Origin of the sequence: Klebsiella sp. K-3, from assembly GCF_051207495.1 — a bacterium.
GTDB classification, from domain to species: domain Bacteria; phylum Pseudomonadota; class Gammaproteobacteria; order Enterobacterales; family Enterobacteriaceae; genus Klebsiella; species Klebsiella aerogenes.
Map to the genome: position 1 here is coordinate 227,080 of NZ_JBPNXF010000001.1, position 115,343 is coordinate 342,422.

Annotated in this window: 98 protein-coding genes and 1 tRNA gene (2 of these 99 only partly in view); 51 read left to right on the forward strand and 48 right to left on the reverse strand. The window is 56.0% G+C overall.

Annotated elements, in window-relative coordinates; genetic code table 11:
- Both ybcJ and folD read right to left on the reverse strand, forming a co-directional pair.
- On the reverse strand, window positions 1-52 hold the beginning of the coding sequence (gene ybcJ / locus ACSEMK_RS01090) for a ribosome-associated protein YbcJ (RefSeq protein WP_015367876.1). It extends 161 nt beyond the left edge of the window; 52 of the gene's 213 nt are visible here — the first part of the coding sequence; the start codon lies at window positions 50-52; its stop codon lies beyond the left edge, outside the window.
- A 1-nt stretch (window position 53) separates the two neighbouring features.
- Entirely contained in the window at window positions 54-920 is an 867-nt protein-coding gene (folD, locus tag ACSEMK_RS01095) for a bifunctional methylenetetrahydrofolate dehydrogenase/methenyltetrahydrofolate cyclohydrolase FolD (RefSeq protein ID WP_430914425.1), read from the reverse strand.
- A 318-nt stretch (window positions 921-1,238) separates the two neighbouring features.
- Between folD and ACSEMK_RS01100 the strand changes: the two genes are divergently transcribed.
- The 6 genes from ACSEMK_RS01100 to ACSEMK_RS01125 all read left to right on the forward strand — a co-directional run bounded on the left by ACSEMK_RS01100 (window position 1,239) and on the right by ACSEMK_RS01125 (window position 6,546).
- Window positions 1,239-1,315: transfer RNA gene (locus tag ACSEMK_RS01100), tRNA-Arg, on the forward strand.
- Between the two features lie 160 nt (window positions 1,316-1,475).
- Window positions 1,476-1,877, forward strand: a complete 402-nt coding sequence (gene uraH / locus ACSEMK_RS01105) for a hydroxyisourate hydrolase (protein ID WP_015367872.1) — start codon at window positions 1,476-1,478, stop codon at window positions 1,875-1,877.
- 402 nt (window positions 1,878-2,279) lie between these two features.
- Window positions 2,280-3,278: a 2-keto-3-deoxygluconate transporter gene (kdgT, locus tag ACSEMK_RS01110; protein ID WP_113373777.1), complete on the forward strand. Its 999-nt coding sequence runs from the start codon at window positions 2,280-2,282 to the stop codon at window positions 3,276-3,278.
- A gap of 58 nt (window positions 3,279-3,336) precedes the next feature.
- Window positions 3,337-4,173, forward strand: coding sequence for a 5-dehydro-4-deoxy-D-glucuronate isomerase (gene kduI / locus ACSEMK_RS01115; RefSeq protein WP_213794417.1), 837 nt, complete (start codon window positions 3,337-3,339; stop codon window positions 4,171-4,173).
- A 255-nt stretch (window positions 4,174-4,428) separates the two neighbouring features.
- Window positions 4,429-5,736, forward strand: a complete 1,308-nt coding sequence (locus ACSEMK_RS01120) for an MFS transporter (protein ID WP_087860327.1) — start codon at window positions 4,429-4,431, stop codon at window positions 5,734-5,736.
- A 9-nt stretch (window positions 5,737-5,745) separates the two neighbouring features.
- Window positions 5,746-6,546 carry a substrate-binding domain-containing protein gene (locus ACSEMK_RS01125; protein WP_213794418.1) on the forward strand — a complete coding sequence of 267 codons (801 nt, stop codon included), beginning with the start codon at window positions 5,746-5,748 and terminating at the stop codon, window positions 6,544-6,546.
- On the opposite strand, the gene ACSEMK_RS01130 is transcribed toward ACSEMK_RS01125, so the two are convergent.
- Window positions 6,547-7,446, reverse strand: coding sequence for a LysR family transcriptional regulator (locus ACSEMK_RS01130; protein WP_430914424.1), 900 nt, complete (start codon window positions 7,444-7,446; stop codon window positions 6,547-6,549).
- Between the two features lie 118 nt (window positions 7,447-7,564).
- Window positions 7,565-8,431, reverse strand: a complete 867-nt coding sequence (locus ACSEMK_RS01135; RefSeq protein WP_430914423.1) for a GNAT family N-acetyltransferase — start codon at window positions 8,429-8,431, stop codon at window positions 7,565-7,567.
- Between the two features lie 603 nt (window positions 8,432-9,034).
- Between ACSEMK_RS01135 and ACSEMK_RS01140 the strand changes: the two genes are divergently transcribed.
- From ACSEMK_RS01140 to ACSEMK_RS01150, 3 genes are all read left to right on the forward strand, one after another.
- Window positions 9,035-9,871: an alpha/beta fold hydrolase gene (locus ACSEMK_RS01140; protein WP_435336283.1), complete on the forward strand. Its 837-nt coding sequence runs from the start codon at window positions 9,035-9,037 to the stop codon at window positions 9,869-9,871.
- A gap of 287 nt (window positions 9,872-10,158) precedes the next feature.
- Window positions 10,159-11,079: a Kdo(2)-lipid IV(A) acyltransferase gene (locus tag ACSEMK_RS01145; protein ID WP_430914421.1), complete on the forward strand. Its 921-nt coding sequence runs from the start codon at window positions 10,159-10,161 to the stop codon at window positions 11,077-11,079.
- Window positions 11,080-11,306: 227 nt separating this feature from the next.
- Window positions 11,307-11,579, forward strand: coding sequence for a DUF1471 domain-containing protein (locus ACSEMK_RS01150; protein WP_015367862.1), 273 nt, complete (start codon window positions 11,307-11,309; stop codon window positions 11,577-11,579).
- 102 nt (window positions 11,580-11,681) lie between these two features.
- Here the strand turns inward: ACSEMK_RS01150 and ACSEMK_RS01155 are convergent, their stop codons facing one another.
- Entirely contained in the window at window positions 11,682-12,788 is a 1,107-nt protein-coding gene (locus tag ACSEMK_RS01155; RefSeq protein ID WP_316424372.1) for an alkene reductase, read from the reverse strand.
- Window positions 12,789-12,993: 205 nt separating this feature from the next.
- Between ACSEMK_RS01155 and cadC the strand changes: the two genes are divergently transcribed.
- The 5 genes from cadC (at window position 12,994) to lysS (ending at window position 21,708) form a co-directional block, all read left to right on the forward strand.
- Entirely contained in the window at window positions 12,994-14,520 is a 1,527-nt protein-coding gene (cadC, locus tag ACSEMK_RS01160) for a lysine decarboxylation/transport transcriptional activator CadC (RefSeq protein WP_087860322.1), read from the forward strand.
- Window positions 14,521-14,885: 365 nt separating this feature from the next.
- Complete coding sequence (cadB, locus tag ACSEMK_RS01165) at window positions 14,886-16,223, forward strand: cadaverine/lysine antiporter (protein ID WP_015367859.1); 1,338 nt, start codon at window positions 14,886-14,888, stop codon at window positions 16,221-16,223.
- 82 nt (window positions 16,224-16,305) lie between these two features.
- Entirely contained in the window at window positions 16,306-18,453 is a 2,148-nt protein-coding gene (gene cadA / locus ACSEMK_RS01170) for a lysine decarboxylase CadA (RefSeq protein WP_015367858.1), read from the forward strand.
- 60 nt (window positions 18,454-18,513) lie between these two features.
- The gene (dtpD, locus tag ACSEMK_RS01175) at window positions 18,514-19,986 is read left to right on the forward strand and encodes a dipeptide permease DtpD (protein WP_435336286.1); all 1,473 of its coding nucleotides are present in this window, start codon (window positions 18,514-18,516) and stop codon (window positions 19,984-19,986) included.
- A gap of 204 nt (window positions 19,987-20,190) precedes the next feature.
- Window positions 20,191-21,708, forward strand: coding sequence for a lysine--tRNA ligase (gene lysS / locus ACSEMK_RS01180; protein WP_015704650.1), 1,518 nt, complete (start codon window positions 20,191-20,193; stop codon window positions 21,706-21,708).
- Window positions 21,709-21,766: 58 nt separating this feature from the next.
- Here lysS and ACSEMK_RS01185 read toward each other — a convergent pair whose 3' ends face one another.
- The 6 genes from ACSEMK_RS01185 to ACSEMK_RS01210 all read right to left on the reverse strand — a co-directional run bounded on the left by ACSEMK_RS01185 (window position 21,767) and on the right by ACSEMK_RS01210 (window position 28,714).
- A complete protein-coding gene (locus ACSEMK_RS01185; RefSeq protein WP_411325824.1) occupies window positions 21,767-23,155 on the reverse strand; it encodes an amidohydrolase family protein in 1,389 nt (462 codons plus the stop codon).
- A 17-nt stretch (window positions 23,156-23,172) separates the two neighbouring features.
- Window positions 23,173-24,123, reverse strand: coding sequence for a carbamate kinase family protein (locus ACSEMK_RS01190; protein WP_430914419.1), 951 nt, complete (start codon window positions 24,121-24,123; stop codon window positions 23,173-23,175).
- A 127-nt stretch (window positions 24,124-24,250) separates the two neighbouring features.
- Complete coding sequence (locus ACSEMK_RS01195) at window positions 24,251-25,669, reverse strand: DUF1116 domain-containing protein (protein ID WP_015367853.1); 1,419 nt, start codon at window positions 25,667-25,669, stop codon at window positions 24,251-24,253.
- Window positions 25,669-27,216, reverse strand: coding sequence for an acyl-CoA synthetase FdrA (fdrA, locus tag ACSEMK_RS01200; RefSeq protein ID WP_430914418.1), 1,548 nt, complete (start codon window positions 27,214-27,216; stop codon window positions 25,669-25,671). The genes ACSEMK_RS01195 and fdrA overlap by 1 nt, the downstream gene beginning before the upstream one ends.
- Window positions 27,206-28,069: a DUF2877 domain-containing protein gene (locus tag ACSEMK_RS01205; RefSeq protein WP_087860316.1), complete on the reverse strand. Its 864-nt coding sequence runs from the start codon at window positions 28,067-28,069 to the stop codon at window positions 27,206-27,208. The genes fdrA and ACSEMK_RS01205 overlap by 11 nt, the downstream gene beginning before the upstream one ends.
- A gap of 39 nt (window positions 28,070-28,108) precedes the next feature.
- Complete coding sequence (locus ACSEMK_RS01210) at window positions 28,109-28,714, reverse strand: ankyrin repeat domain-containing protein (RefSeq protein WP_087860315.1); 606 nt, start codon at window positions 28,712-28,714, stop codon at window positions 28,109-28,111.
- Between the two features lie 259 nt (window positions 28,715-28,973).
- Between ACSEMK_RS01210 and ACSEMK_RS01215 the strand changes: the two genes are divergently transcribed.
- The 7 genes from ACSEMK_RS01215 to ACSEMK_RS01245 all read left to right on the forward strand — a co-directional run bounded on the left by ACSEMK_RS01215 (window position 28,974) and on the right by ACSEMK_RS01245 (window position 34,019).
- Window positions 28,974-29,459 (forward strand): DUF1097 domain-containing protein, encoded by a 486-nt coding sequence (locus ACSEMK_RS01215; RefSeq protein WP_271032031.1) that lies wholly within the window; start codon window positions 28,974-28,976, stop codon window positions 29,457-29,459.
- A gap of 110 nt (window positions 29,460-29,569) precedes the next feature.
- Window positions 29,570-30,508 (forward strand): LysR substrate-binding domain-containing protein, encoded by a 939-nt coding sequence (locus ACSEMK_RS01220; protein ID WP_430914417.1) that lies wholly within the window; start codon window positions 29,570-29,572, stop codon window positions 30,506-30,508.
- 118 nt (window positions 30,509-30,626) lie between these two features.
- A complete protein-coding gene (locus ACSEMK_RS01225) occupies window positions 30,627-31,268 on the forward strand; it encodes a helix-turn-helix domain-containing protein (RefSeq protein WP_430914478.1) in 642 nt (213 codons plus the stop codon).
- Window positions 31,269-31,361: 93 nt separating this feature from the next.
- Window positions 31,362-31,697 (forward strand): DUF3302 domain-containing protein, encoded by a 336-nt coding sequence (locus ACSEMK_RS01230; RefSeq protein WP_020079414.1) that lies wholly within the window; start codon window positions 31,362-31,364, stop codon window positions 31,695-31,697.
- On the forward strand, window positions 31,697-32,839 hold the full coding sequence (locus ACSEMK_RS01235) for an HlyD family secretion protein (protein WP_015704659.1): 1,143 nt from the start codon (window positions 31,697-31,699) through the stop codon (window positions 32,837-32,839). Before ACSEMK_RS01230 ends, ACSEMK_RS01235 begins: the two co-directional genes overlap by 1 nt.
- 115 nt (window positions 32,840-32,954) lie before the next feature.
- The gene (locus ACSEMK_RS01240) at window positions 32,955-33,380 is read left to right on the forward strand and encodes a hypothetical protein (protein WP_015367842.1); all 426 of its coding nucleotides are present in this window, start codon (window positions 32,955-32,957) and stop codon (window positions 33,378-33,380) included.
- A 174-nt stretch (window positions 33,381-33,554) separates the two neighbouring features.
- Window positions 33,555-34,019, forward strand: a complete 465-nt coding sequence (locus tag ACSEMK_RS01245) for an RcnB family protein (protein ID WP_430914416.1) — start codon at window positions 33,555-33,557, stop codon at window positions 34,017-34,019.
- 89 nt (window positions 34,020-34,108) lie between these two features.
- Here ACSEMK_RS01245 and ACSEMK_RS01250 read toward each other — a convergent pair whose 3' ends face one another.
- On the reverse strand, window positions 34,109-34,699 hold the full coding sequence (locus ACSEMK_RS01250) for a YSC84-related protein (protein WP_316424380.1): 591 nt from the start codon (window positions 34,697-34,699) through the stop codon (window positions 34,109-34,111).
- Between the two features lie 236 nt (window positions 34,700-34,935).
- On the opposite strand from ACSEMK_RS01250, the gene ACSEMK_RS01255 reads away from it, so the two are divergent.
- From ACSEMK_RS01255 to ACSEMK_RS01265, 3 genes are all read left to right on the forward strand, one after another.
- Complete coding sequence (locus ACSEMK_RS01255) at window positions 34,936-36,114, forward strand: M20 aminoacylase family protein (RefSeq protein ID WP_430914415.1); 1,179 nt, start codon at window positions 34,936-34,938, stop codon at window positions 36,112-36,114.
- A 19-nt stretch (window positions 36,115-36,133) separates the two neighbouring features.
- On the forward strand, window positions 36,134-36,910 hold the full coding sequence (locus tag ACSEMK_RS01260) for a lysine/arginine/ornithine ABC transporter substrate-binding protein (protein ID WP_032714022.1): 777 nt from the start codon (window positions 36,134-36,136) through the stop codon (window positions 36,908-36,910).
- 129 nt (window positions 36,911-37,039) lie between these two features.
- On the forward strand, window positions 37,040-37,993 hold the full coding sequence (locus ACSEMK_RS01265) for an aldo/keto reductase (protein ID WP_430914414.1): 954 nt from the start codon (window positions 37,040-37,042) through the stop codon (window positions 37,991-37,993).
- A 114-nt stretch (window positions 37,994-38,107) separates the two neighbouring features.
- Here ACSEMK_RS01265 and ACSEMK_RS01270 read toward each other — a convergent pair whose 3' ends face one another.
- The 4 genes from ACSEMK_RS01270 to ACSEMK_RS01285 form a co-directional block, all read right to left on the reverse strand.
- Window positions 38,108-38,899: a MoaF C-terminal domain-containing protein gene (locus ACSEMK_RS01270; protein ID WP_316424382.1), complete on the reverse strand. Its 792-nt coding sequence runs from the start codon at window positions 38,897-38,899 to the stop codon at window positions 38,108-38,110.
- Window positions 38,900-38,924: 25 nt separating this feature from the next.
- Window positions 38,925-39,701, reverse strand: coding sequence for an SDR family NAD(P)-dependent oxidoreductase (locus tag ACSEMK_RS01275; protein ID WP_316424383.1), 777 nt, complete (start codon window positions 39,699-39,701; stop codon window positions 38,925-38,927).
- An 88-nt stretch (window positions 39,702-39,789) separates the two neighbouring features.
- On the reverse strand, window positions 39,790-41,523 hold the full coding sequence (locus tag ACSEMK_RS01280; protein WP_087860305.1) for an arylsulfatase: 1,734 nt from the start codon (window positions 41,521-41,523) through the stop codon (window positions 39,790-39,792).
- 45 nt (window positions 41,524-41,568) lie between these two features.
- Window positions 41,569-42,756: an anaerobic sulfatase maturase gene (locus ACSEMK_RS01285; protein ID WP_430914413.1), complete on the reverse strand. Its 1,188-nt coding sequence runs from the start codon at window positions 42,754-42,756 to the stop codon at window positions 41,569-41,571.
- A 425-nt stretch (window positions 42,757-43,181) separates the two neighbouring features.
- Between ACSEMK_RS01285 and ACSEMK_RS01290 the strand changes: the two genes are divergently transcribed.
- The 5 genes from ACSEMK_RS01290 (at window position 43,182) to ACSEMK_RS01310 (ending at window position 47,070) form a co-directional block, all read left to right on the forward strand.
- Entirely contained in the window at window positions 43,182-43,865 is a 684-nt protein-coding gene (locus ACSEMK_RS01290) for a helix-turn-helix transcriptional regulator (RefSeq protein WP_015367829.1), read from the forward strand.
- 117 nt (window positions 43,866-43,982) lie between these two features.
- The gene (locus ACSEMK_RS01295) at window positions 43,983-45,176 is read left to right on the forward strand and encodes an MFS transporter (protein ID WP_430914412.1); all 1,194 of its coding nucleotides are present in this window, start codon (window positions 43,983-43,985) and stop codon (window positions 45,174-45,176) included.
- On the forward strand, window positions 45,173-46,288 hold the full coding sequence (locus ACSEMK_RS01300) for a class II histone deacetylase (protein WP_271032038.1): 1,116 nt from the start codon (window positions 45,173-45,175) through the stop codon (window positions 46,286-46,288). Before ACSEMK_RS01295 ends, ACSEMK_RS01300 begins: the two co-directional genes overlap by 4 nt.
- Window positions 46,289-46,404: 116 nt before the next feature.
- Entirely contained in the window at window positions 46,405-46,707 is a 303-nt protein-coding gene (locus ACSEMK_RS01305; RefSeq protein WP_045393363.1) for a type II toxin-antitoxin system HigB family toxin, read from the forward strand.
- Window positions 46,708-47,070, forward strand: a complete 363-nt coding sequence (locus ACSEMK_RS01310) for a helix-turn-helix domain-containing protein (RefSeq protein ID WP_172408062.1) — start codon at window positions 46,708-46,710, stop codon at window positions 47,068-47,070.
- 18 nt (window positions 47,071-47,088) lie between these two features.
- On the opposite strand, the gene ACSEMK_RS01315 is transcribed toward ACSEMK_RS01310, so the two are convergent.
- The 4 genes from ACSEMK_RS01315 to ACSEMK_RS01330 form a co-directional block, all read right to left on the reverse strand.
- Window positions 47,089-47,643, reverse strand: coding sequence for a DUF3156 family protein (locus tag ACSEMK_RS01315; RefSeq protein ID WP_087860300.1), 555 nt, complete (start codon window positions 47,641-47,643; stop codon window positions 47,089-47,091).
- Window positions 47,621-49,120: an APC family permease gene (locus ACSEMK_RS01320; protein ID WP_087860299.1), complete on the reverse strand. Its 1,500-nt coding sequence runs from the start codon at window positions 49,118-49,120 to the stop codon at window positions 47,621-47,623. Before ACSEMK_RS01320 ends, ACSEMK_RS01315 begins: the two co-directional genes overlap by 23 nt.
- 373 nt (window positions 49,121-49,493) lie before the next feature.
- Window positions 49,494-49,859 (reverse strand): cupin domain-containing protein, encoded by a 366-nt coding sequence (locus tag ACSEMK_RS01325; protein WP_113373801.1) that lies wholly within the window; start codon window positions 49,857-49,859, stop codon window positions 49,494-49,496.
- 13 nt (window positions 49,860-49,872) lie between these two features.
- Window positions 49,873-51,174, reverse strand: coding sequence for an NAD(P)/FAD-dependent oxidoreductase (locus ACSEMK_RS01330; protein ID WP_087860297.1), 1,302 nt, complete (start codon window positions 51,172-51,174; stop codon window positions 49,873-49,875).
- 158 nt (window positions 51,175-51,332) lie between these two features.
- Between ACSEMK_RS01330 and ACSEMK_RS01335 the strand changes: the two genes are divergently transcribed.
- From ACSEMK_RS01335 to pheP, 5 genes are all read left to right on the forward strand, one after another.
- The gene (locus tag ACSEMK_RS01335) at window positions 51,333-52,817 is read left to right on the forward strand and encodes an aldehyde dehydrogenase family protein (protein WP_430914411.1); all 1,485 of its coding nucleotides are present in this window, start codon (window positions 51,333-51,335) and stop codon (window positions 52,815-52,817) included.
- Window positions 52,818-53,144: 327 nt separating this feature from the next.
- On the forward strand, window positions 53,145-54,449 hold the full coding sequence (locus ACSEMK_RS01340) for an NAD(P)/FAD-dependent oxidoreductase (RefSeq protein ID WP_430914410.1): 1,305 nt from the start codon (window positions 53,145-53,147) through the stop codon (window positions 54,447-54,449).
- A gap of 368 nt (window positions 54,450-54,817) precedes the next feature.
- Window positions 54,818-55,900 (forward strand): YncE family protein, encoded by a 1,083-nt coding sequence (locus ACSEMK_RS01345; protein ID WP_113373805.1) that lies wholly within the window; start codon window positions 54,818-54,820, stop codon window positions 55,898-55,900.
- 59 nt (window positions 55,901-55,959) lie between these two features.
- Window positions 55,960-58,158, forward strand: a complete 2,199-nt coding sequence (locus ACSEMK_RS01350; RefSeq protein WP_271032042.1) for a TonB-dependent receptor — start codon at window positions 55,960-55,962, stop codon at window positions 58,156-58,158.
- Between the two features lie 106 nt (window positions 58,159-58,264).
- Window positions 58,265-59,641 carry a phenylalanine transporter gene (gene pheP / locus ACSEMK_RS01355; protein ID WP_047054926.1) on the forward strand — a complete coding sequence of 459 codons (1,377 nt, stop codon included), beginning with the start codon at window positions 58,265-58,267 and terminating at the stop codon, window positions 59,639-59,641.
- Between the two features lie 36 nt (window positions 59,642-59,677).
- Here pheP and ACSEMK_RS01360 read toward each other — a convergent pair whose 3' ends face one another.
- The 3 genes from ACSEMK_RS01360 to ACSEMK_RS01370 form a co-directional block, all read right to left on the reverse strand.
- Window positions 59,678-60,094 carry an Exc2 family lipoprotein gene (locus ACSEMK_RS01360; protein ID WP_045381305.1) on the reverse strand — a complete coding sequence of 139 codons (417 nt, stop codon included), beginning with the start codon at window positions 60,092-60,094 and terminating at the stop codon, window positions 59,678-59,680.
- 133 nt (window positions 60,095-60,227) lie between these two features.
- Window positions 60,228-61,472, reverse strand: coding sequence for a mechanosensitive ion channel family protein (locus ACSEMK_RS01365; RefSeq protein ID WP_015367814.1), 1,245 nt, complete (start codon window positions 61,470-61,472; stop codon window positions 60,228-60,230).
- A gap of 77 nt (window positions 61,473-61,549) precedes the next feature.
- Window positions 61,550-62,977, reverse strand: coding sequence for an MFS transporter (locus tag ACSEMK_RS01370; protein ID WP_316424390.1), 1,428 nt, complete (start codon window positions 62,975-62,977; stop codon window positions 61,550-61,552).
- A 109-nt stretch (window positions 62,978-63,086) separates the two neighbouring features.
- Between ACSEMK_RS01370 and ACSEMK_RS01375 the strand changes: the two genes are divergently transcribed.
- Together ACSEMK_RS01375 and ACSEMK_RS01380 are read left to right on the forward strand one after the other, a co-directional pair.
- Entirely contained in the window at window positions 63,087-63,956 is an 870-nt protein-coding gene (locus ACSEMK_RS01375) for a helix-turn-helix transcriptional regulator (RefSeq protein WP_162750177.1), read from the forward strand.
- Between the two features lie 24 nt (window positions 63,957-63,980).
- Window positions 63,981-65,018, forward strand: coding sequence for a DUF2157 domain-containing protein (locus ACSEMK_RS01380; RefSeq protein WP_087860291.1), 1,038 nt, complete (start codon window positions 63,981-63,983; stop codon window positions 65,016-65,018).
- Window positions 65,019-65,123: 105 nt separating this feature from the next.
- Here ACSEMK_RS01380 and nfsB read toward each other — a convergent pair whose 3' ends face one another.
- From nfsB to ACSEMK_RS01395, 3 genes are all read right to left on the reverse strand, one after another.
- On the reverse strand, window positions 65,124-65,777 hold the full coding sequence (gene nfsB / locus ACSEMK_RS01385; protein WP_015367810.1) for an oxygen-insensitive NAD(P)H nitroreductase: 654 nt from the start codon (window positions 65,775-65,777) through the stop codon (window positions 65,124-65,126).
- Between the two features lie 120 nt (window positions 65,778-65,897).
- Window positions 65,898-66,266 (reverse strand): MmcQ/YjbR family DNA-binding protein, encoded by a 369-nt coding sequence (locus ACSEMK_RS01390; protein ID WP_087860290.1) that lies wholly within the window; start codon window positions 66,264-66,266, stop codon window positions 65,898-65,900.
- On the reverse strand, window positions 66,266-66,847 hold the full coding sequence (locus ACSEMK_RS01395) for a TetR/AcrR family transcriptional regulator (RefSeq protein WP_087860289.1): 582 nt from the start codon (window positions 66,845-66,847) through the stop codon (window positions 66,266-66,268). Before ACSEMK_RS01395 ends, ACSEMK_RS01390 begins: the two co-directional genes overlap by 1 nt.
- A gap of 173 nt (window positions 66,848-67,020) precedes the next feature.
- Between ACSEMK_RS01395 and ACSEMK_RS01400 the strand changes: the two genes are divergently transcribed.
- Both ACSEMK_RS01400 and ACSEMK_RS01405 read left to right on the forward strand, forming a co-directional pair.
- Window positions 67,021-68,136, forward strand: a complete 1,116-nt coding sequence (locus ACSEMK_RS01400) for an MBL fold metallo-hydrolase (RefSeq protein WP_183269008.1) — start codon at window positions 67,021-67,023, stop codon at window positions 68,134-68,136.
- Between the two features lie 32 nt (window positions 68,137-68,168).
- A complete protein-coding gene (locus ACSEMK_RS01405) occupies window positions 68,169-68,510 on the forward strand; it encodes a RamA family antibiotic efflux transcriptional regulator (protein ID WP_015367806.1) in 342 nt (113 codons plus the stop codon).
- Window positions 68,511-68,567: 57 nt separating this feature from the next.
- Here ACSEMK_RS01405 and ACSEMK_RS01410 read toward each other — a convergent pair whose 3' ends face one another.
- A complete protein-coding gene (locus ACSEMK_RS01410) occupies window positions 68,568-68,816 on the reverse strand; it encodes a DUF1158 domain-containing protein (protein WP_015367805.1) in 249 nt (82 codons plus the stop codon).
- Window positions 68,817-69,317: 501 nt separating this feature from the next.
- Here ACSEMK_RS01410 and ACSEMK_RS01415 point away from each other — a divergent pair.
- Window positions 69,318-72,041, forward strand: a complete 2,724-nt coding sequence (locus ACSEMK_RS01415) for a cation-transporting P-type ATPase (protein WP_430914408.1) — start codon at window positions 69,318-69,320, stop codon at window positions 72,039-72,041.
- Between the two features lie 40 nt (window positions 72,042-72,081).
- Here the strand turns inward: ACSEMK_RS01415 and ACSEMK_RS01420 are convergent, their stop codons facing one another.
- From ACSEMK_RS01420 to betI, 5 genes are all read right to left on the reverse strand, one after another.
- Complete coding sequence (locus ACSEMK_RS01420) at window positions 72,082-72,813, reverse strand: phosphodiester glycosidase family protein (protein ID WP_213794450.1); 732 nt, start codon at window positions 72,811-72,813, stop codon at window positions 72,082-72,084.
- 48 nt (window positions 72,814-72,861) lie between these two features.
- Window positions 72,862-73,977, reverse strand: a complete 1,116-nt coding sequence (locus tag ACSEMK_RS01425; RefSeq protein ID WP_430914407.1) for a YbdK family carboxylate-amine ligase — start codon at window positions 73,975-73,977, stop codon at window positions 72,862-72,864.
- 159 nt (window positions 73,978-74,136) lie between these two features.
- Window positions 74,137-75,801 carry a choline dehydrogenase gene (betA, locus tag ACSEMK_RS01430; protein WP_430914406.1) on the reverse strand — a complete coding sequence of 555 codons (1,665 nt, stop codon included), beginning with the start codon at window positions 75,799-75,801 and terminating at the stop codon, window positions 74,137-74,139.
- A 14-nt stretch (window positions 75,802-75,815) separates the two neighbouring features.
- Window positions 75,816-77,288, reverse strand: coding sequence for a betaine-aldehyde dehydrogenase (betB, locus tag ACSEMK_RS01435; protein WP_048230691.1), 1,473 nt, complete (start codon window positions 77,286-77,288; stop codon window positions 75,816-75,818).
- Between the two features lie 11 nt (window positions 77,289-77,299).
- A complete protein-coding gene (gene betI / locus ACSEMK_RS01440; protein WP_430914405.1) occupies window positions 77,300-77,893 on the reverse strand; it encodes a transcriptional regulator BetI in 594 nt (197 codons plus the stop codon).
- A 128-nt stretch (window positions 77,894-78,021) separates the two neighbouring features.
- On the opposite strand from betI, the gene betT reads away from it, so the two are divergent.
- The 3 genes from betT to ACSEMK_RS01455 all read left to right on the forward strand — a co-directional run bounded on the left by betT (window position 78,022) and on the right by ACSEMK_RS01455 (window position 82,933).
- Window positions 78,022-80,055, forward strand: coding sequence for a choline BCCT transporter BetT (gene betT, locus ACSEMK_RS01445; RefSeq protein ID WP_015704693.1), 2,034 nt, complete (start codon window positions 78,022-78,024; stop codon window positions 80,053-80,055).
- 212 nt (window positions 80,056-80,267) lie between these two features.
- Window positions 80,268-82,559 carry a type VI secretion system Vgr family protein gene (locus tag ACSEMK_RS01450; protein WP_430914404.1) on the forward strand — a complete coding sequence of 764 codons (2,292 nt, stop codon included), beginning with the start codon at window positions 80,268-80,270 and terminating at the stop codon, window positions 82,557-82,559.
- Window positions 82,560-82,567: 8 nt separating this feature from the next.
- Complete coding sequence (locus tag ACSEMK_RS01455; protein ID WP_395226572.1) at window positions 82,568-82,933, forward strand: hypothetical protein; 366 nt, start codon at window positions 82,568-82,570, stop codon at window positions 82,931-82,933.
- A 79-nt stretch (window positions 82,934-83,012) separates the two neighbouring features.
- Here the strand turns inward: ACSEMK_RS01455 and ACSEMK_RS01460 are convergent, their stop codons facing one another.
- The 10 genes from ACSEMK_RS01460 to ACSEMK_RS01505 form a co-directional block, all read right to left on the reverse strand.
- Window positions 83,013-84,044 (reverse strand): methionine synthase, encoded by a 1,032-nt coding sequence (locus tag ACSEMK_RS01460; RefSeq protein WP_087860282.1) that lies wholly within the window; start codon window positions 84,042-84,044, stop codon window positions 83,013-83,015.
- Window positions 84,045-84,070: 26 nt separating this feature from the next.
- Window positions 84,071-85,051, reverse strand: a complete 981-nt coding sequence (locus tag ACSEMK_RS01465; RefSeq protein WP_430914403.1) for a DUF1852 domain-containing protein — start codon at window positions 85,049-85,051, stop codon at window positions 84,071-84,073.
- 275 nt (window positions 85,052-85,326) lie between these two features.
- Complete coding sequence (locus ACSEMK_RS01470) at window positions 85,327-86,112, reverse strand: SDR family oxidoreductase (RefSeq protein WP_430914402.1); 786 nt, start codon at window positions 86,110-86,112, stop codon at window positions 85,327-85,329.
- A gap of 88 nt (window positions 86,113-86,200) precedes the next feature.
- Complete coding sequence (locus ACSEMK_RS01475; RefSeq protein WP_087860280.1) at window positions 86,201-86,998, reverse strand: SDR family oxidoreductase; 798 nt, start codon at window positions 86,996-86,998, stop codon at window positions 86,201-86,203.
- A 62-nt stretch (window positions 86,999-87,060) separates the two neighbouring features.
- The gene (locus tag ACSEMK_RS01480; protein WP_015367789.1) at window positions 87,061-88,128 is read right to left on the reverse strand and encodes an ABC transporter permease; all 1,068 of its coding nucleotides are present in this window, start codon (window positions 88,126-88,128) and stop codon (window positions 87,061-87,063) included.
- Window positions 88,129-88,145: 17 nt separating this feature from the next.
- On the reverse strand, window positions 88,146-89,690 hold the full coding sequence (locus ACSEMK_RS01485) for a sugar ABC transporter ATP-binding protein (protein ID WP_430914401.1): 1,545 nt from the start codon (window positions 89,688-89,690) through the stop codon (window positions 88,146-88,148).
- Between the two features lies 1 nt (window position 89,691).
- Complete coding sequence (locus ACSEMK_RS01490) at window positions 89,692-90,312, reverse strand: DUF2291 family protein (RefSeq protein ID WP_213794458.1); 621 nt, start codon at window positions 90,310-90,312, stop codon at window positions 89,692-89,694.
- Window positions 90,313-90,355: 43 nt separating this feature from the next.
- On the reverse strand, window positions 90,356-91,291 hold the full coding sequence (locus ACSEMK_RS01495; RefSeq protein ID WP_015367786.1) for a D-ribose ABC transporter substrate-binding protein: 936 nt from the start codon (window positions 91,289-91,291) through the stop codon (window positions 90,356-90,358).
- Window positions 91,292-91,460: 169 nt separating this feature from the next.
- The gene (locus ACSEMK_RS01500) at window positions 91,461-92,981 is read right to left on the reverse strand and encodes an FGGY family carbohydrate kinase (protein ID WP_271032744.1); all 1,521 of its coding nucleotides are present in this window, start codon (window positions 92,979-92,981) and stop codon (window positions 91,461-91,463) included.
- A 348-nt stretch (window positions 92,982-93,329) separates the two neighbouring features.
- The gene (locus tag ACSEMK_RS01505) at window positions 93,330-94,280 is read right to left on the reverse strand and encodes a sugar-binding transcriptional regulator (RefSeq protein WP_087860276.1); all 951 of its coding nucleotides are present in this window, start codon (window positions 94,278-94,280) and stop codon (window positions 93,330-93,332) included.
- A 373-nt stretch (window positions 94,281-94,653) separates the two neighbouring features.
- Here ACSEMK_RS01505 and ACSEMK_RS01510 point away from each other — a divergent pair, with 373 nt between their 5' ends.
- Together ACSEMK_RS01510 and ACSEMK_RS01515 are read left to right on the forward strand one after the other, a co-directional pair.
- Window positions 94,654-95,484 carry a transketolase gene (locus ACSEMK_RS01510; RefSeq protein WP_087860274.1) on the forward strand — a complete coding sequence of 277 codons (831 nt, stop codon included), beginning with the start codon at window positions 94,654-94,656 and terminating at the stop codon, window positions 95,482-95,484.
- Window positions 95,477-96,418 (forward strand): transketolase C-terminal domain-containing protein, encoded by a 942-nt coding sequence (locus ACSEMK_RS01515; protein WP_113373817.1) that lies wholly within the window; start codon window positions 95,477-95,479, stop codon window positions 96,416-96,418. Before ACSEMK_RS01510 ends, ACSEMK_RS01515 begins: the two co-directional genes overlap by 8 nt.
- Before the next feature lie 44 nt (window positions 96,419-96,462).
- Here the strand turns inward: ACSEMK_RS01515 and fepA are convergent, their stop codons facing one another.
- Complete coding sequence (fepA, locus tag ACSEMK_RS01520) at window positions 96,463-98,691, reverse strand: siderophore enterobactin receptor FepA (protein WP_430914400.1); 2,229 nt, start codon at window positions 98,689-98,691, stop codon at window positions 96,463-96,465.
- Between the two features lie 236 nt (window positions 98,692-98,927).
- Here fepA and fes point away from each other — a divergent pair, with 236 nt between their 5' ends.
- The 3 genes from fes to entF are packed head-to-tail and all read left to right on the forward strand — an operon-like array spanning window position 98,928 to window position 104,295.
- Window positions 98,928-100,196: an enterochelin esterase gene (gene fes, locus ACSEMK_RS01525; protein ID WP_430914477.1), complete on the forward strand. Its 1,269-nt coding sequence runs from the start codon at window positions 98,928-98,930 to the stop codon at window positions 100,194-100,196.
- A gap of 3 nt (window positions 100,197-100,199) precedes the next feature.
- Window positions 100,200-100,403 (forward strand): MbtH family protein, encoded by a 204-nt coding sequence (locus ACSEMK_RS01530; protein ID WP_015367778.1) that lies wholly within the window; start codon window positions 100,200-100,202, stop codon window positions 100,401-100,403.
- A 10-nt stretch (window positions 100,404-100,413) separates the two neighbouring features.
- The gene (gene entF / locus ACSEMK_RS01535; protein WP_430914399.1) at window positions 100,414-104,295 is read left to right on the forward strand and encodes an enterobactin non-ribosomal peptide synthetase EntF; all 3,882 of its coding nucleotides are present in this window, start codon (window positions 100,414-100,416) and stop codon (window positions 104,293-104,295) included.
- A gap of 87 nt (window positions 104,296-104,382) precedes the next feature.
- Here the strand turns inward: entF and fepC are convergent, their stop codons facing one another.
- From fepC to fepD, 3 genes are read right to left on the reverse strand one after another with little or no spacing between them, the layout of a single operon-like run.
- Window positions 104,383-105,177 carry an iron-enterobactin ABC transporter ATP-binding protein gene (gene fepC / locus ACSEMK_RS01540; RefSeq protein ID WP_087860268.1) on the reverse strand — a complete coding sequence of 265 codons (795 nt, stop codon included), beginning with the start codon at window positions 105,175-105,177 and terminating at the stop codon, window positions 104,383-104,385.
- Window positions 105,174-106,163: an iron-enterobactin ABC transporter permease gene (gene fepG / locus ACSEMK_RS01545; protein ID WP_213317422.1), complete on the reverse strand. Its 990-nt coding sequence runs from the start codon at window positions 106,161-106,163 to the stop codon at window positions 105,174-105,176. Before fepG ends, fepC begins: the two co-directional genes overlap by 4 nt.
- Window positions 106,163-107,170 carry a Fe(3+)-siderophore ABC transporter permease gene (gene fepD, locus ACSEMK_RS01550; RefSeq protein ID WP_213794466.1) on the reverse strand — a complete coding sequence of 336 codons (1,008 nt, stop codon included), beginning with the start codon at window positions 107,168-107,170 and terminating at the stop codon, window positions 106,163-106,165. The genes fepG and fepD overlap by 1 nt, the downstream gene beginning before the upstream one ends.
- Before the next feature lie 112 nt (window positions 107,171-107,282).
- Between fepD and entS the strand changes: the two genes are divergently transcribed.
- Window positions 107,283-108,524, forward strand: coding sequence for an enterobactin transporter EntS (entS, locus tag ACSEMK_RS01555; RefSeq protein WP_430914398.1), 1,242 nt, complete (start codon window positions 107,283-107,285; stop codon window positions 108,522-108,524).
- A 58-nt stretch (window positions 108,525-108,582) separates the two neighbouring features.
- Here the strand turns inward: entS and ACSEMK_RS01560 are convergent, their stop codons facing one another.
- Together ACSEMK_RS01560 and fepB are read right to left on the reverse strand one after the other, a co-directional pair.
- Window positions 108,583-110,709 (reverse strand): glycosyl hydrolase family 18 protein, encoded by a 2,127-nt coding sequence (locus ACSEMK_RS01560; protein ID WP_430914397.1) that lies wholly within the window; start codon window positions 110,707-110,709, stop codon window positions 108,583-108,585.
- 229 nt (window positions 110,710-110,938) lie between these two features.
- On the reverse strand, window positions 110,939-111,898 hold the full coding sequence (gene fepB, locus ACSEMK_RS01565) for a Fe2+-enterobactin ABC transporter substrate-binding protein (protein ID WP_113373833.1): 960 nt from the start codon (window positions 111,896-111,898) through the stop codon (window positions 110,939-110,941).
- A gap of 187 nt (window positions 111,899-112,085) precedes the next feature.
- On the opposite strand from fepB, the gene entC reads away from it, so the two are divergent.
- The 3 genes in view from entC to entB are tightly spaced (at most 13 nt apart) and all read left to right on the forward strand, a layout consistent with a single transcriptional unit that may run on beyond the window.
- Window positions 112,086-113,261 (forward strand): isochorismate synthase EntC, encoded by a 1,176-nt coding sequence (gene entC / locus ACSEMK_RS01570; RefSeq protein ID WP_430914396.1) that lies wholly within the window; start codon window positions 112,086-112,088, stop codon window positions 113,259-113,261.
- 9 nt (window positions 113,262-113,270) lie between these two features.
- The gene (gene entE, locus ACSEMK_RS01575) at window positions 113,271-114,878 is read left to right on the forward strand and encodes a (2,3-dihydroxybenzoyl)adenylate synthase EntE (protein ID WP_430914395.1); all 1,608 of its coding nucleotides are present in this window, start codon (window positions 113,271-113,273) and stop codon (window positions 114,876-114,878) included.
- Window positions 114,879-114,891: 13 nt separating this feature from the next.
- Window positions 114,892-115,343: the 5' portion of an enterobactin biosynthesis bifunctional isochorismatase/aryl carrier protein EntB gene (entB, locus tag ACSEMK_RS01580; protein ID WP_015367768.1), read on the forward strand. Its footprint extends 400 nt past the window's final position; 452 of the gene's 852 nt are visible here — the first part of the coding sequence; the start codon lies at window positions 114,892-114,894; its stop codon lies beyond the right edge, outside the window.

Genomic DNA, 115,343 nt, shown 5'->3' on the forward strand with positions numbered 1-115,343 from the left:
GCAGATCACACAGTTCAACATGCGGGTGTTTGCCCAGAGAAAAATTCGCCATCTTAGGCCTCCTGAATGTCGTGATACTCTTCGCACGCCTGCAGCGTATTCTGAATGAGGGTCGCTACGGTCATTGGGCCAACGCCGCCAGGCACGGGCGTAATGTAGGACGCGCGTTCCGCTGCATCTTCAAACACTACATCGCCGACCACTTTGCCGCTTTCCAGACGGTTAATGCCGACGTCCACCACAATGGCGCCTTCTTTAATCCATTCACCCGGAATAAAGCCTGGTTTACCAACCGCGACAATCAGCAGATCGGCATTTTCGACGTGGTGGCGCAGGTTTTTGGTGAAACGGTGGGTGACGGTGGTGGTGCAGCCCGCCAGCAGCAGCTCCATGCTCATCGGACGGCCGACAATGTTAGAGGCGCCGATCACCACCGCGTTGAGGCCATAGGTGTCGATATTGTAGCGCTCAAGCAGGGTGACAATGCCACGTGGCGTACAAGGACGTAGGCGCGGCGCGCGCTGACACAGGCGACCAACGTTATACGGATGGAAGCCGTCGACGTCTTTGTCCGGGGCAATGCGCTCAAGGACTTTAACGTTGTCGATACCGGCGGGCAGCGGCAACTGCACCAGGATGCCGTCGATAGTGTTATCGCCGTTAAGCATGTCGATAAGTTCCAGCAGCTCGGCTTCGCTGGTGGTTTCCGGGAGATCGTAAGAGCGGGAGACGAAGCCCACCTCTTCACATGCCTTGCGTTTGCTGCCGACATAAATCTGCGACGCAGGGTTGCTGCCGACCAGCACAACGGCGAGCCCGGGGGCGCGTTTTCCGGCCGCTACGCGAGCCTTCACTTTTTCCGCGACCTCAGAGCGCACCTGCTGCGCAATCGTTTTACCGTCAATAATTTTTGCTGCCATCAGAGAGAGGATTCCATCTGTCACTTTACGAAAGGGGGATGCGGATATTTTGTCAGAAGCCAGCCCCGCTGTCAGTTATCGTTTGCGTTTTTATCGGTTTTCCACCGCGAGGAGGGAAAAACAGGCTATTTTTCCGCGCCGTGGCGGGGAAGGGGCCAGTCGCGAACGAACGGGGCGAACAATCCTTAACCAGACATCGCGTTAATAATCGACAAGCTCGCTATGCTGCTGTCTTTTCCCGGCAAAATGCATTGACTCACCGGAGGTTGACCGTATAATTTCACGCGATTGCACCTCCCGAAGCTCCCACTTCTCAGTGCGCCCTTAGCTCAGCTGGATAGAGCAACGGCCTTCTAAGCCGTAGGTCACAGGTTCGAATCCTGTAGGGCGTGCCATTATCGCTTCTCTTACGCTCGATTCCTCCATCCAACACAAGACTTTGGCGTAGTACCGTGCTGATATTACCCGTTAATTAATAACGAAAAGTTTAATTTTATTTCCCATCGCGCTGACTATAGTGATGACACATTCACTTGCTTAATAAGGTCATCGCTCATGAAGTTAATTATCGCTTCCGTTATTTCATTGTTGAGCTTCAGCGCGCTTGCGGCGCCGGAAGGGACACTAAGCGTACATATTCTCAATCAGCAGACCGGTCTGCCTTCTCAAGGGGTGCAGATTGAGCTCGATAAGCAGCAGGGCAGCGGCTGGCAGCATATCGCCAGCGGTAAAACGGATGCCGATGGCCGTATCAAGTCGCTCTATCCGCAGGCCGATAATATGGAACCTGGGGTATATAAAGTGACCTTCAAAACCGGTGACTACTTTAAAAGTCATAATATGAGCACCTTCTTTCCCGTCATTCCGGTTATTTTCAGCGTAACCGAACAGAACCAAAAGCTACATATCCCGCTGTTGTTGAGCCAGTATGGCTACTCTACCTACCGCGGTAGTTGATCCACGCACATTTCCTGGCCGGGCAAAGCGAAGACCGTCGTGTCTTGCTTTGTCCGGCGTAGGTCACGGAACTAACTAAAACATCTATTTAACATCTCATCCTTTCTTTGATTGCCGCAACGTCGTGGCTACTCCTCCCTTTTGTTTTCAATAAACCATCCATCGTTCGATTTCTTTTTGATATGTGATGACGGTAACTAAAACACTGTTTTGTTTTCGTTGAATCATTATTTCACATGATCAATGATAACGGCATGGTATCAGTGTGGTGCGCACAACCCTGAGACTCCTGACTTTTCTCATCTGTTCGTAATGCAATGAACAGAAAGAATTTTTTCAAACGCTATTGAAAGAATAAGTCACATCCTTGCCGTTCAGGTGGGGTGGAGATGAGGATAAAAAATGAAAATCAAAGCAACCATTGAACGTATCCCTGGCGGCATGATGCTGGTCCCATTGCTGCTTGGCGCGCTTCTCAATACCCTGGCGCCGGATACCGGTAATTACTTTGGTTCATTCACCAAAGGCATGATTGGCGGCACGGTGCCGATCCTGGCGGTGTGGTTTTTCTGTATCGGCGCATCGATTGATTTGCGCGCCACCGGCACCGTATTACGTAAATCCGGCACGCTAGTGATCACCAAAATTGCCGTCGCCTGGATTGTGGCCTTTATCGCTGCGATGGTCATTCCGGAAAATGGCGTCCAGACCGGTTTCTTTGCCGGACTGTCGGTGCTGGCTATTGTCTCAGCAATGGATATGACCAACGGCGGTCTGTACGCCAGCCTGATGAATCAGTACGGCAGTAAAGAAGAATCCGGCGCGTTTGTATTGATGTCGCTGGAGTCCGGCCCGCTGATGACCATGGTTATCCTTGGCTCCGCCGGACTGGCTTCCTTCGAGCCCCACCATTTTATCGGCGCGGTGCTGCCATTCCTGGTGGGCTTTGCCTTAGGTAACCTCGACCACGACTTCCGCGCCTTCTTTAGCAAAGCCACCCCGGTGCTGATTCCGTTCTTTGGCTTTGCGCTGGGCAACACCATCAACCTGAGCGTGATTCTGGATACCGGACTGCTGGGGATTGTGCTTGGCGTGGCGGTCATCATCATTACCGGCATCCCGCTGATTATTGCTGATCGGGTTATCGGCGGCGGTAACGGGACGGCTGGCGTCGCGGCCTCTTCCGCAGCGGGCGCGGCGGTCGCGAACCCGGTGATCATCGCGCAGATTAATCCGGCCTTTGAACCGGTGGCGGCTTCGGCGACGGCGCTAGTCGCGGCAAGCGTCATCGTCACCGCGATTTTAGTACCGATTATTACCGCCTTGTATGCCAAACGCTTTGGCAACGCGCAGGTGGTGAAAGCGCCTGGCGCCAGCGTGGCGCCATCGGCAAATCACTAATTTATTTTCGCCCTCCGCAGGAGGGCTTTATCATTCAAGAATCTGCCTGGAGGCTAACGTGGACGTAAGACAAAGTATCCACAGCGCGCATGCGAAAACTCTGGATACCCAGGGGCTGCGTAATGAATTTTTAGTTGAACACGTGTTTGTGGCTGATGAATACACCATGGTGTACAGCCATATTGACCGCATTATTGTTGGCGGCGTTATGCCGGTGCAGCGCGGCGTGTCGGTGGGCGGAGAAGTCGGTAAACAGCTTGGGGTAAGCTATTTCCTCGAACGCCGTGAGTTAGGGGTGATTAATATCGGCGGCCCGGGTTGTATTACCGTTGATGGCCAATGTTATGAAATCGGCCACCGTGAGGCGCTGTACGTCGGTAAGGGGGCGAAAGAGGTGGTGTTTACCAGCATCGACCACGCAAAACCGGCGAAGTTTTACTACAACTGCGCCCCGGCGCATACCACTTATCCGACGAAGAAAGTCACCCCTGCCGATGTAGCGCCGGTGACGCTGGGTGACAACCTGACCAGCAACCGCCGCACCATCAATAAGTATTTCGTGCCGGATGTGCTGGAAACCTGTCAGCTCAGCATGGGCCTGACCGAACTGGCGCCGGGCAACCTGTGGAACACCATGCCTTGCCATACCCATGAGCGGCGGATGGAGGTCTATTTCTATTTCAACATGGATGAGGACGCCTGCGTCTTCCACATGATGGGGCAGCCGCAGGAGACCCGTCATATTGTGATGCATAACGAGCAGGCGGTAATTTCGCCAAGCTGGTCGATTCACTCAGGCGTAGGTACCCGCGCTTATACCTTCATCTGGGGGATGGTCGGCGAGAACCAGGTCTTTGACGATATGGATCACGTTGCCGTGCGCGATATACGTTAAAACGCCCGCTCAAGCCCGGATTGCCTTGGGGGGAAATGCAGCGGAGTTCACACTATCAGTGTTTAGAGGCGGGGCGGGGGGTAAGACCCTTTGCCCCGTCATTGTTGGTGTCGCGTAGATAGCCGACTTTATTAATGTGTCTTACGCATCAATAGATGCGCAAAATGCGCTTATTCTCTTTCGCAACTTCCCGCACTCTTACGGTTATCTAAATGTTAATGAGAATTAACTATTCAGTTAATCAGGGAGAGTGTGATGTCCGCAACTGCCGCTACTTCAGTGTTTCGCGCCAGGGCCAAAGTGATCCTGCAGGTGACCTCAGGGAATTTTCTTGAGCAGTTTGACTTCTTTTTATTTGGTTTTTACGCCACCTATATCGCCCATACTTTTTTTCCTTCCGAAAATGAATTCGCTTCCTTAATGATGACCTTCGCCGTTTTCGGCGCCGGGTTCCTGATGCGACCCGTGGGCGCGGTGGTGTTAGGCGCCTGGATTGACAAGGTCGGCAGACGCAAAGGCTTAATCGGCACGCTGTCGATTATGGCGATGGGGACCATCCTGATCGTGCTGGTGCCAGGTTATCAGACTATCGGTTTGTGGGCACCGGCGCTGGTGCTGTGCGGCCGACTGTTGCAGGGTTTTTCTGCCGGTGCTGAGCTGGGCGGCGTCTCGGTTTACCTCGCTGAAATGGCGACGCCAGGACGTAAAGGGTTTTATACCAGCTGGCAATCCGCCAGTCAGCAGGTCTCGATTATGGTGGCCGCTTCACTGGGCTATCTGCTCAATATGCTGCTCAGTGAGTCGAGTTTGCATCAGTGGGGATGGCGAATTCCGTTCGCGATTGGCTGCCTGATCGTGCCTTTCATCTTCTTTTTACGCCGCAACCTGAATGAAACCGCGGAGTATTCGGAGCGTAAGGAACATCCGACGTTAGGACAATCGCTGACGATTCTGCTGGCAAACTGGCGGGTGGTGATCGCGGGGATGTTAATGGTGGCCATGACCACTACCGCGTTCTATTTGATCACGGTCTACGCGCCAACCTTTGGCAAAAACGTGCTGTTATTAAGCGCCTCGGATAGCCTGCTGGTCACGCTGTTGGTGGCTATCTCTAATTTCATCTGGCTGCCTATCGGCGGCATGCTTTCCGATAAGTTTGGGCGTAAACCCGTGTTGGTCAGCATGACGTTGCTGGCTATTTTCACCAGTTGGCCTGCGTTATCGTTGCTGGCCCGCATGCCCGACTTCGCCATGATGTTGTCCGTGCTGCTGTGGCTCTCTTTTATTTACGGCATCTACAACGGCGCGATGATCCCCGCGCTGACGGAAATTATGCCCAGGTCGGTCAGGGTCGCTGGTTTTTCTCTGGCTTACAGCCTGGCGACCGCTCTGTTTGGCGGTTTCACGCCGGCGATGTCCACCGCGCTAATTAAAGTCACCGGGGATAAGGCGGCGCCCGGCTACTGGATGAGTTTTGCGGCAATCTGCGCGCTACTGGCGACGCTGTATCTCTATCAACGCGTTTCCCGACAGTCATTGAAAACGCAAAATTCTTTAGGTTAAGAGGTGAATATGCAACGTAAATCATGGGTTTTCTCGTTAGTGATATTCACCTGCGGCTATGCGCATGTTGCCGCCGCGCAGGAGATCACGGTGATGATTTCCGGCGGCTTCTCCGCGGCGTTGGATAAACTGGCGCCCGACTATCAGCAAAAAAGCGGCAATACCTTACATATCATTCATGGTCCCTCGATGGGGAAATCCGCGGAGGCGATACCGAACCGCCTGGCGACAGGGCAAAAAGCGGATGTGGTGATAATGGTGGGATACGCCCTGGATGATTTGCAGAAGCAGGGCAAAGTGATGCCGGGGTCGCGTATTGAACTGGCGGACTCACGAATTGGCGCCGTTGTGCCAAAGGGCGCCCCGGTGCCGGATATCAGTAGCGTCGCCGCGTTGAAACAAACATTGCTGCAGGCGAAATCCATCGCCTATTCGGATAGCGCCAGCGGGCGTTATGTTGAAAAGGAACTGTTCCGAAAACTGGATATCGCCGCGCAGGCAAGCCCCAAAGCAAAAATGATCGAAAAAATCCCCGTTGCTTCGCTGGTGGCGAAAGGGGACTACGCGATAGGGTTTCAGCAGGTTAGCGAGCTGTTGCCGGTCAGCGGCGTGACGTTCGTTGGCCGTCTGCCGGATGAAGTGCAATACGTTACTCGCTTCGCGGGCGCCGTGGTTGCCGATTCATCCGCGCAGTCGCAGGCGAAGCAGTTGCTGTGCTATCTGGCTTCAGTCCCGGCGCAGGCGGAAATTCGTCGCACAGGCATGGATCCTTTACCCTCCAACGCTTGTGAATTACCGGAAGAGGGCTAATCATGCGGTGGGATGGTAAAAATCAGTAATGGCTTTTTCGAGTTCGGCGGCCAGAGGGGGTAACGCTCTGCCCGCTTTTTTTATCAGTCCCACCTGCCTTTTCACTTCAGGTTCCACTAGCGGAATACTGGCTAACGCGTGGTGCGCGTAGGCCGGCAGCGCCATCGCCGGTATTGCCGCGATACCAAGGCCGGCATCCACCATACCCAGCATCGTCGTGACATGGCGGGTTTCACAAACCGCAGTGCGTCGTGGCCCTACGTTGCTCAGGGCGCCGTCCAGCAGATGACGATTGCCGGAGATCTTATCGAGCCAGATGTAATCCCGATTAAAAAACTCCTGCCAGCTGAGGCTATGACGTTGTGCCAGCGGATCGTCGCGTCGGCAAACCGCCAGGTAGCGTTCATGAACCAGCGGCGTAAACACCACCTCGGACGCGATTTCGGAGAGAAAACTCAGGCCGAAGTCCGCCTGGTGATTCTGCACGGCGCTATAAACATTTCCGGCGCTGGTATCAATAACCTTGATCCGCGCCTTAGGAAAACGTTGACGGAATTGCGTAATGACCTGGGGCATAAAATAGTTGGCGGCTGAAGGAACGCAGGCGACCGTCACCAGCCCGTTGCCGAAAGCCGCGCGGTCGCTAATGCCGTCCAGGGCATCTTCGAATTCGGAAAGCAGATGCTGCGCCTTTGGAGCGAAAGCTCTGCCGGTTTGCGTGAGCGTCACCCGGCGAGTGGTTCTTTCAAACAATCTCACCCCTAAAGCAGTTTCCAGCTTCTCGATTCGCCTGCTTAACGCCGATTGCGAAATGCAAATCGCCTCGGCGGCGTAGCGAAAGCTGCCGTGCTCGCTGAGGGCTAAAAAGGCGTAGAGATCCTGCAGATCAAAAAGGGGCAAGTGGCGTTTCTCCTGGATTTAACAAAAAAACAACAATTAATTGTACTGTTTATTTTGTTTTCCAGGAAGAAACAACGCCGACCAGCCGTAGGTTAAATAGATGACCTGCGGCCCGGCATCAGGCGTGCGCCAGCAGCGGGAACATTAATTTGTTGTCGTGGAAGATGTTCTCTTTAGTCGAATAGATAAACAACATATCGTCGCCGTCTATTTTTTCGTACTCGCCAAGGCGCGCTTCCTTCGGCGTAAAACCGAGCACCGCCTGTTGCGATTGCGGTTGGGCGAGTTCATTGATAATGGTCGCCATGGATTGTCCGGCATCGCAAAAAATATCAAAGCAGATCAGCTCATGGGCGCTTTGCATCGCAATGGCGACGGCCTGGTTTTTCTCCGAGTAGTAAACAAAATGCTTCATAAACGCCGAACAGTAAAACATCAGCAGACCGAAGTTATTTTCCACTCGTAGCTGTGAAAAGGGGTTGGATTTCTGGTAGTAGTGCTTAAGCAGGGCGATATCCTGCGCACTATCCATATCCAATTTACGGAAGTCGCCGGGAGTCGGCGAAACGGGCGCAACATATTGATATTCGTCGGTCCGCGTAAAGCCAAATTTGGGGTAGAAGTCGACGGTGGTGGAGTTGGCAAACAGGAAAAAAGCATCCGCTTTGTCACGCCAGTCATCAAGAATATGTTGTATCAACTGTCCGGCAAGCCCTTTATTACGGTAATCAATGTTGGTCATTACCGTACCTATTTGAATATAGCGTCGGGGTTGGCTTTGCCAGACCAGATCAATAATATTCGCGGAGGCGTTGGCGATAACTTTATTCTTATCAACGAAAGCGTAAGGGATATAGGATTCACTCCAGTACCCCTGCTGATACCAGGCGTCAAAGGAAAGATCGAACGTTTTGATGGCTAAATCGATAAAGCTCTTTCTTAATGTATTATCATCTTTGAGTTGCTTAACCAATTTGTAGTGCATCGCAGTCATTCCTTTCTTATTCGTTTTACTATCCGGGATTGCTACAGGCAAATTTTACCCCTTGAAAATCACAGGCTTTGCGCCTGAGTATGGCGGTTTTCTGCGGTTTGTACAGCATTGGCGGAAGGGCATCGCTCAGGACGTTGCCTGGCTCACAATTAATAGCAAATATTCTGCGTGGATAAGGTCAGTGAGACGCACCTGCGGTGGAATTTGGTTTATTCTTTTTTCTCGGGGAATAATCTGAAGAAATCTATTTGAGAGAAATTTACAGTAAAACGTAAGTATAAGAGGAAAATATTTTAATTATTTCTTTTTGACATAACGCACTGATATTTATCTATAAATAAAAAATATCGGAAAGGCATATTTTATCAATAGGTAATATGCACTAACGCTCAACAGTATATGGCGTATTTTAGTTGCTGCGTTGATATTAAATTGCTGAGAGATGAGCTAAATGAGCCATCATCTTCTACACTTTATGGCGCCGTTGCCATTGAGGTTTTTCGCAAGCAAGGGAAAGGCTTCATATCAGCGCTGAATGTAACCAATTGAATGTTAATGAGAAGTTGTCATATTTTCAAGAGAGGAGTTCCTGATATGGCATTCGTAACAACTAAAGATGGCGTTAATATTTATTTTAAAGACTGGGGTCCGAAGGAGGCTCAGCCGATTGTGTTCCACCATGGCTGGCCGTTAAGCGCTGATGACTGGGATAACCAGATGCTGTTTTTCCTCGCACAGGGTTTTCGCGTCATCGCTATCGATCGCCGTGGACATGGGCGCTCCGACCAGGTAAGCGAAGGCCATGATATGGATCACTATGCGGCCGATGCTTCGGCGGTAGTGGAAAGTCTGGATTTGCATAACGCTGTCCACGTTGGCCATTCAACCGGTGGCGGCCAGGTCGCGCGTTATGTGGCCAAGTACGGCCAACCGCAGGGCAGGGTAGCTAAAGCGGTATTAATCAGTTCCGTACCGCCGCTGATGGTCAAAACCGACAATAACCCTGGCGGTACGCCCATCGAAGTGTTTGACGGTTTCCGCAAGGCGCTTGCCGCCAATCGCTCGCAGTTTTATCTCGATGTTGCCAGTGGACCGTTCTACGGCTTTAATCGCGATGGCGCAGAGGTTTCGCAAGGTACCATTCAAAGCTGGTGGCGCCAGGGGATGACCGGTAGCGCGAAAGCCCACTATGAAGGGATTAAAGCCTTCTCTGAAACCGACCAGACAGAAGATCTGAAAGCGATTACGGTGCCAGTGCTGGTTATGCAGGGTGACGACGACCAGGTCGTTCCTTATAAAAATGCCGCCATTTTGCAGGACAAACTATTAGCGAATAGCGAGCTTAAAATTTATCCGGGCTTACCGCATGGTATGCACACGTCACATGCGGATGTGATTAACGCCGATCTGCTGGCCTTCATTCGTTCATAACGATATTCAGCCTTCGAAGACGTTTCTTCGGAGGCTATTTATTTATTGTTGAAGATGAATAACGCAAACTTTAGTTTGCGTGCCGCTGTACGAAAAAATTAATAATAAATTTGTTACATAGTTCGTTTAATACCAGGGCAGTGTACAGGTTATAGTCTACGCTTGTATGCGTATTACCGCACGAATAGGAAAAAACTAAATGTTATGGATCGGGTACCTTATCCGCAAATTCGGACTGAGGCCTCCCGCTGGTATGTAAATCAAGGATCCTGAAGAGCAATACTCAGATGTCGCATTTACCCAAATTCTCTCTTTCATTATTACACCCGCGTTACTGGCCGGCATGGCTGGGTATTGGCTTATTGTGGCTGGTGGTACAACTACCTTATCCGCTGATCTATCGTCTGGGCCATGGGTTAGGGCGTTTATCCATGCATTTTTTGCGCGGAAGGGTACGTATTGCGAAGCGCAATCTTGAGCTCTGTTTTCCACAACTCAGCCCGGCGCAGCGTCATGAAATGTTGGTTAAGAATTTTGAATCTCTGGGCATGGGGTTGATGGAAACCGGCATGGCATGGTTCTGGCCGACCCATCGCGTCGAGCGCTGGACCGAGACCAGCGGCGTCAACGAAGTCGTTGAACTGCAGGAACAGAAGCAGGGTATTTTGCTGATTGGCATTCACTTTCTGACTCTGGAGCTCGGCGCGCGGATGTTTGGCATGTTCACGCCGGGGATTGGCGTTTACCGGCCAAACGATAATCCGCTGATCGACTGGCTACAAACCTGGGGACGACTGCGTTCTAACAAGACGATGCTGGATCGTAAGAACTTGAAAGGTATGGTTAAGTCACTGAAAGAGGGAGAAATCCTCTGGTACGCTCCGGATCATGATTATGGTCGCGCCAGCAGCGTATTTGTTCCCTTTTTCAATGTTGATAATGCTGCGACTACCACCGGGACCTGGATGCTGGCGAGAATGTCAAAAGCCATCATCGTTCCTTTTGTTCCGCGAAGAAAGCCCAACGGCGCCGGGTATGAGCTGATTGCGCTGCAGCCAGAAGCGACGCCGCCGCTGGATTCCCCGGAAACTACCGCCAGCTGGATGAACAAAATTATTGAGCAATGTATCCTGATGGCGCCGGAACAGTACATGTGGCTGCACCGTCGTTTTAAGACCCGTCCGGAAGGGGTTCCGTCGCGGTACTAAGCGCGGTGGCCGGTGAAAAATAATCCGATAAATAGCGCGCTTATTAATCTAGTGTCTATACTCTAAATAATTCGAGTTGCAGGCAGGCGGCGACGCAGAGAATCCCCAGGAGCTTACTCTAGTAAGTGACTGGGGTGAGCGAGGAAAGCCAACGCACATGCAACTTGAAGTATGACGAGTATATACTGAAAGAGCCTCAATTAGGCTCAATCCAAGGAGAATGTAGGATGAAAAAGGTATTAGTCGCTTTAGCTCTTTCTGCTGTTGCCTTTGGCGCCTCTGCTGCGCAATTAATTACTAAAGAAGAAGCTTCGCATTTCAAACTGACTCACGTGGGCAGTATTTCTGTGGGGCCGTCTGGCGGGCAATTCTCTTCACCTTCTGATCTTCACGATCAGCTTTCTAAGCTGGCAGATGAGAAGGGCGGTAAATATTACATTATTACCGCGGCGCGCGAACACGGGCCGAACTTTGAAGCAACGGCGGAAGTGTATAAATAATTAATCACGTTGATTAATTATATATAAACGTCGAAAGTCTGATTTTTAACCCGGCATGCTGCCGGGTTTTTTATTTAAGTACTGTGAAGCGATATATCCTGTTTACTTCGCGTCGACGGTAGGGTAGTCGAGGTAGCCCTCTTTACCACCGCCGAAAAACTGCTCTCTGATTGGCTGATTGAGCGGCAGGTTGTGCTGCAGACGATACGGCAGATCCGGGTTGGCGATAAACGGGCGACCAAAACCAATCAGGTCGGCCCAGCCTTTGGCCAGCGCTTCTTCGGCACGTTCTACGGTGTATTTCCCCGAATAAATCATTGTGCCGCGGAACACCTGTCGTAGCGCTTCTTTAAAGGCAGCGGGCATCACTGGCGCATCATCCCAGTCGGCTTCGGCGATATGGATATAGGCGATGCCGATATCATTGAGGACGCTGGCCGCCGCCAGATAGGTGGCTTCCGGCGTATCATCTTTCGACCCCATCAAGGTGGTCAGCGGCGCCAGGCGGATGCCCAGTTTCTCTTTACCAATCGCATCGGCAACGGCTTGCGCCACTTCTTTGAGGAAACGCAGGCGATTGGTTAACGAACCGCCGTACTCATCGGTACGCTGGTTTTCACGAGAATCAATAAACTGATTGATCAGATAGCCATTCGCACCGTGTAGCTCAACGCCATCAAAACCGGCGGCAATAGCGTTACGCGCGGCCTGTGCATATTGTTCGATGATAGCCGGGATCTCTTCGCGAGTCAGGGCGCGCGGCATCGAGTGCTGCACCATTTCACCAACGCCGTTTTCCGGACCGCGTCCTTCGACATCGACAAAGACCTTCACTCCTTCAGCCTGAATTGCAGATGAAGAAACCGGTGCGGCATTACCCGGCTGCAGTACGGTATGGGAGACACGCCCTACGTGCCAGAGCTGGGCAAAAATTTTGCCTCCCGCCTGGTGTACCGCGGCGGTGACTTTTTCCCAGCCGGCGATCTGCGCTTCATTATAGATGCCAGGCGTCCAGGCATAACCCTGTCCCTGTTGGCTAATCTGCGTGCCTTCGCTGATAATTAAACCGGCGCTGGCGCGTTGGGCGTAATACTCCGCCATCTGATCGGTAGCGACATCACCGGCCCCGGCGCGGGAACGCGTCATCGGCGGCATCACGATACGGTTGTTTAACGATAGGGCCTGCAAGGAATAGTGGTCGAATAACATAATGCGTCTCCTTAACGACTTGATGGACGCAGCATAGACCCTGGCTATTTTGGATTAAATGACAACGATGTTCATAGACTGTTAACTGATTTGTATATAAATGGGGTAGCGTATGCCAAACGTGTGGGGTATTGACCACCCGCATAATTAGGTAGGCGAAATGTGGTATTATCGCGCCTTTCCCTTTTCGTCCTGGGGTTTTTTTATGCAACAACCTGTTGTTCGCGTTGGGGAATGGCTCGTTACTCCTTCTGTAAACCAAATTAGCCGGAACGGACGTCAGCTTACTCTCGAACCGCGTTTAATCGATCTTCTGGTCTACTTTGCTCAACATCCTGGCGAGGTACTTAGCCGGGACGAGCTTATCGATCACGTCTGGACGCGCAACGTGGTGACCAGCCATGTCGTCACCCAGAGTATTTCCGAGTTGCGTAAGTCACTGAAAGACGGCGATGACGGCAGCATGGAATATATTGCGACGGTGCCCAAACGCGGTTACAAGCTGACGGTCCCGGTAATTTGGTGTACGGAAGAGGGTGAAGAGTTGGCGCCGGTTGTCCCGCCAGTGGCCCCTGTCACCGTTCCTGAAACGTCGCCACCGACTATTTCTCCTTCATCTGCCTCGCCTGCGGCGGCGGCAGTGCCGGAAAAACGTAAACGGATCACCACCTTCTGGGTGTGGACGCTGTTCCTGCTGGCGTTGGGCAGTTGCGTCGCGTTAGTCGCCTTGTCGTCGATAGAATCGCGGCCGCCGGAAACCAAAACTCGCCTGCTGCTAAACCCGCGCGATATCGACATACACCTGGTAAACGGCAGTTCATGCAACAACTGGGCATCGCAGCATGCCTATGCGGTAGGGTTGGGCAGCCTGGTAACCACCTCGCTCAACACTTTCTCGACCTTTATGGTCCACGATAAAACCAACTACAACATCAACGAGCCCAGCAGTTCGGGTAAAACGTTGACCATCGAATTCGTTAATCAGCGCCACTATCGCGCCCAGCAGTGCTTTATGTCGGTGCAACTGGTCGATAACGCCGACGGCTCGACGATGCTCGATAAACGCTACTTTATTACCATGGATAACCAGCTCACCATTCAGAATGACCTGCTGGATAGTCTGTCAACCGCGCTAATGCAGCCGTGGCCGGATCGCATGAAAGCGATGCTGAAACAGTATCAACCCGCGCAAAGCCCTTCATTAACCCGTCTTTATCAGGCCCATCAGCTGTTAATGAAAGGTGATGTCGATTCATTAGGTAAAGCCAGCGATATACTCGATGACGTCATTAAACAATCGCCGGACTTTATTTATGCTTACGCCGAAAAAGCGCTGGTGGATGTATTACGTCATTCGCAGCAGCCGTTGGATGAAAAACAATTAGCGACGCTGTATGCCGAGGTTGAAAAAGTGGGTGAAATGCCCGGCATTAAAGATATGGCGATCTTCTACCAGATAAAAACGGTAGATATGTTAGGCAAAGGGAAAATAGATGAGGCGTACAGCGCTATCAACACAGGCATTGATTTAGAAATGTCGTGGATGAATTACGTGCTGCTCGGTAAAGTCTATGAGATGAAAGGACAGAACCGCGAAGCTGCCGATGCCTACCTGACGGCGTTTAATTTACGCCCTGGCGAAAACACCTTGTACTGGATTGAAAACGGAGTATTCCAGACCTCCGTCACCCGCGTAGTACCATATCTCGACAATTTCCTCGCTTCAGAATAAGTAAACCCTCATCATGCTCATGGTTTTGAGTATGATGAGGTTAAATTTATGTATCTCATGAGCACTCTGATTGTTACCTGAAATAAGCGTTATTTTCCTGCCTGGTAACACAATTTCAACACCAGTATGCGCGTCTAACTCTTTGTAAGTAGGCGATGTTTATCTTTTTTTGATATCAACATGTCATGTTTATATGTTAATCGAAAAAGGTCAAAATATCATTTGTCTGATGTTTGTAGTTATTTCACTTTATCTTTAGGATTTATCTCGTACGAATCAGTAATCTTGTTGGCAGTTGGTCGGGTCAATAAATGGTTCTATATCATGATCTGTACCTCCCAAATAAACTTAGGAGAAAAACAACCATGAGTTCTGCCAAGAAGATCGGGCTATTTGCCTGTACCGGCGTAGTCGCCGGTAATATGATGGGGAGCGGTATTGCACTATTACCTGCGAACCTCGCCAGCATCGGTGGTATTGCCATTTGGGGTTGGGTGATTTCTATTATTGGCGCGATGTCTTTGGCTTATGTTTATGCCCGACTGGCGACCAAGAACCCGCAGCAGGGTGGTCCAATTGCTTACGCAGGGGAAATTTCTCCGGCCTTCGGTTTCCAGACCGGCGTCCTTTATTATCATGCAAACTGGATTGGTAACCTGGCAATCGGTATTACCGCCGTCTCTTATCTCTCTACGTTCTTCCCAATTTTAAATAACCCGGTGCCAGCAGGTATTGCCTGTATTGCCATCGTGTGGATCTTTACTTTCGTTAATATGCTCGGCGGGACCTGGGTAAGCCGTCTGACCACTATTGGTCTGGTACTGGTGCTTATTCCGGTGGTAATGACAGCGGTCGTCGGCTGGCATTGGTTTGACGCGGCAACCTATCAGGCGAACTGGAACACCTCCAGCACCACTGATAGCCACGCGGTCATCAAAAGTATCCTGCTCTGCCTGTGGGCCTTCGTTGGCGTAGAATCCGCCGCAGTGAGTACCGGGATGGTGAAAAACCCGAAACGTACCGTACCGCTGGCAACCATGCTGGGTACGGCGATGGCCGGTATCGTCTATATCGCCGCGACTCAGGTTATCGCCGGTATGTATCCTGCTTCTCAGATGGCCGCGTCCGGTGCGCCGTTCGCAATTAGCGCCTCTACCATTCTCGGCGGCTGGGCTGCTCCGATGGTTTCCGCTTTCACCGCCTTCGCTTGCCTGACTTCTCTGGGCTCGTGGATGATGCTGGTTGGCCAGGCCGGTGTACGTGCCGCCAACGACGGTAACTTCCCGAAAGTGTATGGCGAAGTCGATAGCAACGGTATCCCGAAAAAAGGCCTGCTGCTGGCCGCGGTGAAAATGACCGCGCTGATGGTGCTGATTACCCTGATGAACTCCGCCGGTGGTAAAGCATCTGACCTGTTCGGCGAGCTGACCGGTATCGCGGTACTGCTGACCATGCTGCCTTACTTCTACTCCTGTGTTGACCTGATTCGTTTCGAAGGCATCAACATCCGCAACTTCGTTAGCCTGATTTGTTCGGTACTGGGTTGCGTGTTCTGCTTCATCGCGTTGATGGGCGCAAGCTCCTTCGAACTGGCCGGCACCTTTATCGTTAGCCTGATTATCCTGATGTTCTACGGTCGCAAAATGCACCAGCGCCAGCAGAACAACGCAACGGATAACAACAGCCCCGCTAACGCGCACTAATCAGTAACCCTTTTTCCTGAGGCTCCTTCCATCACCTGTCACATCGAGACGGGAGGGGCTTTCTACATCTGGAGATTTGACTATGAACGTTATTGCAATCATGAATCACATGGGTGTTTACTTCAAAGAAGAACCCATCCGTGAACTGCATCGTGCTCTCGAACGCCTGGACTTCCGTATTGTCTACCCGAACGACCGTGACGACTTATTAAAACTTATCGAAAACAACTCTCGTCTGTGCGGCGTGATCTTCGACTGGGATAAATACAATCTCGAACTGTGCGAAGAAATCAGCAAAATGAACGAGTACATGCCGCTGTACGCTTTCGCTAACACCTACTCCACTCTGGACGTTAGCCTCAACGATCTGCGCATGCAGGTTCGCTTCTTCGAATATGCGCTGGGCGCCGCTGAAGATATCGCGAACAAAATCAAACAGAACACTGACGAATACATCGACACCATTCTGCCGCCGCTGACCAAAGCGCTGTTCAAATATGTACGTGAAGGCAAATACACCTTCTGTACCCCAGGCCACATGGGCGGTACCGCGTTCCAGAAAAGCCCGGTAGGCAGCATCTTCTATGATTTCTTTGGTTCCAACACCATGAAATCCGATATCTCCATTTCGGTTTCTGAACTGGGTTCACTGCTTGACCACAGCGGCCCGCACAAAGAAGCGGAAGAGTATATCGCTCGCGTCTTCAACGCTGAACGCAGCTACATGGTGACCAACGGTACATCAACCGCTAACAAAATCGTCGGTATGTACTCCGCGCCTGCCGGCAGCACCGTGCTGATTGACCGTAACTGCCACAAATCGCTGACTCACCTGATGATGATGAGCGACATTACGCCGATCTACTTCCGTCCGACCCGTAACGCCTACGGTATCCTCGGCGGTATCCCGCAGAGCGAATTCCAGCACGCGACTATCGCCAAGCGTGTGAAAGAGACGCCGAATGCGACCTGGCCGGTACACGCGGTTATCACCAACTCAACCTATGATGGTCTGCTGTATAACACCGACTTCATCAAGAAAACCCTGGATGTGAAATCCATCCACTTTGACTCCGCATGGGTGCCTTACACCAACTTCTCGCCGATCTATGAAGGCAAATGCGGGATGAGCGGCGGTCGCGTTGAAGGGAAAGTGATCTACGAAACCCAGTCCACGCATAAACTGCTGGCGGCATTCTCTCAGGCTTCGATGATCCACGTGAAAGGCGACGTTAACGAAGAAACCTTCAACGAAGCCTACATGATGCACACCACCACTTCTCCGCATTACGGTATCGTGGCTTCCACCGAAACCGCGGCGGCGATGATGCGCGGTAACGCCGGTAAACGCCTGATCGACGGTTCTATCGAACGTTCGATCAAGTTCCGTAAAGAGATCAAACGTCTGAAAGGCGAGTCTGAAGGCTGGTTCTTCGATGTATGGCAGCCGGAACATATCGATGGCGCTGAATGCTGGCCGCTGCGTTCCGATAGCGCATGGCACGGTTTCAAAAACATCGATAACGAGCACATGTACCTCGACCCGATCAAAGTCACGCTGCTGACCCCGGGGATGAAGAAAGACGGCACCATGGATGATTTCGGTATTCCGGCAAGCATCGTGGCGAAATATCTCGACGAACACGGCATCGTGGTTGAGAAAACCGGTCCGTACAACCTGCTGTTCCTGTTCAGCATCGGTATCGATAAGACAAAAGCGCTGAGCCTGCTGCGTGCGCTGACCGACTTCAAACGCGCGTTCGACCTGAACCTGCGGGTGAAAAACATGCTGCCGTCTCTGTACCGTGAAGATCCTGAATTCTATGAAAACATGCGTATTCAGGACCTGGCGCAGAACATTCATAAACTGGTTGAGCATCACAACCTGCCGGACCTGATGTTCCGCGCATTCGAAGTGCTGCCATCCATGGTGATGACCCCGTATGCCGCGTTCCAGAAAGAGCTGCACGGTCAGACTGAAGAAGTTTACCTCGAAGAGATGGTTGGCCGCGTCAACGCCAACATGATCCTGCCGTATCCTCCGGGAGTACCGCTGGTCATGCCTGGTGAGATGATCACCGAAGAAAGCCGCCCGGTACTGGAATTCCTGCAGATGCTGTGCGAAATCGGCGCTCACTACCCGGGCTTCGAAACCGATATCCACGGCGCATATCGTCAGGCGGATGGTCGTTACACCGTTAAAGTGCTGAAAGAAGAAAACAACAAGTAATAGACGCACACAAGGGAAGTGGCTTGCCACTTCCCTTTTTTCACGCTGCAAGGAGAACCTATGAAAACACCCTCACAGCCGCGCGCGATTTACTACATCGTAGCGATCCAGATCTGGGAGTACTTCAGCTTTTACGGCATGCGCGCCTTACTCATCCTTTATCTCACCCATCAACTTGGCTTTGACGATAGCCACGCCATCAGTCTGTTCAGCGCCTACGCATCTTTAGTTTACGTAACCCCCATTTTCGGCGGCTGGCTTGCCGACCGCCTGCTCGGCAACCGCACGGCGGTGATTGCCGGGGCGTTGTTGATGACCCTCGGCCACGTGGTGCTGGGCGTCGAATCTGATTCCACCTGGAGCCTCTATCTGGCGCTGGCGATCATTATCTGCGGCTATGGTCTGTTCAAATCCAATATCAGCTGCCTGCTCGGCGAACTGTACGCCGCTGACGACCATCGTCGCGATGGCGGTTTCTCGCTGCTGTATGCCGCCGGTAACGTCGGTTCGATAGCCGCCCCCATTGCTTGCGGGCTGGCGGCGCAGTGGTACGGCTGGCATATCGGCTTTGCGCTGGCGGGGATCGGCATGTTTATCGGCCTGATGATTTTCTTAAGCGGCAGCCGCTACTTCCGCGACACCCGTGGCGTCGACAAACAGGCGCTGCGCGCGGTGAAATTCGTGTTGCCGACCTGGGGCTGGCTGGTGGTGATGCTGTGCCTGGCGCCGGTGTTCTTCACCTTGCTGTTAGAAAACAACTGGTCCGGTTATCTGCTGGCGATTGTCTGCCTGTTCGCCGCGCAAATGGTGGCGCGGATCATGTTCAAATCGCCGCAGCACCGCCGCGCGCTGTGGCAAATCGTTCTGCTGATGTTGACCGGAACGCTGTTCTGGGTGCTGGCGCAGCAGGGCGGAAGCTCGATTAGCCTGTTTATCGACCACTTTGTTGATCGCCGGCTGTTCAATATTGAAGTACCGACCGCGCTGTTCCAGTCGGTTAACGCGGTGGCGGTGATGGCCGCCGGCGTGATCCTGGCGTGGCTTATCCGCCCGGAAGGGCGAACCCGCTCGGTGTTAAAAGTGTGGCTGAAATTTGCTTTCGGCCTGCTGCTGATGGGCGGTGGATTTATGCTGCTGGCGCTGAATGCCCGCCACGGCGCGGCTGATGGTCAGGCCTCGATGGGCATGATGGTCGCCGGGCTGGCAATGATGGGCTTTGCCGAACTGTTTATTGACCCGGTGGCGATGGCGCAGATAACCCGTCTGAATATGCCCGGCGTCACCGGCGTATTAACCGGCATTTATATGTTGGCCACCGGCGCGGTCGCCAACTGGCTGGCCGGGGTGGTGGCGCAGCAAACCACCGAATCGCAAATCAGCGACACGGCGATTGCCGCCTATCAGCATTTCTTCTCGCAGATGGGTGAATGGACTATCGGCTGCGTAGCGGTGATTGTCATTGTCGCCTTTGCCGCGATTTGCAGCACCGGCCAGCGCAGCGCGACCGGGGACATTAACTCAACAGCCAAGTGAGCAGGAGGTGGATATTCTGGCAGGCGCGGAAGCCAACGATAAAAAATACCGTTAGTGAAGCCATAGCTGAGTGAGATCAGCTTGTAGTGAATCCAGAGTCGTTAAGATTGTTCTCTGGTGTGTTACCAGAGACAGGCCGCGCTGAATGGTGACCTGGTTCAATTTATCGAAGCTAGTTTGAAAGCAGGGTTATGAGGAACCAACATGTCTGAACAACAAGCACAAGGTGCCGATGAGGCAATTGACCTTAATAATGAACTGAAAACTCGTCGCGAAAAATTGGCTGCGCTGCGTGAGCAGGGCGTCGCTTTCCCGAACGATTTCCGTCGCGATCATACCTCTGACCAATTGCACGCTGAATTCGATGCGAAGGATAACGATGAACTCGCTTCCCTGAACGTTGAAGTCTCTGTTGCTGGCCGTATGATGACCCGCCGCATCATGGGTAAAGCCTCTTTCGTTACCCTTCAGGACGTCGGCGGCCGCATTCAGCTGTACGTCGCGCGCGATGACCTGCCGGAAGGCGTCTACAACGAACAGTTTAAAAAATGGGATCTCGGCGATATCATCGCCGCCCGCGGCAAGCTGTTCAAAACGCAAACCGGCGAACTCTCCATTCACTGCACCGAGCTGCGTCTGCTGACCAAAGCCCTGCGCCCGCTGCCGGATAAATTCCACGGTCTGCAGGATCAGGAAGTCCGCTATCGCCAGCGTTATCTGGATCTGATCGCCAACGAAGAGTCGCGTCATACGTTCCGTATCCGTTCGCAGATCCTCGCCACCATGCGTCAGTTCATGGTTGCCCGCGGCTTTATGGAAGTCGAAACCCCGATGATGCAGGTGATCCCCGGCGGCGCTTCCGCCCGTCCGTTCATCACCCATCACAACGCGCTGGATCTGGATATGTACCTGCGTATCGCGCCGGAACTGTATCTGAAACGTCTGGTGGTTGGCGGCTTCGAACGCGTCTTCGAAATCAACCGTAACTTCCGTAACGAAGGGATCTCCGTACGTCATAACCCAGAGTTCACCATGATGGAACTGTATATGGCGTATGCGGATTACAAAGACCTGATCGAACTGACCGAGTCGCTGTTCCGCACTCTGGCGCAGACGGTGCTGGGCAAAACCGAAGTGCCGTATGGCGACCAGGTGTTTGACTTCGGCAAGCCGTTCGAAAAACTGACCATGCGTGAAGCCATCAAGAAACACCGTCCGGAAACCAACATGGCGGATCTGGATAATTTCGACGCGGCGAAAGCGCTGGCGGAATCTATCGGTATTCAGGTAGAGAAAAGCTGGGGTCTGGGACGTATCGTCACGGAGATCTTTGATGAAGTGGCGGAAGCGCATCTGATCCAGCCGACCTTCATCACCGAATATCCGGCGGAAGTTTCTCCGCTGGCCCGCCGTAACGACGTGAACCCGGAAATCACCGACCGCTTCGAGTTCTTCATCGGCGGCCGCGAAATCGGTAACGGTTTCAGCGAGTTGAACGATGCGGAAGATCAGGCGCAGCGTTTCCAGGATCAGGTCAACGCCAAAGCGGCGGGCGATGACGAAGCGATGTTCTATGACGAAGACTACGTCACCGCGCTGGAGTACGGCCTGCCGCCGACCGCCGGCCTGGGTATCGGTATCGACCGCATGGTGATGCTGTTCACCAACAGCCACACCATCCGCGACGTTATCCTGTTCCCGGCCATGCGTCCGCAGAAGTAATCGTGTTTGGTAAATGACAAAACCCCGGCTTGCCGGGGTTTTTTACATGACGCTGGCATCAGGCTCCGACGCTGCCCCAGACCATCTTACCGTTATGGAAGGTGGCGGTACGCGGCGAAATTCGCGCTACGGCTTCGGCGGAGCAGGAGGCATCGACCAGCACAAAGCTGGCGTCGTCCTGTGCTTTTGGCCATACGCGCTCGCCTTTGTCATTCAGCGGCAGCACGTCGCCGGTGGCGATGGCCAGCGCGCGCGACAGGGTCTGCTCATTGGGGCGGATATACAGCTGGGCGTAGAGATTGGCTTTCTCAAGCATGTCGCCCAGTCCGTACGGCGACCAGTGGTCAATCACGCTATCGGTACCGGTCATCACGAAGACGCCTTTTTCGCGCAGTTGCTTGAGCGGCATGTGCAGAGTGCCGATCGGCACGGTGGAGGCGATGGTGATTTGCTGCGCCGCCATGCGGGTCGCGATGGCATCGACCTGCTGCTCGTTGAGCGTCGCCAGCGCAAAAGCGTGGCTGATGGTCAGCTTGCCTTTCAGCGCCGGGGTCTTCTCCACGGTTTCCACCATATAGTTCACCGCCGCCACGCCCGCCGGGCTGGTTTCATGCAGGTGAATATCCACCCCTTTGTCGTAATCCAGCGCTATCTGGAACATGGTATCGAGCGATTTCTCCATCGCGCCATCGACATTAGTCGGATCGAGACCGCCGACATAATGGGCGCCGGCCTGCATCGCTTCGCGAACCAGTGATTCCGATTTCGACAGCAGCAGCCCGTGCTGCGGAAAAGCGACGATTTCGCAATCGAAGCCTGGCTTACGCCGCGCCAGCACTTCCTGCAGATTCTCAAGGTTCTTCAGCCCGGACACCGGTTCAATGTTGCAGTGGCTGCGGGCGATAGTGGAGCCTTTGGACTGGATCAGGTCGATAAGCTTCTCGGCGTGCGCCTGCGTATAAGGCTGGAGTTCCGGCAGCAGTTTCTGCTCAAGCTTGATCATATCCTGAATGGTGGTGCCCGCCGGGCGGTTAAGCGAGCGCCACGGGCCGCCGTAAAACGTTTTGTCCAGATGGATATGCATGTCGCGCATGGCGGGCAGCATCAGTTTGCCGCCCGCATCGTAGCGCGGCAGCGTGGCGTCCGGGTGGCTCAGATTGCTGCGCAGGGCGACGATTTTGCCGTCTTTTATTTCCAGCGTTTGCAGCTCGGTCCGGGTGTGAACCACCACGCCGTTTTCATATTCGAAGCCGCTTTCCAGCAGCACGTTATCAAGGTAGTAGTGTTTATCGGCGACGTTGACCGCGCCTTTATTATCGCAGGTGGCCGCGGACGATTGGCTTCCCGCGGCATACGCCGCCGGCGCGCCCGCTGCCAGCAGCGCGGCGGCGGTGACCATCTTGCCGCTTTGGGTAAGAAATTCGCGACGGCTATTGTCTTTATTCATTCTTTCTTCCTTTTGTGTCAGTCATGCACAATATGGGTTCCCGTTTCGCCACGTAGCGCGGCTGGCAGACATTCCGGCGTGGTGATGATCACCCGTTTGCCGCCGTGTTGCAGGAACGTGAGGCTGGCGACGATTTTTGGCAGCATACTGCCTGCCGGGAAATGCCCTTCCTGCATATAGCGGCTCATCTCGCTGATGCCAACGCAACCCAGCGCCTGCTGATTAGGTTTGCCGAAATTCACGCACACTTTCTCCACACCGGTGGTGATCACCAGAATATCAGCATCAATTTCGCGGGCCAGCAGGGCGGTTGAGAGATCTTTATCGATCACCGCATCCACGCTCTGGTAGTCGCCCTGCGGGCTGCGTACCACCGGGATCCCGCCGCCGCCGGCGCCGATCACCACAAAGCCTTGCCGGGTCAGCGCTTTAATAGCTTCCGCTTCGACAATGCGTTTCGGCTCCGGCGAGGCGACCACCCGGCGATAGCCGCGGCCCGAATCTTCCACAAAGCGCCACTCAGGATGCGCCTGTTGTAGTTCATCGCGCTGGCTTTCGCTAAAGAACGCGCCGATAGGCTTGGTCGGATAGGCAAAGCCGGGATCGTTTTTATCCACTTCAACCTGGGTGACGACGGTAACCGCCTTTTGCTCGCCGCGCTGGGCAAGGCGGTTATTCAACGCCTGCTGGATCAGGTAGCCGATGCCGCCCTGGGTATCGGCGACGCAGTTAGCCAGCGGCGTCAGCGGCAGACCTTCTCGTTCATGGGCTATCTCCGAGCGGCGTAAATCCAGCCCAACCTGCGGGCCGTTACCGTGGGTTAGCACCACGTTATAGTCCGAAGCCAGCATCTCCAGCACCGTGCTGGCCACCGCTTTGACCGCCTCGGCCTGATGCCCGATCGACTGGCTGGCGTTATCTTTGATAATGCTGTTGCCGCCAATGGCAACGACGATGAGTTCTTTCATATCTGACTTCCGCTACAGAAGGTGATGTAGTTATTGTTATTGTGTGGTCGTGGTAGTCGCCCGGCCAGGCGTAGGACTGCCGGGGATTTCCCGGGGTCGGCGCAAACGCCTCGCCCGGGCTACAACGTTAAACGTCGTAACGATCGCACCAGCTGAGGATCGCTTTTTCGAAACAGGCGAACGGCGGGTGGACGATCCCGGCGCCGATCATGCCGATCCCGGCGTCTTTATGGGCGATAGCGGTGTTGATCACCGGTAAAATACCGCTGCTGCCGACGCGGGTGATGTCGATCGCGGTCGGGATCCCCATAAAGCCGAGCAGCGGAATGGTGACGTTCGGGTTTTCGCCAAGGGTGATTTCACGCATCTGGCGCGAGAAATCGACCGCTTCTTCTACCGTTCCGCCGACCAGCGCGACGATAGCCGGCGCCGTCGCCATGGCGAAACCGCCGATGCCATAGGTTTCGGTAATCGCGCTGTCGCCGATATCAAGGCCGGAGTCCTCCGGTTTAAAACCGGCAAACATCGGGCCTATCACCTGCTGCGCCGGGCCGGTAAACCATTGTCCCGGCAGGCCGCTGACCCGCAGTCCGAACTCGACGCCGTTACGCGCCATGGTGGTCACCACGGTGCTGTATTCAATACCGTGGGCCGCGTCCATCGCCGCTTTGCACATCGCCATCCACGTCGGCCCGGAGAAGTAATCGCTGCTGGCGACAAATTCGAACACTTCGCGCTGCTGCTCTACCGGATAACCGGCCTGAATAATCCCCGGCGTGAGCGCCTGAATCAGCAGGGTGGTGCCGGCGTTGTTGCGGTTATGGCACTCATCGCCCATGTGTAGCGCCTGCGCCAGCATTAAGCGCAGATCGATTTCGCCGATGATCTTCATGGCGTCGCGCAGCATGGGGCCCTGCACGTCGCGCATCCAGTTCAGACGATCGATCACGCTCTTATCGTTAGCCCCCATGCGCAGGATCTTCGCCATCTGCTCGCTCATGTTGGTATAAGCGATATTGCCGTAGGTTTTGTTCTCGACGATGTGCATGAACATCGACGCCGACGTCACGCCCGCCATCGAACCCACGCAGTCGTGTTCGTGACAGGGTGAGAAGGTAATTTCACCGGAGGCGGCAAGCTCGGCCGCTTCATCCAGATCTTTCGCCAGCCCTTCAAAGACCAGCGCGCCGGTGACCGCGCCTTTCATGGCGCCGCACATGTTTTGCCATTCCACCGGCGGGCCGGCATGTAGAATGGTTTTTGGCGTCATGCCCGGCACGACGTTAATGGCTTGATCAAAGCCGATGAGTACCGGGTGCGACTGAATAATGCGCTCCAGCGCCTGCTGGTTGGCGGCGGCGATTTTATCCGCCAGCGGCGAGTCGGCGATGCGATCCAGCGCCTCGACCACCTGCATATTGCCCTGGCCCGGCGGCGTCCAGTCGAGCTGGGTGACGGCGGTGTGCTGCTTTTTCAAATCGTCGCTGAACATGGCGATACCGACGTTAATCACGTTCAACGGCTGGTTAAATAGCGACTGGCTCATCAGGCTTGCTCCCCTTTGCAGATAAATTCACGCGCCAGCAAACCGGTATTGGTACTGCTGCTGGCCAGAATGACGCCAGCGTCAAGCAGCATCTGGCGCTGTTGCTCCAGCGACGGCGTATCGATGTCGGTGCCTAACACGTAAGCGAGAATCGCTAATGGGCGGCCATCGGCGGCGGCAATGGCTTTGGCCTCTTTGATCGCCGCGATCGTCGAACCCACCGGATCTTCATGCGCTCCGAAGCCCAGCACGAAGTCCATGACGATGACCGCCACTTCGGGATCGCGCGCTTCTTGCAGCAGGCGACTGATACGGTTGGTTGGGTCGATCATCGGGTGCGGCTTACCGTTGGTGAAGTCGTCATCGCCGAAATCGAGGAAGGTGTGTTTGATGCTGCGATTGATATCGCTCAGGCGATAAGCCGGATCCGGCTGAATGTTGCTATAAACATCCGCGTGTTTTTCCAGTACCGCGAACATGGTTTCATCGCACAGGGTACCGCCGCAGAACAGGCCGCGAATGTACTTTTGCTGTGGCGTGAGCTGCGCGCGAACGTCAGCAATCAGCGCCTGGTTCAGCGGATGTACATCGAGATTTTCCTGCTTAATACCGCTCAGCAGGACAGCCTTCAGCGCCGCGTCTTTAGTGCCGCGGGCGAACTGCAGACCTTGCTCATCGGCGGGAGGCTCGGCGCGGCCAAGGAAGCACGCCACTACCGGTTTACGGCAGGCGCGAGCGCGTTCGAGCACTTTTTTCGCCACCGCTGGAGCCGGTGGTTTAGAAACAAGGACGATGATTTCCGTTTGCGGATCGGCTTCCAGCATCTGAATGGCGTCGAGCATCATCAGGCCGCCGATTTTCTCACTCAGATCGCGACCGCCGGTACCGATTAGCTGCGAGATCCCGCCGCCGAAATCGTGGATACGGACGCTCAGCTCCTGGCTACCGGTACCAGAGGCGCCGATAATACCGATGTTGCCGCGGCGAACCGCGTTACCGAAGCACAGCGCCGCGCCGTTAATAATGGCGGTGCCGCAGTCTGGCCCCATCATCAATAACCCTTTTTCGTGGGCCAGCTGTTTCAGCGCCAGTTCGTCGTCAATAGAGACGTTATCGGAAAACAGCATCACGTTAAGATCGTTTTGCAGCGCCTGGCGCGCTTCGCGAGCGGCAAACAGACCGTTGACCGAGATAATCGCGAGGTTACTTTGCGGAAGATGTTTTTTGGCGCTGGCGAGGGTGGCGTAGCGCGCTTCGTGCTGGCCGCTGTCGGCCTTTTTGCTGAACAGCGCTTCTATTTCACCGAGTATCTGTTCACTATCGGCGCCGTCTTTGCCCTTGATAACAATCATCAGGTCGCCGTTTTTCGCTGCTTCAAGCTCCGGCGTCAGCAGTCCCAGGTTATTCAGCACCCCTTTGTTCATTTCCGTCGCCATCGCCACAAATGCCTGCTCTACGCCATCGAGCTTATTAGCGCGGGTGGAAATCGACATTAATGAGACGGAATCAAAATAGGTATTCTTCTTCACCACTATTTTAACTGACATTATTCCCTCCATACGTTTGGCTCAGCGCGCAGGCATCCGCCATGCCCAATAGCATGTCGCTGCCGGAACTTGAGCCAATATTTTTAATATCGGCAATAGCCTTAATAGAAAAGGTTGTCGGTTGATTAACCATCAGATTAATCAACACGGCGATACTTTCGCGATAACGTTGGTTTATCGCTGCCTCCAGCGTAATCGCGCTGAGCGGCGTAGTATTTTGTTGGGCGCTCTGCAGCGCGGTTATAAATGCTCCCCGGTATTGATTAGCCGGGTGTCCCTTTATGAATAAAATAACGCTCAGGCCTAGCAAATAATCATCCGCCGATGGCGTCAGGCCAATGCCTAATCCGATCATGTGCGCCACGGCGGCGCCGATATTTTTATTTTCGCCAAGTGCTTTAAATAAGGTTTCCCGTCGCTGCTGGAGTTCATGACTCATCGCGTGATAAAAGGGATTGTCGCCGCGATAGAGAAATAACGTGTCATCCTCATGTAACTGCGTAACGATAATGTCATGCCATCGTCGCCAGGCTATCTGGTTAAATGTTGCCGCGTTTAATACCGCCCGCGGCGTTTGCCAGTGCTCACAACGGTAGATGTCTATCCATGTATTATCGCCAACGTAAATCCCTGAATCGGTAAACCGGACGCTTTCCCCTGGCCGGAGCAGGTTGTCAAAGTGGGTGAGTGCTAACCTACAGCTATTAGGCGCATTGTCAGAGGTTTCACACAGCAGCGTCACAAGACCTGGTTTGCCCGGGGTTAGCAGGTTCACCGCATGGGCAAAAACCTCTCCAACCCGTCCGCCGCCGCGCTGCGCGAGAAAGCTCTTATCCGCAGTTAGCGCTTGCACACACCGCCAGGAGGAGGTGTTAATGGCGATTCTCCTTCCTCAGGCTCCGGCGGCGACCAGCAGGTGGGCGATTTCACTGAATCCCTTATCCCATGCCAGCTCCAGCGGAGATTTACCATACTTATCGGTCATATGCGGGTTGGCGCCGTGCTCCAGCAGCAGTTTTACGATCTCCTGCTGCGTCGCACCGCCGTCGTTTAAGACAATCGCTTCCAGTAGCGGTGTCCAGCCAACGAAATTGGTGTGGTTAACGTTAATATTGGTTTCCGTCAGCAATATTTTCACGATCTCAAGATGGCCTTTTTCACAGGCCGGGGTCAGGCCTACACCGCCGAAACGCGTTAATCGTTCGAGGTCGGGTTTTGCCGGTAAAATTAAGCGCAGTAGTTCGACGTCGTTATTCAGACAGCTGATTAAAAACGGGTTAAAACAGGTCTGGTCCTGCTTATTAATATCGGCGCCAGCGGCAATAAGAACAGAGACACAAGCATAATGTTTATTCAGGCTGGCGAGGGTAATAGCGGTTCGCCCCTGGCGATTACTGGCATTAATATCGACGCCACTTGCCAGGCAGGCTTTTAGTTTCGCGATATTTCCCTGCTCTGCAGCCAAAAGATAGTCAGCAATAATATTTTCCGTGGCCATCATCTTGCTCCTGTTGTTGCGGCTGAGACTTTCTTGATGGCTTGAGCATAGCAACCAGAAATAGATAAAAGAACCCGCTTAAATTTTATTCGCCATAATCCGGGGGATTATTGAATAAATTTCAATAATTGATGCAGACTGTGCGGCAGAGCAATGTTTACTTCTTTACACCTATACCCCTTAACGCAATCGGGTCTTCTTTCGATATAGTTACCGTCAGAAAGCAACGTCATCGATCTATTTTTCAGAGGGGAAAGAGATGAACGGACTCACCGCTACGGGGATCACCGTCGGTATTTGCGCAGGCGTTTGGCAGCTGATTTCCTCGCACGTTGGGCTGCAGCATGGTTGGGAATTATTGGGAACCATCGGCTTCGTGGCCTTCTGTAGTTTCTATGCGGCAGGGGGAGGCCAATCCGGCTTTGTCAAAAGCCTGTGCGTTAACTATTCCGGAGCGGTGTGGGCGTGGCTGGCGGCGCTGGCCGCTGGCGCTCTCGCCTCAGCCAGCGGTATGTCGGGATTCTGGGCAAGCGTCATTACCACGGTGCCGTTTTCGGCAGTCATCGTCTGGCAGGGGCGCTTTACGCTAACCTCGTTTATTCCCGGCGGTTTCCTCGGCATGACGCTCTTTTTCGCCACCGGTTTGAACTGGACGGTGACTCTGTTGGGATTTCTGGCGGGAAATTGTGTCGGCTTTATTTCAGAATATAGCGGGCGCAAACTCAGCGAGGCGACCAGTAAGTAGCGTGCCTGAAGTCGCGACGGGTATTAAGTATTGTTCAAAAATGATTGCCCCGCGTCCCGGTAACCAATACATTCAGCTCAGGTATGGTTTAGCGGAGGCGGGAAGGGCGCATGAACTCGATTTTTACTGAAGAAAATCTGCTGGCATTCACCACCGCGGCGCGTTTTGGCAGCTTCAGCAAGGCGGCCGACGAGCTGGGGTTAACCACCTCAGCCATCAGCTATACCATCAAACGGATGGAAGCCGGGCTGGACGTAGTGCTGTTTACCCGCAACACCCGCAGCATTGAACTGACGGAATCCGGCTACTATCTGTTTCGCAAGGCTACCGATCTGCTTAATGATTTCCATGCGATAAAGCGCAGCATAGATACTATCTCGCAGGGTATTGAAGCGCGGGTGCGCATCTGCATTAATCAACTGCTATACACGCCGCGTCATACCGCCCGCCTGCTGCAGGTGCTGAAAAAACAGTTTCCCACCTGCCAGATAACCGTCACCACCGAGGTGTACAACGGCGTTTGGGATTCGATCATCAATAACCAGGCGAATATTGCCATCGGTGCGCCGGACACGCTGCTCGACGGCGGAGGTATTGATTACACCGAGATCGGCGCGATCCGCTGGGTGTTTGCCATTGCCCCGGATCATCCGCTGGCGTTTATGCCCGAACCTATTTCGGAAAGCCAGTTACGCCTCTATCCCAATATCATGGTTGAGGACACCGCCAGCACGATCAATAAAAAGGTCGGTTGGCTGCTGCATGGTCAGGAGGCGATCCTGGTCCCTGACTTCAATACTAAATGCCAGTGTCAGATCCTCGGTGAGGGGATCGGTTTTTTACCTGACTATATGGTGAACGAAGCGATAGCTGAGAAACTGTTGGTGAACCGTCAGATCCACAATCCGCGTCAGGATTCCGGCATGCTGCTGGCGACGCAGCATGCCGCCACCGGCCAGGTGACGCAGTGGATAAAAAAGCAATTTCGCCCCGGCGGGATTTTAACGGCTGTATATGCTGATTTATTGCATCGTGGAGAGGCGAAATAGTCTTGCCACACATATCTTTACGCCAAAACTCCAGCTGTGGACTTTTCCCCTCGCTTTGCCTTATATATATTTGATGACGTCGGTGATACGGGAATGTACGGCAATGGATACGGGGAAGTTGAATAGCAGTTTTGGTCGTATTCATGCGTGCTACCAGAAGCTGCAGTTAAATGCGCATCTCCCGCACGTCATCGCCTGTAGCGAAAACGTCGAGTGCGCCGCCGGCGAGCGTTTTCAGCCGCAGGATGGGTTCATTTACTTTCTGCTGTCCGGGCAAATCACCCTCGCAGTCAACGACCCTGACAACCTGTTGGGTATTGTGATTGAGCATATGCCGCTGGGCCTGCTTGAGTATTACTGCCCGGCGGTAGAGCTGCTATATCAATGCCTCGACCGCTGTCGTTTTGCCAGAATCAGCGTGGAGGATTTCGAGCGTATCTTCTTTTACTCTTCGCCGGAGTATATGAAAGAACTGACGACCATTCTGGCCTACATGGGCATTTTTGCTCTCGATGCGCACAACGAGCGCGGCAACCTGTCCGGTTTTCAGACCATAAAATCGATGTTATCGCGTTATCTGTACCGTAACGAGATCGATTATGGAAAACGTGAAAGCCTGTCCGCTTTTATTATTAAACGGACCAATCTTTCGCGCAGCTATGTTTATCAGGTTTTAGCGGCGTTAAAAGAAGGCGGTTATATCACGGTGAAAAAAGGTCAACTCATTTCTATCGACCGAAAAATACCGGATAAATTCTGATTAATATGGTCAGTTGTCAGGGCGGTTATGCCCGGCTTGCTGACGCCTGTATAAAGTGAATGTGAAATACGTCACACATTCTGGAGTTATTTTATGACCCTGGATTATATTGCTTTAGCCATCCTGATTGCGGTGGTGCTGATTTTATTTTATGGAATTATCGTGATCCACGATATTCCTTATGAAATAGCCAAAAAAAGAAATCATCCGCACCAGGATGCGATTCATTACGCTGGCTGGGTGAGCTTGTTCACCCTGCACGTGCTGTGGCCGCTGCTGTGGATCTGGGCCACGCTGTGGCGAGAAGACCGCGGCTGGGGAATGCAGCAGTTAAAGACCGACCAGCACGATTTACATCAGCGTCTGGATGCGATGCAGGCGGAATTAAACCGTCTGAAAAATAGCGCCGTCAATCAGGAGGGTAAATAATGGAAACGTTATTACTGCTGTGTTATGCCGCCTTGTGTATCGTGATATTTAAAGTATTCCGTATTCCATTAAATAAATGGACGGTTCCCACTGCGGTATTAGGTGGCGTGATACTGATTGGCATGTTAATCCTCGGTATGAATTATAACTTCCCCTATAGCGAAGTCGGGAAGCAGGTTTATCGCACGGTGCCCATTGTTTCGCAAACCCGCGGTCGAGTCACCAGCGTGCCGGTGAAACCAAATCAGATGCTGCATGAAGGCGACATCTTGTTCACCATCGACCCAACCCCGTTCCAGGCGAAAGTCGACGACCTGACCGCTCAGGTGAAAGCGGCCAGCCAGGATGCGTTGTCGCTGGATGCGGGGTTAACCAGCGCGCAGGCTGATTTAAGCAAAGCGGTCGCCGAGCGCGACCGGGCCCAGCGTGAATACGCCCGCTTCCAGGCAGGTCATGATAAAGGGGCCTTTTCCGATCAGATGGTCGATACCCGTCGCCAGAACTGGAAAGCCTCGCAGGCGGCGGTTGACGCCGCCCGGGCTAAGGTCGCACAGGCGCGTAACGATCTCAATTCGGTGGTGCACGGCGAGAACACCAAAGTCGCTTCGCTGCTGGCGCAGTTGCGTGAGGCGCAATTTAAGCTCGATAACACGGTGGTACGCGCGCCGTCTGACGGCTATGTCAGTACCGTCGGCCTGCGTCCTGGGACCATGTCCACCGCGTTGGGGCTGAAGCCGGTAATGACGTTTGTGCCAACGGATAATGCGAATTCACGTGAATACGTCGCCGCATTCCGTCAGAACGCGCTGCAGCGTTTGCAAAAAGGTGAACAGGCTGAATTACTGTTCCCCTCTATTCCGGGAACCGTATTTAAAGCGCAGGTCGCGGAAGTGCTGCCGGCGATTGGCGAAAGCCAGTTTCAGGGGCAGGGAACGTTGCTGACGGCCAACGATCTGGCGGCGCGCGGCCGAGCGCTGGTGGTATTAAAAGTGACCGACGATCGTCTGGCAAATTATCAGCTGCCGCAGGGCGCGGATGTCGAAGCCGCCGTCTATTCGGAACATTTTGAGCACCTGTCGCTGATAAGAAAGATCCTCATCCGTATGAAAAGCTGGGAAAGCTATCTCTATCTCGATCACTAAAACGACGGAATAGCGGTCAGGCAGTTTTAAGAACTTTTCCTAATGCCAAGCGCAGAAGCTTATGCCATGCTGAATGTGACTCGTAACATAAAGCACGCGTTAAGAGAGGAAAAATATGAAAAAAGCAATGATTGCACTATCCGCTATTCTGGTCGCTTCTCCGGTATTCGCGGCAACCACTACACATGCAACCGATGATACCGTGGCCGCAGCCCACGAAAATGCCAACACGGCAAAAGAAAAACTGCACCAGGCGCAGAATCAGGGCGAAGAGATGAAGCTCAAGTCCAAACATGCTGCTGAAGGGAAAAGCGATAGCGTCGGCAGCCAGATAAGCGAAGGCACGCAGAAAACCTGGAATAAAACCAAAGAAGGCGCCGAGAAGGGCTGGGATAAGACCAAAGAAGGCACTGAGAAAGGCTGGAACGCCACTAAAGAAGGCGCCAGCAAAGGTTGGGATAAAACCAAAGAAGTCAGCGAGAAAGGCTGGGATAAAACCAAGCAAGGCGCTGAAGAGTTAAAGAATAAAGTCTCTGAGTAAAACGGACTCACTGAGAATAAAATGGCCGCGCAAGCGGCCTTTTTTACGTCTGGCGCTCGCTGAATTTATTGTTTGCTGCCTTCCTGATTTAGCCAGGAATAGTCCTGGATAGCTTGCTAATCACTATTTCTCCACATTTGCAGGGTAAAAAAGAAATATATCAGGAGGTGTACTATGAAGAAGATTATTTCTCTGGCGGTTATTTTATCCTGCGTGCTGAGCGCTCAGGCTTTTGCCGATGGCCCAAATGATGACCATCGTCCGGGGCAACAGCAGGTATGGCAGAATGGCCCGAAACAGGGCGACCAAAACGGACGCCACCAGCCGGGCGGTCATGGCGATAACCATCAGGACAACAATGACCACCGCGGCCCGGAGCGTAGCGGTCATGACGATCGTCGCCAGGAACGCCATGAGCAGGATCATTTCGCCTGGAGGGGGAACGATTTCCGTAAAGGCCATCCGGCGCCGGAGCGTTATCGCGGTGATGAATATCGCATCAGTAACTGGAACGAGCGTGGCCTGCCGCGCCCGCCGGAGGGCCATCACTGGTCTTATATCGATGGCAATTACGTGCTGATCGCCGCGGCGACAGGAATCATTACCTCAATACTGGTAAGCGGCGCCCTTGGTCATTAAATAATGATATCAGTGGCATGGCATTCGCGCCGGGTCAGGCTAGCGTCTGACCCGGCTTATTGATGCTAACTTGTACGGACCGCAAAGCCCTACCTTTTATTCAGCTCGTCATCCGGCCAGTATTTATAACCGTTGACCATTGCCTGAGCCGCCAAACCTTTCTCGGTGATTTCATAAACGTTGACTTTTGACGGCAGCGAGGCGGTATCTTTCGCCACGCCGTTGGCCGACGCGCCTATCGGGGCGATGCCGTTGTCGTCATATTTCGCTGCCGCGTTGGCATCCGCGCCGACCATATAGCCTTTAGTAATGAAAGTATTCAAGGCGTCTTTATCGTGGAATACCAGTACGGTGCGCAGCTGTTTCACGCCCATACCCACACCGGCGCCGCCCTGGGCCATTTTCATATAGGTATCTTTGCCGGTGGCGCTATTTTTAACGACGCCGTAACCGCTGCCGAAGCCAAAGACTAATATCTTACTACTGTTGCTGGCGAAGACCGCGTAGCCCTTTGAATGCTGGATATCGCTACGTGCTTCCGGGTACAGGCTATAGAGTTTACTGAGCGTGTTGGTACGCATCTTTTGAATACTGGCGCGTTGCTGGCTGGCGGTGTCGCCCTCAGCGCTGCAGCCTGTCAGCGTCAGCGCGCAGGCAAGTAAAAGTAAATGATATTTCATGGCTGTTTATTTTTATTTAAAACTGAACTAAAGCGGGGATGGTAGAGTAAGTGTTGGCAGGGAACCCATAAAATAAACGTTTATATTTAAATTTTGCCAGTTTTAATGGTTATTGTTCTGCGATTTTTCTGTATTAAAAATATGATGGATGACGTTCCAGCAATTAGAAATGCTACTTGCATAAACTTTGAGCCAGGATAACTTGTTAAGTTCTTAATCTATTCCCGGAGAACGGCATGTCTGATTGTGTAATTCCAGAAATTAAAGCCACGGAAGATGAAATGATTTCTATCCGTCATTATTTACATGCCAATCCGGAATTAAGTCTGGAAGAGTTTAATACCAGCGAGCTGGTTGCCGGTAAGCTGACAGAATGGGGCTATCAGGTGACCCGCGGGCTCGGTAAAACCGGCGTCGTCGGCAGCCTGAGTAAAGGCGATTCGCCGCGCACTATTGGCCTGCGTGCCGACATGGACGCATTACCGATTTATGAAACCACCGATTTACCCTGGGCCAGCACGGTACCTGGAAAAATGCACGCCTGCGGCCATGATGGACATACCACGATTTTGCTCGCGGCGGCGAAATATATCGCCTCGCCGGCCTGCCAGTTTAACGGCACGGTGCATCTGATTTTCCAGCCCGCGGAAGAAGCCATCGGCGGCGCGGATCTGATGATTAAAGATGGCCTGTTTGAGCAGTTCCCCTGCGAACGCATCTTCGGTCTGCACAATATGCCGGGGCTACCGGTTGGCAAGCTGGGCTTCTATGCCGGCAACTTTATGGCCTCGGCGGACACGGTCAAAATCACGATTACCGGCTACGGCGGCCACGGCGCACACCCGGAACGCACCGTCGACCCTATCGTGGCCGGCGCGGCGCTGGTGATGGCGCTGCAGAGCATCGTCGCGCGCAACGTGCCGCCGGGGGAAACGGCGGTCGTCAGCGTGGGGACTTTCCAGGCCGGCATCGCCTCGAACGTGATTCCGGAGAGCGTGGTGATGGAGCTCAGCGTGCGGGCGATGAAACCGGAAATTCGCGATCTGCTGATTAAGCGTATTCAAGAGCTGACCGAGTTTACCGCCAAAAGCTATGGCGCCAGCAGCGAAGTCGAGATTTACGACTCTTACCCGGTATTAACCAACAGTAACGAAGAGACCGATTTCGCCCAGGCGCTGGCGCTGGAAGTCTTTGGCCGCGAAGGGGTGCTGGAGTCGGTATCGCCAATGAACGCCAGCGAAGATTTCGCTTTTATGCTGCGCGAACGTCCGGGCTGCTACTTCCTGCTCGGCAACGGTGAAAAAGGCGAGAAGGGCAGCTGCATGGTGCATAACCCCGGTTATGACTTTAACGATGACATTATCAGCACCGGCGCGACGCTGTTCGCGCGTTTAGTGCAAGCGCACTGCCGTTAATCCCTGGAGAAAATCTCGAATGAAAAAATCACTGCTGTTATGTTTGGCATTAATGGCGTCGACGTCGGCGCTGGCCGCCGGGGCGAAAGAGATCCGTTTTGGCGTTGACCCGACCTTCGCGCCGTTTGAATGGAAAGATCCGCAGGGCAAGCTGGCGGGATTTGATATCGATTTAGGCAACGCGATTTGTCAGCAGCTGCAGGCGAAGTGCGTGTGGGTGGAAAGCAACTTCGACGGCATCATCCCGGCGCTGAAGGCGCGTAAATTCGACGCGATCCTCTCAGGGATGTATATGACCGAAAAACGTAAAGAGCAGATTGCCTTTAGCGATAAGCTGTACAACGGGTCGGTGTTTCTGGTGGCGCGCAAAAATACCCTCAAAGGCAATACGCCAGAGCAGTTGAAGGGGAAAACTATCGGCGTCGAGCAGGGGTCGGCGCAGGAAACTTACGTTAACCAGTACTGGCGGCCGCAGGGGATTAACATTGTCGCCTATCAGGGGGCCGATAGCGTCGTTCGCGACCTTGAATCAGGTCGTCTCGATGGCGCGGTGCTCTCCGGCATGATGGCCGATTATAGCTTCCTGCAGCAGCCGCAGGGCAAGGATTTCGCCTTTGTTGGCGGACAACTGCAGGATAATAAACTGTTTGGCGCCGGGGCGGCGATTGGCCTGCGTCAAGGCGACGATGCGCTGCGCGAAGAGATAAATGGCGCGATTGCGAAAATGCTTGCCGACGGCACCTACAAAAAACTGGCCGGGAAATATTTTAGCTTTGACGTTTATTCCGGGACATAATGTCAGAGTGTACCCTGCGGGCATGGACTGCCCGCCGCAAGATTCCTTTTCTGATTATCCACTCGACATCCTCTTCAGACCCCCTGCGGTTATCTGAGGGAAACAGAATATAAGCTAAGGAGTATCGGCATGATGACACGTCCATTGGGCAAAAGCGGATTTTCCATCGCCCCATTAGTCTTTGGCGGCAACGTCTTTGGCTGGACCATCGATGAGAAAACCAGTTTTGCCATTCTTGATGCTTTTGTTGACCACGGTTTTGATGCTATCGATACGGCGGATGTGTACTCCCGCTGGGCGGAAGGCAATCGGGGCGGTGAATCCGAAACCATTATTGGCCGCTGGCTACAGGCGCGCCCCGGCATACGCGATAAAGTCAAAATCTTCACCAAAGTCGGATCTGATATGGGGCTACCCGGCCATAAAGGGTTGAAAAAAGCCTGGATCCAGCAGGCGATTGATGACTCGTTGCGCCGCCTGAATACGGATTACGTCGACCTCTATTTTGCCCACTGGCCGGATCCTGAAACGCCAATCGATGAAACGTTAGAAGCTTTCCAGGCGCTGCAGCAGGCCGGCAAGGTGCGGGCGATTGGCGCTTCAAACCTCGACGCCGGACAGCTGTCATCGGCGCTGGAAGTGGCGCGTAAAGGCGGCCTTCCGGCCTGGCAGGTGTTGCAGCCGGAATATAACCTCTATCACCGCTCCGCCTTTGAAGGGGCGCTTCGCGATCTCTGCGTCAGCCGCGATATAGGCGTGGTGACCTACTACAGCCTGGCTTCCGGCTTCCTGAGCGGCAAGTATCGCCAGTCGTCCGATTTAGCGCAAAGCCAGCGCGGCAGCGGCATCGCTAAATATCTCAATCCACGCGGAATGCGGATTATTGACACGCTGGTCGCGGTGGCGGAAGAACAGCGCGCGAAGCCTGCAGAAGTGGCGTTAGCGTGGCTGATGAGCCGGGAAGGCGTTACCGCACCGATTGCCAGCGCCACCAGCCTGGCGCAGGTGCAAAGCTTCGCCCGCGCGGCGGCGCTGAACCTCGGCAGCGAACAACTGGCGCGGCTCGACAGCGCCAGCGCCTGAGTCAGTCGCTCTCCCCGGAGGCGGCGCGTTGCGCCTTGTCCGGGCTACCAAATCGCACAGTGCCGTAGCCCCGGTAAGCGGTAGCGCCACCGGGGATTTTGCGGCCACGCAATATTATTCCTGATGGCGGGTGACGTTGAGGATCTTCGCGCTCGCGCCGACCGGGAAATTGCTCAAGGCGCCAAAATCACTGCCCTGATAGCCCATGATCTTGCCATCGGTTCGCATCTGCTGAAGATCGATAAGGATCACCCCCAGCGTAGGAATGATTTTTTCCCGCCAGACGAACAAATAGAGATCCTCAGCCACCTGCACGTAATGGCAGCGATCGACATCCGCCAGCCCCTTTTCCACGCCATCGAGACACTGCCAGGCGTAAAAATTATCGTTGAGATAGATGTGTTCATAACGCTCGGTCGGGCTATAGGTGTACTGATTGCGCATGCCGACCAGCGCGGTGGTAAAGTCAGGCAGCGGTCCCGGCTGGGCATCCAGGCGGGCGAAGACAAATCGCGCCTCGACGGCGGTCAGCGGCAACCCTTGCTCTACCCGGCTGAAGGCGTCCAGCCGCGCGGCGGCTTCGTCAGGTAGCTGGCCGTATACCAGCGTGGCGTTGCGCTGCGTCAGGTTGCATACCGCGCTGATACTGGCGTTATCGCGCTCCGGGTCAAGAAAATCGATAAACAGGATATCGGGGCGCAGGGCGGTTGCCCGCCAGGGCGCGCGTTTGCCGTTCCAGCTAAGCGTTTGTTCATCTTCGATAATCAACTGCTGCGGCTCGCTCCCGGCGGCATAAAAGGTAAAGCGTTCGCCTGTGGGAAGGCTGGCGGTGGCCAGCAGGTTGCCGTGCGGGGCGAAACCATCGGCCAGCGCGCCGACCTGGATAAATACGGCTTCTGAAGTCATATAAGCTCCTGAGTAGAGTGGGGCGCTAAGTAAACGCCAGCGTTGGAACATCGACGATGCTGGACCCGCCATCGGCGACCAGCGTCGCGCCGCTGATGATGGCGGCCTGCGGCGAGCAGAGAAACTGACAGGCCAGGGCTATCTCCTCGGGGCTGGCGGGGCGGCGTAGCGGAACGTCGCGGCACACCCGTTGATAGGCTTCGGTAAGCGACAGCCCGTGTTGCTGCATCAGTGGGATCATCTCTTCATCCGCCATCGGGGTGGTGACCCAGCCGGGACAAATCGCATTGGCGCGGACGCCCTGTGGGCCGTAATCACGGGCGATGGAACGCATCAGGCCAATTAACGCGTGTTTGGCGGTGATATAGCCACAGGCCTGCGGCCCGGCGGCAAGGGAAGCGATGGAGGCGACAAACAGCACATTGCCGCGGTTGGCGATAAGCGAAGGCAGGCAGGCGCGCACGCTGGCGAAAGCGCTGTTTAAATTCGCGTTCAGCGCCTCGCGCCATTGGCGATCGCTGGTATCGGTGGCGGCGCTATTGCCCATGCCGCCGGCGCTGCAGATGAGTACATCAATACCGTGAGTCTGGTCGAGAATCGGCGGTAGCAGCCGTTCCCGCCAGACGTCGCCGTCGGCGGCATCGCCCACCAGCGCCGTCGCACCGGTTTCAACGGCGATCTTGTGTAGCGGCGCTTCACGTCTGCCGGTAATAAACACCCGATCGCCCGCCGCGCTCATCAACCGCGCGCAGGCGGCACCAATCCCGCTTCCGCCGCCGGTAATCACCACGACTCTCGCCATCTGCTCTCTCCTGTAATGGGGTTCAGGATTACCTTAGAAAGCGAGTCTACTTCCGGCTATCGCCCGGAAGAACGATAGCCGGGTTCGTTTATTTGCCCTCGCTCACAGGAATGGCCTGCGGCGCGGGCACCGGCTTCATGGTCGCCGGATCGACCGCCAGATAACGCCCGGTTTTGTTATCGATACCGACGTAATCGATCATCTTGCCCTGCGCTTTGGTGACCATGGTACGTTTGGCGAATGCCTCGTAAGCGTCGCTCATCGTTTTGACCCGATCGGCATGTTGGGCCGCGACGTCATGCGTTTCCAGCGGATCGTCATGCAGGTTAAACAGCTGCCACGGCGCATCGCCGGCGTTGAGGCCGCGAGGTACCAGCCGCCGCAACTTCCATTCGCCATCGACCCAGGCCGCCTGATTATGCAGTTCAACGCCGTAGTTGCCGCGCGGCGGCTGCTGGACTTCACCGGTTAGATAGCGCTTAAAGCTGACGCCAATCATCGGTAACACGGGTTTCTTCGCCAGCGATTTATTGGGATCGATGCCGGCGAATTCATATAGCGTCGGCGCCACGTCGTACACCGCCATCGTTGAGGCGTCAATTTTACCGCGCCGGGTAATGCCGGGACCGGAGATCATAAAGTCGGTATTGATGCCGCCCTGGGCGCTGGTGGTTTTGTGATAGTTGGCGTAGGGGGCATTGCTGACGTTCGCCCAGTGGGGGCCGTAGGAGACAAATGATCCTTTGCGGCCCACGTTGTCATAGCTGTTATCGAACTGCTTCCAGAATTCGGGGGTAGATTCGTAATAAAAACCCTGTGCCGGGTTGGCGCCGTTATCGGTTAAAAACACCAGCAGGGTATTTTTATCGCGCCCGGTTTGTTTCAGCGTCTCTATCAGCGTGCCGATTTGCGCGTCCATATTGGCGATCATCGCCGCATATACCTGCATTACTTTCGCCGTATATTTCTGCTGCTCTGGCGTTAGCGCTTCCCACTCTTTATCCAGCTCCAGATGCGGCAGCGGGGTGTCGTCATGAATGATTCCCAACGCTTTCAGGCGGGCGATGCGCTGGCGGTAGACCTCGGCGTAACCCTGCTCATACTGGCCTTTAAAGCGCTTAATCCACTCGTCCGGCGCCTGCAGGGGGTCATGAGGGGCGGTAAACGCCAGCCAGGCGAAGACCGGCTGCTCCTTCGGCGTCGCTTTAATCCAGCTATTCATCTGGCGGGCGTAAGCTTCGCTGGAGTAAAAATCATCCGGCAGGGAGACGCGCTCGCCATCGCGGGTATAGTAAGTGTGGAACGCCTCGACGGTACCGAGCGGTATCGCGTCGTTAAAGTGGCTGGTGCCGCCGCCCATAAAGGCGAAGGAGTGGTTAAAACCGCGGTCCTTCGGCGTGGCGCCGGGAACAAAACCGAGATGCCATTTGCCGGCCATCAGCGTGTTATAGCCGGCATCTTTAAAGCGCTCGGCCATGGTGGTGACGCGGTCGGTCAGCCGCAGTTCGTAACCCTCTTTGCCAATGGTGCTGTCGTACCACCACATGCCGCCCATCCCGGCCTGCTGGTTACTGTTGCCGGTCAACAGCATCGAACGCGCCGGAGCCGACATCGGTGAGGTGTAATACTGGCTCATGCGGATACTTTGCTCCGCCATGGCCTGCAGGTTAGGGGTGGGGATCTCACCGCCGAAGGGGCTGATATCGGAATAACCCATATCATCGGCGATAATCACGATGACGTTTGGATGCTCATTCTGCGCGCCGTGCGCGCCGCCGGCGAGGATCATGCTGACCGCCGCGGCCATGGCTTTTTTGTTCACGACTGACTCTCCTGTTCATAGTGGGACAACCATCAGGGCAAAGGGCTACGCGGGATGCGCGGCCCCAACAAACGCGGCCCGCCAGGCTTTCAGGCCGTTAAGGTCGCGGGAAAAGGGGCGTACTGGCGCGAGGATTTCGCTAAAGAAACGGTAATAACCGCCGCAGAGGCGGTTGTTGCCAGCGGCGTTGAGATGCGCGGGGCAGCCGCCCTGGCAGACCATTTTTACGGAGCAAGTCTGACATTCGCGGCGCAGGCTTTTTTGCTGGCCGAAAGGGAGCTGAACTGAAGCGTCAACTGCGGCGGCAAGCGTCTGCTCGTCAAGGCGACCCAGCCGATGTTCGGCATTGATCAGATGATCGCAGGCGTAAAGTTGTCCATCCGACTCCATCACCAGATTGCTGCCGCAGCGGGCGCTATGCACGCAGCTGCCGTTGGTATGGGTAAAGTATTGCGCCCATGCCTGTTCGATATTGATGACGAATACCCGCCCCATATCGCAGCGCTTTTGCCACTGTCGCCAGATACCGACCATAAAACGCCCCCAATTATCGGCGCTGAGCTGATAACCCTCGCGCAGCGCCGCGCCTTCGCTCATTAGCGGCTGGAACTGCAGATAGCGCGCGCCAAGCGTGACCATCCGGTCATAAATCGCCCCCGCGTGGGCGGCGATTTCGTTATGCACCACTACCAGCAGATTAAACTCCACCTGATGCTGGTGGAGCAGGGCGATACCGCGCAGCGCAGCCGGCCAGGAAGCCTTCCCGCGTTTATCTGGACGATGGTGGTTTTGCAGTGTTTCGCTACCTTCGAGGCTGACGCCGATAATAAAGCGATGTTCGCGAAACAGCCGGCACCAGGCGTCGTTGATCAGCGTCCCGTTGGTTTGCAGGCTATTGCTGATGGTTACGCCATCAGGGGCGTAGCGCTGCTGCAGGGCGAGCGCTTTTTTATAAAAACTTAGCCCGGCCAGTAGCGGCTCGCCGCCCTGCCAGACAAAGTTGATTTCCCGCGCGCTGGCGGGCTGGGCGGCAATATAGCGGCGGATAAACTGCTCCAGCCGCGCCTCGTCCATCTTCCTGACCGGCGTTTCATCCTGCGGGTAGTAGCAGTAGCGGCAGGCGAGATTACAGGCAGGGCCAATCGGTTTCATCAGAATATGAAACGGCAGCGATGAGCGCGGTTCGACGGCCAGCGGAATTTGCTGCTGGCGTAAGGCGGCGATATTCAGCATCGGCTTATCCTCTATTAATTGCTGGCCTGGGGCGGCGTATTTGGGCAATAGCAAGTCAGGCGTAATCCGTTGATTAAGCCGCGGCGTTAAATTATCGACATCCTTTTTAGGGTATAAATGAAAAAATGCAAAAAACTATCGTTCTTAAGGATGAGATCGGACCTGCCAATATAAGGGTTTTTAATCCTTGCCGGAAAATAACGCGTGGTGTTAATAACTTTTGTTTATGTTTTAACGCCGCTACGTTAACAGATAGCAGGGTGATTTTTAAATGCTTTAAATAACAATGCATTGATGAAAAGTTTGTAATGGATATCACATTGTTAACATGTTAATGATTGTGTTACTTAAATGTGAAATGTATGCTTCATCTTACTCTGGTAATCCGCGTGTTACGCACCACCACCTTGACGGGGGGAAATATCATGTCTGCTTTATTAAAAGCCAGTCGTAATGATGCGATAATAGCCCGTTGTTTACAGACTATTTCACAGTTAATTCCACTGTCTTCAGCGGTTTTTTATCGAGTAAATAATCGTTTAAAACCTGAAAACTATATATTGCATAATATTTCGGATAATACACACCAACAATATCTGGAAAGCTTCCAGCCGTTGGATCCGCACCTGCCGGCGCACTTTAGCCACCAGAGCACGACCATGGCGGCGATGACGCCGCGACTCTGTGACCGTAACCGGCACTACTACCATGAATTTATGTTGCCGAATAACGTACGCGACATGACCGAAATCTTTATTCGCCGCGAACGGCGGATCGTTGCCGGTATCTCGCTGATGCGCGACGTGCCTTTTTCCAGCGAAGAACGGCTGCGGGCCCAGGCGGTACTGCCGCTGGTGGAACTGGCTATTCGCGATTTCCTGCAGGAAGAGGATGAACTCCCCGCCATCCTGACAGCCAAAGAGCGCGAAATCGTCGGCATGGTGCGTGAAGGCGCCAGCAACAAGCTGATTGCCCGCCAGCTGGATATCTCGCTCTCAACGGTGAAAACCCATCTGCGCAATATTTTCGCCAAGACTGAAGTCGTCAACCGGACTGAACTCGTTTCCCGAACCTGGATGCCTGCCGCTCAGCGTACGCTGCATCTGTAATCTGACTATCGCATCCCGCGCGCGCCGTGGCAGCACGGCGTTTTCCTGATGCCTGAGGGTATCACTCCCTGGATAACCGTCCGGGGGGAGGCTTTTTTGACTGGAGCACGCCCTACGATGTCGAGTACACCTTTTTCTGATAATACTCTTTCGCGGCCTGGCAGGCTGGTGGTGTCGCTGCGTTTGCTGGCGGCGATTGTTATTTTCGCCGCCCTTGCGCCGGGGATTTTAATGACCGCGCCGGCGGTGGCGGCGCAACTGGGCAGCGAATGGCACCTTAAACCCGGACAGATCGGTTGGTTGTTTTCGGCGGAGCTCGGCGCGATGAGCCTGGCGACGCTCCCGGCGTGGTGGTGGATGAGCCGCCTCGACTGGCGTCGGGTCGCGCTCGTTGCCTGTGCGGTATTTCTGCTCGCTAACCTTGCCTCGGCGGCGGTAACCCAGTATTCGTCGCTGCTGGCGGTACGCTTTATTGCTTCCCTGGCGGGAGGCACGCTGATGATCTTGTGCATCAGCTGCGCGGCGGGAACGCCGAATCCATCACGGGTGTACGCATTCTGGGTACTGGGGCAACTGCTGTTAGGCATGCTTGGCCTGCTGGTGTTGCCCGGCCTGTTCGTGACCTTTGGCCTGAAGGTCGTTTATCTGATTCTTGCCGCCATCATGCTCTGCTGTTTGCCGCTGGTTTCCGCCTTCCCGTCGTGTTTTCAAGTGCAATCGGCTTCCCATCGCCAGCCGTCTGCGGCGTCGTGGCGAAAGGCGCTGGCGGTGCTGGCGGTTCTCACCTTCTATATCAGCCTCAGCGCCGTATGGACCTTTATCGGCACCATCGGCAGCGGGGCGGGGTTGAGTCCGACACAGGTCGGTCTGGTGCTGGCGGCGGCGACGGTGTTCGGCATTATCGGCGCCGGCGGCGCGGCGCTGCGCGGTACCCAACGTCCGGACCGGCTGGCGGTGTGGCTGGGATACGCGCTGCTGATCGCCAGCGTGCTGTTACTGACAGGTCATCCGCTGCTGGTGCGTTACGCCATCGCGGCGCTGCTGTTTAAGTTCACCTGGACTTTCGTGCTGCCCTTTATCCTCGCTCGCGTGGCCGCGCTCGATAACAACGGCCGGTTGATGAACAGCATCAATCTGGTGATCGGCGGCGGAATGGCCGCCGGTCCGGCGATCGCGGGGGCCTTACTGCAACACTTCGCCAGCGCCAATCCGCTGCTGGCGGCGGCAGGCGCCTGCGCGCTGCTGTCGCTGATTTTGATTGCGGCGGCGTCGTCCGCCGGGAAAGGTTTAGCCAACGGGAGGATAGAGTGAAAAGAAAAACCGGTTTCTTCTTTGATGAACGTTGTTTCTGGCACAGTACCGGCCTGCACGCGGTAACGCTGCCGGTCGGTGGTTGGGTACAGCCGCCTGCCGGCGGCGGCCATGCCGAGTCGCCGGAGACCAAACGGCGGATGAAAAACCTGATGGACGTCTCCGGGCTGACGCCGCAGCTGGAACTACGCAGCGCGGCGGCGGCGAGCCTGGAAGACCTGCGGCGGATCCATCCCGATAGCTATCTTGAGCGCTTTAAGGCAATCAGCGATAACGGCGGCGGCATGCTCGGCAAAGAGGCGCCGCTGGGGCCGGGGAGTTATGAAATCGCCTGCCTTTCCGCCGGGCTGGCCTGCGCCGCCGTCGAGGCGGTGCTTAAGGGCGAACTGGATAACGCCTATTCGCTGTCGCGGCCGCCAGGACACCACTGCCTGCCGGATCAGTCGATGGGGTTTTGTTTCCTCGCCAATATTCCCATTGCCGTTGAACGGGCGAAAGCGTTGCTGGGGCTCGGCAAGGTAGCGATTATTGACTGGGACGTTCACCACGGTAACGGTACGCAGCATATCTATCTGCAGCGCGATGACGTGCTGACTATCTCATTGCATCAGGACGGCTGCTTCCCGCCGGGCTACTCCGGCGAGGACGATCGCGGCGTTGGCGCCGGCGAAGGTTACAATATCAATATTCCGCTGCTGGCCGGGGCGGGCGACGACAGCTGGCGCTATGCGCTGGAAACTATCGTCATTCCCGCGCTGGCGCGTTTTGAGCCGGAACTGATTATTATCGCCTGCGGCTATGACGCCAACGCGATGGATCCACTGGCGCGGATGCAGCTACATAGCGACAGCTTTCGGGCGATGACCGAACAGGTCCAGCAGGCGGCGGATCGCCTGTGCGGCGGCAAACTGGTGATGGTGCACGAAGGCGGCTATGCCGAATCCTACGTGCCGTTCTGCGGCCTGGCGGTGATGGAAACGCTGAGCGGCGTGCGCACCGAGGTTCAGGATCCGCTGCTGGAATTTATTCAGCAGCAGCAGCCGCGCGCCGCGTTCGCGCAGTTCCAGCGCCAGGCTATCGATCGACTGGCGCAGCAGTTCGGTCTGCTATAAACCACCTCAGCTTCCCCGCTGTGATGGCGGAGAAGGGCAAGACGCAATGTGGCTCAAAAGTCCCGGTTTGGGACTTTTTTCTTTACCTGGTTCCGAATTGGGACTAATATCCGTCCATGAAGATAATCTCAGTGAAAGTACTCAGGGATTTCTGGGCGGAGAATCCCGACGCGGAACAACCGCTAAAGGCTTGGGTGGACGAGGCAATAAAGGCTGACTGGAAAACCCCGGCGGAGATCAAGGACCAATACCGCAGCGCAAGCATATTGAAAAATAAGCGGGTGGTATTCAACATAAAGGGAAATGATTATCGGTTAATTGTAGCTGTTGCTTATCTGCGGGGATGGATGTTCGTTAAGTTTATCGGAACGCATAAGGAATATGACGTGATAAACGCTGAGACGATAGAGAGGAAGTAAATGATGAATGTTAAGCCTATCCGCACTGAACAAGATTACGAAGCCGCGTTAAGCGCGGTTGAACCTTTTTTTGATAATGAACCAGCGCCTGATACGCCAGAGGGCGATTTTTTTGAGGTGATGTGCTTGCTCATTGAAGAGTATGAGAAAAGGCACTATCCCATCGAGCCGCCCACCCCCATTGAAGCCATAAAATTTCGCATGGAGCAGCAGGGGCTTACCGTAAAAGATCTGGAACCGGCGATTGGTAAATCTAATCGCGTTTATGAAATTCTCAATGGCACGCGCAACCTGACGCTCCCGATGATTCGCCGGCTTCATGCACAGTTCGGCATTCCTCTGGAGAGTCTGATCGGTGCGTGATGTCATGGCCATAAGCTCTTAATCATTGGTTTTTTCAATCATCCACTGACTTACCGCCTGATTAATCATCGCCAGCACGCTGAGCAGCAGCATCCGCTGCTGCGCTTCGAGCTTCAGATAACGGCGCAGCGGCGGCATTTTGCAGACCACTTCGCTGGCGGCCCAGGGTTCAATGCAGCAGCGCCAGTCGCGACCGTCAAAGGTCAACGAAAAGCGGCGGTAGTCCAGCTCGCTTAAGGTCTGCTGAAGATTAGGAAAACCGTTGAGATAGCCGGCGAGTTCCGCGCTCTCTTTACCGCCGATAAAGCGGACTGGCTGACGTTTCAGCCAGCCGGATTGGTGAGCGCGGATCTTACCGCGAGCGGGCCGGGTAACCGGCCCCTCGACGACAAACTCGCAGCTGTGAATGCTGGCCATAAATAGTCGCTTCTGACGCACCCTGTAGGTGACGAAGGTGGCGTCGTCCAAGCGCAACATCGCGCTGCTTTCGCTGAGTTTTTCGCTCGGCCAGCCCGCTAAATCGCGCTGCACCGCGTTCATTAATGGCGTTTCAAACCAGGGGACGGAGGGCATCAGGCGTCATCTCCCCGCGGGTCTGTTTCTCATAGTTGCCGATAGCGCGCTCGACCACCTCTTCTACCGCCAGCGGCTTGAACGGATTAACGCGTTGTACGCACAGCGTCCAGAACAGGGCATAGGCGGCGGTCAGGCCGAGCATAATCCCGAACGGCACCAGCACCTCGCGGCTGTCCATCCCCGGTGGGGTAATATTCACGATAGCGATGATAATCCCGACGCTGGAGATAATCTGCGGTAGCGGGAACCACGGCGAGCGGTAGGCGCGCGGTAGGTCCGGGCGGCGAATGCGCAGCATCACCACCGACAGCGTCACCAACAGATAGGCCACGCCCCAGGCGCAGACCGCGGCGAGGATCAGCGGCACGATGCGGTCCAGATCGCCGTTCAGGTACCAGGCGTGCAGGCAGGGGATGGCCACGCCGATGGCAATCGCGATCACCGGCGTTTTGAAGCGCGGATGCAGCCAGGTAAGAAAACGCGGCAGCGCGCCGTCCAGCGCCATACCGTAAATAATACGTGGCACCGCGGCCATCAAGGTATTAATCGTGGCGCAGCCCGCCAGCAGCAGGCCGACTCCGAGCCAATACTGGCCGGCGTGGCCCATCACCCGCTCGGCGAAGGCCGGGATAGCCATCGGCGTGTCCAGCAGATGGACGTTATTCGCCGCATCGACCACCACGTTTTCCACCTGGCGGTTAATCGCCGCGCCGTAGATAAACATGCAGCTGGCGACGCCCAGCAGACCCAGCGCCATCGCCCGAGGAATGGTGCGGTGGGCTTTTTTGATTTCCGGCGCCATCGGCGTCACCAGTTCGCAGCCGACGAACATAAACATCGCCATGCCGATATAGCCGAACAGGCCGGAGATATCGCTAACGTTCAGCGGCGTGCCGAACCAGCCGGAAAGGTGAGTCACCGGCGCCATAAAAATGCCGCACAGGCCGAAAATGGTCAGCGTCGTCCACATGCCAAAGGTAAGCACCACTTCGACCTTGCCGAAAATTTCCACGCCAATGGCGTTGAGCAGGCCGAAAATGACCACCATACCGACGCCCACCATCCAGGTGTTTTGATGGGCGGCCATCTGCGCGTTGACCGATTCGAAGTTCACCAGCGCCATAATGCCGGCGAGAATGGTCTCCGCGGTGCCGGCGAAGATATGGACGATAAGATAGGCGCACAGCGCGCCGGTAATGGCGAAGAAGCGGCCCATACCGCAGGAGATATAGTCGTACACCGAACCGGTGGTGGGGATTAACGTCGCGGCTTCGGCGAAGGTAGTGACCTGCGCCTGCATCATAATAAAAGCCAGCAGTACCGCCAGCGCGAAGGTGTCGCCGCCCATGCCAAATCCGCTGGTGACCGTCAGGATCACCGGGCTTGCCATAATCAGCCCAACCGAGCTGGCGAGGGTCGTCGGAAAGCCGACGACGCCGCGTTCAAGATGGCTGGCGAGTCTGTTACTAAACATAGTCAACCTCTGCACAATGTAGGGGAGGGCAGGGAATAGCCAGCGCCACTCCCGGATAGTCATAATTTAGGCGGGCATCCTGCTCAACGAATATCGTCCGGAAGGTGGAGAGCAACGGGTGAATCTGTGACGTAGTCCATGAATGTGGCGACTGATAAACAAGATGGCCCCGGAAACCGGGGCCATCTGTCTTGCCACGTTGCGCGTATTTCTGCCGGGTGGCGGCTAGCGCCTTACCCGGCCTACGGTCCGTGCGGCCTGCCTTTAATTTGGCCTCAAAACCCCGGTGGCGCTGCCGCTTACCGGGGCTACAGCGCTGTGCGATTTGGTAGCCCGGAGAAGGCGCAATGCGTCGCCGGGCATTATCAGCGTGTTAGCGCGTCTCAACGTTCGCCAGATAGTGTTTGACGAAACGCGGGGTGAGAATTTTCCACTCCACTTCGGTGCCTTGTTTGACAAACCAGCTGTCGCCCGGCGCGAAGCGCTGCGGCTCGCCGCCGGCGACGGTCAGTTCTACTTCGCCCTCCAGCACGGTGGCGTGTTCGGTAAATGGATAGGTCATGGTGAAGCTCCCTTCGGTGGACGAAAACAGTCCGCAGGTAAAGGCGTCCTGCGGCTCGCCATATATCATCGCGCCCGCTACCTGCGGGTCGCCGGCGGTCGGCGTCGCGCCGAGCAGACTTACGCTGCCGATCGGCTGCAGTTCAGGTACCGGTTGTTCGAGTTTAAAAGCGTACATTGCGTTCTCCTGATTAACTCCGGCCTTTCCAGAAACCGGCGGTTTGATGCATCAGTTTTCCGGCGGTGACTAATAACAGACGCAGGCTGTCACGGCCGTGGATGGTCGCGTGGGGAATGCTGCTTAGCAGGCGATAGCGGTCGGAACCGCCATTGATCCCTTCGGCGAGGATTTTGCACACGATGTGCGAGGGGGTGACGCCGAAGCCGGAGTACCCCTGGACGTAAAAGACGTTGTTATGGTCGCGTAAGGTGCCGATCTGCGGGAACAGGTTGGCGCTGCAGGCCATCGGCCCGCCCCAGGCGAAGTCGATCTTCACATCTTTCAGGTACGGGAAGACCTCCGCCAGCAGCGTACGATTCCAGGCGGCGAAATCGTTCGGCGTATATTCCACGAAGCGGGTAGCGCTGCCGAACAGCAGGCGGTTTTCGCGGGTGACGCGGTAGTAGTTAATCACCGGGCGAATATCGCTGAAGGCGCCGCGCAGCGGGCTGATGCGCTCGATCAGTTCATCGGAGAGCGGCTCGGTCGATACCTGATAAGAGTAAGTGACCAGCGTTTTGTTGTAGATCTCCGGCTCCATATTGTTGAGGAAGCTGTCGCAGGCCCACAGCAGTTTGGCGGCTTTAACGCTGCCCATCGCGGTGCGCACCCGTACCTGTTTGCCGTAATTCACTTCCACTACCGGCGAGGATTCGAAAATCTTCACCCCCAGAGAATGCGCGGCCTGCGCCGAACCAAGCAGCATATTGAGCGAATGGATCTGTCCGCCGCCCATATGTTTCAGCGCGCCGCAGTAGACCTCGGAGCCGACCACCTGCTGTACCTCTTTGCCGGTATACAGTTCGATATCTTCATCCGGGGTGGCGGCTTTAAACTCCTTCTCCCACTGGCGTAGCGTTTTGAGCTGCCGCTGGTTATAGGCCAGGTAGCCGTAGCCGGGGACGAAATCGGCGTCGATGTTGTATTTGCGGATGCGTTCGCGAATGATGCCCGCGCCGAGGTTGGCGATTTTAAATAGCGTCTCCAGCCCCTCTTTGCCGACGTGTTTTTTCACCGCTTCGATATCGTGGCCGATCCCGGCCATCACCTGGCCGCCGTTGCGCCCGGTGCCGCCATAGCCAAGATGGCGCGCTTCCAGCACCACCACGTTGGTGATCCCCTGTTCCGCCAGCTCCAGCGCGGTGTTAATACCGGAAAAGCCGCCGCCGATAATCACCACATCGGCTTCGATATCTTCCCGCAGCGCCGGAAAATGGAGCTGGTATTTCTTCGTCGCGCCGTAGTAGTTCAGCGCATCGATTTTAATATTCATCGCGTTACCCTGTCGTCTTGCCTGGCTCAATGTCCTCATCACAGCACGCCGCGCGGGCGTTGAATATCGTCCGGAAGAATGACGTTCTTTAGAACGATGGGCGGCGCGGCGCAACCGTGCTGTGATGGGCTAACTTTGCTAAAAAACGGGTGCTGACGATGAGCGAGATAACCATACTGGCGGAAGTGACCGCCTTTTTACGCCAGCCGCACGGGCAGTTTATTGCCGGCCATCGTGAGGCGGGCAACGGCGCGCCGTTCGCTGTGATAAACCCGGCGACCGGAGAGTCAATCGCCGAAGTCACGGCGGCGGATGTCGGCCAGGCGGACCGCGCAATGGAGAGCGCCCGCCTGGCGTTTAATCAGTGGCGCGAGATGCCGACGCTGGCCCGCGGCGCGCTGCTGCTAAAGCTGGCGGACACGCTGGCAGAGCATCGCGAAGAGCTGGCGCAGCTGGAAAGCCTCTGCTCCGGTAAGACCATCACCCTGGCGCGGATGCTCGAACTGGATCAGTCGGTAGCGTTTTTGCGCTACTTCGCCGGCTGGGCGGGGAAAATCACCGGAGAAACCCTGGATGTGTCACTGCCGTCGATGGCCGGGGAAAGATATACCGCCTTTACCCGCCGCCAGCCGTTGGGCGTGGTGGTCGGCATCGTGCCGTGGAACTTCTCGATTATGATTGCCATCTGGAAGATGGCGGCGGCGCTGGTCTGCGGCTGCACTATCGTCCTCAAGCCGAGCGAGTATACGCCGCTGACGCTGCTGCGGGTGGCGGAACTGGCGAAGGCAGCCGGTATTCCGGATGGCGTGATTAACGTGGTCAACGGCGCCGGCGGCGAAATCGCCCAACGCCTTATCACGCATTCGGCCTGCGCCAAAGTGAGCTTCACCGGCTCGGTGGCGACCGGGGAAAAAGTCCAGCAGTCGGCCAGTGCGTCAGGTAAACGGGTTACGCTGGAGCTGGGCGGTAAAAACGCCGCGCTGTTCCTCGATGACCTGCCGCCAGAGGCCATGGTGAACGGCATTATCGAAGCCGGTTACCTCAACCAGGGGCAGATTTGCGCCGCCGCTGAGCGCTTTTATCTGCCGCAGGGAAAACTGGATGCGGTGCTGGCGCTGCTGAAAGACAAGCTCAGCGCTTTCGCCCCGGGGTCCCCGCTGGATGAACAAACGCTGATGGGGCCGCTGGCTAACCGCCAGCAGTATGACAAAGTCTTGCGTCTCATTCAGACCGCGCGCGAAGAGGGTGATACCATCGTTTGCGGCGGCGAAGCGCTGCCCGGCGAGGGCTATTTCCTGCAGCCGACGGCGGTTAAGGTGCGCAGCGAAGAGAGCACCCTGATGCGCGAGGAGACCTTCGGCCCAGTATGCAGCTTTATTGGCTATCGCAGCGAAGAAGAAGCGCTGGCCCGAATTAATGCTTCCCCATTTGGACTGGCGGCCAGCGTCTGGTCGGATAATATCCGCCAGGCGCTGCGCTACTCGCAGGCCATTGACGCCGGGATCGTATGGGTCAACATGCATACCTTCCTCGACCCGGCAGTGCCGTTCGGCGGCATGAAAGGATCGGGTATTGGCCGTGAGTTTGGTAGCGCGTTTATTGATGATTATACCGAACTTAAATCAGTGATGATGCGTTATTAAAATACAGGAATATCGGCATGCCGCTAATCACTATTAATTAATGAAAGATAAGACTTGCTGGTTATTATTATCTAACCCACCGCCAGGCCGCTAAATAATAATTTAGTGGCCTTTTTATTTACCTCGAATATGCGTGCAAGGAAATTGCCTGAAAACTTGTACAATAATATCCCGATTAAAAATTGCCGCCAATTAAATTTGCGATTACCAATATGCATCCCGTAATCATCTAATGGATGACTGGCATTTTATTGTTTGAATTATTGTTAACTAAAAATTATCTGAGAGTTTTTAATTAACATTTAATTAATTATTTTGGAGTTCACCTTGACTACGCCATTAAAAGAGATCGTTATTGTCGGCGGCGGCGCCGGCGGGCTGGAGCTAGCGACCCAACTGGGACGTAAATTAGGGCGTCGGCGGAAAGCGAATATTATCCTTGTCGACCGCAGCCAGAGTCATCTGTGGAAACCGCTGTTGCATGAAGTCGCCACCGGTTCGCTGGATGAAGGCGTGGATGCGTTGAGTTTCCTCGCCCATGCCAGCAAACACCACTTTTCCTTCCAGCACGGTTCGGTAATGGATATCGATCGGCAGGATAAGACTATTACTATCGCCGCGCTGCGGGATGAGCAGGGAGAAATGCTGGTGCCGGAACGCAAGTTGCGCTGGGATACGCTGGTGATGGCGCTGGGCAGTACGTCGAACGATTTTAATACGCCAGGGGTAAAAGAACACTGTATTTTCCTCGACAGCGCTGAGCAGGCAATAGTATTTCATCAGCAAATGCTGAACCAATTTCTGCGCTATTCCGCCGACCCGCAGACCACCGGTAAGGTCAATATTGCCATTGTTGGCGGTGGCGCTACCGGCGTTGAATTATCTGCCGAATTACATAATGCGGTAAAAGAACTGCGCAGCTACGGTTATAAAGAACTGACCAACGAAGCGTTAAATGTCAGCCTGATAGAGGCCGGCGACGGTATTTTGCCCGCGCTGCCAAAACGGATTTCCCGCGCCGCGCACGAAAAGCTGCGTAAACTTGGCGTGAATGTGATGACCAATACCACGATCACCGGCGTTGAGGAGCGTGGATTGCATACTAAAGATGGCCAGTTTATCGAGGCGAGTTTAATTGTCTGGGCGGCGGGGATCAAAGCGCCGGACTTCATGAAGGATATTGCCGGGCTGGAGACCAACCGTATCAATCAGCTGGTGGTGACCCCGACGCTGCAGACGACGCGCGACGCTGATATTTTTGCTTTCGGCGACTGCGCGGCGTGCCCGCGTCCGGAAGGCGGATTCATCCCGCCGCGCGGCCAGGCGGCGCATCAAATGGCGCTCTTCACCGCCGACAATATTATCGCCCGCATGAAGGGACATAAGTTGAAATCGTTCTCCTATCGCGATCGCGGTTCGCTGGTTTCGCTCTCCGGCTACACGACCTTTGGCAGCATCATGGGGCATCTACCGATCGGCCCGATGATGGTCGAAGGCCGTATTGCGCGGATGGTTTACGATTCGCTGTATCGGATGCACCAGGTGACGCTGCACGGTTATTTTAAAACCGGCCTGATGATGTTGTCCGGCGGGATTAACCGGATTATTCGCCCGCGCCTGAAATTGCATTAAGCGTGCTAAGCCGCCCTTCGCAAGAAGCGTGCGGCATAGCCTCCTGTCGCCCGGATAAGGCGTAGTGCGCCGCTATCCGGGTATGTATCGATCCCGAAGTTTCTTTCTTCCCCTATCAATCCGCTATTCCACGTTAAATAATCAGCAGATTATCTTTTTTGCCCGCCGGGGGTTGCCTGATTCCTGATAATGCGTATAGTTCTCATTCTCTTTTTTGTTCGCAGGCTAAGCAGGGATCGATCTGCGCCAGTGAGTCGTTCACAAGGAACAGCAAAGGCGTAGGGTGACGCAAAGACAGCAGGCCGGAAACACATAATATCGGCCACTGCGCGACCACCGGGTCATTGATTTTTTATAGGGTTGTTCCAATGAAATACACTCTTCCTGCGTTGGCGCTGGCCATCAGCGCGACGTTAGGCGGCTGCGCGACTCACCATTCCGCTGCCGTTGCGCAACCGGTTGTTAACTCTCCTGCGGCTAACGTGGCGCAACCGCTGCAGCGCCAGCTAGCGGAAGGGTTGTACGAGATGGCGCTAAGCCCGCAGGGCGATGCGCTGTACGTCGCCAGCGCCGAAGGCTTTAAAGATGTGCAGGGCGGGGCGGTTTACAAGCTGGATCCGCAAACCCTTAATACCATCGGCCTGACGCATACCGATCTGAAAAACTTCGCTTTGCAACTCTCTGCGGATGGTAAAACGCTATACGTCAGCAATTCGCTTGACGGCGGCATCAGCGCTATCGACACCGCCACCGGCAAGGTAAAAAACCGCCTGCTGTTCAGCGAGCGCAATGAAAAAGGGCTCCCCTATGGGGCGCGTCAGCTGCTGCTGCTAAATAATACCCTCTACGTTGGCGCAGTCGCCGACCCGGCGCAAATCTGGGTGGTTGACGCCACTACCATGAAGCTGAAAACGCGGATTAAAAACACCGGTAAATGGATGACCGGCCTGCACTATTCTGCACAAACCGGGCGCGTATACGCCGCCAACGGCAGCGGTGAAATTCTGGTGATCAACCCGCGTAACCAACGCATTGAACAGCGCTGGAAGCCGCTGGGCGACAAGCCGGCGCTGCTGCTTAATATGGCCGAAGATAGCGACACCGGTCGTCTGTTCGTGACCGATAACTCGAAAGCGAAAACCACCCTGGTGTTGGATATCCACAGTGGCAGACTGCTTAAACAGCTCGAGGTCGGTGATTCGCTGGCGGTGCAGTTCAATGGGAAACGCCACGAAATTTATATTTCACAGCGTGAATCCGGCAAGGTTATCAGCCTTGACGCCAGCCGCTACACGCTGAAGAAAAGCTGGGCGCTGCCGGCCAATCCCAACAGCCTGCTGCTTTCCGCCGATGGTCAGACGCTGTTTGTCACCGTCAAACAGCCCTTCAATAAAGACCACTCCACTAAAGGCCCGGACAGCGTCGTACGTATCGACCTGAACGCGCAATAAAAATAACTGGCCCGGCGACGGGTCCTTTGATCCATTTATCCTCATCCATGGGGCAAATTATGCACACCACGCACTATTCATCCTTCCCGCTGCGTAAAACGCTGTTGGCCTTAGCCATCGGCGCCGCCAGTCAAACGGCGATGGCCGCTGACGCTGCCGCCGCGGAGCAGCCTGGCGAAGAGACCATCATCGTCGAGGCTAACGAAAACGGCGATTTTAAATCCGGCGGCGACCTGGTGGTACCGGCATTCCTCGACGGCCAGATCGCCCACGGCGGCCGTCTGGGGATGCTTGGCGAACAAAAAGCGATGGACGTCCCGTTTAACGTCATCGGCTATACCTCGAAGCTGATTCAGGACCAGCAGGCGAAAACTATCGCCGATGTCGTCAGCAACGACGCAGGCGTGCAGGCCGTACAGGGCTACGGAAACTTCGCCGAGACCTATCGAATCCGCGGGTTTAAGCTCGATGGCGATGACATGACCATGGGCGGTCTGGCGGGCGTGGTGCCGCGTCAGGTGATGGACACTCAGATGCTGGAGCGCGTTGAAATTTTCAAAGGGGCTAACAGCCTGCTTAACGGCGCGGCCAGCAGCGGCGTCGGCGGGATGATTAACCTCGAGCCGAAACGGGCGGAAGATCTGCCGACCGCACGTGTTGGCGTCGACTATACCTCTGATTCGCAGGTTGGCGGTACCCTCGACCTGGGACGCCGTTTCGGCGATAATAACCAGTTCGGTGCCCGGGTCAACCTGGTGCATCGCGAGGGCGAAGGCGCTATCGATAACGATAAACGCCGTACCACGCTGGCTTCGCTGGGGCTTGATTACCGTGGCGATCGTTTCCGCTCCTCGCTCGATTTCGGCTATCAGAAGAAAACGTTCCACGGCGGTACGATGGGCGTCAATATCAGCGGCGTAGATTTCATCCCGGCGCTGCCGGACAACAGCAAAAACTACAGCCAGAAGTGGGGCTATAGCGATATTGAAAGCGAGTTCGGCATGGCGAAGGCGGAATATGACCTGAGCGATAGCTGGACGGTATACAGCGCCCTCGGCGGTCAGCATTCGCATGAAATCGGCACCTACAGCGCGCCGAAGCTGCTCAATAAAAACGGCGATGCAACGGTTGGCCGCCTTGATACTAACCGCATCATCGACGCGATCAGCGGCATGGGCGGGGTACGCGGCGATTTCAATACCGGCGCGATTTCGCATAAGGTGAATCTCGGCTATGCGGCGCAGGTGCATACCGATGCGACCGCCTGGCGGATGTCGGCGAAGAATCCGACCACCAATATCTATGACAACCACGATGTGGCAATGCCGGATAACGCCTATTTTGGCGGCAACTACCACGATCCGCTGGTCACCTCGCGCAGCCGTACGCAGGGCTGGCTGCTGAGCGACACTCTCGGCTTCTTTAACGATAAGGTGCTGTTTACCGCGGCTGCTCGTCATCAGAAAGTGGTCGTGCGCAACTACAGCAACGCCACCGGACTGGAAGATACCTCTTCGCGTTATACCCAAAGCCGCTGGATGCCGACGTTTGGCTTGGTGTACAAGCCGTGGGAGCAGCTGTCGCTGTATGCTAACCATACCGAAGCGCTGCAGCCGGGCTCTGTGGCGCCGACTACGGCGGCCAATGCCGGGCAGAGTACCGGGATCGCGCACTCGAAGCAGGACGAAGTGGGCGTCAAGATCGACTACGGAACGATCGGCGGATCGCTGGCGCTGTTTGAAATCAAAAAACCGAACGCCATTTCCGATACCTCTGGCAATTACGGCCTCGACGGCGAGCAGCGTAACCGCGGCGTAGAGATGAACGTCTTCGGCGAGCCGATGCTGGGGCTGCGTCTTAACGCCAGTACGGTGTGGCTGGATGCCAAACAGACTAAAACCGCTAAAGGCGCAACCGATGGTAAAGATGCCATCGGGGTGGCTAATTTCTACGCGGTGCTCGGTGCCGAGTATGATATTAAGCCGGTGGAAGGCCTGACCGCGACAGCGCGTGTCAATCATAGCGGCTCGCAGTATGCCGATGCGGCCAACACCAAGAAGCTGGATAGCTACACCACCCTGGATTTAGGCCTGCGCTATCGTATGCGCCTGAACTCCGACCAGAACGAAATGACCTGGCGCATCGGGGTGACCAACGTGACCAACGAGAAGTACTGGTCCGGCATTGACGATACCGGAACCTATCTGTTCGAAGGCGATCCGCGTACCGTTCGCGTCTCAATGAGCTACGACTTCTAACGCTAAAAAAGCGGGGCGGGCGGCTGATGCTTGCCCCGTGCAACTTGCGACAATCCCCCCTAAGTGATAAAAGGTGCCCCTTCACAAAAACACACAGGGGAACGACGTGAAAGACGCGTCAACGTCGTCGGATGCCGTGGAAGAGAGCGGCCCGACGCTTCATCGCGGTTTACAGAACCGACATATTCAACTTATCGCCCTTGGCGGCGCGATTGGCACCGGCCTGTTTCTTGGCATTGGTCCCGCGATTCAAATGGCTGGCCCGGCGGTATTACTGGGTTACGCCGTGGCCGGTATTGTGGCTTTTCTGATTATGCGCCAGCTTGGCGAGATGGTGGTGGAAGAGCCGGTATCTGGCTCTTTTGCCCACTTTGCCTATAAATACTGGGGCCCGTTCGCCGGCTTTCTCTCTGGCTGGAACTACTGGGTGATGTTCGTGCTGGTAGGGATGGCGGAACTAACCGCCGCCGGGATTTATATGCAGTACTGGCTCCCTGATGTTCCCACCTGGGTTTGGGCGGCGGCCTTCTTCATCATTATTAACGCCGTCAACCTGGTCAACGTACGTCTGTATGGCGAAGCGGAATTCTGGTTCGCGCTGATTAAAGTGCTGGCGATTATCGGCATGATCGCCTTTGGCCTGTGGATGCTGTTTGGCGGTCACGGCGGCAGTAAAGCTGGTTTTGATAACCTGTGGAAGCATGGCGGCTTCCTCGCGACCGGCTGGCATGGCCTGGTGCTGTCGTTGGCGGTCATTATGTTCTCTTTTGGCGGCCTGGAGCTAATCGGTATTACCGCCGCGGAAGCGCAGGATCCGGAAAAGAGCATTCCGAAAGCGGTCAACCAGGTGGTTTACCGTATCCTGCTGTTTTACATCGGCTCGCTGGTGGTGCTGCTGGCGCTTTATCCGTGGGTGGAGATCAAATCCGATAGTAGTCCGTTTGTGATGATTTTCCATAATCTTGACAGCAACGTGGTGGCTTCCGCGCTGAATTTCGTCATTCTGGTGGCATCGCTGTCGGTCTATAACAGCGGCGTCTATTCTAACAGCCGCATGCTGTTCGGGTTGTCGGTACAAGGCAACGCGCCGAAGTTTCTCGCCCGCGTCAGCAAACGCGGCGTGCCGGTGAATTCGCTGCTGCTGTCGGGCGTCATTACCTCGCTGGTGGTGGTACTGAACTATCTGCTGCCGCATGAAGCGCTGGGGCTGCTGATGGCGCTGGTAGTGGCGACGCTGCTGCTGAACTGGATAATGATCTGCATGGCGCATCTGAAGTTTCGCGCCGCGCAGCGTCGTAAAGGTCGCGAGTCGAAGTTCAAAGCGTTACTGGCGCCAGCCAGCAACTACTTTTGCATCGCTTTTCTCGGTTTGATTCTGGTGCTGATGTGCACCATTGACGGGATGCGTCTGTCGGCGATATTGCTGCCGGTGTGGATTATCTTCCTGTTTGCCGCCTTCAAACTGCTGCGCCGCCCGGCGTAAGGCTTACCGCCCCGCGGACTGGCGGGGCGACATAACTTATTTTATCCCGTGGAAGCCATCCAGATAGGCGCCAGCCAGCTCATTGCCAAACAGACGAGCATCCTTCGCTTCCATCGTTTCGCTCCACCGATCGCTCGCATTACCGTTGAAGGAGTGTTGCGACTTCACCCCTTCCAGCGCCTGTTGCTTAATGGCGTCGGCAACTCGCTGCGCATCGCTTTCACTCACCCCTTTTTTCCGATCTTCTTGCCCGCGGGCGTAGATATCGCGGAAGTTAGGCAGGTTCATCTGATAATTTTGCTGACGGTTAACGGTGAAATTGCCGCCGACGAAATCAGAACGATGAGACACGAAGCTGTAAGCATGGCGTTCTGGCGAGGTCTTCGATGAGGTGCAACCGGAGAGGAGTGCTAAAGCGCAGCCAAGCGCGACAAACGTTGTGGTTAATTTCATTATGCAGAGCGTCCTTTGGCGATAATCCATGTTGGTGAAAAGATCATCTCCTTAAACAGTGTCGACGGCTAGCCCTGAGAAATGATAGTGGAGTGAGAGTACGCTGGCGCCCGCAATGCGCGCCAGCCGGGAATCAGGACGACAGCGCGCCCGACAGTGAACGAATGTCGTTGCCGGTTGGCGTCTGGTGAATACGCAGGCCGAACTCGTCAACCACCGCAAAGATATGGTCGAAGATATCCGCCTGAATGCCTTCATACTCCGCCCACACCACGGTATTGGTGAAGCAGTAGATCTCAATCGGCAGGCCGTTAGCGTCCGGCGCTAGCTGGCGCACCATCATGGTCATATCCTTACGTAGCCGCGGATGGTTACGCAGATACTCCTGCAGATAGGCGCGGAAGGTGCCGATATTGGTCATTTTGCGCAGGTTAAGCACCGAGGGTTCATTAGCGTGCTGTTGGTTCCACTCGTTAATTTCCTGATGGCGCGAGTCCATATACGGCTTCAGCAATTTGGCCTGAATCAGCCGCTGCTGCTCCTGCTCGTCAAGAAAATGGATGCTGGTGGTATCGATGTTCAGGCTGCGCTTAATGCGACGACCGCCGGAGGCCGACATCCCGCTCCAGTTTTTAAACGAATCCGAGACCAGCGACCAGGTGGGGATTGTGGTGATAGTGTTATCCCAGTTGCGCACTTTTACCGTGGTCAGGCCGATATCAATAACCGCGCCATCGGCGCCATATTTCGGCATTTCCAGCCAGTCGCCGAGTTTGAGCATGTCGTTGGCGGAAAGCTGGATGCCGGCCACCAGGCCAAGAATCGGGTCTTTAAATACTAACATCAGTACGGCGGCCATCGCGCCAAGACCGCTAATGAGAATCGCCGGCGACTGGCCAATCAGCAGAGATATGATCAGAATGCCGATAATAATCGCCGTAACCAGTTTAATACCCTGGAAGATGCCTTTAAGCGGCAGCTGCGAGGCCGTCGGGAATTTTTGCGCCAGATTGAAAATCACGTCCAGCAGCGAGAAGAAGGAGAGCATGGCGTAAACCATGACCCACAGTTGCGCGCAGGTGGATAAAATTTCCGCCGCTTCGCTGCCTTTCTGCAGCCAGAGCACGGCCTGAACGTTGACGATAATCCCCTGTAGGGTGAACGCCAGGCGGTGGAAAAGTTTATTTTGCGTGATGATCTGCAGCCATAAATGGCTACTGGCCTGCGCCCGCTTTTCGAAGGTGCGTAGTACCACTTTATGTAGAATGAGATGAACGACAATCGCCGTCAGAAAAATAATGCCAAAAGTAATGATGAGCGAGGTGGTTGGGGTGATTTTGATGCCTAATGCGGCGATTTGCGATATTAATTCCTGCATAACGTCTCCTGTACATCCAGCGGTTATGATGACCGCTGGATGACTATTATGCAAATCAGAGGTTACACAGTTGTGAATCAGGACGCCGTCGCCGCCGCCTGCAGATTCAGGTGATGGCGCAGCCAGAGGGCTATAGCGCCCAGCAGCAGCATCATCGCCACCTCGACCAGCAGGAAGACGATCAGCGCCTGCGCATAGTCACCACCGCCGCGCTGGGCCAGGGTTAAGAACAGCGAGCCGAGAATGGCCGGCCCCAGCCCCAGCGTCGCCTGTTGCAGGGTACTGAGAATGGCGCTACCGGCCCCGGCGTCGCAGGCGCGAATGTCCCGCATCCCGATACGATAGAAACTGTTGACGATTAACGCCTGGCCATAGCCGACCAGCGCGGTGGAGGGCACCAGCGCCAGCGTCGTGGTCCGCAGGCCAAGTTGATAAAAGGTGGCGCTCAGCATCAGCAGGCCGCTAATCTGCACTGCCAGGCCAATCAGCAAAATCCGCCCCATACTATAGCGAGCGATAAGCTTCGGCGCGTACAGCGCGGAGATAAAATAGGCCACCCCGAGAGCGATAAAACTGTTGCCGGACTGCCACGGCGCCATCCCAAGCCCGGCCTGCATGGTCAGCGCCATACAAAACATAAAGCCGGACCAGGCGCTGAAGAACAGCAGCGCGATAGCCATACCAAAACGGATGCTGGTGAGCTTCAACAGCCGCGGCGGCAGCAGCGGTTGCTCGCCGCGCTGCTGCTTACGCAGCGCGCTCAGGCGCATCCAGCCGAGCAGGGGGAGTACGGCCAGCAAAAGCAGCTGTAGCTCCCATGGCCAGTGCAGTTCCGGCCCCAGCGCCATCGGGAACAGCAGGCAGCAGAGGATTAACGCCAGGCTGAAAGTTCCCTGCCAATCGATGCTGGAATGGCTTTCGCGGCGGGTTTCCGGCACATAGCGGCGGCTAAAAGCTAACACCAGCAGGCAGATAGGGATGTTGATAAAGAAGGCGTTACGCCAGCCGAGCCCGGCGATATCGGCGGAGACCAGCCAACCGCCGCCCATCTGGCCGACGATAAACGCGATGCCGCCGATACCGCCGTAGAGGCTGATCGCCCGGGCGTGGGCGGTACCTTTCAAGGTGACGTGCAGGGTGGCGAGTATTTGCGGCACGATCAGCGCGGCGCCCGCGCCTTGCAGCGTTCTCGCGGCCAGCAGGGTAGTGATTGAGTTAGCCATCCCGCATAGCAGCGAGGCGATGCCGAATACCGCCACGCCCCACAGGAACAGGCGGCGGCGTCCATAGTTATCGCCCAGTTTGCTGCCCATCGCCAGGCAGACGGCAAAGGCCACGCCGTACAGCGCGACGATAAGCTCCAGTTGGGTGGCGCTGGCATCGAGGGAGTGGGTGATCGAGTCCAGTGCCACGTTGGTTATCGAGGTATCGATTAACGGCAGCATCTGGCCGGTCAGTAACAGCAGTAAACCGGCGCGGCCGGGTGAAACAGCAGACGAATTCATCGGATCTCTCCATTGCGTCATTCAGCGTATGGCCGTAGCATCACCGATTAATTAAACGGGTACCAGTTCCTGTCTATACTGGTATTGGTACTACCATGCTGGAGGAACGATGTCGCTAATACTGCAACGTGAGGCCCCGAACCTCGCGCCCGATGATAGCCGTAAACAGCTGGGGGCATTTCTGCGCGCCCGCCGCGAAAGTCTTGACCCGCAGCGCCTCGGCCTGCCGCGCGTCGGGCGGCGAAGGACGCCGGGCCTGCGCCGGGAAGAGGTGGCGATGTTGGCGGACGTCGGCGTGACCTGGTATACCTGGCTTGAGCAGGGGCGGGAAGTGAATCCGTCGGCGGCGGTATTAAGCGGCGTGGCCAGCGCGCTTCAGTGCAGCCCGCTGGAAACCCGTCATCTGTTCGTTCTGGCAGGCTTAACGCCGCCGGAGAACACGCAGGCCACGGTCTGCGAGGGGATCAGTCCCGGAACCCGACGCATGCTTGATAGCCTGATGCCGCAGCCCGCCAGCATTCAGAAACCAAACTTTGATATCGTCGCCTGGAACGACAGCTTTTGCCGCCTGATGGGCGTTGATTTCGCGACGATTGCCGAAGAAGACCGCAATTGCATTTATCTCTATCTCACCTGCGAAACCTGGCGTAGCCGCATTGAAAATCGCGATGTGTTGCCCACTTTTGTTTCCTATTTTCGCGCGGCGATGGCTGAGCATCGCGGCTCGCCAGAGTGGGAAGATAAGCTGGCGCGTTTTTTCGCCGCCTCGGCGGAGTTTGAAGCGCTATGGCACCAGCGCTACGAGGTACGCGGCGTCGAAAACCAGGTGAAAAATTTTAACCATCCGCAGCTCGGGCGCTTTAGTCTGCAGCAAATGTACTGGTATTCCGCGCCGCGCAACGGTTCGCGTCTGCTGGTCTATTTACCGCTGGATGAAACCGGAGAACAGGCGCTGGCCTGGCTGGATCAACAGGGCTAAGCCCGCAATGGACAAGGAACGCTTATGAACGTCACCCGCAAGCAGCAGCGGATTATTCAACGTGCTATCGAGCAATGGCAGCAGGAGGGGATTCTGAACAGCAGCGACGGCCAACGGCTGTCAGCGTCGCTATCTGTTCGCGCTTTCGACTGGCAGCGCCTGAGCCGCTATGCCTTCTGGACCGCGATGGCCTGCGTGCTGATTGCGCTGGGGAGTCTGTTCGCCGACGCCGAATTGATTACGGCGATTATCAATCTGTTCAGCGACTCCGCTGTCGCGCGCATTATCCTGCCGACGCTGCTGGCCATCGCATTTTATTATTGGGGGTTCCGCCGTCAGCGTCGCGAAGCGCAGTGGCACTATAGCACCGAGGCGATTTTGTTCCTCGGCGTGATTTGCACCGCCATTGCCTTGTGGCAGCTAGGCGATCGGCTGGACGACGGCAGCGGCCACGTGGCGCCGCTGATACTGCTCGGCTGCGCGATTTACGGCCTGATAGGGTATTTCGCCCGTTCCGGGCTGGTGTGGCTGTTCTTTCTGCTGGCGTTGGGGAACTGGTTTGGCGCGGAAACCGGCTATGTATCAGGTTGGGGCGCCTACTGGCTGGGGATGAGCTTCCCGATTCGTTTCGTGCTGTTCGGCGGCGTGCTGCTGGCGCTGTGCTACTTGATGCAAAATGTATTACGCCAGCGGCAGTTGTTTACCGTCACTAAGGCGATGGGGCTGACCTGGCTGTTTGTCGCGCTGTGGATCCTGTCGATTTTCGGCAACTACGATTCCGAGAGCTGGTATGGGGTGAGCCAGGCGCAACTGCTGCCGTGGGGGCTGCTGTTTGCGCTGGCGGCGGTGCTGTGTATTTATATCAGCCTGAAAACCGACGATGGCATGCTACGTGGATTTGGCCTGACGTTCCTCGCCATCAACCTCTACACCCGCTTCTTCGAATTCTTCTGGTATAGCCTGCACAAGGTGGTGTTCTTCCTGATCCTGGCGGCATCGCTGGCGATGATTGGCCGCTACGCCGAGCGGATCTGGCACGCCGGAGAGGGGGAGAAAAAGTAACCTTCCCCGGTGGCGCTACGCTTACCGGGGCTACCAACTGAGTACTGGACCGTAGCCCGGATAAGGCGCAAAGCGCCGCCATCCGGGGAGGGCAGCGCGCGGAGATTAGATCTCGGTGATGGTGGTAGACTGCGGCAGGCGGGATTTCGGCAGTGCGGCGTTGAAGTCCTCCACGCTGTGATGACCGACCGGCACCACGACTACGCTGGTATAACCTTGCGCTTTCAGGCCAAACTCTTCGTCGAGGATGGCGAAATCGACGCCTTCGATCGGCACCGCATCCAGACCCATTGCCGCCACGCCGAGCAGGAAGTTGCCCACGTTAAGATAAACCTGCTTCGCCATCCACTGATCGTCATCTTTCAGCTCTTTGCGGTGCATATCGGCAAAGAAGGTGCGGCCTTTGTGGTTACCGGCTTTGGCTTCCGGAGTGGCAAAACGGCCATCGGCATCTTCCTGATCAACGACTTTTTCCAGCCACGCATCGTCCATCGCGGTTTTCGCACAGAACACGACAACGTGGGAAGCGTCGAGGATTTTACGTTCGTTGAACACGTAGGTGCCGCTGGCTGCTTTCGCGACGCGAGCTTTACCTTCATCGCTGCTGGCGACGATAAAGTGCCATGGCTGGGAGTTGGTGCTCGACGGGCTATATTGCAGCAGCGTTTTCAGGTTTTCCGCCTGTTCAGCCGTCAGTTTTTTCGCCGGATCGAAAGCCTTAGTGGAGTAACGTTTTAAGGCAACTGAGATAATATCCATGACTCTTCCTCACAATTTTCAGCCCCTTACGGGCACATTTCGTGGGAGGAAGAGTACAGCGATGCGCGGGAAATGATAAGAGTGAAAAATGCGATAACACTTATCGCATTTATTTGAAAATCAGCCGGGACGCAGCCGACGCTGGTCTTTTTTCGCCAGCTTATCCACCACCAGATTCCACGAGTCGTCAATAAGCTCGGCAAGTAAATCCTCGCTGATATCCTCGCCCGGGACCACGGTGATCCAGTGCTTTTTGTTCATGTGATAGCCCGGTTCGATGCTGCGGTAAATTTGCTGATTGAGCAGCGATTTTTGCGGATCGGCCTTCAGGTTGACTATGACACGCCCGCGAAGGGTCATGGTCAACATGAAAATCCGCCCGCCGACTTTAAACACGTCATACTCCGGGCCAAACGGCCAGCAGTGTTCGGTGAAAGGGTAGGTCAGCGCGATACGCTGCGCGTGATGGTGTAGCGCTTCGTTATCCATTAATGCTCATTCTCATGCAGCGCATTCCACATAGCCTCAAAACCGAGGGCGATGATTTCTCGAGCACGCTGCGGGTCGTGGCTGGCGAACTCGATGGTGGTTTCGGCCAGCGACAGGAACAGGGCATCGCCGAAGGCGCGATAGGCGTCGCTAAGGAAAACCGCTTTCACCGACAGCTGACACATCTCGTTCAGCTCGGGAAAACTCTCTTTAACCTGGCTGCGGGTTTCATCGGTGATGCGTTCGCTCAATGCCATGCGGCGAATGGCGCGGTATTCCATAGGGTTACGCATCCCCCAGTCGATATAGCTGTTCCAGATGTTGCGCGCGTTCTCTTTCGGGCGCTTTTCGTCAGGATTGAGCCCGTCGATCATCGTCTGTACTAAGCGCATCTTAATGGCGAGGTATAACTCGTTGAGCAACTCATCTTTAGTGGCGAAATAGCGAAACAGCGTTCCTTCAGCAACCCCCGCGCTGCGGGCTATCGCCGATGTTGAAGCGGCAATGCCGGACTGGGCGAAAGCGGCCGTGGCGGCTTCCAGTAACGCTTGTTTTTTATCTTCACTCTTAGGACGAGCCACTACATTTTACCTCGCTGAAAGTTAAACCTCGATCTAATCACGGCGGACCGCACAACTGCAACGCCAGATGTCAAAAATTGAAAATAGTCTTGACGATTTTCTACTCCTTCCTAATAATGAGTGCTTACTCACTCATAATCAAGTTATATCATAAAGTCCCCTGGATGGGGCTTTTGTCTGGTCAGGATATGAACCGTGTCACCTTTAGCGTGGTCGCCATTATGTTATTAGCAGCAGCAACGACATTGCCGTTTGTTCTCAATGCCGGTTTTGGCAAAGCGCCGCAGGGTGCGCAGCTCAGTCTTGTCGAACAGTCGCCGAACTACCGTGACGGCCAGTTCCATAACCAACTGCCGACGCCGGGATTCACCGGGCAGAAAAACATGCTGGCCGCGTGGTGGGATTTTCTGGTCACGAAGCGAGAGAACGCGCGCCCGCAGCAGCCGTTGCCGCTGGTGAATACCGATCTTGCCGGTCTACCTTCTGGTGAAGACGTGATGGTCTGGCTCGGTCACTCATCGTGGTATCTGCAGCTGGCGGGTAAACGTATCCTGATCGACCCGGTATTTAGCGATTACGCCGCGCCGTTCTCTTTCATCAATAAGGCTTTCCCCGGTGATTATCCGTGGAACGCGCAGCGGATGCCGGAGATCGATCTGCTGATTATCTCCCACGATCACTACGACCATCTCGACTACGCCACCATCAAAGCGCTGATGCCGAAAGTTAAACGCGTGGTGACGCCGCTCGGCGTCGGCTCGCATCTGCGCTACTGGGGAATGGATGCGGCGATCATTGATGAAGTGGACTGGAACCAGGCGGTAAAAATCAGCGATGAACTGACCGTACACGCGCTGCCGGCGCGCCATTTTTCCGGCCGCGGGTTGAAACGCAACCAAACCTTGTGGGCCAGCTTCCTGTTCGTCACCCCGCAGCAAAAGATTTATTACAGCGGCGATAGCGGCTATGGCCCGCATTTTAAGGCCATTGGCGAGCAGTTTGGTCCCATCGACCTGGCAATCATGGAAAACGGTCAATATGACCAGGACTGGAAATACATCCACATGATGCCGGAAGAAACGGCGCAGGCCGCCGATGATTTACGCGCCCGGTCGGTATTACCGGGGCATGCCGGACGCTTTGTGCTGGCAAAACACAGCTGGGACGATCCGTACCAGCGGCTGGCGGCAGCCAGTGAAGGACGTGAGTGGCGTTTAGTCACGCCAATGCTGGGCGAACCGGTGTGGGTCGCTGATAAGACACAATCATTTAACGCCTGGTGGCGCTAACCGCCAGAGTGGTTCAGGAGGAGAGAAGAGATATGAATATATCCGCTCAGGTGATTGACACTATCGTGGAATGGATTGATGACAATCTGCATCAACCGCTGCGAATTGATGATATTGCGCGCCATGCCGGATACTCAAAATGGCATCTGCAACGGCTGTTTTTACAGTACAAAGGGGAAAGTCTCGGGCGCTACATTCGCGAGCGTAAACTGCTGCTGGCGGCGCGCGACCTGCGCGATACCGACCAGCGGGTTTATGATATCTGCCTGAAATACGGCTTTGATTCTCAGCAAACCTTTACCCGCATCTTTACCCGTACTTTCAATCAGCCGCCGGGCGCGTATCGCAAAGAGAACCACAGTCGCGCGCATTGAGCGCCGGTCGCATACCAGTCCGCCTCTTCGGCGGGCTTTTTTTTGCTCGCTTGCGGCTTAATCTGCCAGCGAGAACCAGCGGCGCCATATCCAGCGCAATACCAGATACTCAACCACCCCCAGCGCTAAGAACCACAGGCAGAAGATCAAAGTATAGAGCTGGTTGAGATCCATCAGGTGGAAGGATGTGACTAGCTTTTGCGCCAGCGTCAGGCCGAGCGAGGGCGCCGGCAACAGCAAGCATGAGATCAGGGCTAACAGCAAAATGCCGGCGGCGGATAATAACGTTTCCAGCGGGTGTTTCATTATGATGTTAATCGTCAGTTAAAAAACATATTGTCCGGTAAAAAGTCCGTTAACGCAATATGCTTTATCTGCTGATTGATTTACGTCATTCATATTATTTCTAATATTATTAATAAAAAACCCTCTGTTAATTTATTGGGTAATATTTGTGATTAAGTTAATTTCACCTGGGTGTAAATTAACGTCATTTATTACCCCAGCATTTTTACAAAAGTATAGGTACTATATCCCACTATTGTGGCAATAATGATTGCCAACGCGACATACAGCGCCAGCCGGCGTCCGTGGTAGATTCCAAACATGTTTCACCTCGTTTATAAATGGTTTAGAAATACCCTGTAATATTTGTTTTTCAGAACCAACTTACCATGTATTTTTTAATTTGCGAGCAAATAAATGTTGTGGCTGGATAATTTGATCTTGCTCGCAAAACGCATTAATTCATTGGCCAGAAATGATTTCAGGCTTTCCGATTCCCGGAATTTAAAAGGAAACTTTATTTTGACCAGGATGATTAATCCCCACAACATCACGCCTTCGGGCGACGGCGCGCCGCAGCAGGCTTATCAGCAAACAGTCGAGGCGGTACTGGCGCAAAAAAAGAGCCATGCCGACGGTCTTAGCAGCGCTGAAGCCGCCGGTCGTCTGAAATCATACGGCCCTAACGCACTGCCGGAAAAGAAAGGCAAACCCGCATGGCTGCGTTTTCTCGCCCACTTCAACGATGTCCTGATTTACGTCCTGCTGGCCGCTGCCGCGCTTACTGCGGTGATGGGCCACTGGGTCGATACTCTGGTTATTCTTGGCGTTACCGTCATTAATGCGTTGATCGGTCATATTCAGGAGAGCAATGCCGAAAAATCGCTGCAGGGGATCCGCAACATGCTCTCCAGCGATGCCCGCGTACAGCGAAACGGCAAGCATGAAACGATTCCCACCCGTGACCTGGTGCCGGGCGATATTGTTATTCTGCGCGCCGGCGATCGCGTTCCGGCGGATCTGCGCCTGATTGAAAGCCACAATCTACGGGTAGAAGAGGCTATCCTCACCGGTGAGTCGACGGTGGTGGATAAAACCACCGTGACGCTACAGGGGGAATTGCCGCTGGGCGACCGCACCAATATGGTCTTCTCCGGCACCACTATCAGCGCCGGCAGCGGCGTCGGTGTGGTTACCGCTACCGGTCAAGAGACCGAGCTAGGCCACATCAATCAGATGATGGCGGCTATTGAAAAGCACCGTACTCCGCTGCTGGTGCAGATGGATAAGCTGGGGAAAGCGATTTTTGTCATCATTCTCGCGATGATGGTGGCGCTGTTCTTCTTCAGCCTTGCGTTGCGCGATATTCCGCTGGGCGAGCTGCTGCTGTCGCTGATTAGCCTCGCGGTGGCGGCGGTGCCGGAAGGCCTGCCGGCGATTATCTCGATTATCCTGTCGCTCGGCGTACAGGCGATGGCGCGCAAGCGGGCGATTATCCGTAAGCTGCCGACGGTTGAAACGCTTGGCGCGATGACCGTGGTGTGCTCGGACAAAACCGGCACCCTGACCATGAACGAAATGACGGTGAAAGCAGTCATCACCGCTGACTGCTGCTACCGCGTAGAAGGCGATAGCTATGAGCCGCAGGGGCGCATTTTCCAGGAAGGCAGCGACGAGCCGGTGGTGGTCCAGCCGGGTAGCGTTCTGGAAACCTACCTGCGCACCATCGATCTGTGCAACGACAGCCAGATCGTTCAGGACGAGCGTGGTCTGTGGGGTATCACCGGCGGCCCGACCGAAGGGGCGCTGAAGGTGCTGGCGGCAAAAGCCCGGTTAACGCCCCTCGTTACCCGGCTGGTGGCGAAGATTCCGTTTGATTCGCAGTATAAATATATGGCCACCCATCAGCAGATTGGCGATGAAGAGCGGGTGCTGATTACCGGCGCGCCGGATGTCATCTTCGCCCTGTGCGGCCAGCAGATGAGCAAACAGGGGCCAATGCCATTTGACCGTCAGTACTGGGAAGACGAAATGGCGCGCTTCGCCCGGCAGGGTTTACGGATGGTTGCCGCTGCCTGCAAACCGGCAGCAGTCGGTAGCACTACGCTGAGCCACGACGATCTGCGTGAAGGGCTGGTGTTCCTCGGCATCGCCGGAATGATGGATCCGCCGCGTCCGGAGGCGATTGACGCGATCCACGCCTGCCAGACAGCCGGGATCCGCGTGAAGATGATCACCGGCGACCACCCGCAGACGGCGATGAGCATCGGCCAGATGCTGGGGATCGCCAATAGCCGCCAGGCGATAACCGGCTATCAGCTTGAGCATATGGATGATGCCGAGCTGGCGAAGGCTGCAGTGGAGTTTGATATTTTCGCCCGTACCAGTCCGGAGCATAAGCTGCGCCTGGTAAAGGCGCTACAGGATAGCGGCGAAGTGGTCGGCATGACCGGTGACGGCGTTAACGACGCCCCGGCGCTGCGCCAGGCCGACGTGGGCATCGCCATGGGCATTAAAGGGACCGAGGTGACCAAAGAGGCCGCCGATATGGTGCTCACCGACGACAACTTCGCCACCATCGCCAGCTCGGTGAAGGAGGGGCGTCGCGTCTATGACAACTTGAAAAAGACCATCCTGTTCATCATGCCGACCAACCTCGCGCAGGGGCTGTTGATCATCATCGCGCTGCTGGCGGGCAATATTATTCCGCTGACGCCGGTGCTGATTTTGTGGATGAACATGGCGACCTCGGCCACGCTCTCCTTCGGCCTGGCCTTTGAAGCCGCCGAGCGCAACGTGATGAATCGCCCGCCGCGTAAGACCGGCCAGCACGTGATGGATGGGTTTGCCGTCTGGCGCGTCGCCTTTGTCGGTTCGATGATTGCCGTCGCCGCTTTTATTCTCGAAGCCTGGCTGGCGCCGCGCGGCCACAGCGCCGAGTTCATCCGCACCGTGCTGCTGCAGATGTTGGTGACCGCGCAGTGGGTCTATATGATTAACTGCCGCAGCAGCGACAGCTTCTCCCTGAACAAAGGATTGCTGCGCAACAAAGGCATCTGGTTGGTGACCGGCGTTCTGTTGCTGATGCAGTTGGTCATCATCTATGTACCGCTAATGCAGAACATGTTCGGCACCGAAGCGCTACCGCTGCGCTACTGGTTCGTGACCCTGGTAATTGGTGTGGCCATGTTCCTGGTGGTTGAAGTCGAGAAGCGGCTGACCCGCCGTTTGCGTAAACCTGCTTGATACCGTCCGGCGCCCCTTCAGGATTGAGCGGGCGCCATTTTCATTTAGCCAGGTTTTTTCTTTCTACGGTTATCATGGTGACGAAAGGGTGATACTGCCACGGTATGCCGCCGCCCTTTTGATACATTTTTGAAATCGTGCCGTCGAGGTACAGCATCTGGCGCACGTGGAGTTTGGACTGCGCGTAACAGGCAAAATCGTAGAAATTGGTTTCGCGCTCGCTAAGCATAAATACCACCCGTCCCTGTTTATCAATGCCGACGCCGTTGCGCAGCTTACGCGAGCTGGCGGAGGGCTTCAGCCGCCAGTTAATGGCGCCGTTTTCAATCAGCATCGGACCAGACTGCACGGCGTAGGTTATCTCAGGCGATGGCGTAAACTTGTTGATAGGCGTTATTCCCGCCCGCTGGCCTTTCAGCCAGAATACGCCGCCGGGGCGAATGAAAAAATTGCCGCCGCCGGAGGCGCGGTTGAGCGGCTTTAGCTGCTTGCCGTTTTCGATATACAAGCCCAGCGGCTCGTAGGCTTTATCGTATATCCCGCCGTTCATCGCCATCTGGACGCTGCCGTCTTTATTGATATCGGACAGCAGCGATCGTAACGATCCCCAGGCTTTACCATTTTGCTTTTGCCAGTACATTACGATGCGCTCTTGCTGCGGATTAACCGTATAGCTTTGCAAGATCAGCGTTGGGTCGGTGAGAGTACAGGCTGCATGGGTAAAGGCGGTGAAGGGGAGAAGCGCAAGAGGGATCAGGCGGCGTAATAACATGAACAATCCTTTTAAATATCCTGCGCCGAGTATACCCGTTTCGCTTCCTTATGCCGCCCAAATCTCGCAGTGCTTTTGTACCAGACCGATCAGCGAACCGCCGTTGGCGATGAATTCGCGCATCTGCTGCGCTTCGCTGATGGCGGACCTGGCCTGGCGCACAACCGATTCCAGCGCCGCGCTGGCGTGCACCTTATGGGCAAAGGGCGCCAATAGGTCGGCTAACTGAAGAATGTTCGCGCGGATGCTCTGTTGTTCGCCGGACCAGACATCGGTTATCACCCCTTCGAGGCCGTAGCGACAGGCCTGATAGCGGTTGAAAGGGTAGAGGAGGTAATCCTCCGGCTGATGTTTAAACGGTCGTTCGCTTAACAGCCAACAGGCCAGCGTCTGGATAAATCCGGCGATATTCACCGCCTGGCCTATCGTCAGCGGCGTATCCATCACCCGCACTTCGACGGTACCGAAAACCGGACTCGGGCGAATATCCCAGTGTAGATCCTTCATGCTGTCGATCATGCTGGTGTAGCTCAGGCGGCGAAATAAACGTTGAAAGGCCTGCCAGTTCTCTACCCACGGCATCGGCCCGTTATCGGGATAGGAAGAGAAACGGTTCAGGCGCGAGCAGGCGAAGCGGCTGTCGGTGCTGTCGAACCACGGCGAGGCGGCGTTGAGGGCGATAAAGTGCGGTACAAAGCGAGACAGCCCGTGTAGTAAATAGATGGCGTCATCGCCGTTCTGACAGCCGACGTGGACGTGCTGGCCAAACACCGTCGCCTGCTTTGCCAGATAGCCGAAGTGCTCGACGGTTTTCACATAGCGCGGGTTATCGCTGATTTGTTGACGCTGCCAGGCGTGGAAAGGGTGCGAACCGCCGCCGCAGATTTGCAGGTGGTGACGGAGTGCGGCGCGCTGTACCGCCTGATGGATGGCGCCGAGCTGTGTGGTGGCGTGGCTGATATCGCGACAGATGCCGGTCGCTATCTCCAGCATGCTTTCGGTGATGTCGTGTTTGGCCTCTCCCGCCGTCAGTTCATCCTGCACATCGGCAATCAGCGTGGAGGCATCCTGGCTGAGGTCGTATCCCGGCGGGTTGACGACCTGTAACTCCAGCTCAATACCAAGCGTAAAAGGCGCTGAGACGTGAAAATCGGGTAGCGTCATCGTCGTTCTCCTGTCCCCGCTTAAACTGCAAGTATAGGTGAAGCACAGAGAGTGCGGGCAGGATGAGAAAACCCCGGTAGCGCTGTCGCTTACCGGGGCTGCAACGTTGTGCGATTTGGTAGCCCGGATGAGCGCAGCGCAATCCGGGGTCCTGCTCGTTTAGCGGCGAACCGGCGCGTCGCCGGCGACATAGTACGCTGCGGTGCTGCGCGGTAACGACTGACGCCCGCGAATGGCATCGGCCATCTTCTCGCCAATCATGATTGTGGTGGCGTTCAGGTTGCCGGTAATAATCTGCGGCATAATCGATGCGTCGACCACACGTAATCCTTCTATGCCGTGGACGCGGCCTTCGCCGTCGACCACCGCCATGTCGTCGTACCCCATCTTACAGGTGCCGCACGGGTGGAACGCGGTCTCGGCGTGATTACGCACAAACTCATCTAACTCCGCATCGCTTTGGCACTCAACGCCAGGGCTAATTTCGCGTCCGCGATACTTATCCAGCGCCGGCTGGTTCATGATTTCGCGGGTAATACGGATGGCGTCGCGGAACTCCTGCCAGTCCTGTTCGCTCGACATATAGTTAAACAGGATTGCCGGATGGGCATGCGGGTCGCGCGATTTCAGACGCACGTGACCGCGGCTTGGTGAACGCATCGAGCCAACGTGGCACTGGAAACCATGCTCTTTAACCGCATTGGATCCATTGTAGTTAATCGCCACCGGCAGGAAGTGGTACTGAATATTCGGCCAGGCGAATTCCTCGCGGCTGCGGATAAATCCGCCCGCTTCAAACTGGTTGCTGGCGCCGATCCCGGTGCCGCCGAACAGCCATTCCGCGCCGATTTTCGGCTGATTCCACCACTGTAGCGCCGGATACAGCGACACCGGCTCTTTGCACTCGTACTGCAGATACATCTCAAGATGGTCCTGCAGATTTTCACCGACGCCGGGCAGGGCGTGGACCAGCGGAATATCAAACTGGCGCAGGAGTTCTGGGTTACCGACTCCGGAACGCTGCAGAATTTGCGGCGAGGCGATGGCGCCGGCGCACAGCAGCACTTCTTTATTGGCCATTGCTTTCGACGGCGCGCTGCTGTCGCCTTCCAGCCACTCGACGCCGACGGCGCGTTTGCCGTCAAAAATAATGTGATCGGTCATGGCGTGGGTGCGGATGGTCAGGTTCGCGCGGCTGCGGGCCTGATCGAGATAGCCGCGGGCGGTGCTGGCGCGGCGTCCCTGCGGCGTCACGGTGCGATCCATCGGGCCAAACCCTTCCTGCTGATAACCGTTGAGATCGTCAGTACGCGGATAGCCCGCCTGCACGCCGGCTTCCACCATCGCATGGAACAGTGGATTATTATTCTGTTTCGGCGTAGCGACGCTCACCGGGCCGTCGCCGCCGTGATAGTCGTTAGGGCCGATGTCGCGGGTTTCCGCTTTCCGGTAATAGGGCAGGCAGTCGAGGTAGCTCCAGTGTTCCAGCCCCGGCGCGGCGGCCCAGTTATCAAGATCCATGGCGTTGCCGCGGATGTAACACATGCCGTTAATCAGCGAGGATCCACCGAGCCCTTTACCGCGTCCGCACTCCATGCGGCGGTTGTTCATATAGGGTTCCGGTTCGGTCTCATAGGCCCAGTTGTAGCGTTTGCCCTGCAGCGGGAAAGCCAGCGCGGCAGGCATCTGGGTGCGGAAATCAAAGCGGTAATCCGGACCGCCCGCTTCCAGCAGCAGGACGGTGGTGTTGGGATCTTCCGTTAAACGCGTCGCGAGGACGTTGCCAGCGGAGCCGGCGCCAATAATGATGTAGTCAAACTGCAAAAATGACCTCCTGGTTAAAATATGGATTGAAACTGACCCATCTCAACCTGGATGGATTTCACTTGGGTATAGCTCTGTAGCGTCATCACGCCGTTTTCTCGGCCAATGCCGGAGTGCTTATAGCCGCCGACCGGCATTTCCGCCGGCGATTCTCCCCAACTGTTGATCCAGCAAATACCGGCTTCCAGCTGGTGGATGATGCGGTGAGCGCGGTTCAGATCCGGCGTGACGACGCCAGCAGCAAGGCCGTACTCGGTGGCGTTGGCGCGGCGAATCACTTCCGCTTCGTCGTCATAGCTGAGAATCGACATCACCGGTCCGAAGATCTCTTCGCGTACGATAGTCATGTCATCGGTGCAGTCGGTGAAGACCGTCGGGGCGACCCATGCGCCATTATCGAAGCCTTCGCCTTTCAGCACATCGCCGCCGCACAGCAGGCGAGCGCCTTCGCTTTTGCCGCTCTCGATATAGCGCAGTACATTCTGCCGATGCGGGAAGCTGACCAGCGGGCCGAAGTTGGTATCGTCGGCAAACAGGTCGCCGGCGCGGATACGGCCCACGCGCTGCAGGATCTTGTGTTCAAATTCGGCTTTAAACTTCGCGGGCACAAACACGCGGGTGCCGTTGGTGCAGACCTGACCGGAGCTGTAGAAATTGGCCATCATGGCGATATCGGCGGCGAGGTCGAGGTTGGCATCTTCCGCGATAATCAGCGGTGATTTACCGCCCAGCTCCATGGTCACCTCTTTTAAAGAAGAGGCGGCGGAGTTGGCCATGACTTTTTTGCCGCTGGCGACGCCGCCGGTGAAGGAGATTTTGGCGATATCCGGATGCTCGGTCAGGTACTGGCCGGTTTCGGCGCCGATCCCCGGCAGGACGTTGAAGACCCCTTCCGGCAGACCCGCTTCGCGGTAGATTTCCGCCAGCTTCAGCGCGGTGAGCGGAGTAACTTCGCTCGGTTTAAAGATCATCGCGTTACCGGCGGCCAGCGCCGGGGCCGATTTCCACAGGGCTATCTGGATCGGGTAGTTCCAGGCGCCAATACCGGCGACCACGCCAAGCGGCTCGCGGCGGGTGTAAACAAATGAACTGTCGCGCAGCGGGATCTGGCTGCCTTCCAGCGCCGGGATTAATCCGGCGTAGTACTCCAGCACATCGGCGCCGGTCACGATATCAACGGCGGCGGTTTCGCTCAGCGGTTTGCCGGTATCAAGCGTCTCCAGACGCGCCAGCTCATCGTTACGTTCGCGCAGGATATCAACCGCTTTACGCAGGATCCGCGAGCGCGCCATCGCGCTCATCGCCGCCCACACTTTTTGCCCCTGTTGGGCGCTTTTTACCGCGCGGTCGACGTCTTCACGCCCGGCGGCCTGGACGGTTGCCAGCACTTCCCCAGTGGCAGGGTTGATGGTCTCGAAAGTTTTACCGCTGGTGGCGGCGACAAACTTGCCGTGAATATAAAGCTGCTGTTCGGCCATTCGGGACATGGTTTCCTCCATTATTGCGAAGTCGGTGGCAGATACTGACTGATGAAATGGTCGGCGAGGGTTTCGGCACGCGTTTTGTCGAGCGGTTTACCGCTTAACGCCGCCCGCAGCCACAGGCCGTCGATCAGCGCCGCCAGACCGTAACCTGCTTCCTGCGCCTGCTCGCGGGGTAGCTGACGCTGAAACTCATACACGATATTCGATAACAAACGCTTACTGCTGACCTGCTGCAGGCGATAGAGCATCGGCTGATGCATACTGCTGGCCCAGAAGGCGAGCCACGCCTTCATCGCCGCGCTGCTTATCTGGCTGTCATCGAAATTGCCGGCGACGATGGCCCGCAGACGCCGTTCAGCGCTGGCGCCGGGTAGCGCCCGCAGCCGCTGTAACACCGCATGGCGTAGCTGGCCGGTGATGTCGCGCATCGTCGCTTCCAGCAGTCCGTTTTTATCCTTGAAATAGTGGCTGATGATGCCCGTCGATACGCCCGCCCGGCGGGCGATCTGCGCGATGGTGGCGTCATGCATGCCGACCTCATTAATCGCCGCCAGCGTGGCGTCGATCAGCTGCCGCTGACGTATCGATTGCATCCCCAGTTTTGGCATTTCCCGGACTCCATTCATCAGATTTGTTTATCTATTAAAGCGGTTTTTGATTGGACGTTCAATATAAAATGTGTCTTAATTGTTGCCGATTTGCTTTTTAATAGTTGCAATAAATGTAAGGAGAATGGATGACAGACCTTTCGCCGAGCAGAGAAAAGGACAAAATCAATCCGGTGGTTTTTTACACTTCCGCAGGACTGATTTTGTTGTTTTCCCTGATGACTATCTTCTTCAGCGATTTTTCCGCGGCCTGGATTGGCCGTACCCTGAACTGGGTTTCTAAAACCTTCGGCTGGTATTATTTACTCGCCGCCACGCTGTATATCGTGTTCGTCGTCTGTATTGCCTGTTCGCGATTCGGTTCGGTGAAGCTGGGGCCGGAACACTCGAAGCCGGAGTTCAGCGTGCTGAGCTGGGCGGCGATGCTGTTTGCCGCCGGTATCGGCATCGACCTGATGTTTTTCTCGGTCGCCGAACCGGTCACGCAGTATATGCAGCCGCCGGAAGGGGCGGGACAGACCATGGAGGCGGCGCGGCAGGCGATGGTGTGGACGCTATTCCACTACGGCCTCACCGGCTGGTCGATGTACGCCCTGATGGGAATGGCGCTGGGATACTTTAGCTATCGTTATAATTTGCCGCTCACCATCCGCTCCGCGCTCTATCCAATCTTCGGTAAAAAAATTAATGGCCCTATCGGCCACAGCGTCGATATCGCCGCGGTGATCGGTACGATTTTCGGCATCGCCACTACCCTCGGTATCGGCGTGGTGCAGCTCAATTACGGCCTGAGCGTGCTGTTCCATATTCCTGATTCATTGGGCGCAAAGGCGGCGCTGATTGTACTGTCGGTGATTATCGCCACCATTTCGGTGACCTCCGGCGTGGATAAGGGCATTCGCATCCTTTCCGAGCTCAACGTGGTACTGGCGCTGGGGCTGATCTTATTCATTCTGTTTATGGGCGATACCGAGTTCCTGCTCAATGCGCTGGTGTTGAACGTCGGGGATTACGTCAATCGCTTTATGGGAATGACGCTAAACAGCTTCGCCTTCGACCGCCCGGTTGAATGGATGAATAACTGGACGTTATTCTTCTGGGCCTGGTGGGTGGCGTGGTCACCGTTCGTCGGTCTGTTCCTGGCGCGTATTTCGCGTGGGCGCACCATTCGGCAGTTTGTGGTCGGTACCTTAATTATTCCGTTCACTTTCACCCTGCTGTGGCTGTCGGTATTCGGCAATAGCGCGCTGTATGAAATTATTCACGGCAATGCAGATTTTGCCGCCGAGGCCATCGCTCACCCGGAGCGCGGTTTCTATAACCTGCTGGCGCAGTACCCGGCGTTTACCTTTAGCGCCTCGGTCGCCACCATTACCGGCCTGCTGTTTTACGTCACCTCAGCGGACTCCGGCGCGCTGGTGCTCGGCAACTTCACTTCGAAGCTGAAGGATATTAATAGCGATGCGCCGAACTGGCTGCGCATTTTCTGGTCGGTGGTGATTGGCCTGTTGACCCTCGGTATGTTGATGACTAACGGCATCTCCGCGCTACAGAACGCGACGGTGATCATGGGGCTACCGTTCAGCTTTGTGATTTTCTTCGTGATGGCGGGATTATATAAGTCATTGAAGGTAGAAGATTATCGCCGCGAAAGCGCCAATCGCGACACTGCGCCGCGCCCGCTTGGCGTACAGGATCGTCTGAGCTGGAAAAAGCGCTTGTCACGCTTAATGAACTATCCCGGCACGCGCTATACCCGCCAGATGATGGAGACGGTATGCTTCCCGGCGATGGAAGAGGTGGCGCAGGAGCTGAAGCTGCGCGGCGCTTACGTTGAGCTGAAAAGCCTGCCGCCGGAAGAGGGCGATAACCTTGGTCACCTCGATCTGCTGGTGCATATGGGCGACGAACAAAACTTCGTCTACCAGATTTGGCCGCAGCAGTACTCGATTCCCGGTTTTACCTATCGGGCGCGCAGCGGCAAATCGACCTACTACCGTCTTGAGACTTTCCTGCTGGAAGGAAGCCAGGGTAACGACCTGATGGATTACAGCAAAGAGCAGGTGATCACCGATATTCTCGACCAGTACGAGCGACACCTGAACTTTATTCATCTACACAGGGAAGCGCCGGGGAATAGTGTTACCTTCCCTGGAATGTAAAACTTTCTTTTACCAGGGCGTCATGTAATAAATGACGCCCTTTTTTGCAATCTAATACATTGTCAATTTACAGCTTTAATTATTAAATAGCCATTTAATGTACTATTTGTGCTTAATTAAATTTTTATCTTTGTGTTATTACTGGTTGTCATATAGTCATGGGTGGATATCTACGCTTAAATATCGTTATTTGCAAATAATGGAATGAAATAATGAGTCCTGTAGGATTATTTCCTGGGGCGACAACGATATTTAGCCGTATATCTGTTGAGGTGCCGCTTGAGGGGTTTTCATTCTGGAAATTATCCGGAGATGAGGCAATCTCCACGCCATTTTCTTTTGAAGCCGTGTTACTGGCGGCGGAAGCGCGTATCGACCGTAGCGCCTTGCTGGGCGAATCAGTTACGGTTGCCGTTCCTGTAAAAAACGCGTTCGAGCCGCGATATTTTAATGGCAAAGTCACCGGGATTGGCGTGGGCGCGATAGAGTTATCAGGAAACCGATATGCGGCTTATTCTCTGACGCTTGAATCGGATTTATGGCCGATGCAGCGCGATCGTAATTCGCGTATCTTTCAGGAAAAAACAGTTCCGCAGATTGTGGTCATGCTATTGGCTGAATACCAGGTAAATGTTGAAGATGCGCTGCTGGAACAATATCGTGTCTGGGATTACTGTGTTCAATATCAGGAAAGTAGTTTTGATTTTATCAGCCGCTTAATGGAGCACGAAGGTATTGCTTATTATTTTCGCCACGATCGCAATAAACATACGCTGGTTCTGGTTGATGCCGCTGAAAGTTATCATTCGATTACTGGTTATGAAGACATTCCCTACCAATACACATCATTGCGTGGAAGTACGCCGACCGAGGGCATCTCACGCTGGGCGATGCAGGATAACGTCACACCGGGGCTATATAGCCTTGATGATTATGATTTTCGTAAACCGAATGCCTGGTTGCTGCAGGCGCGACAAAATCCGCTCTCCCCACGGCCGGGAAAAATTGATGTTTATGACTGGCCAGGCCGCTTTGTGGAGCATGAACAGGGAGCAAACTACGCTCGTCTTCGTCAACAGCGCTGGCAGGTGGAACAGCATAAAATTAACGCTACCTCGACGGCGCCGGGCATTGCGCCTGGCGCGCGATTTCAATTAAGCAACGCGCCGTTTTTTGGCGACAATGGCGAATATCTTACCATCCAGGCGCATTATGAATTCGAGGAAAACCGTTACGCCAGCGGGGTTGATAATCAGGCCATTCAGCGCATTGATTTTGTCGTGATCCCGTCGTCTACCGTCTTCCGTCCGCCACAGGCGACACCCTGGCCGCGTACCTATGGTCCGCAGACAGCAAAAGTGGTTGGCCCGCGTGCAGAGAGTATCTGGACCGATAAATATGGACGCGTCAAAGTTAAATTCCACTGGGATCGTGAAGGAAAGAACGACGATAGCAGTTCCTGTTGGGTGCGCGTATCGAGTGTCTGGGCAGGACAGGGGTTTGGCGGGATACAGATCCCGCGGGTCAATGATGAAGTGATCGTTGACTTTATTAACGGCGATCCCGACCGCCCAATAATTATCGGGCGCGTTTATAACGAATCTAGTTTACCGCCGTGGGCGCTTCCGAACGAGGCCACGCGGATGGGTTTTATGACCCGTAGCAAAGATGGGCATAAAGATAATGCGAGCTATCTTTTCTTCGAAGATCGGGCGGGCAGCGAATCGGTTGATTTACACGCTGAAAGAGATATGAATATTTCAGTAGAGAACGATAAAACTGCGGCTATTGATGGCCACTATCTCACAAAAATAGGCAAAACGCAGACCCATGAAGTGATGGATGACGCCGCTTTTACTTATCAGGCCAGGCGTACCACCCGGGTTGAAAAAGCAGAAGAGTCCATTTTTAACCAGGGTGAAACCAAGACAATCGCGAAGGGGAGAAAACTGGCCATCACCGATGGCGGCGATTTTTCACAGATTAACGGTGACGTGACGACAATCATTAATGGTACGGTTTGCACGACAATAAACGCCGGCGATCGGTACCTGACCCTGGAAGATGGCAGCATGTGGCTGAAGGTTTCCGCGGGAGGACGGCATGTTGAAATCCACAACGGCGATGAATTAATCGTCCGTAGCGGCGGGCGTAAAAATACCATCATCGGCGGATTAACAACAACCGTAGCAGGAGGTTGGGCCCAAAAAGTGACTACAGGTGATATCGAGATATCGACTCCTGATACCATGATATTGCGAGGAGAAAAGAAAATTGACCTCCAGTGCCCGGATTATTTTGAATATAAAGCGGTGGCGATGTCGGTCAAACTTAATGATACCGCGCTGGCCCTAACAGAAATTAGCGTCAAAGGATTAAAATACGAGACTATTCCTGTGGTATTTAAATTTCGCGGCGGCGGGGCGCATTTTGAGATCAACGGTAATAGGCTGGAGTATAATTTATTGTCTTTGCAGACCGCACTATTAACAATCATTACATGAGAAATATAATGGAAAAATATTCAGGGATTATTATTCGTGGGCCCTTCTATGCGATGATGGCCGCGGTTGTCTTCTGTTTTTCCAGAGGTTTTTTCCTCTACTGGATGATCAAAAGGGATCCTGTAGCGACCCGCGCCAGTATCGTGACTTACTACCCTAAAACGCCAAACGATCGTGGTGAGGTGAGTATTGTATTAACGTATAGCTTTAGTGCTAAAGGTAAAATTTATAGCAAGGCCAATCAGTTTATGACTATTAATACGGTGGATCTCGATAAGGTTTACGTGGGAAAAGAGGTGCCTGTGATCTATTATCGAGCTAATCCGAAATTCAGTAAGTTAGATTATTATCATCATGAGTTAAGGCATAGATGATCATCTTTGGGGGAAAAAAATCAGAAACCAGGTAGACCCGGTTTCTGTTGTAGTATTATAGATAATACACTGCCGATGATTATTTCGCCGCCAGCTCCCGGCGAATGATTTCCGCCCCGGCGCTTAGCGCATGAAGCTTACCGCTGGCGACCTGACGCGATAACGGCGCCATGCCGCAGTTGGTTGATGGATAGAGCTTGTCGGCGTCGACGAACTGCAGGGCTTTGCGTAGCGTGCTGGCCACCTCCTCTGGCGTCTCAATGGCGTTGGTCGCCACATCGATTGCTCCGACCATCACTTTCTTGCCGCGGATGAGCTCCAGCAGGTCCATCGGTACGCGCGAGTTATGACACTCCAACGAAATAATATCGATAGAGGAGGTTTGGAGTTTCGGGAACGCCTCTTCATACTGGCGCCATTCGGAGCCGAGCGTTTTTTTCCAGTCGGTATTGGCCTTAATACCGTAGCCATAGCAGATATGCACGGCGGTTTCGCATTTCAGACCTTCAACGGCTCTTTCCAGCGCGGCGATTCCCCATTCATTGACTTCATCAAAGAAGACGTTAAATGCGGGTTCATCAAACTGAATAATATCTACCCCGGCGGCCTCTAATTCCCGGGCTTCCTGGTTGAGAATTTTGGCAAATTCCCACGCCAGTTTTTCACGGCTTTTATAGTGGTTGTCATACAGGGTATCGATCATCGTCATTGGCCCAGGCAGGGCCCATTTAATCGGTTTATTGGTGAGTTGACGCAGGTATTTTGCATCTTCCACAAACACCGGCTGCTGGCGTTCGACGGCGCTGACTACGGTCGGCACGCTGGCGTCATAGCGGTTGCGAATTCTCACCGTTTGCCGTTTCTCAAAATCGACGCCGCTGAGATGTTCAATAAAGGTGGTGACAAAGTGCTGACGCGTCTGCTCGCCATCACTAACGATATCAATGCCTGCGCGCAGCTGATCGTCCAGGGATAAACGCAGCGCATCGCGTTTGCCTAGTACTAACTCTTCATTCTGTAATTTCCACGGTGACCACAGCGTCTCGGGCTGCGCCAGCCAGGTCGGTTTCGGTAAACTGCCTGCGGTGGATGTCGGGAGCAATGTTTTCATACAGGTGACCTTTATTTTTTTATGATTTAGAGAGCGTAATGAGCTGACCATTGCTCAAGAATATGCTGGTACGGCTTAATAAACTGTTGTTCGGTAAATTTGCCCTGTTCAATCGCCAGGCGGCTGCGCTCTTCGCGGTCATAAACAATCCGGGTCAACGAATGATCCTGATTATTCAGGTTCGGCTGATAGCACTGCCCGGCCGCGGAGTTAGCGTTATAAATTTCCGGGCGATAAATCTTCTGGAAGGTCTCCATCGTGCTAATAGTGCTGGCAAGCTCAAGGTTGCTGTAATCGCTGAGCAGATCGCCCGCGCAGAAGAAGGCCAGCGGCGCTACGCTATTGGTCGGCATAAAGTAACGCACCTGCAGGCCCATCTTATTGAAATAGGCCTCGGTCAGCGCCACGCCATCCTGCTGGTACTCGACGCCGAGAATAGGGTGCTGATTGCCGGTCCGGCGGTAGGTATGCTTATTGGATACGCTCAGGCAGATGACCGGCGACTTTTTAAAACATTCATGGTATTCGGCAGAGCGTATGAAATGTTTGAAAATATTGCCATGCAGAACGCCATAATTTTCCGGCACGCTGAATGTGGCTTTATCTTTATTATATTCCGGCAGTAATACGCTAAAATCATAATCGCGCACATAAGAGGAAAAGTTATTCCCAACAATACCTTCGATTCGCGCGTTGGTGGCTTTATCAATAATATTGGTTTGCAGAATCTCAATCACCGGGAATGCCGCATTGTGGCCGTTATCGGTAATATTCATCTCGACCGAAATAATATCGAGTTCGACGGAGTAACGGTCGCCGTGCGGATTATCCCACTGCACCAGGTTATTAAAGCGATTATCAATCATCGCCAGCGTGTTGCGCAGGTTCTGCTGACGGTTTTCGCCCCGCGCCAGGTTGGCAAAATTGGTGGTAATACGCGTATTTTTCGCCGGGTTATAGTGTTCATCAAAACGACTACGTTTAATCGTAAAGGTAAAGTCTGTCATCGTCTCTTTCCACCCTGGGTTCTGATATAAAAATGCAGGTATTTCACATTCCCAGAATGACCTTGCGATTTATCTGGATTTATTATTCAGTAGCATTCATATTGTCTGCAGTTGCTGAAGACTATTTTTGCCAGAGTCATTGAATGAGTGAAAGAGAGTTAATTTCAATACTGCATGAGCCATCTTCATGATCCATCATGTGCTCTGCATAGATGTGCAAGACGGCTGAAGAAAACGCCCCGGCTTGTGCATCGTTAGCCGGGGCAAGACCGGTTTTACCAGCAGACAAACCCGCCATCGACCACCAGATCCACGCCGGTGCAGAATGAGGCGGCGTCGCTGGCGAGGAACAGCGCCGGGCCGGCCATCTCTTCTACCTTCGCCATGCGCTGCATCGGGGTCTGGCTTTCAAACTCGCGGGTCTGATGCACCATCTCCGGGCGGGTATTCATCGGCGTGGCGGTATAGCCGGGGCTGATGGCGTTGACGCGGATCCCTTTATCAACCCACTCCATGGCCAGGCTTTTCGACAGATGGATAACGCCGGCTTTCGAACAGTTGTAATGCGCCTGATCGAGGCCGCGATTCACGATAATCCCCGACATCGAGGCGATATTGATAATCGACCCGCCGCCAGACTCCTGTATTAATTCCGCTTCTGCTTTGCAGGAGTTCCATACGCCGGTGAGGTTGATATCGATAACCCGCTGCCACTGCTCGCTTTCCATCTCCAGGGCCGGATTGGCGTTGGCGATCCCGGCGGCGTTGACGGCGATATCGAGGCGGCCAAAGCGGCTTTTTGCCAGCGCAACGCCGGCGCGCAGGTCGGCAAGCTGGCGGACATCGCCGGTATAAGAACACGCCTGGCCGCCGATGGATTCAATATGGCTGACCGTTTCCGCCAGCCCGCCGTCGTCGCGAAGATCAAAACAGACCACCCGCGCGCCGGCGCTGGCGAGCGCGCAGGCGATAGTTTGGCCGATGCCGCTGCCGGCGCCGGTCACGAAAGCGACGCGCTCCTGCAGGTTAAACAGCTGTTGTGCAAAGTCTTTGCCGATCATAGTGATTACTCTCTTCAAAATAGTGTCGAACGTCGGGAGCCCGGTTTCCCGGATGGTGGCGCGTAGCGCCTTATCCGGGCTACCGCGTTCAGGACATAATCAAACCGCCATCGATATTGATGGTCTGCCCGGTGAGGTAACGTGCATCGTCGGAGGCGAGGAAGGCCACCAACCCGGCCACGTCTTCCGGCTTACCGGCACGCTTCATCGGGATCCCTTCGACCCATTCCGCCATCAGTTCGCCCTTGCCGTAGCGCTTCTGCTCGGTGCTGAGAATTTCTCCCCACACGCGATCGTTGTAATCCCACATTTCGCTTTCGATGATGCCGGGGCAGAAGGCGTTGACGGTGATGTTCCACGGCGCCAGCTCGTGCGCCAGGCTTTGGGTAATACCGATCACGCCCATTTTGCTGGCGGCGTAGTGCGGCGTGTAGATAAAGCCCTGACGCCCCTGGCCGGATGAGGTGTTAATCAGGCTGCCGTGATTCTGTTTCACCATGTATTTAGCGGCCTCGCGGCAGCACAGCCACACGCCGGTAGTATTAACCGCGAGCACTTTTTCAAAATCGGCTTTTGGCATCCGATCGTAGTAATCAATGGTGATCACCCCGGCGTTCTGAATGGAGACGTCAATGGTGCCGAAGCGCGCGGCGGCCTGCTCATACAGGGCCTGCACCTGCGCTTCGTCGGTCACATCGACCTGCAGCGATAAAATATCCGCCTGATAACGCTGACGCAGCGTTTCGGCGGTTTCGTGAACGCGCTCGGCGTTGGAGACCATCACCAGATTAGCGCCGTCGCGGGCAAAACGCTCCGCAATACCAGCACCGATGCCGCGGCAAGCGCCGGTGATAACCACCGTTTTATTATGGAAATCTCGTTGCATATTTTTTCCCTTTCGATAAGCCGGGCGCCAGGCCCGGCGGAATGCGTGAATATGGTTGCCGATTAGCTGGAGGTAGCGCCGTTCGGCGGGATCGCGGCCAGCTTCTCTTCGTGGCGGCGCATCAGGATGACTTTGTTCTGCAGCTTCTGCTGGAACTGGTCGACGACAACGGCGGTGACGATTACCAGGCCCTTAATGACCATCTGCCAGAAGTCGCTAACGCCCATCATCACCATGCCGTCGGCGAGGAAGACGATCACGAAGGCGCCGATAATCGAGCCGGTCACCCGGCCGCGGCCTCCTGCCAGCGCGGTTCCGCCGAGCACGGTGGCGCCGATGGCGTCCATCTCAAACATGTTGCCGGTCATCGGGTGGGCGGTTTGTAGCTGAGAGGCGACGATCAAGCCGACGAAGGCGGCGCACAGACCAGAGAAGGCATAGACGAAAATTTTGGCTTTGACGATCGGTACGCCGGCGAGGCGAGCGGCGGATTCGTTGCCGCCGATAGCGTAGATGTAGCGACCAAGCGGCGTTTTAGTCGTCAGCCAGTAGCCCAGTACCAGGAAGCCGATCATCAACCAGATCGGCAGATAAACCCCAAGCAGGGTACCGGAGCCCAGCGTGGCGAAACCGGTGTTGCCCAGCGCCTCCATACCGTTGAGGTTCGGGTAGGTGCTGCCGTTGTTAAACAGCAGGGCGGAGCCGCGGGCGACGTACATCATCCCTAAGGTACAGATAAACGGCGCGACGCCGAAGCGGGTAATCACCGCGCCGTTAACCAGCCCTACCAGCACGCCGAAGACCGCGACGCAAAGGATCACTTCAGGGACGTTAAAGAAGATGATGTCGCCGTTCCATAGCGGTAGCCCGTTGGTCAGTAGCGCGCCCGCGACCATCCCGCAGATACCCGCCACCGCGCCGACGGACAGGTCAATGCCGCCGGTGAGGATCACAAGCGTCATACCGATGGCCAACAGGCCGGTAATCGCCACGTGCTGGGTCATGATCAGCAGGTTAGAGGCGGTCAGGAAGTTCGGTACCATCACGCTGAAGAATGCGATCACCAGCAGCAGGGCGATGAAGGTTCTGGCCTTCAGCAGGTACATATAAATCATATATTTCTGGTTCATGATGGATTCCAGCCTGATTAATCTTGAGGTGTTGAAGCCGCGATTAACTTTTCGCGGGTCACCGCATGGCGCGGTAAATCGGCGGTAATGCGGCCATCGGCCATCACCAGGATGCGGTCGGCCAGCGCCATCACTTCATCCAGCTCCGAAGAGGAGAACATGACCGCCAGCCCCTGCTGGGCCATTTTGCCGATCAGGTGATAGACGTCGGTTTTCGCGCCGACGTCGATACCGCGCGTCGGTTCATCAAGGAACACCACCTGCGGCTGGGTCATCAGCGCCTTACCCAACACCACTTTTTGTTGGTTGCCGCCGCTCAACGAGGTGATGGGCAAATTGGCGTCGCTCACTTTGATCGCCAGTTGCTGAATCATCTCTTTTACGCAGGACTCTTCTTTCTGCGGATTCAGCCACCGCCAGGCGCGGCGAAACCCCTGCAGACTAAAATCAGAGAGCGTCATATTGGATTGAATCGACATCATCTGTACCACGCCTTCGCCCTGACGGTCTTCCGGCACCAGCGCCAGCCCCTTTTTCAGGCGGTGTTGAAAGCGCGATTTGCCGATGTTTTCGCCGTTAAGATGTACCTCGCCGCTCTGACAGGGCATCAGGCCGACCAGCCCTTTAAACAGCTCGGTGCGCCCGGCGCCAAGCAGGCCGTAAATGCCGATCACTTCGCCTTTGCTGAGGGTGAAGGTGACATCATTGAGTTTGTAGCCGCCGCTCGGATGCAGCGCGGTCAGCCCCTTGACGTCAAGCACCGCGTTGCCTTTTGGCGCGGGCTGATAATCAAAGTGCTTTTTCTTATCGCCGACCATCTGTTCGATGATCCACGGCACGCTGGCGTCGCTGACGTTGCGCTCGCTGATAAAGCGACCGTCGCGGAAAATGGTGATATTGTCGCCAATCTCCATCAGCTCTTCGAGGCGATGCGAAATATAGATAATGGTGACGCCGCGGCGCTTAAGCTGCTCGATGACCTTAAACAGCACTTTGACCTCGGACTGGCTCAGCGCCGAGGTGGGTTCATCCATAATCAGTACGCGGGTGTCTTTCGATAGCGCACGGGCGATTTCAACCAGCTGTTGATGGCCAATCCCCAGTTCGCCCAGTTGCGTGTAGGGATCGACGTCGAGCTCCAGCCGCTCCAGCAGCGATTTGGCTAACGCATATTGATATTTTTCGTTGATGCGTCCTTTCTGAAAGAATTCATTAGCCATGAATATGTTGTCCATCACATTCATATTGGGGAATAAATTCAGTTCCTGGAAAATAATGCTGATGCCGACTTTCTCTGCCTGATGGGTAGAGTTTAAAGTCACCACCTCGCCATCGAGAATAATTTGACCGGAGGAGGGCGTTTCAACGCCGGCAAGCATTTTCATCATGGTGGATTTACCCGCACCATTTTCTCCGATCAGAACGTTAACCTTATTTCGATAGACCCGGTAGTTCACGTTATCCAGCGCGGTCACGCCGGGATAAATGCGCGAAAGGCTGCGGGTTTCGATAATCACTTCAGATTCGACTGGTTGGGGAGCGACGATATCTTGCGGCGTCATATTATTGACCTCCCGGATGAACGATTTTCGCCGGCGTGATTTCTGGAATAGTTTGTGGAATATCCCAGGCCGAGAAGACGCCATACACTTCTATGTTGTCGCCGGTTTTCAGGTTGGCCGCCTGAATCATCTTGACCGCCTGACTGTTAATATTTTTGCTGTATTCGCCAAACAGCACCTGGTCGTTAAAGTCCTGGTAGCTGGCGCCGCGGTAACCGTCGCGCAGCAAGGTGCCGCGCAGGGTTGGGCCAATCTGCACCATCACATTACCGATACTGCCATCGGCGAGGGTCATCTTGCCGCTGCGCGAGGCGCTATCCAGCTTGCTGACGGCGCCCGCCACCTTAACGTAAAAGATGCACGGGTTTTCGTCCTGGGCGCGGTAGCCCAGCGCTTTGCAGGCGCTATCGATATCTTTTTGCGCCTTCAGCGCGCTCATCAACTCCGCCGCCGGGCGGGCGTTGGCGACCACCTGCGGCACGATGCTCTGCTGCCAGGTTTTATCGATGTTCGCCATATGCGGATTGGGCGGGGATTTCAGGTCTGCCAGCTCCTGCTGCGAGACGATGCGGCAGCCGCCCAGCGCCAGAACGGCCAGCGCGAGACAGGTTTTCTTGTACATAATGCTCTCCTCTGCGCCCCCACAGGGGCGCAACCACCCGAACTCAGGACTTGATGTTGAAGTCCTGAACTTTATCTGCGTTATCCTGGGTAATCAGAATGCCGCGGAACATCACGCGCTGCTTCGCCGGCTTCTCTCCTTTTTGCAGGTAGTTATCCAGATCGGTCACGCCCTGGGCGGCGATGGCCTGCGCCTGGAGCATCACGGTCGCCTGCAGTGTGCCCGCCTTCACCGCATCGCGTTCGTCGTTGCTACCGTCGATACCGACGACGATCACATCGTTACGATTGGCCGCTTTTAGCGCCGCGATGGCGCCAAGAGCCACCGGGCCGTTGCCGCAGATCACTCCTTTGACATCCGGGTGAGCCTGGAGAATGCTATCCATAATGCGTTTGCCGTCGATCAGGGTGCCTTTGGCATCCTGTTTTGCCACGCTGACCATATCCGGGTACTGGTCAATCACCTGGTGGAAGGATTTAGAACGGGTGACGCAGTTATTATCGGCGAGGTTGCAGGTCAGTTCGGCGTATTTGCCTTTTTCCGCCATTTTCTCAACAAATACGTTGGCGACTTCTGAACCCGCCTGGAAGTTATTGTGGGTAATTTGTTCCAGCGCGACATCATCAACCGGAATTTCACGGTTAATTAATACCACCGGAATACCCGCTTTTTTGGCTTTTTCAATGGCGGCGACGCTGGCGGTGGAGTCGGCGTTATCGAGAATAATTCCCTGCACCTTTTTACCAATGGCGGTATCAATCAGCTCATTTTGCTTTTTCACATCTTCGCCATGCGAGAGCACGGTCGTTTTATAGCCAAGGGCCTGCGCTTTTTCGCTGGCGCCTTTGGCTTCCGAGGCGTAATAAGGGTTATCCAGCGAGTTAACCATTATCATAATGGTGCCTTTTTCGGCGCTATGCGCGGCAAAGGAAAAGGCGGTCAGGGTCGCAGCGGTTAAAAGAGTTAAACGTAATTTCATGACTCTGTTCCTGTATTTTTATATTCGAACAAATGATCCCTGAGCGGGCAGGGTTTACGGTCTGAAATTTCCCCAGAATAAATTCGGGGGTTGCGATACATCGTTATGGGCCGGGGTTCTCCTGTAGTGGGTTAATAAGGTTCGTCGCCCAATCTGACGCCGATGGGCATCAGGCCGGCGAATCCGGTTTCCATAATGTTCTGTTTACCGCATGGCGCCACTCCTGCCAGCGCTGCTGTAGGCGCTGGTGGCGGGCCATGTCGGGTTGAAAAGCGCTGTGTTCGGTTAAGAAGGCTTGCAGGTCGGCGGTTTCACCCGGAGTGAGGGCTTTTCGCGCCAGCAACGCCGCGCCGATGGCGGACAGTTCCGGGATATCGCTGCGCATCACCGGGCAGCCGAGCAGGTCGGCCTGATATTGCATCAGCCAGTCGTTGTTGGTTGGGCCGCCGTCGACCATTAACGCCGTCAGGGTGAATTCAGCGTGCTGGCGCATCGCCGCCACCACGTCGGCGATTTGATAGGTAATGGATTCCAGCGCCGCGCGGATCAGGTGCGCGCGCTTGACGCCGCGGCTCAGACCGCAGATCACCCCGCGGGCGCTGTCGTCCCACCAGGGGGCGCCGAGCCCGGTCAGCGCCGGTACGAAGTAGACCCCTAAAGTCGAATCGACAGAGGCGGGCAGGGTATTCAGCTCGTGGGCCAGGTCGGCGGCGGAGAGTTCGCTCAGTCCGGTGCTGTCCGCCATCCATGCTACCGCATCGCCGGTATGGGGAATGTTGCCTTCCAGCCCCCACACCAGCTGGTCGCCATCGTGCCAGGCGACGGTGGTCGCCAGAGCGGCAATATCGCACTGGGCCGATTTGACCGGCGCCATCACCGAGGAGCCGGTGCCGTAGGTGGCTTTCACACAGCCAGCTTCGCCAAGCGCGTGGCCGAATAGCGCGGCGTGTGAGTCGCCGATCATCGCCATCACCGGGATACCGTCGGGGATCGCCGTTAGCCCTTTGGTGTAGCCAAACAGACCGCTCGACGGTTTAATCTCCGGCAGCGCCGCGCGCGGAATACCAAACAGCGTCAGCATCTCGTCATCCCACTCGCCGCGGTGCAGATTCAGCAATTGGGTGCGGGCGGCGTTGGAGTAATCGCAGAAGAAGGATTGTCCGCCGGTCAAATTCCACAGCAGCCAGCTGTCGATAGTGCCGAGGCAAATCTCGCCGCGTTCGGCAAGCTGATAGCCGTCGGGAGTGGCGTCCAGCAGCCAGCGCATTTTGGAGGCGGAAAACAGCGGCGCAATCGGCAGGCCGGTGGCGTGCTTAATGCGCTGTTCCTGACGATCGCGACGCAGGGTGTCGCAGAACGCGGCGCTGCGGGTGCATTGCCAGGTGATGGCGGCGTTAATCGGTTCACCGCTGGCGCGATACCAGCCGATGGCGGTTTCTCGTTGATTGCTGATAGCCAGCGCCGCGACGTTTTCCGCGCCAACGTGAGCCACCGCTTTGGCGATCACCGCCAGCGAGGCCGCCACCAGCGCCTCGCCGGATTGTTCCACCCAACCTTCGCGCGGGGTTTGGATCGCCAGCGGCTGCGAGAACTTGACGCTAACTTTGCCTTTGCCGTCCAGCACCACGGCTTTCGCGTTGGTGGTGCCTTCATCCAGCGCAATGATGAACTCTTTGGCTGTCGCCTGCATATGATGCTCTCCTCGGTCACACATTGTCCTGGAACGGCGGAGAATGGTTTATCTCCGGCCATTGCATGCGTCTATGCAGGCCATGATGTGACATATCGTTATCGCTTTTTCATCACTGAATATATATTCGATAGTGATTATTTATTTGATACCTTAAGCCACAAACCCGGTGATGGGCTACCTGAAAAATCATCAATTGTGCTGGCAATCACATTTCACAGATTGGGAATATGCCGCGAAGACGGGGAGGGGGATGGCTTAATTTATTGAATTATAATTATTTATTTTGCAATCCCTGTGGCTGAAAAAACAGCCTCAGGGATTGTCGAGGCGGGAAACTGCGGTGGGTTAGTCGCTAACCAGTAGTCTGGCGGTGGGGTAATCGGTGATTAAAACGTCGATATAGCCGCCGGTAAGCGCGCCTTTAATTGCCGCGACTTTGTCGGTGCCGCCGGCCAGCGCGACCACGTTCGGGCATTTTTTGACTTTCTCCAGCGCCATGCCGATCACTGGATCTTCATCATCACGCAACACCGGCTGGCCGTATTTGTCGTAGTAGTGCAGGCAGATATCGCCAACCGCGCCGCGCGCCGCCAGCACCTGCAGCATATCTTCGTGATAATAGTTACCCGACGTTTTCAGCAACTGGGAAGGTTCGAGAATTCCAATGCCGACAATGGCGATATCGACCTCGTCAAAGCGGGAAACCACGTCGGCGACATCTTTACTGGCCAGCAGGCGGTTGCGCTCTTCCATGGAACCTTCGATGCTCTGCGACGGCAGCAGCCAGGCATCACAGTTAAGACGCTGGGCCAGCGTCTGGGTGAGGATCGTCGCCTGCACGTTGCCGTTGGGCCCGACGCCGCCAAGCAGCTGGATGACGCCGCTGGCCTTCAGATTTTGCGCGTGGACCTCATCAACCATTGCGCGGATGGTCGAGCTCCATGAAGAGACGCCAATTAGATCTTTTGGCCGCAGGCGGGTTTCCAGGTAGTGCGCGGCGGCCGAACCTATCGCCCGCTTGATAGTATGGTCGCTGGCCTCTTCTTCGGTATCGACCACCACCGCCTGTTTAAGCCCGTAGCGATCCTCAAGCCCCTTTTCAAGATTGAGGAAAATATTCGATGGCTGCACGACGCTGATTTTCACGACGCCCTCTTTTTGGCAGCGGGTAATCGCGCGAGAGACAAATGACTGAGATAGCGAGAGAAGTTGGGCGATATCAGACTGCTTTCGTCCTTCCAGATAGTAAAGCGTGGCAATCTTCACCAATAGCCGTTGTTCATCCTGCTTAGCCATATTTATCCTCGAAAATCATTTATCGCCTTTCTTCAGGCGTTTAGCTGCAGCCATTATCGTAGTGACTTTTATCATACGCGAAAAAAAATCACACTTAAGTGTGATGGTGGTCAAATTTTTACCACTCATCAAAATCGACTATGGACAAAAACAAAACAGCCAGGTCATAATCGAATAAAGAATCATCATTGAATATATATTCAGGGTGGCTTTGAGTCAACGAGTTTATCCGGGCTTCGCCTGGAGCGGGAGGCAGAATGTTCCTGAGTACGGCGCTGTGGTGGAAGGCTAACCACCGGCATGGGGATATCTGGTTTTTTTAGTCCCTGACGGAATAAATATTCCATATTGAAAATAAATTCAGAGGTATTAAATGAATCCCTACAGATTTGATGTCCAGACGCTTGAGCGCAAAGCGCGCGCCGTGCGCCGCCACATTGTCCGCTTAAACGCCAATAGTCCGGCGGGCGGGCACACCGGGGCCGACCTGTCGCAGGTCGAGCTGTTAACCGCGCTCTACTTCCGTGTGCTCAATGCGGCGCCCGATCGTCTTGACGACCCGCAGCGCGATATCTATATCCAGTCGAAAGGCCATGCGGTGGGCTGCTACTACTGCGTACTGGCGGAAGCGGGTTTCTTCCCGATCGAATGGCTGGAGACCTACCAGCACGCGAACTCGCACCTTCCCGGCCATCCGGTGCGGCAGAAAACGCCGGGCATTGAGCTAAACACCGGCGCGCTGGGCCACGGTTTGCCCGTTGCGGTGGGGCTGGCGCTGGCCGCAAAGAAAAGCAATAGCTCCCGCCGCATCTTTTTAATCACCGGCGACGGCGAACTGGCGGAAGGCAGTAACTGGGAGGCGGCGCTGGCGGCGGCCCATTATGGTCTCGATAACCTGGTCATTATTAATGATAAGAACAATCTTCAGCTGGCTGGGCCAACCCGCGAAATTATGAATACCGATCCGCTGGCCGATAAATGGCGCGCCTTCGGCATGGAGGTCAGCGAATGCGAGGGTAACGATATGGCCTCGGTGGTCGCGGCTATCGAAGGGCTGCAGCAGAACGGTAAACCTAACGTCATTATTGCCAACACCACGAAGGGCGCGGGCATCTCCTTTATCCAGGGGCGCCCGGAGTGGCATCACCGGGTGCCGAAAGGCGAGGAAATCGCACTGGCGCTGGAGGAACTGAAAGATGAGTAATGCAGAACACCTGGCGAACGTGATGGTCGAGGCGTTTATCGCCGCGGTGGAAAAGGGCGTCGATCTGGTGCCGGTGGTCGCGGACTCCACCTCAACGGCCAAGATCGCTCCTTTTATTAAGCAGTTTCCCGGACGGCTGGTTAACGTCGGTATCGCCGAGCAGAGCATGGTCGGCACCGCCGCGGGGCTGGCGCTCGGCGGTAAAGTGGCGGTGACCTGTAACGCCGCGCCGTTCCTTGTCTCCCGCGCTAACGAGCAGATTAAAGTCGATGTCTGCTACAACAACACCAACGTCAAGCTGTTTGGCCTTAACGCCGGGGCCAGCTATGGCCCACTGGCCAGTACCCACCATGCCATAGATGATTTGGCGATAATGCGTGGTTTCGGCAATATCCAGATTTTCGCCCCCTCTACGCCGCGCGAATGTCGGCAGATTATCGACTACGCCCTGGCGTATCAGGGGCCGGTTTATATCCGCCTTGACGGCAAGGCGCTGCCGGAGTTGCATGACGAAGCGTACCGTTTTGTGCCCGGCGCGGTACTGACCCTGCGCGAAGGCGAAGCGGTGGCGCTGGTAGCGACCGGTTCAACGGTGCACGAAGCGGTGGAGGCGGCGCAGCAGCTTGCCGACCTCGGCATTGAGGCGAAAGTGGTCAGCGTGCCGTCGATTCGTCCCTGCGATACCACGGCGCTGCTGGCGGCGCTGCAGTCATGCCGTTCAGTTATTACCGTCGAAGAACATAACGTCAACGGCGGGCTGGGGAGCCTGGTCGCCGAAGTGCTGGCGGAAGCGGGCGCGGGGATTGCCTTGCAGCGTCTGGGGATCCCGGATGGCGAGTATGCGGCGGCCGCCGATCGCGGCTGGTTGCGTCAGTATCACGGTTTTGATGCGGCGTCGATTGTCGCGCGGGTACAGAAAATAGCGCAGTGTTGAAAAAAACGCCCTCCCGGCGGGGAGGGCGTCAGACACTAATATTATCAGAAGTGGGTGTTGACGCTCATATACCAGGTACGGCCGGATTCGTTATAGGTCTCCGCGCCAGCGCCGTACATACTCCCTTTGTCGCCGCCGGTCGTTTGGGCGTTACCCGCGCGCCAGTGGCGCTTGTCGAAGACGTTATCCACGCCGCCGGTCAGGCTGACGTTTTTGGTCACGTCCCAGGTCGCGCTCAGGCCGAGGATGCTATACGGGCTGACCTCGTTCTTCTCGCTGCCGGTGACCGGCTGGCCTTTGTAGTTGTACTTCTTCGGTTCCTGCTTGCCGTACCAGGTGAAGGTCGATTGCACAGAAACGTCCTGATAAACCTGCCAGCTCAGCGTCGAGTTCAGCGTGTATTCCGGAATAATCGACAGGCGATCGCCGGTCTCTTTGTTCTTACTCTGCAGCATGTAGGTGATGTTGTTGGTCCAGTTCACCGTCTCGCTGACCGGCACGTTCAACGTGCCTTCCAGCCCTTCAACTACCGCTTTCGGCACGTTTTCCCATTGGTACAGGTCGGTCCCTTTAGTATTGCGATAAACTGGGGCATATCCCGCTTCAATCTTGTTGCGGTAATCGTTACGGAACCAGGTAACCCCCGCCAGCCAGCCGTCGCGTTTGAACTCGAGGCCGATCTCTTTGTTGATGCTGGTCTCTGCTTTTAAATCGTCATTCCCTTGCAGGTAGCAGCCTGCTTGGCTGGCGTAGCAGCCCTGACCTTTACTGTAGAGAATATAGTTGGGGTTGGTCTGATACAAGCTCGGAGCTTTATAGGCGCGGGCGATACCCATTTTCAGGGTAAAGTCGTCGCCCAGACCCTGCGACAGGTTCAACGACGGGCTCCAGTTATTACCGACAATACTGTGGTGATCGAAACGCAGCGCCGGCGTCAGCATGGTGGTATCGGTCACTTCCATGTTGTTCTCGGCGAACAGGGAGAAGATTTCCGCTTTCGAATACGGGCTGCGGCCGGTGCTGTCATAGCCCGGAATTTCACCGCCAGAGAGTTCCTGGGTATTAGAGGCGTTGTCCTTCATGCGCTGCTGGTTCCATTCACTACCCAGCGTCAGGTTCTGGTTAACCCACAGGTCGAACGGAATATTGACTTCGCTGTGCAGCATCATGTCCGACAGGTCGATATCGGTAAACTGGTTGCTGCTGAAGATCCCCTCGGTGCCGCCCGCCAGACCTTCGCCTTTACGCGAGTTGCGGGTGTGTTCGTACTGCGCCCAGTTGCTGGTGGTCACGCCGTTATCCCAGCCGCCGTTCCAGGTCACGGAGTAAGTATTGCGATAGAGACGGTTGGTCTCTTTACCGTAGTTCTCTTTCACCAGATCGTTGCTGTTGGTGTTTTGCGTATCACCGGCATACAGGTTGCCCTGGCGGCTATAGCCGGCTTCAAACTCCAGCGACTGCATCGGCGCGAAATCCCAGCGCACCACGCCGTTGATGTTTTTGTTTTCTACCCCTTCACGCCCGGCGGGCAGGGTATCGGCGTAAATGCCGGTACGTTCAGACTGATGGCCCTGGTTGATATCCCAGGCATCAGCCTGGGTTTTATCGAGGTTGCCGTACATGCGGAAGCTGAAATCGCCGCCCAGCGGGCCGCTGAGGCTAAAGTCGGTACGCTTGGTCGCGCCTTCGTCTTTATGCTCCGGCATGTTCATGTAGGCGTTCCACGAACCATGCCACTGGTTGTCGAATTTTTTAGTAATGATGTTGACCACGCCGCCCGCCGCGCCGTTGCCGTAGCGCGCCGCCGCCGGGCCGCGGATAACGTCTATACGTTCGATCATTTCCGGCGGTACCCAGCTGGTATCGCCGCGGGTGTCGCGCTCGCCGCGCCAGCCGAGACGAATGGAGTTACGGCTGGTCACGGGCTTACCGTCAATCAGGATTAAGGTGTTTTCCGGGCCCATACCGCGAATATCAATCTGGCGATTGTTGCCGCGCTGGCCGCTGGTGGAGTTGCCGGTCAGGTTGACGCCCGGCATGGTACGGATGATTTCAGAGACGTCGCGCGCCGGCGGACGTTTGCGAATTTCATCGGCGGTAATGGTCGAAACGCCCGGCGCCTGCAGGTTTTGCACCTCGGCGGTGACGACCATCGTTTCTTCACCGGCGGCTTGTTTACTGTCGGTGGTTTCTTCTGCCGCGCACAGCGGGAATGCCACCCCGTAGATACCCAGATTGACCATTAAGGCCAGGGACTTAATCCTGTTATTCATTGTAAGTCAGTTCCGCTTTTCTTTGCCGCTTTCCCCAGAAGCCCCTTCCCACCGGGAGGGGAGACGGCATAAATGTAGCCAGTAGAAGGTGAACGCTTTCCGTAGCCGACCGAGCCAAACGCTCAGAAAAGACCCTCTCTGACCTTGATTTAATGTAATGAGAAGACGCGCTACCCATAGGCGCGTTAATACGCTATTGCAAATGCAAATAGTTATCAATAATATTATCAATAAATATTACCTTTGTTGATAAAAATCACGGTAAACATAGGGTTACTGACGGAATGCAAATAACGGGAAGTGATGACTGGTGGCGGGGGATCGCCGGCCCGCAGACTGAGGCGCTGGGCGACGCATATCGGGTGACCTTCTGGTGGCGCGATCCGGCAGGCAGCGAAACCACGTCGCCGATTCGGCGGGTGTGGATTTACATTACCGGCGTCACCGATCATCACCACAACGCGGCGCCGCAAACCCTGCAGCGCATCCCCGGTACCGATGCCTGGCGCTGGCAAACCACGCTCCCCGCCAGCTGGCGCGGCAGCTACTGTTTTATTCCCTCCGAACGCGACGACGATTTTTCCCCGCAGCTTTTTAACGGTGAAGCGCCGGACCGCGCGCTGCTGCGCGAAGGCTGGCGCAAACTGCTGCCGCGGGCGATTGCCGATCCCCGCAATCCTCAAAGCTGGAAGGGGGGACGCGGCCACGCGGTCTCGGCGCTGGAACTGCCGCAGGCGCCGGAACAGCCGGGTTGGCATTATCGCGAGCCGGTTTCACCAGCGCCGCGCTGTATTGAATGGCGCAGCCAGCGATTAGGTAACCAGCGACGAGTGTGGATTTACACCACCGGCAGTGGGACGGATCGCCCACTGGCGGTCCTGCTTGACGGCCAGTTCTGGGCCGAAAGCATGCCGATTTTTGCGCCGTTGGCGGGGCTGACGCGGGAAGGTCGCCTACCGCCGGCGGTCTATGTGCTGATCGACGTTATCGACAATCAACACCGCAGCGTCGAGCTGCCCTGTAATCGTGATTTCTGGCTGGCGGTACAGGAAGAACTGCTGCCGCAGGTGCACGCCGTGGCGCCATTCAGCGATCGCGCCGACCGGACGGTGGTGGCGGGGCAGAGCTTCGGCGGTCTGGCGGCGATGTATGCCGCGCTCCACTGGCCGCAGCGTTTTGGCTGCGTTCTGAGCCAGTCGGGGTCGTACTGGTGGCCGCAGCGCGGCAGTAGCCAGCCGGGAGTGATACTTGAACAACTGCAGCGCGGCGAGCTTCGACCGCAGGGGCTGCGTATCTGGCTGGAAGCCGGCGTGCGCGAGCCGATTATTTTTCGCGCCAACCAGGCGCTTTTCGCGCAACTACGGCAGACCACGCCGTCCGTTTTCTGGCGCCAGGTTGACGGCGGTCATGACGCGCTATGCTGGCGCGGCGGGCTGACGTCCGGGCTTATCCAGCTGTGGCAGCCTTTGCGCCGCGGGCAACAACACGCGCTTAATGAGGAGTGAGAGATGCAATTCAGCAACCCCTTCGACAATCCGCAAGGGCAGTTTTACATTCTGCGCAACGCACAGGGGCAATATAGCCTGTGGCCGCATCACTGCGCGCTGCCGACAGGCTGGACGGTGGAGTGTCCGCCGCAGTCATTAGAGGCCTGTAACGCCTGGCTTGCCGCCAACTGGTCAACCCTTATCCCAGCGCACTACGCCTCCTGAGGAGCTTTCGATGAGTACACGTTTACCGCTGGTTGCGGCGCAGCCGGGAATTTGGATGGCTGAACGCCTCTCCACGCTACCCGGCGCCTGGAGCGTTGCCCACTATGTTGAACTGCGCGGCAATCTTGATCCGGCGCTGCTGAGTAAGGCGATCGTCGCCGGGCTTAAGCAGGCCGATACCCTGAGCATGCGCTTTTGTGAAGATAACGGCGAAGCATGGCAGTGGGTTGATGATGCGCGCGAGTTTGCCGAGCCGCAAAGCGTCGACCTGCGCCAGCAGGCCGATCCGCACATGGCCGCGCTGGCGCTGATGCAAAGCGATCTCGGGCAGAATCTGCGCGTCGATAGCGGTAATCCGCTGGTCTGCCATCAGCTCATGCGCGTTGGCGACGACTGCTGGTACTGGTATCAGCGCTATCACCATTTGCTGGTCGATGGCTTTAGCTTCCCGGCCATTACCCGCCAGATCGCCGCTATTTATCGTGCCTGGCAACGCGGCGAAGAGACGCCGGATTCACCGTTTTCGCCGTTCGCCGAGGTGGTAGAAGAGTATCAGCGCTACTACGGCAGCGAGGCGTGGCAGCGCGATAAAGCCTTCTGGCAGGCGCAGCGTCAGGCGTTGCCGTCTCCGGCCTCGCTATCAGACGCGCCGCTGGCCGGGCGGGCGACCAGCAGCGATATCTGGCGCCTGAAACTGGAGGCCGATCCGGCTGTCTTCAGCCAGCTCGCCGCCAGCGCGCCGCAGTGCCAGCGTGCCGATCTGGCGCTGGCGCTGACGACGTTGTGGCTGGGGCGGCTGTGTGGCCGAATGGATTACGCGGCTGGCTTTATCTTTATGCGCCGCATGGGATCGGCGGCGCTGACCGCCACCGGCCCGGTACTCAACGTACTGCCGCTGGCGGTGAATATCGACGCGCAGGAGACGCTGGCGCAACTGGCGACGCGTCTCTCCGGGCAACTAAAAAAAATGCGCCGCCATCAGCGCTACGATGCCGAGCAAATTGTCCGCGATAGCGGCAAAGCGGCGGGCGACGAACCGCTGTTTGGCCCGGTGCTGAACATCAAAGTCTTTGATTACCAGTTGGATATCGACGATGTGCAGGCGCAGACGCATACCCTCGCCACCGGCCCGGTGAATGACCTCGAGCTGGCATTATTTCCGGACGAACACGGCGGCCTGTCGCTGGAGATCCTCGCCAATAAAGCACGTTATGATGACGTCACGCTGAACCGCCACGTATCGCGTCTGACATCGTTACTGGCGCAGTTTGCCGCCAATCCGGCGCTGCGCTGCGGCGAGGCGGAGATGCTGTCGGCAGAAGAAGGCGCGCAGCTGGCGTTGATCAACAATACCGCGATGCCGCTGCCGACCACTACCCTCAGCGCGCTGGTGGCGGAACAGGCGCGGAAAACGCCGGATGCCCCGGCGCTGGCGGATGCCAACTGGCGCTTTAGCTACCGCGAAATGCGCCAACAGGTGGTGGCGCTGGCCAACCTGCTGCGGCAACGCGGCGTGCAGCCGGGGGATAGCGTGGCGGTTGCCTTACCGCGTTCGGTCTTCCTGACGCTGGCGCTGCACGGTATCGTCGAAGCCGGCGCCGCCTGGCTGCCGCTGGATACCGGCTACCCGGACGACCGTCTGCGGATGATGCTGGAAGATGCGCAGCCATCGCTGCTGATTACCTCTGACGATCAACTGGCCCGGTTTAGCGATATTCCGGGACTGACCAGCTTGTGTTATCAGCAGCCGCTGGCTGCTGAAGATGATACGCCGCTGGCGCTGTCAAAACCGGAACATACCGCGTATATCATCTTTACTTCCGGTTCCACCGGACGGCCGAAAGGGGTGATGGTCGGCCAGACCGCCATCGTGAACCGCCTGTTGTGGATGCAAAATCACTATCCGTTAACCGTCGCCGATGTGGTGGCGCAGAAGACGCCGTGCAGCTTTGATGTCTCGGTATGGGAATTCTGGTGGCCGTTTATGACCGGCGCCCAACTGGTGATGGCGGCGCCGGAGGCGCATCGCGATCCACAGGCGATGCAGCGGTTCTTCGCGCAGTACGGCGTGACCACCACCCACTTTGTTCCGTCGATGCTGGCGGCGTTTGTCGCCTCGCTGGATAGCGATAATGTGTCATCCTGCCGGACGCTAAAACGCGTTTTCTGTAGCGGCGAAGCGCTGCCGACGGAACTGTGTCGCGAATGGGAGCGCTTAACCGGCGCGCCATTGCATAACCTGTACGGGCCAACGGAAGCGGCGGTGGATGTCAGTTGGTATCCCGCCAGCGGGCCAGAGCTGGCGGCGGTAACCGGCAACAGCGTGCCCATCGGCTGGCCGGTATGGAACACCGGATTACGTATTCTTGATGCCGCCATGCGCCCGGTGCCGCCGGGCGTGGCGGGTGATTTGTACCTCACGGGCATCCAGCTGGCGCAGGGGTATATGGGCCGCCCTGATCTCACCGCCAGCCGCTTTATTGCCGACCCGTTTGCCCCCGGCGAGCGCATGTACCGCACCGGCGATGTGGCGCGCTGGCTGGATAACGGCGCGGTGGAATATCTTGGCCGCAGCGACGATCAGTTGAAAATTCGCGGCCAGCGCATTGAGCTTGGCGAGATCGACCGGGTGATGGCGGCGCTGCCGGACGTCGCGCAGGCGGTGTGCCACGCCTGCGTCTTCAATCAGGCCGCGGCCACCGGCGGCGATGCCCGCCAGCTCGTCGGTTATCTGGTGAGCGAGTCCGGCCAGCCGCTGGACGTGGCGGCGCTGAAGGCGCGTCTTAGCGAACAGCTGCCGCCGCACATGGTGCCGGTGGTGTTGATCCAACTGGAATCTTTCCCGCTCAGCGCCAACGGTAAGCTGGATCGTAAAGCGCTACCGCTGCCCTCCTTAAGCAGCGAGCGCAGCGGTCGCCCGCCGCAATCGGCTACCGAAATGGCCGTTGCCGCGGCGTTCAGCCAACTGCTGGGCTGCGAGGTAAATGATATCGAGGCCGATTTCTTCGCCCTCGGCGGCCATTCGCTGCTGGCGATGCGGCTGGCGGCGCAGCTTAGCCGCGAGCTGGCGCGGCAGGTGACGCCGGGGCAGGTGATGGTTGCTTCGACGGTCGGCAAGCTGAGCGCGCTGCTGGCTTCCGACCTGAGCGACGAGCAGGCGCAGCGTCTGGGCTTCGATGCGCTGTTGCCGCTGCGTGAGAGCGACGGTCCGACGCTGTTCTGCTTCCATCCGGCCTCCGGTTTTGCCTGGCAGTTCAGCGTGCTGGCGCGTTATCTTAGCCCGCGCTGGTCGATTACCGGTATTCAGTCGCCGCGTCCGACGGGGCCGATGGCCTCCGCCGCCAACCTCGACGAAGTCTGCGAGCACCATCTGCGCACGCTTTTAGCGCAGCAGCCGCATGGGCCTTACTATCTGTTTGGTTATTCGCTCGGCGGAACGCTGGCGCAGGGGATTGCCGCCCGTTTACGCCAGCGCGGCGAAGAGGTGGCGTTCCTCGGCCTGCTCGATACCTGGCCGCCGGAGACGCAAAACTGGGCGGAGAAAGAGGCGAACGGTCTGGATCCCGAAGTACTGGCGGAAATCGCCCGCGAGCGCGAAGCGTTTCTCGCCGCTCAGCAGGGGCAGGCTTCCGGCGAGCTGTTCAGCGCGATTGAAGGTAACTACGCCGATGCGGTGCGCCTGTTGACGACCGCGCACAGCGCGAAGTTTGACGGTAAGGCAACGCTATTTGTGGCGGAGAAAACGCGCCAGAAAGGGATGGATCCGCAGGTCGCATGGGGGCCGTGGGTTGGCGAGCTGGAGGTGTTCAGCCAGAACTGCGCCCACGTCGAGATTATCTCGCCGCAGGCCTTTGAAGCGATAGGCCCGGTAGTGCGGGAAATTCTGGGGTAACGATAGAGCTCGGGCTACCCGTTTTTGGTAGCCCGGCTCAGCGCAGCGCAAGCCGGGAATGCGATGGTTGAGATGATATAGAAAAGATTAACGACGTCCCAGCGGCACCACCAGCGGCGTATGCGCCACCGGATCCTCGATTATCGTGCAGCGCAGGCCGTAGATACGCTCAATCAGATCCGCCGTGACGATCTCTTTCGGCGCGCCTTCGGCAACGATCTTACCGTCGCGCAGGGCGATCAGATGGGTGGCGTAACGGCAGGCCTGATTGAGATCGTGCAGTACCGCCGCCAGCGTATATCCCTTCTCGCGATTCAGCTCGCTTAACAGTTCCAGCAGGTCGATCTGATGGCTGATATCCAGCCAGGTCGTCGGCTCATCAAGCAGCATAATCGCCGTCTCCTGCGCCAGTACCATCGCAATCCATGCCCGCTGGCGCTGGCCGCCGGAGAGGGTATCCACGCTCTGCAGCGCGAGGTCGACAATACCCGTCGCCCGCATCGCGTTATTTACCGCTGTTTCATCTTCTTTACGCCAACGGGTAAACATCGGCTGGTGCGGATAGCGACCGCGCGCCACTAGCTCTTGTACGGTGATATCGCCGGGCGTGGTGGCATTCTGCGCCAGCAGGCCAATCCGCTTCGCCACCTCTTTGCTGGCGTAGCGCTGGATCTGCTCGCCGTCGAGATAAACGTGTCCGCTGGACGGCGTCATCAGACGGCTAAGGGTCCGCAGCAGAGTTGATTTACCACAGCCGTTGGGGCCGATAATCGCCGTGAAATGACCGTCAGGAATTGTGACATTCAGCGATTCGGCGATGGTCTTTTTGCCGTAGGCCAGGGTCAACTGGTCGCCGCGCAAACGGGAAGTTACAGCGGTCATTTTTTGCGGGACTCCTGAATTAATAACGCGATGAGGTAGATACCGCCAAGACTGACGGTGACCACCCCAACCGGTAACTGATAAGGCATGAACAGGCGCTGAGCGCAGTAATCGGCCAGCGCCAGCAGCAGCGCGCCGCACAGCGCCGACTGGGTTAACCCCCAGCGTGCGGTACCGCTTATCCGCCGGGCGATATGCGGCGCGACCAGCGCGACGAAAGAAATAGGCCCGGCCAGCGCGGTGGCGGAAGCGGTCAGCAGCACCGCCACCAGCATCAGCAGCAGGCGCGAACGTTCGACCCGAACCCCCAGCGCGCAGGCGGTATCGTCGCCCATCTCCAGCAGCCGCATCCGCCGCGCCAGCAGCGCGCCGCACGCCAACATCAGCAGAATCAGCGGCGCCGAAGGCCAGGTTTTGCCCCACGTCAGGCCGTTGAGCGAACCGGCATTCCATAATCCGGCGGAAAGGGCGGTCTCAAGCGACGCGCGCAGCAGCAGCCAGGTATTGAATGCCACCAGCATGGCGCGCACGCCGATGCCGATAATGATCAGGCGGAAGGTTTCTATGCCGTTGCGCCACGCCAGCAGCCACACCACCAGCGAGGTCAGCACGCCGCCAAGCATTGCCGCCAGCGCGATGGCGGTCAGGTTCTGGCCGAACATCACCATCGCCACCAGCACGCCGCTCCAGGCGCCGGTGTTGAAGCCCATTACGTCCGGGCTACCCAGCGGGTTACGCATCAATGACTGAAAAATGGCGCCGCTGACGCCAAGCCCGGCGCCGATCAGCAGCGCCATCAGCACGCGCGGCAAGCGCCATTCGGTGACCACCATGCTGACGTTACGCGGTGCGTCGCCGAGTAGCGCCGAAACCACCTGTTCGATGCTGAGCGGCACCAGGCCATTACCCAGACCGAGCAGCGACACCAGCAGACTGGCGGCGATCAGCAGCAGGCAGCAGAAAATCAGGCGACGGGAAGGGGCCATCACAGCGCACCTCCTCGCGGCTGACGGCGAACCAGCCAGATCAGCACCGGCGCGCCGATAAAGGCGCTGACCACCGAAACGCGCAGTTCACCGGGCACCAACAGGCGGCCAAGCACGTCGGCAAACAGCAACAGGGCGGGGGTGGCGAGTAGCGTGACCGGCAATGACCAGCGATGATCCGCTCCCACCAGCCAGCGCGCCATATGCGGCATCATCAGGCCGATAAAGGCGATAGGGCCGACCAGCGCCGTCGCGCTGCCGCACAGAACGGTGATCGCCAGCAGGCCGATAAGCTGGGTGCGCGCGACCCGGCTACCGAGCGCGGTGGCGGTGTCGGCGCCGAGACTCAGGCTGTTTAGCGCCCGGCTGAGAAACAGCGTTACCGCGGCGGCAATCAGTACCGGCAGCAGGACGATTTTCAGCGTTTGCAGGGTGCGAATATCCAGCGAACCGGCCTGCCAGAAGCGCAGCTGGTCATATACGTCCGGGTTGAGCAGGGCGATGCCGTTAGATAAGCCTTCCAGTACCGCCGCCAGCGCCACGCCCGCCAGGGTCAGGCGCACCGGGCTAAGCTGGCCGCCGCCCTGGCTGCCGGTAAACGCGACCAGTAGCGACGCGGCGAAGGCGCCGCAGAAGGCCATCAGCAGCTGCTCCTGCGGCGAAGTGATACCCAACAGCGCCGCGCCTAACACGATGGCGAAGCTGGCGCCGGAGTTGACGCCGAGCAGGCCCGGGTCGGCCAACGGGTTACGGGTGAGGGTTTGCATCAGCGCGCCGGCGAGACCGAGCGCGCAGCCGGCGAGCAATCCGGCCAGCGTACGCGGCAGGCGGGCATCCAGTACGATGGTACAGTCGGCGCTCTGACAACTGCCGGAAAAGGCATCGACAATCACGGAAGGCGGCAGAGGTTTGGCGCCGATAAGCAGGCTGAGCGCAATCGCGAGAGCTAAAAGTAACAAGAGACCAGGCACGGCGACGGCGCGCACCGTGGTCGTAGAAAACGACATAGTTCAAATCCCTGACATGATAATGATAGTAGTTATCGTTATCGATTTTATTCAGGTATGTTATCATGAGAAACCATAAAAATGGTATGAAAAATAACGACAAGGCCCTTGCATGAACCGACCTTCCCGGCTGCTTAATGTCAGCCTCCTGCGCACCCATCCGGCGTTCCGCGCCGTCTTTATCGCTCGCTTTATCTCGATCCTGTCGCTTGGCCTGCTAGGCGTGGCGATCCCGGTACAAATCCAGATGATGACCCATTCGACCTGGCAGGTGGGCCTCTCAGTGATGTTGACCGGCTGTTCAATGTTCATTGGGCTGATGGTCGGCGGCGTGTTGGCCGACCGTTATGAACGCAAACGCCTGATCCTGCTGGCGCGTGGCACCTGCGGCGTTGGCTTCGTCGGCCTGTGCCTGAACGCCATGCTGCCGGAACCCTCGCTGGCGGTAATTTACCTGCTGGGGATCTGGGATGGCTTCTTCGCCTCTTTAGGCGTAACCGCGCTATTGGCGGCAACGCCGGCGTTAGTCGGCCGCGAAAATCTGATGCAGGCAGGGGCGATCACCATGTTGACCGTGCGTCTCGGTTCGGTGATCTCGCCGATGATTGGCGGACTATTGCTGGCGACCGGTGGTGTGGCCTGGAACTATGGCCTGGCGGCGGCAGGGACGTTCATTACCACCCTGACGCTGCTACGCCTGCCGCTGCTGCCGCCACCGCCGCAGCCGCGCGAGCATCCGCTGAAATCGTTACTGGCGGGGCTAAAATTTCTCTTTAATAGCCCGCTTATTGGCGGTATTGCGCTGCTCGGCGGCCTGTTGACGATGGCCAGCGCGGTGCGGGTGCTTTATCCGGCGCTGGCGGAAGGCTGGCAGATGTCAAATTCGCAAATTGGCCTGTTGTACGCCGCCATCCCACTTGGCGCGGCGCTGGGAGCGTTAACCAGCGGGCAACTGGCGCATACCGCCAGGCCGGGAGCGTTGATGCTGATGACAACGGTAGGGTCATTTGTGGCGATCGCTTTATTCAGCGTGATGCCGTTCTGGGCGCTGGGCGCGCTCTGTCTGGCGCTGTTTGGTTGGCTGAGCGCGATAAGCTCGCTGCTACAGTACACGCTTATCCAGACGCAAACGCCGGAGAATATGCTGGGGCGCATTAATGGCCTGTGGACCGCGCAGAACGTCACCGGCGATGCCATTGGCGCGGCGTTGCTTGGCGGATTAGGGGCGGTGATGACCCCGGTGGCTTCAGCCAGCGCCAGCGGCTGGGCGCTGGTGATTGTTGGCGTATTACTGATTGGCTTATTGCGCGAGCTACGTCGTTTTCAGCGTCCGGAGATGGTCAGCGAAAGTTAAGCGCGATAATAGCAAAAAGGCCCCGGATTGCTCCGGGGCCTGGCTTCACTTATAACACTTAGTATGCGCCGAGGTCTTTCCAGACGTCGAACTGGCCGCAGTACAGGTCAGGCTGGTTGCCCTGAGACCACCATTTCACCTGATAGTTGTGACCTTTCCAGCTCACGGTTTCAAAGGTACCCCAGTTGCCGCCATAAACGGTTTTAGCATCCCACAGCGGGTAAGGCGTAGCGTCGTCGGACGGTACCACGTCATCATCCTGCGCAGGCGTGGTGTCATCAGTCTCTTTTTCTTCGTCAGCAGGTTCATCTGCCGGCTCATCGGCTGGCTTGTCATCACTCTGACCGTTTCCGGAAGCCACGACGACGGAGAGGATAAAGCGCTGCTGGGTTGACGGTTCGCCCCAGGTATCGCGAACGAACAGGGTAAAGGTAAACTCGGTATCCGCGGTGACTTCCGGTACATCGAACTCAATAACCGCAGCGGTTTTATCCGCAATATCAATCGCTGCCGGCACGCCCCAGCTGTAGCTCAGCTCGTCGCTATCTTCATCAGACGACTTTTCCCCGGACAGACGAACGCGGGAGCCGCCTACGACCATCATCTCAATCGCCGCCTCTGGCGCATGGTTTACCGTCGGTTCAGTCTGGTCTGTATCTTCTTCCTCTTGTTCATCAGCTGGCGCAACGTTGATGCCTTCGAAATAGAACGGGTCCATATCGATAACTTCAGAAGCGATTTCATATCCCAGACCTTCACGGGCGGCGTTAACCAGCACGCCGTTGTCCTGGTCGATAGTCCAGGTGAACATGCCGCCCAGACCCAGCTTCGCCGCGTATTCGCCTTTGGCTTTCACGGTGCGCGGCGTATCCAGCGACATAAACAGTTTGGATTCCGGGTTGTAGAGGTAGTCAGCGTCAGCCACCTGGTCGGTATAAACGTTAAAGCCGTTACGCCCTTTCTGGTTTTCCAGGTCCAGGTAGTTATAAATGACGTCATACCATTCGGTGGTACCCGATTCAAAGGTACCGACGGTGGTGCCGTTACCCGGGTTATAGGTACCTTTCAGCGGAGACAGCGACTCCAGCTCGGCGTTGCGGCCGTTACGGGTATAACCGGCGTAACCGATGTTGATACGTTCAGCGGGGAAACCTTCCGCCAGCAGATGTTCAACGATGGTGTTAACCGCCCAGCCGCCTTGTTCAATGGCGTTCAGGTTGCTGTGGTGAGCAATGCTTTCGGCCCACGGGGTGCCGAAGAAGTCATAGGTCATCAGGTTGATGCCGTACAGACCGGCGCTGAGCAGCGCTTTGACGTTGGAATAATCGAAAGTCTTCACCACCGCCGAACTGGCGATAGAGATTTTGACATCGCTCAGGCCGGCGGAATCCAGCTGCTTACGCAGTTCGGCAATGAGCAGGGCGTAGTTATCGCCATCTTCCGGGCCATAAGGGTTACCGGCGCCTTCAGCGTTCGGGTACTCCCAGTCGATATCCACTTCGCTGAACATCGGGAACTGTTTGAACAGCTTCACCACGCCTTTAGAGAAGGTTTTACGTGCGGAATCAGACGCTGCGGTTTCATGGAAGCCGTTACTCATGGTCCAGCCGCCGATGCTCATGGACAGCACCAGGTTGTGGCCCTGCTGTTTGGCTTTCGCCTGCAGGTCGCGCAGGCCGCCGAGCAGGCCTTTAGTGTTCGTCTGGGTTACGGTTTTCGGATCGACGTCCCAGCCGCTGACGCTGTGGCCAACGTTAACGTAAGACTGGAAGTCGCCCCACGGGTCGAGGAAGGTCGGTTCATATTTGACTTTGCCGCACTGCTCGGCGCCTTCGGCCACCACATCGCGATACAGACCATCCACTTTATGGAAGCCGGTCACGCCGACGAAGCCAACGATGATTTTATCGTAAGCGGTCGGTGAGACGTTGGTCAGGTCGTAGCCGCGGCCGCGGTTATCTTTCGCATCGCTGCCCTGCAGGCGACCATCATACTGAGACCAGTCGGTGTAGTAGCCGAATACCTTTGGTTTGGTGGTTGCGCTTTTGTATTTGTTATAGACCGGTTTGGCGACGCGGTCTGACGTGTAGCTGTAGTTGCTGACTTCAGTTGCCGGGTTAAAACCATCTGCTGCGTTGCTGGTTTCGGTCAGGGTATCGCCCTTGATCAATTTGCTAGTGGTCACGGTAAGTTCCTTCTGAGTTGAATGTCCACCTCAAGTGGTGTGGGGCAGATATTCGGGGAAGGCGGCGACGATGGCTAATCACAAAACAACACCTCGAATGATGATGTTTCGCATGAGGAATGGATGAGAAATCAAAGAGGAAAAGGAGTAAAAAGTCTTTTGTAACAGATAGATGATGTGTTTGATGAGATGAAATGAGATCCCGGCGCCTGGCGCCGGGAAGGGAGACTCAGGCAAAGAGCGCGGATAAACGCTGCAGGACCAGCATGGCGCTGTAGTAGTCAAGACGGAAGGTTTCGGTACCCAGCGGATAAACGCGCTTCGCAGCAACCGACGGCAGGTGCGCCAGCAGCGGGTTAGCGTAAATGGCCTCAGCGTCTTTCTGGTCGCCGGCGAACAGGAACAGGCTTTCGCCGTTGATACCCGCCGCCAGATTCTCGCCGCCCAACTGCACGATGTCGTGACGCTTACCCTGGCTCTGGCTGGCGTGAAGGCCGCCCGGCAGCGCCGCCAGCTTAAAGCCTAACTGTTCCAGCATCTGACCCTGCGCTGATTCCGGCGTCCAGATATTGGCGCTATGCGCCGCGGCGGTATAAACCAGCGCGGTGACCGGCTGCGGCGGCAACTTCAGTTTCTCTTTTAACGAAACGAGCTGTTTATTGAACTCGGCAATGCGCGCATCCGCCTGCTTTTCGTGACCGGTAATATGCCCTAATTGGGTAAGCAGCGTCTGCCAGCTTTTATCGTCGTAGTTGATGACAAGCGTCGGCGCGATAGTCGAAAGCTGGTCGTACAGGGCGAGAGCGGAATCGCCGCCGGTGGCGCTAATCAGGATCAGATCCGGCATCTGCGCCGCCACCGCTTCGGCGCTGGGTTCGCCAATATACAGTCGCGCCAGTTTGCGCTTTTTCGCGACATCGCCCCACTGGCGCAGAAAGCCCTGCGCGTCTGCCACGCGGTTATTCGGCGTGGTTGCGCCGCTGGCCACCACCGGCGCATCAATAGCCAGCAGCGAGCCGGTGAGGGTAACGCTGGTTGAGACTATGCGCAGCGGCTGGCTTTCCAGCGTATGGGTGCCGCGGCTATCGGCGATCTGACGCGGCCAGTCCGCCGCCAGCGCTGAGGTAATTCCTAAAAGGCACAGCCCGCTGGCGAGTAAAGTACGACGGCAAAAAGTGGCAAAATTCACGAATTCGCATCCTGAGTCAGTTGTAGTAAATACGTCTCATTTTCAACATTGTGTTGCCTGGATGCAAGTTTAAGTCGCATAACCTGCTGTTTGTGCGGTTGACAAGGAGAGCAATACCTTTTAGGTTAGCCAACAAAAATATAAATGATAATTATTCTTAATATCTTTATCGTTTTTGGAGGATGATATGGAAACGTCACTGGCTGAGGATGTACAGGAAAAAACGCAGACCCTGTCGCCGCAAAGCTTCTTCTTTATGTCGCCGTACCGCAGCTTCAGCACCACCGGCTGTTTTAGCCGTTTTTCCCAACCTGCCGTCGGCGGTGATTCACTGAACGGCGAGTTCCAGCAGAAAATGGCGGCCGCTTTTGCCGAAGCCCGCGCGGCGGGGATCCGCAAGCCGGTACTGGTCGGGGCGATTCCGTTCGACACCAATCAGCCTTCCGAGCTCTATATCCCCGAACGCTGGGAAACCTTCTCCCGTACCGACAAACAGCAGTCCGCGCGTTACGCGGCGCCGCTCAAGGCGATGGATGTTGTCGATCGTCAGGAGATCCCGGAACAGGACGAGTTTTTGGCGATGGTGGAACGTGCCGCCGCGCTGACGGCGACTCCGGAAGTCGACAAAGTGGTGCTCTCAAGGCTGATTGATATCACTACCCGCGACCGGGTCGATAGCGGCGCGCTGCTGGAGCGGCTGATTGCCCAGAACCCGGCGAGCTTTAATTTCCATGTCCCGCTGTCAGACGGCGGGGTACTGCTGGGCGCCAGCCCGGAACTCCTGTTGCGTAAAGAAGGGCTGCATTTCAGTTCGCTGCCGCTGGCCGGCTCTGCCCGCCGCCAGCCTGACGACGTGCTGGACCGCGAAGCAGGCAATAAATTGCTGGCCTCCGGTAAAGATCGCCATGAGCACGAGCTGGTGACCCAGGCGATGAAGAGCGTGCTTGGCCCGCGCAGTAGCCAGCTGTCGCTGCCGGAATCACCGCAGTTGATTACCACGCCAACCTTATGGCACCTGGCGACGCCGATCGAAGGTACGGCGCTGGCGGAAGAAAACGCCATGTCGCTGGCCTGCCTGCTGCACCCGACCCCGGCGCTGAGCGGTTTCCCGCACCAGGTGGCGAAGCGCCTGATTGCCGAGCTCGAACCGTTCGATCGCCAGCTGTTTGGCGGCATTGTCGGCTGGTGCGATGACGAAGGCAACGGCGAATGGGTAGTGACCATCCGCTGTGCGCGCCTACATCAACGCTCGCTGCGCCTGTTTGCCGGCGCGGGGATCGTCCCGGCCTCCTCGCCGCTGGGCGAATGGCGCGAAACCGGCGTCAAACTCACCACCATGCTTAACGTATTTGGCTTGAATTAAGAGGCAAGGATGATTGCATTTACCCGTTGGCCGGAAGAGTTTGCGGCCCGCTATCGTCAAAAAGGCTACTGGCAGGATCTGCCGTTAACCAATCTGATTACTCGTCATGCGGAAAATGACGCCGTGGCGATTATCGACGGAGAGCGGCAGATTAGCTTCCGCCAGTTTAACCTGCTGGTGGATAACCTCGCGTCTTCCCTGCAGCATCAGGGGCTTAAGCGCGGAGAAACCGCGCTGGTGCAGCTTGGTAACGTCGCCGAGTTCTACATTACCTTCTTTGCGCTGCTGCGCATCGGCGTCGCTCCGGTTAACGCCTTGTTTAGCCACCAGCGTAGCGAACTCAACGCCTACGCCGCGCAGATTAAACCCTCGCTGCTGATTGCCGACCGCGAACACGCGCTGTTTGCTGACGATAGTTTCCTTAATAGTTTTATCGCTGAGCATCCTTCGCTGCGCGTCGCGCTACTGCGTAACGATGGCGGCGAGCGCGACCTGGCAACGGAAATTAACCGCACGGCGGATAACTTTGTCGCCAATCCGACGCCGGCTGACGAAGTGGCTTTTTTCCAGCTCTCTGGCGGCAGCACCGGGACGCCGAAGCTTATCCCGCGTACCCATAACGATTACGATTACAGTATCCGCCGCAGCAACGAGATCTGCGGTATTAACGCCGATACGCGCTATCTCAACGCGCTGCCGGCGGCGCACAACTATGCGATGAGCTCGCCGGGCTCACTGGGCGTCTTCCTCGCCGGCGGCCGGGTGATCCTCGCCGCCGACCCGAGCGCCACGCTCTGTTTCCCGCTGATTGAAAAACATCAGATTAACGTCGCGTCGCTGGTGCCGCCGGCGGTCAGCCTGTGGTTGCAGGCTATTCATGAATGGGGCAGCAACGCGCAACTGCAATCGCTGCAGTTATTGCAGGTTGGCGGAGCGCGCCTGTCCGCGACGCTCGCCGCGCGCATTCCGGCGGAAATCGGCTGCCAGCTGCAGCAGGTGTTCGGCATGGCGGAGGGGCTGGTTAACTACACCCGCCTAAACGATAGCCCGCAGCGGATTATCAACACCCAGGGTTGCCCGATGTGCCCTGACGACGAAGTGTGGGTGGCGGATGCCGACGGCAACCCGCTGCCGCGCGGCGAAGTTGGCCGTCTGATGACCCGTGGGCCTTATACCTTCCGCGGCTACTACAACAGTCCGCAGCATAACGCGGAAGCCTTTGATGCCGATGGATTTTACTGCTCCGGCGATCTGATTTCGATCGATGAAGATGGCTATATCACCGTCCAGGGGCGGGAAAAAGATCAGATCAACCGCGGCGGCGAGAAGATCGCCGCTGAAGAGATAGAAAACCTGCTGCTGCGCCATGAGGCGGTGATCCACGCTGCGCTGGTCAGCATTGAGGACAATCTGCTGGGCGAGAAGAGCTGCGCTTATCTGGTGGTGACATCGCCGCTGCGCGCCGTCGCGGTGCGCCGCTTCCTGCGCGAGCAGGGCGTGGCTGAATTTAAATTGCCGGATCGCGTGGAGTGCGTTGCCGCGCTGCCGCTGACGCCGGTGGGCAAAGTCGATAAAAAACAATTACGTCAGTGGCTGGCCGAAGGCAAGCTGGGCTGAAGGAGAACAGAAAATGGCAATCCCTAAATTACAGGCTTATGCGCTGCCGGAAGCCAGCGATATTCCGGCGAACAAAGTTAACTGGGCCTTTGAGCCGTCGCGCGCCGCGCTGCTGATCCACGACATGCAGGAGTATTTCCTCAATTTCTGGGGCGAAAACAGCGCGATGATGGAAAAAGTGGTGGCCAATATCGCCGCCCTGCGCGACTTCTGCAAACAAAACGGTATTCCGGTGTACTACACCGCCCAGCCGAAAGAGCAGAGCGATGAAGACCGCGCCCTGCTGAATGATATGTGGGGGCCGGGGTTGACTCGCTCGCCGGAACAGCAACAGGTGATTGCCGCGCTGGCGCCGGATGAACAGGATACGGTGTTGGTGAAATGGCGCTACAGCGCGTTTCATCGCTCGCCGCTTGAAGAAATGCTGAAAGAGACCGGCCGCGACCAGCTGATCATCACCGGCGT

Bases quoted from the DNA above. Each gene is read 5' to 3' on its own strand.
- folD (WP_430914425.1), bottom strand. From the start codon at position 920: ATGGCAGCAAAAATTATTGACGGTAAAACGATTGCGCAGCAGGTGCGC.
- uraH (WP_015367872.1), top strand. From the start codon at position 1,476: ATGAAGTTAATTATCGCTTCCGTTATTTCATTGTTGAGCTTCAGCGCG.
- kdgT (WP_113373777.1), top strand. From the start codon at position 2,280: ATGAAAATCAAAGCAACCATTGAACGTATCCCTGGCGGCATGATGCTG.
- ACSEMK_RS01120 (WP_087860327.1), top strand. From the start codon at position 4,429: ATGTCCGCAACTGCCGCTACTTCAGTGTTTCGCGCCAGGGCCAAAGTG.
- ACSEMK_RS01125 (WP_213794418.1), top strand. From the start codon at position 5,746: ATGCAACGTAAATCATGGGTTTTCTCGTTAGTGATATTCACCTGCGGC.
- ACSEMK_RS01135 (WP_430914423.1), bottom strand. From the start codon at position 8,431: ATGCACTACAAATTGGTTAAGCAACTCAAAGATGATAATACATTAAGA.
- ACSEMK_RS01140 (WP_435336283.1), top strand. From the start codon at position 9,035: ATGGCATTCGTAACAACTAAAGATGGCGTTAATATTTATTTTAAAGAC.
- ACSEMK_RS01145 (WP_430914421.1), top strand. From the start codon at position 10,159: ATGTCGCATTTACCCAAATTCTCTCTTTCATTATTACACCCGCGTTAC.
- ACSEMK_RS01150 (WP_015367862.1), top strand. From the start codon at position 11,307: ATGAAAAAGGTATTAGTCGCTTTAGCTCTTTCTGCTGTTGCCTTTGGC.
- ACSEMK_RS01155 (WP_316424372.1), bottom strand. From the start codon at position 12,788: ATGTTATTCGACCACTATTCCTTGCAGGCCCTATCGTTAAACAACCGT.
- cadC (WP_087860322.1), top strand. From the start codon at position 12,994: ATGCAACAACCTGTTGTTCGCGTTGGGGAATGGCTCGTTACTCCTTCT.
- cadB (WP_015367859.1), top strand. From the start codon at position 14,886: ATGAGTTCTGCCAAGAAGATCGGGCTATTTGCCTGTACCGGCGTAGTC.
- cadA (WP_015367858.1), top strand. From the start codon at position 16,306: ATGAACGTTATTGCAATCATGAATCACATGGGTGTTTACTTCAAAGAA.
- dtpD (WP_435336286.1), top strand. From the start codon at position 18,514: ATGAAAACACCCTCACAGCCGCGCGCGATTTACTACATCGTAGCGATC.
- lysS (WP_015704650.1), top strand. From the start codon at position 20,191: ATGTCTGAACAACAAGCACAAGGTGCCGATGAGGCAATTGACCTTAAT.
- ACSEMK_RS01185 (WP_411325824.1), bottom strand. From the start codon at position 23,155: ATGAATAAAGACAATAGCCGTCGCGAATTTCTTACCCAAAGCGGCAAG.
- ACSEMK_RS01190 (WP_430914419.1), bottom strand. From the start codon at position 24,123: ATGAAAGAACTCATCGTCGTTGCCATTGGCGGCAACAGCATTATCAAA.
- ACSEMK_RS01195 (WP_015367853.1), bottom strand. From the start codon at position 25,669: ATGAGCCAGTCGCTATTTAACCAGCCGTTGAACGTGATTAACGTCGGT.
- fdrA (WP_430914418.1), bottom strand. From the start codon at position 27,216: ATGTCAGTTAAAATAGTGGTGAAGAAGAATACCTATTTTGATTCCGTC.
- ACSEMK_RS01210 (WP_087860315.1), bottom strand. From the start codon at position 28,714: ATGGCCACGGAAAATATTATTGCTGACTATCTTTTGGCTGCAGAGCAG.
- ACSEMK_RS01215 (WP_271032031.1), top strand. From the start codon at position 28,974: ATGAACGGACTCACCGCTACGGGGATCACCGTCGGTATTTGCGCAGGC.
- ACSEMK_RS01220 (WP_430914417.1), top strand. From the start codon at position 29,570: ATGAACTCGATTTTTACTGAAGAAAATCTGCTGGCATTCACCACCGCG.
- ACSEMK_RS01230 (WP_020079414.1), top strand. From the start codon at position 31,362: ATGACCCTGGATTATATTGCTTTAGCCATCCTGATTGCGGTGGTGCTG.
- ACSEMK_RS01235 (WP_015704659.1), top strand. From the start codon at position 31,697: ATGGAAACGTTATTACTGCTGTGTTATGCCGCCTTGTGTATCGTGATA.
- ACSEMK_RS01240 (WP_015367842.1), top strand. From the start codon at position 32,955: ATGAAAAAAGCAATGATTGCACTATCCGCTATTCTGGTCGCTTCTCCG.
- ACSEMK_RS01245 (WP_430914416.1), top strand. From the start codon at position 33,555: ATGAAGAAGATTATTTCTCTGGCGGTTATTTTATCCTGCGTGCTGAGC.
- ACSEMK_RS01250 (WP_316424380.1), bottom strand. From the start codon at position 34,699: ATGAAATATCATTTACTTTTACTTGCCTGCGCGCTGACGCTGACAGGC.
- ACSEMK_RS01255 (WP_430914415.1), top strand. From the start codon at position 34,936: ATGTCTGATTGTGTAATTCCAGAAATTAAAGCCACGGAAGATGAAATG.
- ACSEMK_RS01260 (WP_032714022.1), top strand. From the start codon at position 36,134: ATGAAAAAATCACTGCTGTTATGTTTGGCATTAATGGCGTCGACGTCG.
- ACSEMK_RS01265 (WP_430914414.1), top strand. From the start codon at position 37,040: ATGATGACACGTCCATTGGGCAAAAGCGGATTTTCCATCGCCCCATTA.
- ACSEMK_RS01270 (WP_316424382.1), bottom strand. From the start codon at position 38,899: ATGACTTCAGAAGCCGTATTTATCCAGGTCGGCGCGCTGGCCGATGGT.
- ACSEMK_RS01275 (WP_316424383.1), bottom strand. From the start codon at position 39,701: ATGGCGAGAGTCGTGGTGATTACCGGCGGCGGAAGCGGGATTGGTGCC.
- ACSEMK_RS01285 (WP_430914413.1), bottom strand. From the start codon at position 42,756: ATGCTGAATATCGCCGCCTTACGCCAGCAGCAAATTCCGCTGGCCGTC.
- ACSEMK_RS01290 (WP_015367829.1), top strand. From the start codon at position 43,182: ATGTCTGCTTTATTAAAAGCCAGTCGTAATGATGCGATAATAGCCCGT.
- ACSEMK_RS01295 (WP_430914412.1), top strand. From the start codon at position 43,983: ATGTCGAGTACACCTTTTTCTGATAATACTCTTTCGCGGCCTGGCAGG.
- ACSEMK_RS01305 (WP_045393363.1), top strand. From the start codon at position 46,405: ATGAAGATAATCTCAGTGAAAGTACTCAGGGATTTCTGGGCGGAGAAT.
- ACSEMK_RS01310 (WP_172408062.1), top strand. From the start codon at position 46,708: ATGATGAATGTTAAGCCTATCCGCACTGAACAAGATTACGAAGCCGCG.
- ACSEMK_RS01315 (WP_087860300.1), bottom strand. From the start codon at position 47,643: ATGCCCTCCGTCCCCTGGTTTGAAACGCCATTAATGAACGCGGTGCAG.
- ACSEMK_RS01320 (WP_087860299.1), bottom strand. From the start codon at position 49,120: ATGTTTAGTAACAGACTCGCCAGCCATCTTGAACGCGGCGTCGTCGGC.
- ACSEMK_RS01325 (WP_113373801.1), bottom strand. From the start codon at position 49,859: ATGTACGCTTTTAAACTCGAACAACCGGTACCTGAACTGCAGCCGATC.
- ACSEMK_RS01330 (WP_087860297.1), bottom strand. From the start codon at position 51,174: ATGAATATTAAAATCGATGCGCTGAACTACTACGGCGCGACGAAGAAA.
- ACSEMK_RS01335 (WP_430914411.1), top strand. From the start codon at position 51,333: ATGAGCGAGATAACCATACTGGCGGAAGTGACCGCCTTTTTACGCCAG.
- ACSEMK_RS01345 (WP_113373805.1), top strand. From the start codon at position 54,818: ATGAAATACACTCTTCCTGCGTTGGCGCTGGCCATCAGCGCGACGTTA.
- ACSEMK_RS01350 (WP_271032042.1), top strand. From the start codon at position 55,960: ATGCACACCACGCACTATTCATCCTTCCCGCTGCGTAAAACGCTGTTG.
- ACSEMK_RS01360 (WP_045381305.1), bottom strand. From the start codon at position 60,094: ATGAAATTAACCACAACGTTTGTCGCGCTTGGCTGCGCTTTAGCACTC.
- ACSEMK_RS01365 (WP_015367814.1), bottom strand. From the start codon at position 61,472: ATGCAGGAATTAATATCGCAAATCGCCGCATTAGGCATCAAAATCACC.
- ACSEMK_RS01370 (WP_316424390.1), bottom strand. From the start codon at position 62,977: ATGAATTCGTCTGCTGTTTCACCCGGCCGCGCCGGTTTACTGCTGTTA.
- ACSEMK_RS01375 (WP_162750177.1), top strand. From the start codon at position 63,087: ATGTCGCTAATACTGCAACGTGAGGCCCCGAACCTCGCGCCCGATGAT.
- ACSEMK_RS01380 (WP_087860291.1), top strand. From the start codon at position 63,981: ATGAACGTCACCCGCAAGCAGCAGCGGATTATTCAACGTGCTATCGAG.
- nfsB (WP_015367810.1), bottom strand. From the start codon at position 65,777: ATGGATATTATCTCAGTTGCCTTAAAACGTTACTCCACTAAGGCTTTC.
- ACSEMK_RS01390 (WP_087860290.1), bottom strand. From the start codon at position 66,266: ATGGATAACGAAGCGCTACACCATCACGCGCAGCGTATCGCGCTGACC.
- ACSEMK_RS01405 (WP_015367806.1), top strand. From the start codon at position 68,169: ATGAATATATCCGCTCAGGTGATTGACACTATCGTGGAATGGATTGAT.
- ACSEMK_RS01410 (WP_015367805.1), bottom strand. From the start codon at position 68,816: ATGAAACACCCGCTGGAAACGTTATTATCCGCCGCCGGCATTTTGCTG.
- ACSEMK_RS01420 (WP_213794450.1), bottom strand. From the start codon at position 72,813: ATGTTATTACGCCGCCTGATCCCTCTTGCGCTTCTCCCCTTCACCGCC.
- ACSEMK_RS01425 (WP_430914407.1), bottom strand. From the start codon at position 73,977: ATGACGCTACCCGATTTTCACGTCTCAGCGCCTTTTACGCTTGGTATT.
- betB (WP_048230691.1), bottom strand. From the start codon at position 77,288: ATGTCCCGAATGGCCGAACAGCAGCTTTATATTCACGGCAAGTTTGTC.
- betI (WP_430914405.1), bottom strand. From the start codon at position 77,893: ATGCCAAAACTGGGGATGCAATCGATACGTCAGCGGCAGCTGATCGAC.
- betT (WP_015704693.1), top strand. From the start codon at position 78,022: ATGACAGACCTTTCGCCGAGCAGAGAAAAGGACAAAATCAATCCGGTG.
- ACSEMK_RS01450 (WP_430914404.1), top strand. From the start codon at position 80,268: ATGAGTCCTGTAGGATTATTTCCTGGGGCGACAACGATATTTAGCCGT.
- ACSEMK_RS01455 (WP_395226572.1), top strand. From the start codon at position 82,568: ATGGAAAAATATTCAGGGATTATTATTCGTGGGCCCTTCTATGCGATG.
- ACSEMK_RS01460 (WP_087860282.1), bottom strand. From the start codon at position 84,044: ATGAAAACATTGCTCCCGACATCCACCGCAGGCAGTTTACCGAAACCG.
- ACSEMK_RS01465 (WP_430914403.1), bottom strand. From the start codon at position 85,051: ATGACAGACTTTACCTTTACGATTAAACGTAGTCGTTTTGATGAACAC.
- ACSEMK_RS01470 (WP_430914402.1), bottom strand. From the start codon at position 86,112: ATGATCGGCAAAGACTTTGCACAACAGCTGTTTAACCTGCAGGAGCGC.
- ACSEMK_RS01475 (WP_087860280.1), bottom strand. From the start codon at position 86,998: ATGCAACGAGATTTCCATAATAAAACGGTGGTTATCACCGGCGCTTGC.
- ACSEMK_RS01480 (WP_015367789.1), bottom strand. From the start codon at position 88,128: ATGAACCAGAAATATATGATTTATATGTACCTGCTGAAGGCCAGAACC.
- ACSEMK_RS01485 (WP_430914401.1), bottom strand. From the start codon at position 89,690: ATGACGCCGCAAGATATCGTCGCTCCCCAACCAGTCGAATCTGAAGTG.
- ACSEMK_RS01490 (WP_213794458.1), bottom strand. From the start codon at position 90,312: ATGTACAAGAAAACCTGTCTCGCGCTGGCCGTTCTGGCGCTGGGCGGC.
- ACSEMK_RS01495 (WP_015367786.1), bottom strand. From the start codon at position 91,291: ATGAAATTACGTTTAACTCTTTTAACCGCTGCGACCCTGACCGCCTTT.
- ACSEMK_RS01500 (WP_271032744.1), bottom strand. From the start codon at position 92,981: ATGCAGGCGACAGCCAAAGAGTTCATCATTGCGCTGGATGAAGGCACC.
- ACSEMK_RS01505 (WP_087860276.1), bottom strand. From the start codon at position 94,280: ATGGCTAAGCAGGATGAACAACGGCTATTGGTGAAGATTGCCACGCTT.
- ACSEMK_RS01510 (WP_087860274.1), top strand. From the start codon at position 94,654: ATGAATCCCTACAGATTTGATGTCCAGACGCTTGAGCGCAAAGCGCGC.
- ACSEMK_RS01515 (WP_113373817.1), top strand. From the start codon at position 95,477: ATGAGTAATGCAGAACACCTGGCGAACGTGATGGTCGAGGCGTTTATC.
- fepA (WP_430914400.1), bottom strand. From the start codon at position 98,691: ATGAATAACAGGATTAAGTCCCTGGCCTTAATGGTCAATCTGGGTATC.
- ACSEMK_RS01530 (WP_015367778.1), top strand. From the start codon at position 100,200: ATGCAATTCAGCAACCCCTTCGACAATCCGCAAGGGCAGTTTTACATT.
- entF (WP_430914399.1), top strand. From the start codon at position 100,414: ATGAGTACACGTTTACCGCTGGTTGCGGCGCAGCCGGGAATTTGGATG.
- fepC (WP_087860268.1), bottom strand. From the start codon at position 105,177: ATGACCGCTGTAACTTCCCGTTTGCGCGGCGACCAGTTGACCCTGGCC.
- fepG (WP_213317422.1), bottom strand. From the start codon at position 106,163: ATGGCCCCTTCCCGTCGCCTGATTTTCTGCTGCCTGCTGCTGATCGCC.
- fepD (WP_213794466.1), bottom strand. From the start codon at position 107,170: ATGTCGTTTTCTACGACCACGGTGCGCGCCGTCGCCGTGCCTGGTCTC.
- entS (WP_430914398.1), top strand. From the start codon at position 107,283: ATGAACCGACCTTCCCGGCTGCTTAATGTCAGCCTCCTGCGCACCCAT.
- entC (WP_430914396.1), top strand. From the start codon at position 112,086: ATGGAAACGTCACTGGCTGAGGATGTACAGGAAAAAACGCAGACCCTG.
- entE (WP_430914395.1), top strand. From the start codon at position 113,271: ATGATTGCATTTACCCGTTGGCCGGAAGAGTTTGCGGCCCGCTATCGT.